Genomic DNA, 115,343 nt, shown 5'->3' with positions numbered 1-115,343 from the left:
CGCGTGATCGACAACCGAGGCCTGACTTTCGCCGATCCCGCCCGCCACGCCGATCTGCTTGTAGCGCTGGAGCAGAGCGTCATAGAGCGAACGATTGGTATCAACCTCGCGCTGCAGAATATTGTACTGGATGCTACGGTCACGCAGGTCGAGCACCGAACCCTTGAGCTGGTTAACCCGGCTCCGGAGCGCGTTCTCGCGGGACAGTGCGGCCTCATACTCCGACCGCAGCGCGCTGGAGACGCCCGCGCGCTCACGTGCGATCTGGCTGTCGAGCACCGCGATCCGCGCCTGCATATCCTTCATCTGCGGGAAGTCGGGTTTGTAGATCCCCAGCTTCTCCTGATATTCTCCAGACAGCCGCGTACGCTCGCCTTGGAGGGCAGTGATCGTAGGGTTCTGGATGGTCTCGGTCGTAGTTCCGTTGCGGCGCGCTTCGTTGTAGCGACCCTCCGCTTGCATACGAGCGTCCTGCGCAACGGAAAGCGACCCGTTTAGCGCGGTCAGCGACGAGGCGTCGAGAGAGGTTCCGGTACCCTGCCGGCCGTCCGGTCCTGGGGCGCTTTCGATATTTACGATGCCCTGCTGGCGTGCGTAGCCAACCAGCGCCCGTTCGGACTGATCCAGCGCCGCTTTAACCGCCGTGATGCGCTGCTGAAGGAAGTTGCGGGCGTACGCGGTAGCGTCGTAGCGCCGCTCAAGCCCGGTCGAGATGAAGCTGTCGGCAAACGCATTGGACACGCGCGCGGCCTCGTTCCGGTCGGCACTGACGAAGTTCACGTTCATCAGCCGGCTGGTACCTACCGGCGCCACGCTAAGGCCGCTGCGGAGCCGGCCGACGGCGATATTCTCGCGTGCTTCGCGCGAAAGCGACTGGGGCGCATAGGCTGGGTTCGACGCCAGATTCAGTCGCTGCGCAACGCGAACCGCAAGGTCGCGGCTCTGAATCAGGCCGAACTGGGTCGCCATCGCAGCCGGGTCGTTGACCACCACCGGCTCAATCGAGGACTCCTTCATGATCTGCGATTCTTGCCGCTTGATTTCGATCGTCGCTGTCGCCCGGAAGAGCGGCGTTGCCAGCAGCGTCATTGCCGTCGCGGCACCAAGGCCCGCCACTACGAAAGCGACGAACAGCCAGCGCCACTTCAGCAGGATGCGCATGATCGTTCGTAGGTTCAGCTCGAACTCCGGCGTGTCAGGCTGCGGTGGGACCATAGCCGTTGAGACCGCTCCGCCCGTCGGCACGGACGGTAACGATGTCGAACCACTTGCACGAAAGGTTTGGATGGTATCGGTCATGAAGTGAAGCAATCCATCTTTTCGGTTGCGGCTAACAGCCTCAGAAAGGCCGGAACAGGGCGAGCAGCGGAAGGGTCTGCACGACGTTCTTGAACGTGCTCTTGGATTCCGATCCATCCACGACGACAATGTCGTCGCCGTACACCGGGGCGTCCGCCATTTCTCCACGGCGAATAGATTTGAGATCGAAGGCAGCTGCTTGGCGCTGGCCGTTGATCTGGCGAAAGATGACGACGCGACGTAGATTGGCGTCCTCGGTCGCGCCCTTAGCCATGGCGACGGCCTGGAGCAGCGTGGTTGGACCTGCGATCGGATAGATGCCCGGCGCGCCGACGGAACCGTCGACCGTGATCCTTGAGCTGGAGGCCGATTTGACAACGACCTGTACTTCGGGATTGTTTATGTACTTCTCGCCGAGTTTCTTCTTGATATCGCCCGCAAGCTCGCCGGAGGTTTTGCCGACTGCAGTCATCTCACCGATGAGCGGCATCGTGATCTTGCCGCTCGCGTCGACGGGCAGTTCGCCCGACAGGTCAGGGACGCGGTATACCGTGACAGCAAGCTGATCGAGCGCCCCAATCCGATATTCAACATCAGGCGCCGCCGCCACAGGCGCGTCGGGCCGCCCGAAATCTTTCACCTCATATGGGATTGTACCACCCCGTCCACTAAAGCACCCGGCCAGCATCAGCGGAACCAACAGCGGGACAATCATCGCGCGCGCACGACGGAAGAGTGTCATTTCGAATATCCTACGCGTGGCGGATCACGACGAATATCGCCGCCGGTCTATGTGGTTACAGGCGACGGGACCTTTAACCGTGCGGCTCCGTCCGTCAACCCTGCTGCAGAGCAATATGACCGCGGAAAAGCCCGCCGAGAGACGTTACGGCACGTGTTTGAATCATGCTGTTGCAGCGCCGGTGCGTAACGTGTCGCTATTGTCCAAAAACCAGCGATAGGTGTCCGCAATGCCCTCTCGCAACGGACGGTGCGCGTTCCAGCCGAGCGCGTTCAGCTTTCCGGTGTCGACCAGCTTGCGCATCGTTCCGTCGGGCTTGGTAGCGTCGAAAACCGTCTCGCCGCGAAAACCGACGATGTCGGCAACCATATGCGCCAGATTGCCGATGCTGATCTCCTCGCCAGACCCGACATTGACGATCTCCTCGCCCGAATAGGTCTTCGCCAAGAAGACGAGGGCATCAGCCAGGTCGTCGACATGCAGGAACTCGCGCAGCGGCGCGCCGCTGCCCCAGACCGGCACGGTCGCAGCGCCGGCCAGCCGGGCCTCATGTGCCTTGCGGATCAGCGCGGGGAGGACATGGCTCCCCTGCAGGTCGAAATTGTCGAACGGCCCGTAGAGGTTGGTCGGCTGGGCCGAGATATAGTCGCAGCCATATTGCCGGCGATAGGACTGGGCGAGCATGATTCCGGCGATCTTGGCGATCGCATACCATTGATTGGTCGGCTCGAGCGGCCCGGTCAGCAGCGCATCCTCGCGCATCGGCTGGTCGGCATGCTTGGGGTAGATGCAGGACGATCCGAGGAACACGAGCTTCGCGGCGCCGGTGCGGCGCGCGCCCTCGATCACGTTCGCCTCGATCATCATGTTGTCGTAGAGAAATTCGCCCGGGAGCGAGTCATTGGCCGCGATCCCGCCGACCTTCGCGGCGGCGAGGAAGATCAGGTCGGCGGCGTTCGCGTCCATCCAGGCGAATGTCGCTGCCTGGTCGCGCAGGTCGATGCGCGTTGCGGTCGACACAATCTCGCATTGCTCCGACGCCAGGCGGCGGACGATCGCGCGGCCGACCATGCCGCGCTCGCCGGCTACCCAGACTCGCTTGCCGGCCAGGGAAAACAACTCGCTCATTATAACGATATCACATCCGTGCTAGAGTTGAGAGGCAACATGTTTGGGAAGAGTATTAGCATATCTTCGGGTTGCGGCATTCCAATCGTCCTCGCATCCGCACAAATACGTGGCTTGGAGGTCAGTTTCGCTCAGGTCGGGATTTGCCACCGTCCCCACCTGATCTGGGCGCATCCCGCTTCCGGAAGACCGAGATCATCGATTTCGCTAGAACGGGTATCCTTCCGACGCGGTGAAAGGCGATCTCGTCGAAACCGGTCTTCTCAAACAGGGTCGCGATCGTCCGCCGGCTCCAGAATTTGATATGGCCGCCTTCCCACAATGCGGTGAAATGGCCTTCCATCTTGCCGCTTGCCGCAAGCGCGAGGTTTTTGAGATAGCTATGATAGGGCGTACTGATGATCGCGATGCCGCCCGGATTTAGCAGGTCGCTGATCGCCCTGGCATAGCCTGCTGGCGAATAGACATGCTCCGCCACTTCGAGGCTCAACAGCGTGTCGAAAGTTCCAAAGCGCGCGCGCAGGTCTTCCTCGGATGATCCCAGCTCCAGTCGGCATTCCGGATATTGGCGCTGGGCAATCTCGATTCCGCTGGTTGAAGGATCGACGCCGGTGACGCTGTGGCCCCGCTTAGTAAGCATCGAGGCAGTGGTGCCGTTTCCACATCCGAGCTCGAAGATCGGACCGACCGGTCGGTCCGCGAGAATCGTCAACAGTGTCGGGAAGAGATAGGCGTGCGTATGCGCCGCCTCGTTGTTCTCATATGCGTAATTCTGCAGTGGCGTTGTCATGTTCGTTCCATTCGCCGCGCGGTGCGCACTATGATCGGGCAGTATCGGTTCGTCGTTCAACTTTTGACCATGTAGAGCGAGCTCGGCCGCTCCTCGTCGGGGCGCCGGCTCTCGGCTTCGCGGGCGACCACCTTCAGATCCTCGCGGACCATTTCCGACACGAGTTCGGCGAGCGTCGTTGTCGCTTCCCAGCCGAGGACCCGCTTTGCCTTGGCAGGATTGCCGATCAGCAATTCGACCTCGGTCGGGCGGAAATAGCGTGCATCGACCTTGACCAGGACCTTGCCAGTCTTCCGGCAGCGGCCGACTTCGTCGATGCCGGTGCCGCTCCAGTCGACTTCGATCCCGACCTCGGCAAAGCTGAGCTCTACGAAGGAGCGGACTGTCTGAGTCACGCCGGTGGCCAGCACGAAATCGTCGCCCTTGTCCTGCTGGACGATGCGCCACATGCCCTCGACATAGTCGCGGGCATGGCCCCAGTCGCGCTTGGCGTCGAGATTACCCAGCCACAACATGTCCTGCAGCCCGAGATGGATCGCCGCGACGGCGCGGGTGATCTTGCGCGTCACGAAGGTCTCGCCGCGTAGCGGGCTCTCATGGTTGAACAGGATGCCGTTCGACGCATGCATGCCATAAGCCTCACGGTAGTTCACCGTGATCCAATAGGCGTAGAGCTTGGCCGCGGCATAAGGCGAGCGTGGATAGAAGGGCGTCGTTTCCGACTGCGGCACTTCCTGGACCAGGCCGTAGAGTTCGGAGGTCGAGGCCTGATAGAAACGCGTCGTCTCGTGCAGGCTGAGCAGGCGAAGCGCCTCGAGCAGGCGCAAGGTGCCGATCGCGTCGGCATTGGCCGTGTATTCCGCCGTGTCGAAGCTGACCTGCACATGGCTCTGCGCCGCGAGATTGTAGATCTCGTCGGGCTTCACTTCCTGGACGATCCGGATGAGGTTCGTCGAATCGGTCATGTCGCCATAGTGGAGGTGCAGCCGTGCGCCTTTTTCGTGTGGATCCTGATAGATATGGTCGATACGCCCGGTGTTGAACGAGGACGAGCGGCGCTTCACGCCGTGTACGTCATAGCCCTTGGACAGCAGCAATTCCGCCAGATAGGCGCCGTCTTGCCCGGTGACACCAGTAATCAGGGCGGTCTTGGTCATGTGATACAGCTCCATGGTTTGTGCGACCGCGAACGTGCCATTTCAGCCCGCCTTACCAATTTGGGGGATAGGGTCCAGTTTTAGTGGAGACACGACAGCGATTTCCACCTAAATTGGACCTTTCGCGTCCCCACTTATTCGCCTTCTCCCCATCGGAGTCGGGCCTGGAGTGCACCCCCTGAGTTGAGACACGTCTAATTGAGTGACACAGCGATATTGCCATAGTTTTGATGGTTGTTGGAGTGGCTGAGTTCGGCTTCGAACTCGGCCGGCGGCTTGTACCCGAGCGCTGAGTGGAGGCGCTCGGCGTTGTAGACGGTGTCGATGAACCGGCCGATATCGCGGCGGGCGTGATCGAGGGTTGCATAGGCCTTGCCGTTCACCTCTTCGGCTTTCAGGGTTTTCATGAAGCTCTCGGCCTTTGCGTTGTCATAGGGGTTGGCGACGCGGCTCATGCTGATGGCGATGCTGCGGGCTTCGAGGCGCCGGCCATAGTCGATGCTGGCATATTGCACGCCGCGATCACTGTGGTGGATCAGCGTGTCGGGAGCCGGATTGCGCGCACCGATCGCCATGTCCAGCGCCTCGATCGCGAGCCTTGCCTCGAGATGGTCGTCGAGCGCCCAGCCGATGACCTTGCGGTTGAACGCGTCGAGCACGACCGCGAGATAGATAAAGGTTTCGCTGAGCCTGACATAGGTGATGTCGGCGACCCAAATCTGATCGATGCCGGTCGGCACGAGGTAGCGGATCAGGTTGGGCACGATCGCAAAGCCATGCCGGCTGTCGGTGGTACGCGGCACGAACGGGCTCTTGCGCAAGCACAGCAGATTATCCTCGCGCATCAGCCTGAGCACGCGCTTGGCGTTGGCGACCTGGCCCTCGCGTCGCAACTGCGCGGTGATCCGCCGATAGCCATAATGCCGATGCACCAGGCTCAACCGCTGGATCGCATCCCGCAGATCGGCATCCGCACGCGCTGGTGCGTGTGCGTCGAAGTGCCGATAATAGCTCGTACGCGAGACGCCGCCGAGCATGCAAAGCCGCTGGATCGTCGCATCGCCCTACGTCTCCTGCGCGGTCATGGCTTCGATGACCGCGTAGAGGTGGGCGCGGTGCCGCTCGGGCTGTCCGCGTCCGTGAGCCGCAAGGCTCTGCGAAAAAATCCAGATCGACCTGCTGGCGACCGACCAGCCGCTCCAACTCGGCAACTCGCGCCTGGGCCTGTGCCAGCGGATCGGCCGGCGCCGTGCGCTCAGGCGCCACACGCGAACGGCGGCCTCCGGGCTTGGGGCCGCGCTTGCGGTTCAACCCTGCCACGCCCTGCTCGCGGTACGCCTTGGCCCAATCGTACAACAGCTTGCGACGCACACCCAACTCGGCAGCCAGCGTCGTAGCCGGCTCGCCCCCTTCCAGGCGCAATACCGCCCGCTCCTTGAACGCTGTCGTGAATATCCTCGGCGGTCGGTCCGACACGTTGCCTCCTCGGCTACCGTGTCACCCAATTACCGTGTCTCACTCAAGGGGGGCAGTCCAGGCCCATGATTCCCCATCGTGCGGAACGGCCCCTTCGTCTAGCGGTTAGGACGTCGCCCTCTCACGGCGAAAACACGAGTTCGATTCTCGTAGGGGTCACCAGCGATTTCAAATTCAGTGACTATTTTGGCGTCCGATCACGTCCTGGTTGGTCCACAAGTGACCCGTTTGACAAGAGTTTGAAAATGCGCGGCAGTTAAGCGCGCCCGGAAGAGAAATTCACCGCTCGAGCGTTGGAATCCCCGAATGATGTATGCAATGTTCGAGAACAATATCGTGACTTAGCTTTGGAAGCGCCGGCCCGGTCCTTCGGCCAACGAGGCAGCAAATACCTCCATCGAGCTTGGCAGGCACCACAGCACCTGATCTTCGTAGGACCCATCGCCTCATTTCCCAGCGGAAATACATTTTGCCAAAGGGCAAAATGAGCGCTGCGGCATTCAACCCTGGTGCTACCGCAACGCCTCTACATATTGCGAGAGAAGCGGATCGTGCCCGAATCGGTCGGCATGGCTATCAAGGTAGCCTAGCTGAGAAGCAGGGTCTTGGCATGTTGAATGACGTGCGTTGGCAAAGCCTGCCTCGTTGGCAACTTTCAACATCTCCGCACGCGAATACAGGTATCGATGACCGTGACCGTAAAAGCTGTCGTTTGTCGTGTCGCAGGATACTGATCCGTCCAGGGTTCCTGAACTCAACCAATCCAAGTCAGGTGTTGCGATGCGCAGCGCACCGCCCGGCTTAAGGACTCTGTAGCACTCACGAAGCATGATCGCCGCGTCGCCCTTGCTAATGTGCTCGATAAATTCTTCAGTGAACATCAAATCAATCGAGGCGTCTGCGAACGGCAATCGTCTGGCGAGATTCATGTACGTATCAGCGCGCGGATCCAGATCCGCGGTAAGTGCGCCGTCGATAATATTGCTACCGCCTCCCAGGCTAAGCAGCTTCAGGCCATCTCGCCGAATCCATCGCCCACGATATCCTCGCGAAACGACGGGTCCGACAACTGGCCAGATGCCCGGCACCTTCGTGGCGGCAAACCGTGCGAGCGCGTGAACAGGGCCGTATCGACGGCGATAGCCTGCCAACTTGGCAAGTAGGCCGGGTGGTGGCGGGGTCGCGAAGGCAAACCTGCGCTCGGCTGTCTGAATAGGCATCGGAACATTCACTCCCAGTTTTACTAGTCACCGGCCCAGAGAATCGATATCCGCGACAAGATCGTTTCGAACGGCAATCCAATTCGATTGAATGAAATTGTCCATCGCTGGCGCATATTCTGTGAACTCGACTCGATCTGGCAGTAGACGGCCGATCCTCATCGCTGGCGTTAGCATCATGTAAAAATCACGCAGAAATGTCCTCGAATAGATCGACATATAATTGTATTCGAATTGTATGATATCGATGCGCCTTGTTTCAATCATACTGCTGAAGCCCTGCAGTACGCTCAGGTCGTGTCCTTCGGTGTCAACCTTCAGGAAGCGGATGTGATCAATCCCTAGCTCGGCACACAGGTCGTCGCCAGTCCGGCGTTCAACCTCGACCGAGGTCACTGGAATTGTCGACGCCCCATCCATGCTGACGAGCGAGGAGAGGTGCGGGTTATCCGGCGTAAAATTGATCATCACGCTGCCTGCTGCGTCGGACAAGGCGTAGGGGTATATCTCTGTCTTGGTCCCCGCCAGCCTGTCTGCGAGGCGCTTGCGTACGGGAGGCACGGGTTCGAATGCAAGGAGGCGAACGCCCGCCAGCCGCGGAATCACCATCTCGCTCCAGTCTCCGATGTTGGCGCCTACATCGAACACAACGGGCTGGTTGGCTGATTTCCCGGCGAGAACTCGCCGCAACAACCATTGCTCACCGTTCCTCGTTAAGTCGTTCTCTATGTTGCTCCATGCCATAATGTACCGCCGGCTGAAGCGGTAGATCGTGTCGCTCAACGGCTTACGCCTACTAGCGTACCAGGAGAGGAAGCGGCGGAATGATTCGGCGAGCATGGCCTCGTGTTAGCGGTGTGATGCGAACTGTGCCACACTCTCTAGGGCAATCATCTCATGCCGCTCGACGAGCTCGGCTGTCGACCTCTGCAACTCTAGCAGTGCCTCTGCTCGGTCTGGCGGCACCTGACCTCTCGATCTGTCGACACGAAAATTTGAGGAGGGGCGACGCACGAGAAGGCAACCCCGAACCATAGAAGGGGAGTTGTCTGTTCATTTTGGTGAAGTACGCCGCATCACAGGAGATGCCTTTTCTCAGGTAGAGAAGCGCAACCAACCTCCGGGTCGTGGAAATGCGCTGCTTTCTCCGCCGGAATGAATCGCTGATTTTTTGCGGTCCCTTCGCCCCCCGCGTGTTCGGAATTGGCTGGGCATCGCGTTCGACACTTTGATAGAGTGATTGCATATGCGAACCGACCTCGACCATCTGCCGCCGGCGAAGCGGCGCGAACTCGACCGGGTGGTGCAGATAGTCGAGCTAAAAAATTCTGCCAAGTCATTGAAATATATGTATATTACAGGACGGCAGCGGACGCTGGTGGACATTAGCCTAGCGCTCAGCCCGCCAGACGCAGCGGCTCCGGGCGGAGCTGGGTGCGCGGCTGATCCGGCCAGATTCCGCGCGTGTCATAGACGATCTTGTCGGCGCGCTCATCGAGCGGGACCGATTTGAACACGTCGTGATCGACTAGCACGATCATGATCGGGCAGGTCTCGATCGCGGTATCGATGTCGGTCAGATGCGCGCCGGTGCCGTCGAACGACGCGGGCAGGGCAGCCGCATAAGGCTCCACGACATGCAGGCGATCGCCGAACCGGGCGGCGAGCGCGGCCGCGACCTTCAGCGCCGGACTCTCGCGGAAATCGTCGATATTCGCCTTGAAGGCGAGGCCGAGGCAGGCGACCGGCATGCCGGGGTGCGCCGCGACCATCGCTTCCGCGCGGGCGATGACATAGTCGACCTTCGCGTCGTTCACTTCGCGCGCGGTGCGGATCAGCGGGGTGTTGGGCCGGTCGGCATGGACCAGGAACCAGGGGTCGACCGCGATGCAATGCCCGCCCACGCCTGGGCCGGGCGACAGGATGTTGACGCGCGGATGACGATTGGCGAGGCGGATCACCTCCCACACATCGACGTCCATCGTGTCCGCGACGCGGCTCAGCTCGTTGGCGAAGGCGATGTTGACGTCGCGGAACGCATTTTCGGTCAGCTTGGTCATCTCCGCCGCGCGCGAGGTGGTGGTGACGCAGGCGCCGCGTACGAAACGGCGGTAGAAGGCGAGCGCCTTGCGCGCGCAACGCGGGGTGATGCCGCCGATGACCCGGTCATTGTCGATCAGCTCGACCAGGATGCGGCCGGGCAGCACACGCTCCGGGCAATAGGCGATGGCGATGTCAGCGCTCTCGCTGGTCTTGCCGGGCACCTTCAGGTCGGGGCGGAGCTGCGCGAGGAGATCCCGGACCTTCTCGGTCGTGCCGACGGGTGAAGTGGATTCGAGGATGACCGCGTCGCCCGCCTTCAGAACGGTGGCGATGGTGGTGGCAGCCTGCAGGACATAGCCGATGTTCGGCGCGTGATCCTCGGCAAAGGGGGTGGGCACGGCGATCACGAACACATCGGCCGGCTCGATCATGGTGGAGGCGCGCAGGTTGCCGCGGGCGACGACGCCCGAGACCAGGCCGTCGAGATCGACTTCCTCGATATGCACCTTGCCCGAATTGACCGTGTCGACGACGGATTCGGTGACGTCGACGCCGAGCACTTTCGCGCCGGTGCGCGCGATCACCGCGGCGGTGGGAAGGCCGATATAGCCGAGGCCAAGCACCACGACCTTGAGCTCATTGTCCGAAACCATCGACGACACGTCCCCGCAAACCTGCGCGACGATCGCCCGCCCATCGCGGACAACGCGTCGCTAACCGGTTCTGCTTGTCGCTCAGGCGAGTGAAGATTTCGGAAATGCCGGCGTGAAAACCTATCGACGCGAGCTGCGTACGCGCCGTTCGGGGGCGCCCTCTTCGTCGATCAGGGACAGTTTGCGAGGGCGATGATCCTCGGGCCTGGACGCGCGCCACTTGCCGCTCTTGGGGTCGCGGAACAACTCCCGGGAGCAGACCTTGCACCGTGCGAAGACATTGCCTTCGAAAACTCGCTTGGACCCGGATGCGGTCTTATGTTTGAAGATCAGGCACCATAAGCCGAATACGCGCATGCGACCCTGTTCCTCCCCTTGTGCCCCTCGACCCGATTCGATCGGGTTCGTATCGAGTATCTCACGCAACGTCCTGAATGAAAAACAATCTCCCGTCCATCACGCGGGCGGGATTTCATTGCAGGCTTGCGCCGACGATAGCGGCGATCCGCGCGCTGCTGTGCCCGTCGCCAAAAGGATTGTGCGCACGCGCCATCGCCGAATAGGCCGACGGATCGTCGAGCAAGGTCGATACCTCGGCGACGATGCGATCGGCACCGGTGCCGATCAGCTTCGCGGTACCAGCAGCCACGCCTTCGGGCCGCTCGGTCGTCTCGCGCATGACGAGCACTGGCTTGCCCAGGGCGGGGGCTTCTTCCTGCACGCCGCCGGAATCGGTCAGCGCGATCTCGCACAGGCCGAGCGCGCGGACGAAATGCGGGTAATCGAGCGGATCGATGCGGGCGATATTGGGCCGGTCGCCCAGCATCTCGTCCATCACCGACACGACATTGGGGTTGGGATGGACGGGGAACAGGATCGCGGTGTCGGGCCGGTCGGCGATGCGGCCGAGCGCGCGGGCGATATTGGCCATGCCGTCGCCGAAATTCTCGCGGCGATGGGTGGTGACGAGGATCATGCGCTTGCCGGCGAAGCGGTCGGCGATTGCGTCCAACCCGGCGGCGAGCGACGGATCCTCGGCCAGCCGGGCGCGGGTTGCGTGGAGCGCATCGATCACGGTGTTGCCCGTCACATGGATCGTCGCCGGATCGATATTCTCGCGCCTCAGCGCGTCGGCGGCGGTGTCGGTCGGGGCGAAATGCTGGTCGGCGATCGGCGCGACGATGCGGCGATTCACCTCTTCGGGCCAGGGCTGCCAGATGTCGCCCGAGCGCAGACCCGCCTCGACATGGCCGACCGGGGTCTTGCGGTAATAGGCGGCGAGCGCGCCGACCATCGCGGTGGCGGTGTCGCCCTGCACGATCACGCGGTCGGGGCGTTCGGCGTCCATCACCTCGCCAAGGCCCGTAAGCAGGCGCGCGGTGAGGCGGTCGAGCGACTGGCCCGGCTCCATCAGGTCGAGGTCGATGTCGGGCGAGAGGCCGGCGATGCTCAGCACCTGATCGAGCAGGCCGCGATGCTGCGCCGTGACGCAGGTGCGGACGGTCAGGCCGGGCAGCTGCTTCAGCGCGGCGACGACGGGGAACAGCTTGATCGCTTCGGGGCGCGTGCCGAAGATGACCAGGACCTTGGGGGAAGTGGCGGACATGCGCCCGCCCTAGCCGGATTGGCTTAAAGCCGTGCTAACCGCAGGTCGCACAGCCGGGGTCCTTGGGCAGGGCAATGGTGCGGAAGCGGAAGGCGAGGGCGTCGACCAGCAGCAGCTTGCCGGCGCTGTCCTCGCCGAAGCCAACGATCGCCCGCATTGTCTCGAGCGCGGCGAGGCTGCCGAGCACGCCGGTCATGGCGCCGAGCACGCCTGCCTCGGCGCAGCTTGTCTCAGGGCGGTCGGGATCGCTGCCGACGAAGCAGCGATAGCAGGGCTTGCCGGCTTCCCAGCCGCGGAACAGGCCGAGTTGACCTTCGAACTGGCCGACCGCTGCCGAGACCAGAGGAATGCGCAGCGCGAGCGCCGCATCGGCGACCGCCAGCCGGGTCGCGAAATTGTCGGTGCCGTCGAGCACGACATCGGCACCGGCGATGAGGTCGCGGGCGTTGGCGGTGTCGATCCGCACCTGTCTCGCTTCGATCGTCACGCCCGGATTGAGCCTTGCGACGGCACGTGCGGCAGCCTCGACCTTGGGGTTGCCGATATCGTCAGTGCCGAACAGGGTCTGGCGCTGGAGATTCGAGAGATCGACGCTGTCGTCGTCGATCATAATCAGGCGGCCGACGCCCGCGGCAGCGAGATACTGGATGGCTGGCGATCCGATGCCGCCCGCGCCGATGATCGCGACCGTCGCGCGGCGCAGCTTCTGCTGGCCGGCGCCGCCGACCTCCTTCAGGACGATATGGCGCGCGTACCGTTCAAGCTCTGTGTCGGTGAGACTCATCCGCGCCAGTCATAGACGATGGTCGTGCGATACCAGAGATCGGTCGCGCCGGCATGGGGCTGGGGGTTGGTCCGTGCGAAGCTGACAACGAGGCCCGCGCTATATTGCTCGACCGTCGGGCAGTTGATAGCGCGGGGCAGCGAGCGGCGGATCAAGCCGTCGGTGCCGATCAGCGCGACGACGTCGATCTTGAGGACATAATGGCCATCGGCGGGTTTGGGCTGGACGCAACGCCCGGCCGCGATCTCGTCCGCCACGAAGCGGGTGAGCGGGGGCGTCACCTGCGGCGCCATCGACGCGGGCAGGGGAGGAAGCGTGGACCAGTCGGCCGGAACAGCCGGCGCGGCGGCCTGCAAGAGTAGAAAGAACAGCATCAACGCCCAGTCGAGCCGAATCCTCCGGCTCCGCGAACGGTATCCTCCAGCGAGTCGACCTCGTCCAGCACCGCGCGTTGGACCGGGGCCGGAACGAGTTGAGCGATCCGGTCGCCCCGCGCGATGACGAATGCCTCCTGGCCGAGATTGGCGAGGATCACCTTCACTTCGCCGCGATAGTCGCTGTCGATCGTGCCCGGCGTGTTGAGGCAGGTGACGCCGAACTTGAGCGCCAGGCCGGAGCGCGGGCGGACCTGCACCTCATAGCCTGGCGGGATCGCCACCGCGAAACCCGTCGCGACGGCAGCCCGCGCGCCCGGTGCCAGGATCATGTCCTCGGCGGAGACGACATCCATGCCGGCGGCGCCCTCCGTCGCATAAGCGGGCAGGGGAAGGCCGTCGCCGTGCGGCAGGCGCTTGATATGGATCGACAGGAGAGAGGTCATGCCTCCTTCCTACCGCTCAATCCGTCTTTTTGAAGGCCGTTCCGCTTCGCCGGGGCAAAGATTGGGTTGATCCGGTGCCAGTGGCGCAACGTCACGCGTTGCACACCACCGCCAGCTTGTTGCCCGTCGGGTCGCGCAGATAGGCGGCATACCATTTGGGGCCATAATCCGGACGCGGGCCCGGCGGACCCTCGCAGCTGCCGCCATGCACCATCGCCGCTGCGTGAAACGCATCCACTTCGGCATGCGATTTCGCGTTGAAGGCCATCATCGTGCCGTTGCCGGCGCTGGCCGGCGCACCGTCGAACGGCTTGCAGATCCACAGGGTGAACCCCTCGCCGGTACCGCCCTTGGAATAGGCCCGCCATTCCCCGAAGGCCATGTGCGAGGACCAGCCGATGATCGCCAGCGTCGCATCGTAAAAGGCGTTGGACTTTGCCGAATCCAGGGCGCCCAGCGTCATGTAACCCGCCATGATTCTTCTCCCTTATGTGCGGGAAGAAATATAGCGGCGATCGGAACATATCAAGAACAAATGCTATCGTGTCAACGCCCCGGCGATCCTGTCGGCCAGCCGCGCCGCCACCTCTTCCTTGGGCAGCCGTTCCCAACTCTCGATCCCATCGGCGGTGACGATATGCACCGCATTGGCCGTTCCACCCATCACATCGCCCGAGACATCGTTGGCGACGATCCAGTCGGCACCCTTGCGCACGCGTTTGGCGGTGGCGTGCTCGATGACATGCTCGGTCTCGGCGGCGAAGCCGATCAATAGCCCCGGCCGGCGCGGGCTCTTGGCCAGGATGGCGAGAATGTCCGGGTTCTCGACGAGATGGAGCACGGGCGGCAGCACGCCCTTCTTGATCTTCTGGCCGGCGGTGTCGACACGCCAGTCGGCGACCGCGGCGACCATCACCGCGGCATCGACCGGCAGCGCCTGGGCGACGGCATTGGCCATCTCCATCGCGGTCTCGACATCGATGCGGTCGACGCCGGGCGGCGTATCCAGCGTCACCGGTCCAGCGACCAGTGTTACGCGAGCGCCGAGTTTCGCCAGCGCCCGCGCAATGGCGAAGCCCTGCCGGCCGGACGAGCGGTTGGCGAGATAGCGCACCGGATCGATCGGCTCGTGAGTCGGCCCGGCGGTAACCAGGATATGTTTGCCGGCAAGTGTCACGAGCCGGAGAGCGCCTGCTGGATCGCAGCGAGGATCGCCTCGGGTTCGGGGAGGCGGCCGGGGCCGTACTCGCCGCACGCCATCGGGCCTTCGTCGGGCTCCAGCACGGTGACGCCATCGCCGCGCAAGGTCGCGACATTGCGACGGGTCGCGGCATGGCCCCACATGCGCACGTTCATCGCCGGTGCGGCGAGCACCGGCTTGTCGGTCGCGAGCAGCAGCGTCGTCGCCAGATCGTCGGCGATGCCGCCGGCCATCTTGGCCATCAGGTCGGCCGTCGCCGGAGCGATCACGACCAGATCGGCCTCGCGGCTGAGCTGGATATGGCCCATCTCGGTCTCGTCTTTCAGGTCCCACAGAGTGGTGTAGACCTGGTTCTCCGAGAGGGCGGCAAGGGTCATCGGCGTGATGAAATGCTGGCCGCCCGCGGTGAGCACGCATTTCACCTCGATGCCTGCCTTGCGGCACAGCCGGATCAGCTCGCAGGCCTTGTACGCCGCGATGCCGCCGCCGACGATGAGCAGGATCTTCATCCCAGCCTCCTATCTGACCATTCGAGTCACGATGATCCGCCTTTTGTCGCGCGCGGCGGCGATCAGGTCGCGCAGGGCGTCGGGCACGAATGCCAGGCCGACCAGGATCGTGGGCGCGATCATCAGTCCCCAATAGAAGGTGTCGGTGCGCCCGAACAGGCTCAGCAACACGGCATAGGCAGCGAAGACCGCCACCGCCCGGAGGGCGAGTTCGTCGTTCCATCCAGCCCAGCCGAACAGGGCAAAGGCGACCAGCAGGGCGGCAAGCCAGGTCGGGGCCAGGTTCAGCGCGGTCGACAGCGACATGGTCTTCACGAAGAACCCGAAGCCGAGCATGCCAGCCCAGCCGGGCGAGGCCGGGTCGATCGGGCGGACGACGAGGCTGACGGCATGCGCGTGGACCCCCACGACCACCGCCAGCGCCAGGATCGCGACACCCCAGCCGATCGCCTCGCGGCGGCGCCCCTCGGCCAGGGCGAGCACCAGCATGATCCCGACATAGAGCGCCGCCGTCTCGCGGATCAGCATCGCGATCAGGCCGAACGCAACCGCCTCGACCCAGCGGTCGCTACGCCGGAGCGCGAGCGACAGGGCGATCAGCAGGCCGGCCCATATCTCGTGGAAGCTCGCCAGCTCGGGCTGGACGAACGCCATCATGCCCCCGCCGAGCAGCACCATCGCGATCGCCAGCGGCGGCGCGCGGGCAAAGGCGGGGCGAAGCCGAATGAACCAGGCGAGCATCACGGTAGCTGCAAGCAGATAGAGCAGGATCACCGTACCGATCGGCGGCATGGCTGCCTGCACGGTTGCGAGCGTCGGCAGGCGAAAGGTGACGAAAGGCCTGAGCGGATAATTGCCGGTGCGGAGCGCCTGCGCCGTGACCGCATAATAGTCGCCGCCGCCGCGCACTCCGGCGACGATCGTCTCGTACAACACGACGTCCGCCTCGTCGTCGGCGCGCTGGGCCGGATCGTGGCTGACGGGCGGCGGGCCCGGGCTGACCAAAGCCGACAGGCTTGCGACAAGCAGGATGGCGAGCAACGCCAGCATGATGCGCGCGGTCGGCTGCTTCAGGGCGGCGAAGCGGGAGGGGGCGGTCAGCCAGAGCGGGTTTTGCGGACGGGCCAAGGTCTAGCCCCGGACCGTGACGAACTGGCGATCCCGGGGCCGAGTCGGGGCGGAAATCAGCGCTGGTTTCGCCCGATTTTCCCCTGTTCGCGTCGCTGTTTTTTTTCTTCCGCTGTTATGTTGGATTTCGAACCATTTTTTCCGCCCTGTGGTCAATGAGTTGGCCGGTTTTACCGCTGTTACGGATAACAGCGGAAAAACAGCGGAAAAATCACCGGACTTTCCGCTGTTAAAGGGGGAAAAAAGGCTTCGCATCGTCCAACATCCACCAACAGGGGAAAAGGAGGTTCGGGACCGATATGGCACCCCGATCGGGCCAAGCTGCATTGACGATGCCCGTTTTTGAATCGAGGGCATCGCCAGCGCAGCGGGCCGCCTCATCCTAGCGGACCAGCAAGGTCGCGGCGACCGCCGCGAGCGCGCTGACGATGGCGACCGCGGCATAGCGCCAGCCACCACCGATGCGGACGATCTCGATCTCCTTGAGCGGCGGGGCGGGGGGGGCGCCGCCCGGGGCTGGATAGCGCAGCTCGATGTTACGGATCAGGTCGGGCAGGCGCGCCAGCGTGCGCAGGTCGGTGATGAGTCGGTCAGCGACCGCGGCCTCCGGGCCCAGCTCGGTCCTGATCCACTCACGCACGAAGGGGGCGGCCGAATCCCACAGGTTGATATCGGGATCGAGGCTGGTCGCCACGCCCTCGACCATGACCATCGTCTTTTGCAGCAGCAGCAGATGCGGCTGAGTCTGCATGTCGAAATCGCGGGTGATGTTGAACAGCCCGTCGAGCATCATGCCGATCGACATGTCCTTGACCGCCAGCCCGCGCATCGGTTCGCCGACGGCGCGGAGCGCGGTCGCGAACTCGGCGACATTGTGGTGGGCAGGCACATAGCCCGCCTCGAAATGAATCTCGGCGACGCGTTTGTAGTTGCCGGTGATCAGTCCGTAGAGAATCTCCGCCAGCCACACCCTGGCGCGCCGGTCGATCCGCCCCATGATGCCGAAATCGATCGCCGCGATCCGCCCGTCGGGCAGCGCGAACAGATTGCCTTGGTGCATGTCGGCATGGAAAAAACCCTCGGCGATCGCCTGGCGCAGGAAGGCGTGGACCAGCGTGTTCGCGAGCTTGGGCAGGTCGTACCCCGCCTCGACCAGCGCGGCGCGGTTCGCGATCTTGATGCCGTCGACCCAGGCGATGGTCAGGACCTTGCTGGTCGTACGCTGCCAGTCGATCGCGGGCACGATGAAGTCGGGCTGAGCCTCCATCGCATCGGCCAGTTCCGAGGCGGACGCTGCCTCGCGCCGCAAGTCGAGCTCGCGGGCGGTCCAGCGCTTGAACGTCTCGATCACCAGGCGCGGGCGCAGGCGCGACAATTCGCCCCCCAGTCCCTCGATCTGCGCGGCGGCCCATTGATAGGTGTCGATCGCCCGCGCGAATTCCTCCTCGACGCCGGGGCGCAGCACCTTGACCGCGACATGGCGGCCATCGGTGGTGGTCGCACGGTGCACCTGGGCAATCGAAGCGGCGCCGACCGGTACCGGATCGATCGAGGCGAACAATTCTTCGGGCGGGCGCCCGAAGGCGCGCGTCATCGCCGCGTGGATCGTCTCATAGGGCAAAGGCGGGAGCGAATCCTGAAGGCGCATCAGGTCCTTCGCTGCCGCTTCGCCGACGATATCGGGGCGGGTCGCGAGCGTCTGGCCGAGCTTGATCGCAGCCGGGCCGATCGCCTGCAGCGCGTCGGCATAAGTCGGCGTTTCGGGAACGCGGGCACCCAGCCGGGCAACGCGGACGAGGCGGCGGATACGCGTCGGCGTGTTGGGGTCGCGCTCGATCCCGCGGAGCGCACCGTGACGCGCGAGGATTCGGCCCCATTTCAGGAGCCGCCAGAGATGTACGGCGGGTGCGGTCATTGGGGCTGGCTCAAATCTTCCAGCCGCTATGGATCGCGACCAGCCCGCCCAGCATCGGCTCGACACTGGTCTGCACGAAGCCGGCCTCGCCGATCATCCGTTCGAAGGTCGGCATGTCGGGGAAACGGCGGATCGATTCGATCAGGTAGCGATAGCTCTCGCCATCCTGCGCCAGGAGCTGGCCGACCCTAGGCACGACCTTGTGCGAATAGGCGTCGTAGATGTCGGCGAAGCCCGGCCAGAGCGTGGTCGAGAATTCGAGGCAGAAGAAGCGACCGCCACGCCGCAACACCCGGTGCGCTTCGCGAAGCGCCTTGGGGATGTCGGTCACGTTCCGGATGCCGAAGGCGATGGTGTAGGCATCGAAGAAGCGATCGGGGAAGCTGAGCGTCTCGGCATTGGCCTCGGTCCATACCAGGCCGTCGATGCCGCGCTTCTGCGCCCGCTCCATACCGACTTCGAGCATCTGCGGATTGATGTCGGCGACCGTCACCGAGGCGCCGGATTTCGCAAGCCGGAAGGCGATGTCGCCGGTGCCGCCGGCCATATCGAGGATCTGTTCGCCCGCGCGCGGCTTCACCCGGCGGACGAAGCGGTCCTTCCACAGCCGGTGCATGCCGCCCGACATCGCATCGTTCATGATGTCGTAGCGCGAGGCCACGCTGGAGAAGACGCCGCCGACCCGGCGCGTCTTCTCTTCGGGGGCCACGTCTTCATAGCCGAAGGAAACGGTGTCGCTCATTCGCGTCGCTCTAGCGGAGGGCGCGGCCAGAGCAAACCGTCACGTTTGACTTGTCTGTGCCGTTCCCGTGAAGAAGCCGTATGCCAGAGCTTCCAGAAGTCGAAACCACCGTCAACGGCCTGCGCCCGGTGCTGCAGGACCAGCGGATCACGCTGGTCCAGATGCGGCGTCCGGATCTGCGCCGGCCTTTCCCCGCCGATCTCGGTCAGCGGCTCACCGGCGCCGTGGTGACGAGGCTGGGCCGGCGCGCCAAATATGGGCTGATCGATACCGATCGCGGCGACACGATGATCTTCCATCTCGGCATGTCGGGCCGCTGGCGAGTCGATCCGAGCGAGGTGCTGCCGCACGATCACCTGATTGTCGAGACGGCCGAGCATCGCCTCGCGCTCAACGATCCCAGGCGATTCGGCTCGCTCGACCTGGTGCCGACCGACTCGCTCGCCAGCCATCCGCCCTTCCTTGCGATGGGGCCCGAGCCGCTCGGCCCGGATTTCACTGCACGCTATCTGCTGAGAGCGCTCGACGGGCGCATCGCGTCGATCAAGCTGATGCTGCTCGACCAGCGAATCGTCGCGGGGCTTGGCAATATCTATGTGTGCGAGGCGCTTCATCTCGCCCGCATCGCGCCGATGCGGCCCGCCGGCCAGATATCGCTGGCGCGGCTCGAGCGGCTGGTCGCGGCGGTGCGCACGGTGCTGGCAGCAGCGATCGAGGCCGGCGGGTCGTCCTTGCGCGACTATGCCAGGCCCGACGGCGAACTCGGCTATTTTTCCAAGCAGTGGCGGGTCTATGGTCGCGAAGGCGAGGCCTGCGACTGTGGGGGCAGGGTCGAGCGCTATACCGAGGGCGGGCGTTCGACCTTCTGGTGCCCGAAATGCCAGCGCTAATGCGGTATCAGGGCAGATCGACATTCAGATGCGCCGGCCCTCGTCCTCTCCTTTGGGAGAGGATACAAAGCCTTATGAGCGCAGCGAATTAGGCGCAGTTGGAGAGGGGCCCCGGGAGCTATCGAGGGCTCCCGGAACCCCTCTCCAAGTTACGCTAGGCAGCAAGCTGCCAAGCTTCACTATCCTCTCCCACTGGAGAGGAGCGATCGTCTGCGTGAATGTCGATCCGCCCTAGCCGTCATGCTGAACTCGTTTCAGCTTTTAGGCGCGGTCAGTTGACCCAAGGACGACGCGAGTATGGGTCCTGTCCGCGCCTCGACCCTGAAACGCGTTCAGGGTGACGAAGATGAAAAGGGCCGGTTGACCGACTCACTCATCCTCAGTAAGAGGCGCGCTTTCCGGGGCTGCGGGCTTTGCCGTCCGCGCCCTTTCTTTATTTCAGATCAGAGGGCTTCATGGCGAACACGCCACAGGCGAAAAAGCGAATTCGGCGCAACGCACGTCGCGCTGAAGTTAACGGCAACCGCGTTGGCCGTATCCGGACCTTCGTGAAGAAGGCCGAGGCCGCACTGGCGTCGGGCGACAAGGATGCCGCGAGCGCCGCGGTTGCAGCGATGCAGCCCGAGCTGGCCAAGGGCGTTGCGAAGGGCGTGCTCCACAAGAACACCGCCTCGCGCAAGTTCTCGCGCCTGACCAAGCGACTCACCGCACTCGCCTGACCCCTTTCGGATCGGTCGGAACAACGACCCGCCGGGATTCTTCCGGCGGGTTTTTTGTCATGTGCGTGCAACATGGCTATCATGAGCGCGCAACACGGTTATGCTGCTATGCACGATTTGGTACCAATTCGGATCGGCTCCATACCCGAATCATGAAAAGTCAGGATTCACCACGATTCGCAGGGACCGTGGATACCGCCGCTTGAAATTATCGGCCGTTACCAGCGGCTTGTAAGATTTTTAACGGGAATCCTTGGCGTATCCCGAGTCAATCCCGTTTATTTCGGTTTTGTTACGTCTGTAGCTCTTGCCCGACTCGGTTCGATCTTCATAATCGAGGTTTGCCGCGCGGACGTTCAGTCCCGCAGCCTAATTGAGACCTTCGAAGTCAGGCGGACGATGATTCCGGCTGGGGGGAGGCTTGTCTGTTTGGAATCAGGCGGCACGGGGCAATCTGCCCCGCCACCGGGAGAAGGATTGGGTGTTGGCGGGGACTGTTACCGGAGAGGCGGCTCGGTTGAGCGACGCAGCGAAGGCGTGGGGCACGGTGCGCGGGCATCTGCGCGAATCCGCTGGCGTGCGCCTGTTCGACCAGTGGCTGAAGCCGATCGAATTGATCGACGGCGCCGAGTCGGACACGATTCGCCTCGCGCTCCCGTCCGCCTTCATGACCAACTGGGTCCGCAATCATTACGCCGACCGGCTGTTCCAGGAATTCCGCGCGATCCTGCCCGATGTGCGCAGCGTCTCGATCGAGACCCGCTCCGCCAAGGCGGCGCCGACGGTGCTGAGCGTCGAGGCGCCGGTTGCGGCCGCGGCGTCCATCGCGGCGCCCGTGTCGGCGCGCCCGGCGCTCGATCCGCGTTTCACCTTCGACCGGTTCGTGGTCGACGCATCCAACCGGGTCGCCTTCAATGCCGCCAACGCGCTGGCCCAGGCCGGGAAGCCCCGCTTCAGCCCGCTGTTCCTTCACAGCGGCACCGGGCAGGGCAAGACCCATCTGATGCACGCGATCGGCGCGGCCTATCTCGAGGCCTGTCCTGATGCGAACGTGATCATGATGTCGGCCGAGCGCTTCATGTTCGAGTTCGTCCAGGCGCTCCGTGCGCGCGACACCCACAGCTTCAAGGCACGGCTGCGTGCGGCCGATCTGCTGATGATCGACGATCTCCAGTTCATCGCCGGCAAGGACGCGACTCAGGAGGAATTCTTCCACACCGTCAGCGAAGTGATGGCGACCGGCAAACGCCTCGTGATCAGCGCCGACCGGTGCCCGCAGGGGCTCGACGGGGTCGAGGCGCGGATCACCTCGCGCCTGTCGGTCGGCCTGGTGGCGGACATCAAGGCGCCCGATTTGGCGCTGCGCCGGGCGGTGCTCGACCGCAAGCTGGCCGACATGCCCGAAGCAGGGGTGCCGACGGACGTGCTCGACCTGCTGGCGTCGCGCATCACCGCCAATATCCGCGACCTGGAAGGCTCGCTCAACCGGCTGGTCGCCTATGCTCAGCTGACCGGTGAGACGATCGACATGGATTTCGCCGTGGCGACGCTCGGCGAAGTGCTGCGCGGGGCCGAGCGGCGCGTGACGATCGACGAGATCCAGCGCGCGGTTTCGGCGCATTTCGAGTTGAAGCCGATCGATCTCGTCTCGGCGCGGCGTGCGGTGGTGGTGGCGCGCCCGCGCCAGATCGCCATGTACCTGGCCAAGCGCCTGACGACCCGATCGCTGCCGGAGATCGGCCGCAAGTTCGGTGGCCGCGATCATTCGACGGTGATCCATGCGGTACGCCGCATCGAGGAACTGCGCGACAAGGATCGCGAGATCGACGGCGCAGTGCGGACGTTGTTGCGGGAGCTTGAGGGGTAAAACCCCCCTCCCTTCCAGGGAGGGGCAGGGGGTGGGTAAGAAAAAGGCGGGCTCGATGCCCGCCTTTTTCTTTTGTCGCCAGCGTTGCCGAGTCTTTTGGGCGCGCAGACGCGCGCACCCACCCCCGACCCCTCCCTTTCAGGGATTGGGGCTTACTTCTTCTCTGGTGCGATCGTGATCTTCACCGTCTCACCCGAATTGCCGGGGAAGCCCGTGAACATCGCTTCGACCAGGCGCGGGACCAGATAGGGCAGGTCGTCGTTGCGCGACTGGGCCTTGGCGGTGCCTTCGAACACGCTCTTGCCGTTGTCGGCGCGGTCGATGCGCAGGTTCAGCTCGCTGGTGTAGATGGTGAAGCTCGAAACGTCGTTGTCGAACAGGAACGGATCGTAGAAACCGAAGGCGAAGCGGCTGCGGCCGTAATAGCCGTACCGACCGCCAAAGCCGCCATAGCCGGGGCCAAAGCCGCCATAACCGAAGCCACCACCAAAGCCCGGCGTGGTCACCACCTTCTCGCGGCCCTTGTCGACGTCATAGCCGATCTTCACCACCAGATCGGCGCGGGCGGGATCGGCGGCGGGTTGATAGCCATTGGCCGACAGCTTGGCCGAGACGAGTTGCGCATATTGGCCGAACTCGATGCCGCCATCGAGCCGCGGGTCGATCGCCTTGACCACGAAGCTCTGCCCCTGCGCCTGGGGCAGTTGTTGGAAGCGGGAGACCTTGGCGTTGAACGGCGTGGCGCAACCGCCCAGCGCGAGCAGGGCGATAGCGGCGATCGAGAACATCTTCATGGGCTTGCGACCTTGATCAGGAGAAGACGGGGGATGAGGAGAAAGCGTCGTAAAGTCAGTCGGTTGCATTTGTGCTGCACCCGTTATGAATAGCGCTTGAATGGCGCGATGCAAATCCCCGGAAAAACCCCGGTCCACCCAACATGGGGAAGCCGATCAGACGTGCAAGCCCACCGCCCGCTGTGCCGCCAGAAGCGTCGGCGCCGCGAGCGCGTTCGCCCGGGCGCCGCCCTTGGCCAGCGCCGCGCCGACCGCGGCTCGGTCGTCGAGCAAGGCCGTCAGCCGGTCGCGGATCGGCCCGAGCTTCGCCACCGCCAGATCGGCCAGCGCCGGCTTGAACGCGCCGAAACCCTTGCCGCCATACTCCGCCATCACCGCATCGGTGGTGATGTCGGCGAGCGCCGAATAGATGGTGACGAGGTTCTTCGCCTCGGGACGATCGGCCAGTTCGGCAAAGGTGGCGGGCAGAGGCTCGGGGTCGGTCTTCGCTTTCTTGAGCTTCTGCACGATCGTGTCGTCGCTATCGACCAGGTTGATGCGCGATGCGTCCGACGGGTCGGACTTGGACATCTTCGCGCTGCCGTCGCGCAGGCTCATGATGCGCGGGGCCGCCTTCGACACGAACGGCTCGGGCAGGGTGAACAGCTCCACCCCGTAATCATTGTTGAACTTGGTCGCGATGTCGCGGGCGAGCTCGAGATGCTGCTTCTGGTCCTCGCCGACCGGGACATGAGTCGCCTGGTAGAGCAGCACGTCGGCTGCCTGAAGCACCGGATAGGTGAACAGGGCGACGCTCTGGCTCTCGCCGCTCTTGCCCGCCTTGTCCTTCCACTGGGTCATGCGGTTCAACCAGCCCATCCGCGCGGTGCCGCCCAGGAGCCAGGCGAGTTCGCTATGCGCCGGCACGCGCGCCTGGTTGAACAGGATCGCGCGGTCGGGATCGATGCCGCAGGCCAGCAGGGTCGCGGCCATCTCGATCGAGTTCGAGGTCAGCTCGGCCGCGACGACCGGCTGGGACAAAGCATGGAGATCGGCCAGGAAGAACAGGCAATCCTCGCCCGGCTTCATCGAATCCTGCATCGCCACCCATTGCTTGATCGCCCCCAGATAATTGCCGAGGTGGAGATTGCCGGTGGGCTGGATGCCGGAGACGACGCGCATGTTGTTCTCGTGTCAGTTGGCGCGTTTGCGCCGAAGGAAAGCAAGATCGTCGCGGGTGAAGGCGCCGAGGACGAAGGTGGCGACCGCATAGACGAAGCCGCCGGCGCCGACCAGCGCCAGCATGGCGCCGGTGCGGATCATCCAGCTGCCATGGAGATAGGGCGTGAGCAGCCCCTGCAGCAGCCACAGGATGCCGCCCATCACCAGCGCCGCCGCGCCGAGCCGCCAGGCGCGGTGGAGCAGGCGCCGGTCGGGCTCGAAATGGCCGCGCAGGCGCAAGGTGCGATACAGCAGGAAGACGTTGACCGTCGAGGCAAGCGCGGTCGCCAGCGGCGGCCCCATATGCTTGAGCGGCACGATGAGCGCGAGGTTGAGCACGAGGTTCACCACCATGCTGATCGTCGCGTAGCGGACCGGCGTCTTCGTGTCCGACCGGGCATAATAGCCCGGCGTCAGTACCTTCACGAGGATGTAGCTGGGCAGGCCGATCGAGAAGGCCGAGAGCGCCTGGGCGGTGAAGAACGTGTCCTGCGCAGTGAACTTGCCATGCTCGAACAACGCAGCGACGATCGGGCCGCCGCACAGTACCAGAGCGACGGTTGCGGGCAGGGTGAGCAGCAGCGCCAGCTCCATGCCGCGATTCTGCGACTCCATCGCCGCCTTGTCCTCGCCCGCGCCGAGCTGGCGCGAGATGAGCGGCAGCAGCACGGTGCCGAGCCCGATGCCGATCAGGCCGAGCGGCAGCTGGTTCACCCGGTCGGCGGTGTAGATATAGGTGACCGATCCGGCGGGCAGCAGCGAGGCGGCGAGCGCGGTCGAGACGACCAGGTTGATCTGCACCGCGCCGGCACCGGCGGCGGCGGGCCAGATCAGCGCCATCAGCTTCTTCACATCGGGGCTGAGCCGCGGGAGCTTGAGGCGCAGTCTTACGCCGCTCCGCCAGCAGGCATGCATCAGCCAGAGCAATTGCAGCAGGCCCGCCACGCTGACCGCGATCGCCTGGTTGCGCGCGGTCAGATACGGATCGTGATTGTGGAAGAACAGGAGCGCCGCGATCAGCGTCAGGTTGAGCAGGATCGGTGCCGCCGCATTGACCCAGAATTTGTGCAGCGAATTGAGGATGCCGCCGAGCAGCGACACCAGGCTGATGAACAGCAGATAGGGAAAGGTGAAGCGCGACAGCTCGACCGCGAAGGCGAACTGATCGTTGCTGATCCCGTTGAACTTGCCCGACATGGCGTAGGTCACCGGCCAGGCGAAGATCTCGACGACGATCGTCATCACGATCAGCACCGGCAGGAGGACCGACAGCGCGTCCTCGGCAAAGGCGACACCGGCGGGGAGGCCCGGGCCGTCCTTGTCCGCCACCTTGCGGTTGAACATCGGGATGAAGGCGGCCGAGAAGGCGCCCTCGGCGAACAGCGCGCGGAACAGATTGGGCAGGCGGAAGGCGACCAGGAAGGCGTCAGACGCGAAGCTCGCGCCCACGAAGCGGACGAACAGCGAATCGCGCACGAGCCCCAGCACGCGGCTGGCGAGGGTGAGACCCCCGATCGATCCCAGCGCGCGCGTGAGGTTCATGGCTTTTGGTCCCGCAGGCCCGAGGGAATCAGGCGGTGCCGATTTCCCCGGCCGCGGCCTGATCGCGCGCTTCCGACTGCTGCATGTAGATCGCGGCGAAGTCGATCGGCTCGAGCAGCAGCGGCTGGAAGCCGCCGTCGCGGACCGCATCGGCGAGCACGCGGCGCGCGAACGGGAAGAGCAGGCGCGGCGCCTCGGCCAGCAGGAAGGGCTGGACATGCTCTTCGGGGATGTTGCGCAGGCCGAACAACCCGGCATAGGTCAGCTCGACGATGAAGGCGACCTGGCCCTCGGTCTCGGCGCGGACCTCGACGCGGAGCACCACTTCATGGATCTCGTCGCCGACCTGGGCGGTGCCGATGTTGAACTGGACGTCGATCTGCGGCGCGGCCTGGATCTGGAAGATCGCGGGCGCATTGGGATTCTCGAACGACAGGTCCTTCACATATTGCGAGATGAGACCGGCCGCCGGCGTCGTGTCGGCGCCATTGGGGAGGGGCTCGGTGCCCGTGATGATGCCGTCGTCCTGCTCGCTCATCGAAAGTCCATTCCTTGAAGATCGAAATATCGGCCGCCCCCTGTGGCGTGCCGGCGACCGCGCGCCTAGCAGGGGGCGGCGGGCAGTTCAACGGCTGCCGCCGCAACAAGCGAGTTGTGCCATTTGAAACGCTCGCGCGTTACGCCTATGTAGATGATTAGCCGATAGTGGAGGCAAGGTGCTCTTTGTAGTTCTTCTCGCGATGGTCGCCGCTTTTCTGGCGTTGCGTCTGTACATGGTGCTTGGCAAGCGGACGGGGCATGAGCAGGTCCTTCCCAAGCCCGCGGAGGAGCGCGCGCCGGTGACTCCGCTGCCTCGCCCGATCGAGGTCGTGCAGGAACCGCGCGAGGTTGCGACTCGCAATATCGATCCGCGTGCCGAGGCCGGTCTTCGCGCCATCGTCGCGGCCGAACCGAGCTTCGATGTCGCCCAGTTCGTCGAAGGCGCCCAGGCGGCCTATCGCATGATCCTCGAAGCCTATTGGAAGGGCGACGAGGAGTCGCTCGGCTGGCTGGTCGACGACGGCGTGCGCGGCGCCTTTGCCGAGGCGATCGCCGAGCGCGCCGCCGCGGGTCATGTGCTCGACAACCGGCTGGTGTCGATCGAGCGCGCGATGATCTCCGATGCCTCGGTCGAGAACCGCCAGGCGCGCATCACCGTACGCTTCGATGCCGATATCGCCGCGGTGACTCGCGATGCCGATGGCAATCTCGTTGCCGGATCGATGAGCGACGCCGTCGAGACCCATGACGTCTGGACCTTCGCCCGCACGCTGAAGAGCAGCGATCCGAACTGGAAGCTCGCCGACACCGACGAAGCGTGACGGTCATGCGTCGCGGGGGGATCATAGCGCTCGCGCTGGTGCTGAGCGCCTGTAGCGGTGGTGTCGTGCCGCGCCCTGCCGGACCTTCCACCAACAGCGCAGCGCCGGTTGTTCGACCGGTTCCCGCGACCCCGATCGCGCCGGCTCCTGCCATCGCTCCGCCCGCGACTGCCACAGCCGCCAAGGCGGATTTGCTGGCCGGGCCGCCGCTTGGATCACTGCCGATCAGCGAAGCGCAGGCCGCGCGGGCGCTGGCCGCGTTCCGGACGAGCTGTGCCACCCTGCAACGCCGCACCGATGCCTCGGGCCTGACCCGAGGCGCCGACTGGCAGCCGGCCTGTTCGGCCGCGACCGGAGTCGGATCGGGCGCGGCGCGGGGCTTTTTCGCCCAATGGTTCGAGACGGTGCAGGTCGGTGACGGCAAGGCGTTCGCGACCGGCTATTACGAGCCCGAGATTGCCGGATCGCGCAATCGCCGCCCAGGCTATGACGTGCCGATCTATGGCCGGCCGGCCGATCTGGTCGATGTCGACCTCAGCCAGTTCAGCGCCGACCTGAAGGGCAAGAAAATCCGCGGGCGGGTCGATGGCAGCAATTTCGTGCCCTATTTCGACCGGACCGCGATCGAGCAGGGGGCGCTGGCGCAGCGCGCGCCGATCATCGCCTGGGCGGCCGACCCGGTCGAGCTGTTCTTCCTGCAGATCCAGGGATCGGGGCGGTTGAAGCTGCCCGACGGCTCGGTGATGCGGATCGGGTACGAGAGCCAGAACGGCCGCGACTATACCGGTATCGGTGCGCTGATGAAGCAGCGCGGGCTGCTCGGGCCCGGGCAGACATCGATGCAGGGCATCGTCGCCTGGCTGCGCAGCCACCCCGAGGAGGGCGCGGCGATCATGCGCGAGAACAAGAGCTATGTGTTCTTCCGCGAACAGCAGACACCGCCGCTCGGCGCGCTGGGCCTGCCGGTGACCGCCGGGGTGAGCGTGGCCGCCGACCCCAGGTTCGTGCCGCTCGGCGCGCCCGCCTTCCTGTCGATGGACCGCACCGATGCGACCGGGCTGTGGATCGCGCAGGATACCGGCGGCGCGATCCGGGGCAGCAACCGCTTCGATACCTTCTGGGGCGCGGGTGACGATGCCGAGGCACGGGCGGGCGGCATGTCGGCGCGGGGCACCGCTTTCCTGCTGCTGCCGACCGGTACCATGGCGCGGCTCGCGGCGGAGAGGGCCAGTGGCGGAGCGCCCGTTAACCCCTGACGAAGCCGCGCTCTGGGCGAAGGTGATGGCGACGGTGCGGCCGATGGCGAAAACCAGGGCTGCGACCAGGGCGGCCATTGCCGTCGCCCGGGCGGAGCCTGTTGCCCCGTCGTCGCCGAAAGTCGCAGTGAAGTCGGCCGCCAAGCCGCCGCGCATGGAGCCCAAGAAGGCACCCGTACCCCCCGCGCAGCCGAGCAATACGCTCGACGGCAGCTGGGATCGACAATTGTCGCGCGGCCTGGTGTCGCCTGACGACACGATCGATCTCCACGGCCATAATCTCGCCTCCGCCTATGCGCTGCTCGATTCGGCACTCGACCGGTCGATCCGCGACGGCGATCGGCTGATCCTGCTCGTCACCGGAAAGCCGCCCCGCGCCGAGAGCGAGCGGCCGCATGCGCGCGGGGCGATCCGCGCGGCGGTGGGGGACTGGCTCGCGGGGTCGCGCCATGCCGCGTCGATCGCGGCGGTGCGCGGCGCGCATCCGCGCCATGGCGGCACCGGCGCGCTCTACATCATTCTCAGGAAGCCCCGCGCCCACCGAAAATTTTAACCTCTATCGGCGATAATCGCCGCTCGACCGGACGATTTTTGTCCGCCGCTGCGGGGGATCTCTGGATCGCAATGGAAGGCGTATCGCTCAAGAGTCGTGCCATCGTGTTCGCGATGTGTGCCGGGGCGGTTGCCTTCATTCTCGCGCTCGTGGCGACGTCGAGCGGGCAGATCGGCATCGACAACGTCTCGCGCGCTCTCATCCCGGCCTTGGTCTGCGCGGCAATGTGCTGGGCCTCCGCCGAACGCTCGATCGCCGGGACCGCTGCGGCGATCGACGCGGCGATCGCCCGGCTGACGCGTGCGGCGCATGGCGATCTGGAGGGCGAGATCCCCGCTGAGATCGGGGAGAATGTGCCCCAGCTCGCGCATGCGATGAACGGGCTGTTCCAGCAATTGAACGCCAATCTGGAAAGTGTCCACCGGCTGGCGATGTTCGATCCCGTCACCTCGCTGCCCAACCGCACCAATTTCCGCCGCACCTGCGAGCGGGCGCTGACCGACATGCCGCAGGGCGCGGGCGCGACGCTGTTCTTCATCGATCTCGACCGGTTCAAGGTGGTCAACGACACGATGGGCCATGCGATGGGCGACATGCTGCTCGGCATGGTTGCCAACCGTCTCCGCGCCGTCGCCGACCGCGTGACCGCCGAGACGGGCGTGCCGCAGCCGCTGATCGGGCGGCTGGCGGGCGACGAATTCACCATGTTCTTCCCCGACGTCCATGATCCGGCCGAAGCGGCGCGGATCGGCCGCGGCGTGCTGTTCGCGCTGAGCGAGCCGTTCGACCTGGTCGGCAACGATATCGAGATCGGCGCGTCGATCGGTATCGCGCTGCGCCCGCAGCACGGCGAGAACCTGACCGATCTGATGCGCGCGGCCGACGCCGCCATGTATCACGCCAAGGCAAGCGGCCGCGGCCGCGCCGAACATTTCACCGACGAGCTTGCCAACCAGATCGCCGATCGCGCCCAGCTCGAGCGGGATTTGCGCGAGGCGGTTGAGCAGGACCAGTTCACCCTGGTCTTCCAGCCCCAGGTCGCGGTGTGGGGTGGCGAGATCGTCGCCGCAGAGGCGCTGCTCCGCTGGCGCCACCCGCGCGACGGCGTGCGGCTGCCCGGCAGCTTCATCCAGCGTGCCGAGGAGACCGGGCTGATCGTGGAGATCGGCGAATGGGTGATCGGCACCGTCGCCGAGACGATCGCGCGCTGGGGCCGGATCGGTATCGAGCAGCGGCTCGCGATCAACATCAGCCCGCGCCAGCTCGACCATGCCAGCTTCTTCCGGCGCTTGCGCGAGGCGATGCTGGCTGCCCGTGCGCCAGCCCGGCTGCTCGAGCTGGAGATCACCGAAACGCTGGCGATGCACTGCAGCGAGGAGGTGGTCGAGGCGATCGCCCTGCTGCGGGCCGATGGCGCGACGATCGCGATCGACGATTTCGGCACCGGCTATTCCAACCTGGCGCGGCTGCGCGACCTGCCGGTCGATCGGGTCAAGCTCGACCGCAGCCTGATCGAGCATATCGCCGACAATGCCGAGGCGCGTACGATCGCGCATGCGGTGGTCGGCCTGATCCACGGCATCGGCTGCGAGGCGGTCGCCGAGGGGATCGAGACCCAGGCGCAGGCGGACGTGATGCGGGTGATCGGCTGCGACGTGATCCAGGGCTATGCGATCGCCGCGCCGATGGACGAAGAGGCTTTCATCGCCTGGTCCCGCGGGGACGATCGGCACAAAGCGGCAGGCTGAGACTTTCCGCGAGCGCCAGAAGGGTGCTTCCGTTATTCGCAAACCCGTCAGCCGGATGTTCGTGCCTGACGGCGTTGCACGGGCGACTCGCAGCGCGGCCGCGCTCGCCCGCATCGATCTTATTATTGCGATCGCTTCTCAATCTCACTAATGCACCTGATCGGAGGGTCGGCCCGGTCCCCCGAGCCTGCATATTGGGGATACGGATTGAAACTCTGCGCATCGTTGCTTCTTGGCGGGTCGCTGCTCGCCATGGCCTTTCCTGCAGTCGCGCAGACCGCGGAAGAAAAGACGGATGCGGGCGACGAGATCGTCGTCACGGGCACCTATACGCTTCCCGACAAGGCCTATTACAGCCAGATCGGCTTCTACAGCCAGTATCGCTACGGCGCGCCGCGCAGCTTCACCCTTGGCGCGACCTATCGTTTCTGATGATGAGCAACGGTCTTCTCATCGCGGCGGGGGCAAGTGCGGCGTGCGGGAGTGCGGCATTGCGCTTCGCCTGGTCTCTGCCGAAGCGCTCCCCGGCCTGGAACAGCGCGGGCTGGGGCCTGTTTGCGCTCGGCGCTGTCCTGGGGTGGCTGAGCGCCGGCGCCTGGGGAATGGCCATCGCTTCATTGTTGGGCATGGCGGCGGCACTGCTGATCCTCGCTTATGCGGCCGGTTTGGCGCCGGCCACGACCAACAAGGCCTCCAACCGCCGCGCGGGCGCGCTGCCGGAAGGTGGCGAGCCATGGCGTCTCGGGCGGCGGATCGTCACTTTCCTGATCGTCACCCTCGTCGCGATGATCGTCTCGGTCGGGCTCGCCATCGCGGCACGCGGCCTCGTCGCCTGGTCGGGGGCGGGCGACGCCAATGCCAATGTCGCGAGCTTCTTCGTGATGCCGCTCGCCTGGACTCTGCTCGCCTTTGCGGTGTTGATGGAAGAACGCCGCGCGCGGCAATGGCGGCTGCTGGCGACCTGCGCGGTGCCCGGCGTGCTGGCGGTGATCATTGGGGTGGCGGCATGACGGTCGCTCCCGAAAGCTCCACGATCAAGCGTGCTCTCTCGGCGCATGCCGCGATCGGCCTGCTGGCCGGCATGCTGCTCTACATCGTCAGCCTCACCGGGACTCTCGCCGTCTTCTACGAAGAGTGGCAGCGGATCGAGCAGCCGAACGCGCCGGAAATGGCGGCGATCGACCCCCAGGCGGTCCAGCGCGGGATCGCGGCGGTGCTGGCGAGCGAGGCGGGCAAGCCGCGCACCACGCATCTCTACGTCCATCTGCCGGTCGAGACCCTGCCGCGCGCCACGATCACGACCGATCATCAGGCGGTACATCTCGACGCGAGCGGCGCGGTTGCGGGCAAGGAGGAGATCGCCTGGTCCGATTTCCTGGTCGAACTCCATTATATCCTCAACATTCCCGGCGTCATCGGCATCACCATCGTCGGGATACTCGGCGTCATGATGCTGGCGTTGGCGCTGTCCGGCGTGATCGCCCATCCGCGCATCTTCCGCGATGCTTTCCGGTTGCGCGCGCGGGACAGGAACGGCCTCGGCCTTGCCGACTGGCACAATCGGCTGAGCGTCTGGACCCTGCCGTTCAGCATCGCCATCGCGCTCACCGGTGCCCTGATCGGCCTGGGGACGGTCACGGCGTACAGCGTGGCGACGGTGAGTTATGGCGGCGATCTCGAAGCGGTCTATGCCCCGATCTTCGGTGTGGAAGGCAAGCCCGACAAAAAAGCCGCGCCCGCGCCGGATGTCGCGACGGCGCTGGGGTACATGAAGGCACATTATCCGGGATTGCGGCTGACCTATGTCACCCTGCACGACCCGATGACCGCCGGTCAGCACATCCAGATACTGGGGACGCCGGAGCGTCGGCTGGTCTTCGGCGAATATTATAATTTCGACGCGCGGGGCCGCTTCATGGGCACGGCGGGCCTGTCCGACGGCGCGATCGGCCAGCAGGTATCGGCCTCGACCTATGATCTCCATTTCGGCAATTTCGGCGGCTTGCCCGTCAAGCTGATCTATTTCCTTCTCGGACTGGCGCTGACCGGCATCTGCGCGACCGGCAGCTATATCTGGCTCGGCAAGCGCGAGCGCCGCGGCATCCAGGAGCCGCGGCTCCGGGCGCTGTGGGATGCCGTGGTCTGGGGATCGCCGCTGATCCTCGCCGCGACCTTCATCCTGCGCAAGCTGCTCGGAAACGGCGTGCCGCTCGTCGCGACTTACTGGCTCGCCACGGCGGCGCTGATCCCCATCGCGTTGCTCGTCACGACGCGGGGAAAGCTGGAAAAGCTCTTGAGGCGATCGCTGGTCGTGGCGCTGCTTCTGGGCACCGCGCTGGCATTATGGGCTTCGTGACGATCGTCCGCTTGAGGGGGCGCTGAAAGCCGGTCCTTGCCCATCACGGCGGCGCGCGGCACACACGCGGGCAACAAGCGAAGGACGTACCCGTTTCCGCCCAGTCATCCGGACTCGCCCAAGTCTATACGGAAATACGCGGCGAATTGCTGCGGTTCCTGACGGCGCGCCTTGGCGATCCCGCGGCGGCGGAGGATGTGCTCCAGGATCTGTGGCTCCGGCTCCAGGCAATCGATTCCGGACCGATCGCCAATGGCAGGGCCTATCTCTATCGCGCCGCGCAGAACCTCGCGCTGGACGCTGTCCGGGCACGGCAACGCACCGCGGCGCGCGACCGTCAATGGGCGACGGCGCATAGCGGGCCGGGCGCCGAGCCGGCCGACCTGTCTCCCAATGCGGAGGCCGACCTGCTGGCACGCGAGGAAGCCGCTGCGCTGGCATCCGCGATCGCAGCGCTGCCCGAAGCTGCCGGACGGGCATTCCGGCTGCACAAGCTGGAGGGGCTGTCGCACGCGGAGATCGCCGCGCGGCTGGGCATCAGCCGCAGCGGCGTCGAGAAACATATCGCGGTCGCGATGGCGCACCTGCGGCGCGCGATGAAGGACTGAGGTATGCGGGATCGGCGACGTCTGAAGGGTGTAACAGGGCGGCATGATCGCAAGATCGCGCCGATGGTGACGGCATGAGCGCAGAGACGGACGAAGCGGCCGCGCGCTGGCATCTGGCGCAGGCTGACGACGACATGGACTGGACGGCCTTCGCCGAATGGCTGGAGGCCGATCCGCGCCATCGCGAGGCCTATGATGCGATCGCGCTGCTCGACGCGCGGGTCGATGCGGCGCGGCCGATACTGTCCCGATTGCTGCCGGCCGAGCCAGCACCGCGCCGCGCCCCTCGCATTGCCGCCTGGGGGGCGATCGCGGCCGTCCTGATCGTGGTGATTGCCATCGGCATCCTGCGATGGCCGCAGGACCGGGCGCCCGAGACCATCGCCTATCGCGCGCCGATGGGCCAGCCACGTGACGTACGCCTTGCCGACGGCTCCACCGCCACGCTGGCGCCGGGCAGCGTCCTGCGTGTGGCCAGGTCGCGCGATGTCCCGATGACGCTCGAGGGCAACGCCTTTTTCGACGTGCGTCACGATGCCGCGCATCCCATGGTCGTGCAGGCTGGCGGCTATGAAATCCGCGACGTGGGGACCCGGTTCGAGGTCTCTACCGGCGGCGGCATGGTCCGGGTCGCGGTGGCCGAAGGACGCGTGGCGGTCCACTCACCCCATGTCGCCGGCGAGGTGGAGGTCGATGCGGGCAAGGCGCTGACCCTGACGGGAGCCGGCGACCCGGCCGACATGCGGCCGGTGCGCGCGCAGTCTGTCGGTGCCTGGCGAAAGGGAGCGCTGGTCTATGACGACGTGCCGCTGGCGATGGTGGCCGCGGACATTGCGCGCTCCACTGGACGTCCGGTGACGATAGACGCAGCGGCCGCGCGCCGCCGCTTTTCCGGGGTGATCGCGCCGGGGGATCGCGCGGCCATGGTGGCGGCGCTCGGCGAACTGACCGGCCTGAAGACACGAACGGATGGCGATGCGATACGTCTTGGCGACAGCGCTGGCCGTTAGCGCCGCGCTTTGCCCCAATCCCGCCCAGGCGCGCGACACCCGGTACCGGGTCGATATCGGCGCGGTCGACGTCGCCGATGCGCTCGCTGCGCTGTCGACGCAGACCGGCATGTCGTTCGCTTCTGACGGCCCGATGCCGCGACGCGTGGTACGGGCGGTACGTGGCGACATGACGGTAAGCGAAGCGCTCGACCGGATGCTTCGCTCGCTCGATCTTCGCGCGGTGCGCGTCGGCCCGCGCGCCTATCGCGTCGTGCGGCGCACGCCAGTCGATGAGGGCAGGGCGAGCCCGGAGCCACCCGTTGCCCTCGCCGAGGACGTCATCGTTACCGGGCGCAAGCAATCCGAGATTCTGTCGGGCGTAGCGGCACCCGTCGCGGTCTATGTGCCGGACGGCGAAGACCTGCCCGGAGCCGGCATAACGACCCGCGACGTCGCGCGCGCGACGCAGGGGCTGTCGCTCACCAATGGCCAGGGCGGCGGCCGGCTGTTCATTCGCGGCATTGCCGACAGCCCTTTCAACGGACTCAGCCAGTCGACCGTCAGCGTCCAGGTCGACGATGCGCGCGTGACCTATGACGCGCCCGAGCCGGGTTTGCGGCTGATCGATGTCGCGCGCGTGGAAGTGCTGAAGGGACCGCAGGGGCCGCTCTATGGTACCGGCGCCCTTGGCGGCGTCTATCGCATCGTCACCAACCGCCCGGTGCTCGGGCTGATCGAGGGCGAAGCCGGTCTTGGTGTCTCGTCCACCGCAAGCGGAGGCCTGGGCAAACAGGCGGAGGGCGTACTCAACCTGCCGCTGATCAGCGACCGTGTCGCGGTGCGGGTCGTCGGTTATGCAGCGGCGGATCCCGGATGGATCGACGACGCGAAGTTCGGCCACGACCTGAACCGGTCAGTGACATTCGGTGGGCGGGTCGCCTTGCGCGTCGTGCCCTTCGATGGCTGGACCGTCGATCTGAGCGCGGTGGTGCAGACGATCGACACGCAGGACAGCCAGTATGTCTATCACGTCGGCGAAGCCCGCTCCCGCGATGTGCCGGTGCGCGAGCCGCGTTCCGGCAGGGTCGAGATACTACAGACCACGATCGCGGGGTCGATCGGATCGCTTCCGCTGACGATCGTGACGGGGCTGACGAGGCAGAACCAGAGCGATGTCTATGATGCGTCGGCATCGGCGGCGGCGCTCGGCGTCGGGCAGCCCGCGCTCTATCTCGATTGGCGGCGCTATCTGGTGTTCGATCAGGAAGTCCGCCTCGGCTCGGCGCCGGGCAGTCGCTTCGTCTGGGTCACGGGGGCGTCGTTCATGCTGGCGAGGACCGACGCGAACGGCCCGTTACTGTCGGGCAACGGGCCGATGGAAGGGGTCCTGTCAGCCCATCGTCGCGTGATGGAGACCGCGATCTTCGCCGACGGATCATTGCCGCTTTTGCCCCGGTTGAGGCTGGGGATCGGGTTCCGCGGTTTCCGGACGGACACGCGGGATGATCGGTTCGAGCCCGCCTTTCTTGCGGCGCGGGCCAAGACGTCGCTCAGCGTCACGCCCAGCGCGTCGCTGTCGTACGAGATCGCGCCCGACCAGCTGCTCTATGCCCGCTTCGGAACTGCGTTTCGGCCGGGCGGTCTCGATACCGGCAACGCCGTCACGCGACGCTATGATGCCGATGAGGTGCGCAGCGTCGATCTGGGCGGGCGCGTTCGGCTGGACGGGGGGCGGCTGAGCCTCGACGGGAGCCTGTTCAGGACGGACTGGAAGAATGTCCAGTCGGACTATCTGCGGGCCAATGGGCTGATCGCCACCCACAATGTCGGCCGCGCGACCATCATCGGCGCTGACCTGTCGGCGGATTGGCGGCTGCCCGACGGGTGGCGGCTGAAAGCGGGCGCGATCTGGCAGCGTCCGCGCCTTCACCATGCCGCGGACGGCAGCGCGCTATTGCCTGGCGTGCGCTTGCCGGTAGTGCCGGACGTGACCGCGCGGCTTGCCCTGGCGCGCGACGTGGACCTTTACGGGTGGCGGATCACGCCGGGCGTGTCGGCGAACCTGATCGGTGCCTCGCGCCTGAGCCTCGACGCCGATCTCGATCGGCGGACGCCGGCCTATGTCGTCGGCCGGTTCGGCGTCTCCGCCGGCCGCGACCGGCTGACGCTCCGCGCCGATATCGACAATCTGCTCGACGCGAGCGCCGATACCTTCGCCTTCGGCAACCCGTTCTCGGTGCGGGCGACGCGCCAGTATACGCCGCTCCGTCCGCGCACCATCTCGCTGTCGGCTTCGCGCCGCTTCTAAAAAGATTTCCGGCCGACTGCGGTTTCGCCCGACGAGCCCGTCATTGCGACGATGAGACCGAACAACCAGCGGCCGCGCCGGGCGGTCTCCCAACATCATGGTAGGAGGAAGTAATGCGTCTATTTGCCGCAGCAATCATGCTGTCCGGGTTCGTGGCGGGACCAGCCCTTGCGCAGGACAAGCCGTTCGAAGGCGCCAGCGTCACCGTCATCGGCGGGGTCGAGGTCAGCCAGTCGTTCGGCGATGCCAAGGTCGGCGCGCTCTATGGCGGGCAGCTTGGGTATGACTGGCAGTCCGACCACATCGTCTTCGGCCTCGAGGGCGAAGTGACCGGCGCGACCGCGACGGACTGCACCACTTATTACTACCCCGGCGGCGCCAACGCCCGATCGTGCGAGAAGCCGGGCCGCGACCTGTATGTGGGCGGCCGTGTCGGCACCGTGCTGGGGGAGTCGACCCTGCTCTACGCCAAGGGCGGCTATACCAATCTGCGCCGGAGCTTCGACTATACCTCGGGCGGGAGCGGGCCGGCCAGCTATTCGGGCAGCGGCACGACCGACGGCTTCCGGGTCGGGCTCGGCGTCGAGAAGCGGCTCGAGAGCGGCCTGACGCTCAAGACCGAGTATCGCTACTCGAACCATGAGGGCCCTTATAGCAGCCACCAGGCCGTGGTCGGCCTCGGCTACCGCTTCTGACGAAAAAGGGGCCGCTTCCGGGTGGAAGCGGCCCCTTCTTCATGCGCGAACCGGGCGATCAGAAGGAGAAGGTGATCGTCCCGTGATAGCTCTGGTTGGTCACGTCGCTGCGGCCGATCGTGGTGTTGGCGCCCACTGACAGCGAGACCTTGTCGCTGGCCGAGAAGGTCAGGCCGGCGCTGGCTTCGGCCCAGTCATTGTCCGAGCTGGCCACCGCGAACAGCGCGTTGGGGCCGACCCCGCCGACGAAGTTCGCGCCGACAAAGCCGGGCTGCCGGCCGAAATCATGCACCCAGTAAGCCGAGACATAGGGCTTGACCGTCGCGCTGTTGCCATGGGCGTTGAACCCCGCGCGGGCCTGGACGCTGTCGAGGCTGCCCGGCTTGTAGACCAGGGCCGGACCGCCGCCCGTCTCGTTGATCGTGTCGAACATGATCCGCGTGGCGCGCAGCGAGACGCGGGGATCGAGCGCGATCGAGCTGCTGACCGGAACCGAGCCGCCGGCGCCGACCTCACCCGAGATGAACAGCGACTGGTCCTTGCCGACCAGGCGATAGCTCGTGCCCGCCAGGCTGACGTTGCGTACCGTGCGCGAGTCGAACACGCCCGCGCTGAACGTGCCGTCGATGAACAGGCCGCCATGCGTCTTGACCTTGCCGTACAGCGTGCCCTGGAAGAGCGTGCTGCTCGCCTCCTGGCCCGCAAAGGCCGGGGTGGAGTCGAGATCGGTATAGGCGAAGGAGAAGCCGAGCAGCCCGCGCTCGCCGACATCGGCCTCGAGGCCTGCCGCGACGAACCAGCCGTTGAACTGGTCGCTGCCGACCAGCGGTACGGCGGTCGGCATCGAGGCGCTGTGGCCGTCGATATAGCCGCCCGCAACGAACGCGCTCATCGTCTCGGGCAGCTTGCCTTCCTGGCTGACCATGCCGCCGCCCGCATCGCTGCGGGTTTCCTGCGTGCCGGGCATGCCGGACGAGGCAAGCGCCGCGATCTGGAACGGCTTGCCGATCATCGCGACCGTGCCGCCGAGATTGCCGGGCTCGAGCGAGGCGAGGCGATCGCGGTAGAAGCGGCCGGTATTGTCGACCGACGCCGTCGCCAGCGCCTGACGCGTGGTCTCGGCGCGGGGCGCCAGGCCTTCGAGCGTGGAGCGGATCGTCGCCGCGTTCTGCATGTCGAGGATGCCGTACAGGTCGCGCAGGCCGTTATAGACGATACGGTCCTGGTCGAGCAGCCTCGCATAGGCGGTCTGCACCGGCGTATTGGCGACGACATTGGCATAGAGCCCGGCATCGATCGTCACCGAGACCGACTGCGCCTGATAGGTCAGGCGCGGCGTCAGGATGGCGCTGATCGGCGCGGGGGTGAGGAACTTGGTCGTGCCGTCGATCGGCTTTTCCGTGGTGAGGAAGGTGTAATTGTCGCCCGCCCGGATGATGTAGCCGGCCGCCGCGGTGAAGCTCACCACGCCGCCGAGGCTGGCCGTGCCGTTGAGCGGGGTCGTGCCGCTGAACGAGGTCGCGGTCACCTTGACAAGATCGGACACGCCGTTCGCGCCCAGGTTGATCATGAGCAGGTTGCCCGAGGACAGGATGATGTTGCCCTGGAAGGTCAAGGTGCCCGTGGTGGTCGGCGTGCCCGGCGCGATGGTGCCGGCGACGCTGGTGAAGAACGGCGCGCGGATCGTGCCGCTGCCGCTTAGGCCGCCGGTCATCATCAGATAGTCGCCGCCCGAGACCAGGGTGCCGTTGACGTTCACTGAACCGGTCGCCTGGGTGACGCCCATCAGGCTGGTCAGCCTGCCGGTCGAGGTGATGTCGAGCGCCGCGGTGCCGCCCGCGATGGTGAAGCGATCGATCGTCACATTGGTGTTCAGCGTGGTCGTGCCGGCGGCCGACAGCGTCACGTCGAAATAGCGCGGCGCGGTGCTGGTCAGGCGGTTGCCGTCATCGTTGTTGGGCACGAAATTGGTCGCGCCCGGCAGGCCGTTGGCCAAGGTGGCTGCCGGCAGCGCCGCCACCACCTGAGCCTGGCTCTGCTGCGAGCCCGTGGCCGTCTGGCTCTCGACCTGCGTTCCCTGGCCGTCGAGCGATGCGACCGACACCACGGCCTTGTCGTTCGCCGCCGTGCCGGTCGCCGCATCCTGGCCGATCGGATGAAGCGCGACCGTCTCGGTGCCGGTCGCAACGTTGAGGCAGTCACTGACGCCGCCGCTCTCGAAACAGGCCTGGCCGAAGCCGGGCTGGTCCGCCGTGCCGGCGCCCGGCGTGGTCGGCAGGCCGTTCACTGCCTGGTTGCTGCCGTTGATGATGTAATAGTTCGGATCGAGGTTCGTGACCCAATGCGTCGCATCGGTCCAGTTGCCGTTGCCGGCGACCGCCGAGACATAATGATAGGGGTTGTTGGCCGCGATCCAGTCCCAATAGAGATAGAGCGGCTGATAGAAGCTCGCGGTGCCATAACCGTTCGGCGGCTGGCCGTTGAAGAAGCGGGTATAGCCGCCGGAAAGCACGCCGATCACGAGCTGCCTGGCATAGGTGCGGTCGAGGATCAGCGGGCCGCCGGAATCGCCGCTGGCGGTGATGCCTTCCTGGGCCACGCCATTGGCATCGATCACGGCATTGTCGCGCCACGCGTTGAAATCGAACATGCTGGCCTGCACCGTCCCGCGGCGGGGGTCATCGAAGTCGATCCAGTAGAGATTCTGGTTCAGCTTGGGGTCGTTGGGCGAGCCGAAGATGAAACCCTCGAAATCATTGAGCGAGGCGAGGCCGCCGATCATGTTTTCGGCAATGCGGCGGCGATAATCGATGCCGCCGGTCGATCCGGTCGTGCCCGTGCCGTTATTGCCATAGCCGGCGAGGGTGACATGATAGCCGGTGCCTGCCGCCGTAGCGGTGCCCGGGTCCGGCAGTTGCGAGAACAGCAACGCCCAGGTCGGGATGCCGGCGGCCGGCGTATCGAGCGAGGCGATCGCGATGTCGCCATAAAGGAAGCCGGCGGCATCCGGTTCGAGCGACAGCGGATTATAGGCGACATAGTTGGCGTCGTACATGTAACGGCTGGTGTTGGTGGCGTAATTGCCCAACCAGCCGCCGAACGCGCTGGCGCCCGCCACATTGTTGTTGCTGCCGAAGCCGAAGCCGATCGGCTGGCCGCCCGAATTCTGGCCATAGGCATTGGCCGCCCGCTCGTTCACGCAATGCGCGGCGAAGATCACGGTGCGCGGATTGATCAGCGTGCCGGTGCACAGGCCGATGAACCCGTTCTGCTCGTCGACGATCATCTGGCCCACGCCGGTGACGTTGACCGGATCGCGCGCGGTGGTCGGCGTGCCCGGAGGACCGGAGATGACGATCTGCGGCTCGAGATAGTCGCTGACCGGTGCGACCGCATACCCATGCTGCGCTTCGAGGAAGGCATTGGTCGGCGCTTCGGAGACGCTGTCCTGCGCCGCGCGATACGCGTTGGTCGGATCCTCGAGATTGGCGCTCTGTGCGTGCGCCGAACCTGCAATGACGATCGACATCGTGGCTGCCGTTGCCAGCAGGAGAGCGCGCGAACGTACCGACGACGCCAGAGAAGCGGTCTTAATCATTGAAATACCCCCGTATTCGGATCCAGGTCGAAACCTTTCTCTCAGATGAACAAAGGCTATCGCTGTGGAAGGGAAGGTCAAGCGGGGATGGGGCCGTTACGGAAGTGTACAGGCTGGAAACCATCAATCGCCCCCAGACTGTGTCCTGAAGGTCACAATGTCGATCAAGGTCAGTAGGGGGCAAGTAAGCACCGAGACGAGCGCGCGGCCGGTGTTCCCGGCGTTCGTCGGTTTTGACACTGGTCATGTTGAATGATGCATGGACCTGTGGAGGCATGGCTCATCTGAGCTCTCGATATATATCCTCGGTATCCTCGTACAGCTCGCGATACACATCGTACGAGCCCTCCTTCAGCTCGCGATAGATGTCGTCCGTCGTCTCCCGCTCCTGCCGCACGCCATAGCGCCACGGATCGAGCCATGCGGGCTCGCGCGGCATCACCGGTTCGGCAAAGGTCAGTGCCAGCGCATCGGCGTCGTCGGGCGAGGCGAGGCCGCGGGCCTTCATATGCTCCTTCTTCTCGAGCAGGATCGAGACCTGATCGGCGGCATAGCCATATTCGACCCCGGTGAGATCGGTCGCCAGCGCCTCCTCGTCGGGGATGGCGCCGCCGGTCAGCCAGCCGCGCATATTGGTCCACATCTCCGAGCGTTTGTTGGCGGTCTGCACGCGCAGATCGCCGGCCCAGACTGCGTCGCGGCCCTTCGCGCCGAACCAGACCTCATAGACATTGTCGAGGCCGAGCTGGCGCAGGCGATCGACCACCGCCGCGCCGATATTGCCGGCATCGACGAAGATCGCGTCGGGATGGAGCGCCTGCGCCTGGAGCGCGACGTCGCCGGCGAGGCTCATCGCATCGACCCGGTGCCAGCGTTTCCACGGGCGCGAGCGGGCGTCGCGGCCGCAACGGATCGCCAGCGTCGAATGATCGTCGCCGAAGCGCGCGCAATCGAGGCCGAAGATCACCGGATCGAGCGTGATCCCGTGCACCTCTCGCGCGCGGGCGAGATCGACCAGGTCGTTGCCGATGAACTGCATCGAGGAGGCAATGGGGAATTGCCCGCGCACGCGCACCTTCACGATGTCGCTGTCTTCGCCATAGGTAGCGACCAGTTCGTCGAGATAGGGTTTGTTGGTACCCTCCACCGTTCGGCTGTCGATCTGCGCGGCGTTCCACAGATGGCGGTGCTTGCCGAAGCATTCGCGGAACGGGCCCGTGTTCATCGTCGGGTTGCCGAAGGCGAGGAACAGGATCTCGGTATCCTCGTCGGTGAGCGCGCCGAGCGCGACTTCCCAGACCTTGGGCGCGATGCCCGAGGCTTCGTCGAAGATCAGGATGATGCGCTTGCCCTGGTTGTGCAGCCCGGCGAACGCCTCGGTATTGGTGACCGACCAGGTGACGAGATCGCTGCGCCAGGAGCGGTCATGGCCGGGCGCGGTCGAGACGAGCGACGTGGCGGTGACGCGGAACCAGTCCTTCGTGAAGGACAGGTTGTGCCATTTGGCGATCTCCGGCGCGGTCTTTGTGAGCAGCTGGCTTTCGGTGTTGGCGGTGGTGACGATGCGGGTGTCCATGCCGGTGTCGAGACCCCATTTGATCAGCATGGCGATGAGCGCCGATTTGCCGATGCCATGGCCCGAGGCGCGGGCGATGCGGCACGGGGTGAAGCGGGTGGCGGGGTTGGAGAGATGGGCCTTGATGTCCTCCATCACCTCGCATTGCCAGGCGCGCGGACCGGACGCGTGGCGCAGGCTGCCCTCACCCCAGGGATAGGCGAACCGAGCATGGGCAAGGGGATCGTGCCGGGACCGCGCGACATGGTCGATGACGGCGTCCGGGACATCCTCTGCCCCCAGGTCGGGCAGTTTGATGGGCGCCGCCCCGCGCGGAGGCTGCTTATTCCGGGACATAGGGCACCTGTCTGTCGGCGACGCGGGCCATGGCCTTGTGCAGGCGCTCGACGAGGCCGCCGGGGTCGTCGAGCGCGCCGGATGCGCCGAGGCGGGCCCATGTCTTCGGATCGCGGGCACGCAGCCATTGCAGCCCGGCGCGGACATCGGCGCGCACTTCGCGGGCATAGCGGAAGATGACCGGGGCGGTGCCGCCAGCAGGCAGGAACACACGCACCGCCTCCTCCTCATAGCCGATCGCGCGTTCGTAGAGCGCGCGCTCCACGCGTTCGTTCGCCCTGGCCTTGCCGAGGGCGGTGGCCTCGGCGAAGTCGGGATAGGCGGCGCGCCATCGGAAGATGGTGCTGCGCGAGACACCGAACTCGGCGGCAAGCTCGCGATCGGTGAAACCGTGGGCGTATTGCTCGCGGGCGCGGCGGGCATAGGCGGGTTTGTAGGTGGTGGGGCGGGTTTCGGTCATGCGGTGGGTTTAGCCGCGTGGAGTGGGAGTTTGAATCAAGCGAGGAACGCGGCTTCTGGGAGTGGTGCTGGGGAGATATGGGACACCGGCTGTGTCATATCTCTTGTGGTGCGCACCTTAATATTATTTATATAATTCAGATATTTATAGGTGATCGACGCAGGGTGAGAGGAGCGCTATGTCTATGGTCCGGGGACGGACGAGCCTCTGGTCTGGTACGAAGGGTCGGGCACCAGCGACCGGCGCTGGCTGCACGCCGATGAGCGGGGCTCGATCATCGCGGTGACGGACGGGTCGGGGGGCGTGATCGGTCTTAATAGCTATGACGAATATGGGGTGCCGGGCAGCGGGAATATCGGGCGGTTCCAGTACACGGGTCAGTCTTATCTGTCGGAGTTTGACCTTTATTATTACAAGGCGCGGATCTACTCGGCCAAGCTCGGTCGGTTTATGCAGACTGACCCTATCGGTTATGGCGACGGCGTAAACTGGTATAATTATGTGGGTGGGGATCCTATAAATAATACTGACCCCTTAGGATTGAAGGTTACCTGCACCGGGTCGATCATCCCGCGCGATAGTTGTGACGGGATGGGTATTGTCACTATCGGGGGCGTATGGGTTCCCAACGGTAGTGGCGATGATGTTTCCGGCGGCGCGGATGGTAGTGATGTAGTAGTGGTTGCTGGGTGGCACTTTGTATCTTATGGTGTTGGGTCTTTAGGCATGTGGCCCCCCTATGATCCATGCAACTTCTCTAATAATTTTTGTAAACTTTATAGGGACCTTCCACTAGATGAACCGCAGAAGGAGAAGGTGTCCATCCCTTGCGCCAATATCCCCGCCGATGCTGGTCCAGTAGTGACAAATACTGCTTCCGCTACGGCGGCTGTAGGTGGTGGAGTAACAGGCTCGCTAGGCGGCTTTGCCATTCCTAGCACGGGGCAGTCAGGATTGTTTTGGACGATCGGTGGTGCTGCAGGCGGTGATGTTTCGGCGTCCTATACGGGTGGAGTCTATCGGAACGCAGGCAGCTTGCGCGGTTTCAGCTGGGGCGGCAGTGCTTCTTGGGGGCCAGTAACGACAGCGACAACTGTGTCCGCCAGCGGACAAATAACCTCAGGCCACTTGGGAACCGGATTGGGTGTCGGAGGGTCGTTAACTGCGAGCGCAACAACGATGTTCCGCTGCTTCGGTCCGGCGAATTAATATGCGGCAATTTACCAAAGGCAGCGCAGTTCTAATTGCGATAGGAATTATTCCTATTTCCTACGTCATATTTTTTCAGAGGCACAATGCTCCGGAACGGGTTTTTAATAACAAGATACTGAATGGTTGTTATTCGGGTGATGGGGTCAAACTTACCATAACTGGAGGGAATTCACTAAAGACCTGGTCTGGGCTTTCCGCCTCAATCGGTCCGTTATCTGAGATAAAGAATGAAGATTATATACATCTAAGTTGGCACGGAGATGCTCGGTTTGCGGGAAAGAGGTTGGACGATTACGTCAGTATTTATCAGAGATCAGGAAGTGTACGATCAATGGTTCTCATAGGAATACCTGACGCGAGGTATAATTTAAAAAAAGTTGATTGTTTGTGACTCTGGCATTGGCCGCAAAGGAGCATTGTAGCGAGTTGGAATTGCGGTGGAATTGCGGTGACAGTCATGGACTGCACCCCTTGAGTGAGACACGATAATTAGGGACAGCGGTTAGCTGTCACGACCAAGGGCTGTCCCCAATTTCACTGTCTCAATCCAGGCGGAAGGAGCTCCAGGAGGGGCTTCGCCCGAGCGCAAGCGCGTTGAGTCTCATTTATATCGCGTACGATTGAATCGCACTTGACTCTTTCTCGCGACTCGCATAAACACATCGTATCCGATGCAATCGGATACGAGTTAAATCATCGAGTGAAAGGACTGACCATGACTGCCAAGACCATCTATTCCGGAACCACGCACAATGTCGGCGGCGCCAACGGCTATACCCGCAGCGCCGATGGCTTTCTCGACCTCCAGTTCGCCGATCCGCATCCCGCCGCGGAAAACTTCTTCGGCGCTGCCTGGTCGGGCTGCTTCATGGGCGCGATCGGCCTTGCCGCCGCGCAGAAGAAGGTCTCGCTTCCCGAGGCCCCGTCGGTCGACGCAACGATCGACCTGCTGATGGAGGGCGGCGAATTCTTCCTGCGCGCCAAGCTCGACGTCACCGTGCCCGGCATCGACATCGACCTGGCCCGCGAGCTGGTCGATCGCGCCCATGAGATCTGCCCTTATTCGAAGGCGACCCGCGGCAATATCGACGTCCAGGTGACCGTGCTCGAGCCCGCTTTCGCCTGAACTGACCGCCCTGGCCGGACGGCGCCCCTTCGGCGCCGTCCGAGCCCTTCCGATTCAATCGGATGCGCTTTAGACCGGGTGCCTATCGACCGGAGCAAGATGATGACCCGCCATTCAGCCGCCCCTGCGACCAAGCTCGGCGATTTCCTCTGCTTCGCCGTCTATTCGGCCAACCTCGCCTTTGGCAGGGCATATCGGCCGATCCTCGACAAGCTCGGCCTGACCTACACCCAGTATGTGACTCTGGTCGCGTTGGGTGAGCAGGACGACCAGACGGTCGGCGATGTGGGTGAGAAGCTGTTCCTCGAATCCAACACGCTGACGCCGATCCTCAAGAAACTGGAGCAGCTCGGTCTGGTCGAGCGCCGGCGAGATCCGACCGACGAGCGCCAGGTTCGAGTCAATGTGACGGCCGCGGGCCGGAAGCTGCAGCGGGAGGTTGAGAACAGCGCCGCCAGCCTGATCGACGCGACGGGTCTTGGCGACGATTTCGCCAAGGTCCAGCAGACGATCGCCAAGCTGCGCGACAATCTGCTGAGCTCGACCAAGGCATAGGTCGGGAGTTGGCGTGGAAATTAGTTAGTGTCCCCGAATTAGAGGCGGCCAATGACAAAGCTTCTCCTGGCAGGCGCCACCGGTATGGTGGGCACGGCGGTGCTGAGGCTGTTGCTGGACGACGCGCGCGTGACCCAGGTGGTCGCGCCGACGCGCCGGCCGCTGCCGCCGCATGCGAAACTGCTGAACCCGATCGTGACCAGCGACGACCTGCCGCTCGATGCCGCGTGGTGGGCGGTCGACGGCGCCATCTCCGCGCTGGGGACGACGCGGGCGAATGCCGGATCGGCCGCGGCCTATCGCGCCATCGACTATGACTATGCGCTCGCCATTGCGACGCAGGTCCGCAAGGGCGGCGCGACCTGCTTTGCCCTGACCTCCTCGATGGGGGCGGATGCGCGGTCGTGGTTTCGCTATCCCCGCACCAAGGGCGAACTCGAGGATGCGATCGATCTCCTCGGTTTCCCGTCGCTGACGATCGTGCGCCCGGGGTTCCTCGGCGGAGAACGCAGCGAGCACAGGCCGATGGAGAAGAGCATCGGCCGGCTGTTGCGCATCGCAGCGCCGATCCTGCCGGCCGGCGCCCGCACCAGCCCCGCATCGACCGTTGCGGCGCTGCTGGTCGAGGCGGCGCTGCAGGGCAAGGCGGGCAGGCGCGTCATCAATTCCAGGGAGATCGCGTTGACCGCCGAGGGTCGTTCCTGACGATGAGTCGGATCGGGCGTGGCAAGCATGCCATTCATGCAGGCGCGCTCAGGCGGCGATCTTCATCCTGCTCATCATGCCCGCTTCGTCGGCACGCAGCGTCAGCACCGATACGCCGGAGGCCGTGACGGCGACGGTGTGCTCGAACTGGGCGGACAGCGAGCCGTCGCTGGTCACGACAGTCCAGCCGTCGGCCTCGGTCCTCACGTTCCGCCGGCCGCGATTGAGCATCGGCTCGATCGTGAAGACCATGCCCTCGCGCAAGGGAAGGCCGGTTCCCGGCTTGCCGAAGTGCAGGATCTGGGGCTCCTCATGCATCTCCCGGCCGATGCCGTGGCCGCAATATTCCCGCACCACGGTATAGCCGTTACGCCTGGCATGGCGGTCGATCGCCCAGCCCACATCTCCCAGCCGCGCGCCCGGGCGGACTGCCCTGATGCCCATCCACAGGGCTTCGTAACTGGTCCGGACCAGCCGCCTGGCGGCCGGATTCACCGCACCGACGAGATAGGTCTTGCTGGAATCGGCGATATAGCCGTTCTTCTCGAGCGTGATGTCGAGATTGACGATGTCGCCGTCCCGCAGCACCGCCGAGGGCGACGGGACGCCGTGGCAGACCACATGGTTCACCGAGGAATTCAATACGAAGCCATAGCCATATTGGCCCTTGCTCGCGGGGCGGGCCTGGAGATCGTGGACGATGAAATGTTCGACCATATCGTCGATCTCAAGGGTCGACATGCCGGCGAGCGGGGTCCGGTCGAGCAGCTCGAACACCGACGCCAGCAGCTGGCCGGATTCGGCCAGCAGTGCCAGCTCCTCAGGCCGCTTCGTCATGTTCGATCAAGGCCAGAGGTTGAGCCGAAAAGCCCGCTGCGCCGAGTTCGCGCGCGATGATCTCGGTGAAGCCGAGCGTGGGATTGGTCTCGCACAGCATGCCGACCCTGATCCACCAGGCGGCCTGCGCGTTGATCGAGCGACACGAGACCTTGCTCGCCCTGCGTAGCCGATCGTGCAAGTCATCCTCTATGTTCACGATGCCCATCGGAGTCTCTCTATACGATTCATATATGGATCGTATATATACTATATGAGGGGAAGCCAAGGGGTGGGGAGCGCCTCGGCCGAGAGCGCGCCCGTTTTGACAGCGCCTACGGCAAATTGGGGAGCACATTCTATCGGAGCGGTGATGGAAAATAAGTATAGTGTCCCCGAATTAAACGTGCGGGCGCAGTGCCACCATGACTGGACGTTGCGCCCGAGCCCGTTTCCGCTTTAACCCCGGGATATGGTGACAGCTTCGGCATTGCGGGACAGGGGCGATCGGGCTCGTGCCGAGCTGGCGGGCCTGATCGATCTGCAGATGTCTCCGCTGGGCCTGGCCGCGATGGACGCCCTGGCGCCGGCGCAGGGGCAGATTATTCTGGATATCGGCTGCGGCGCGGGCGAGACGGTGTTGCAATTGGCGGATCGGGTGGGCCGGGCCGGCCGGGTCATCGGCGTCGACCTGGCGCCGCGCGTCCTGGCGGTGGCGCGGGCGAGAGCGGCCCATCTACCGCAGGTGATGTTCCTGCAGGAGGACGCCGCCGGCCTGACGCTGCCCGATCGGAGCGTCGACGGCATCTTTTCCCGGTTCGGAACGATGTTCTTCGCCGATCCGGTCCCGGCATTCGCGAACATGCGCCGGATGCTGACGCGTCGCGGCAGGATCGGCTTCGTCTGCTGGCGGTCGATGCGGGAAAACGAGCTGGATTTCCTCCCGATCGAGGCGTCGGGGCTGGCGTCGATGATCGACGCCACCCCCTTCAGCTTCGAGGATGCCGACACCATTCGGGATGTGCTTGGTGCGGCGGGCTATGCCCGGATCGAGATCGCGCCGCATGATGTGCAGGTTTCCAGCGGCGACGCCGACGCGATGCTGACGGTGGTCATGCGCGTCGGAGCGCTGGGCAAGGTCCTGAGGGAAACGCCGGCGCTGTTGCCCGAGGCCGAGGCGCGGGTGCGCAGCGCGCTGTCGGCGCGCGAGCGAGACGGCCGGGTGAGCCTCGGCGCAGCGACGTGGATCGTGACCGCCGCCGCCGGCTGAACCGGCCTGCGACATGGCCGGAGGGGAAAGCGCGAGCGCCACGGCGCCCAGGGGCGCGAATTGGTCGGGGAAAGAGGATTCGAACCTCCGGCCCCTGCCTCCCGAAGGCAGTGCTCTACCAGGCTGAGCTATTCCCCGACCAGGGACGAGCCGCGCTGGTATCGCGCGGCAAGGCGACGGCCCTTAGCCGAGGGTTTCGCGGGCATCAAGCCCGCATTCGATACGGGGCGAGGGAAGTGCCGCTTCAGCCGCGTTCAGCCTCTGGCGCCGAGCATGTCCTCGATGCTGGTGAATTTCTCGCGCGGGGCGCCGTCGCGGGCGCGGGCGGTTTCGGCCGCCTCGATCTTCTGCCAGTCGCGGAAGGTGACCACGTCGACATTGCGCTCACCGAGCAGTGAGTCGAGCCCGGCCCGGCCCGCCTTGCCGCTGTTATCGGCCAGGTCGGCGGCGATGTGTTCGGCGATCAGGAAGCCGTCGGGGCGGTTGGTGCCGATCGTGCCGGTCGGCCCGCGCCGCGCCCAGCCGACCGCGTAGAGGCCCGGGCCGATCCGCCCGTCCTGGTTGGCGAAGCGGCCGAGCTTGTCGTCATAGGGCACGCCCTCGATCGGCGGGGTGCGGTAGCCGATGCAGCTGATCACGAGTCCTGCGGGGATCGCATAGGTTTCGCCGGTGCCCAGGGCGCGGCCCTCGGCGTCGATCGCGGTGCGCTCCACGATGACTCGCTCGGCCTTGCCGTCTCCTTCGACGCGGACGGGCATGGCGTAGAAGTCGAAGTCGATGTCGATCTGCTTGCGGTCGGTGCGCGTGGCGAAGTCGCGCAGATGGGTGACCGACTTGCGCTGGCCGGGATCGAGCGCGGCATCCTCCTCGATCGGGGGGAGATCGGCCGCGTCGACATGTGGCACGGCGCGGGCGAGGTGGCCGAGTTCGCCCAGTTCCTTCGGCGTCATCGCGATCTGGTGGGGCCCGCGCCGGGCGAGGATGGTGATGCGGTCGTGGGTCGCGGTGCCGAGATGATCGAGCGCATGGCCGACGATGTCCGATCCGGCGAACTCGCTCTCGGCCTTGGCGAGGATCCGTGCGACGTCGAGCGCGACATTCCCCGCGCCGACCACGACGGCGCCGGGACCGTGGAGTGAGGGGTTCAGGCCGGCGAAATCGGGATGGCCGTTGTACCAGCCGACAAAGGCCGCGGAGCCGACCACGCCGGGCAGATCGTCGCCGGGTACCCCGAGCGGCTTGTCGGCGGGGGCGCCGGTGGCGAGGACAACCGCGTCGTACAGGTCGCCCAGCTCGGCGATGGTGACGTCGCGGCCGACGCTGACATTGCCGACGAAGCGGACATTGTCGGTGAGCGCCACCGCCTCGTAACGGCGCGAGACGCCCTTGATCGATTGATGGTCGGGCGCGACGCCGGTGCGGATCAGGCCGTAGGGGACGGGGAGGCGATCGATGATGTCGACATGGACCTGGTCGCCGAAGGTCTTCTGGCAGGCCTCGGCGGTGTAATAGCCCGCCGGGCCGGAACCGATGATCGCGATGTGACGCAAGGCCCGCTCCTCGTTGTTTGCTGGGATGCTAGCGAGGAGCGGGGGTTGGGGGAAGCGCTCAGCCGCGGCGTTTCGCGCGCCAGGCCTTGACCGCGGCCATGGTGCCGGTGACGTGGCCGGCCGGGCTCATCTCCGAATGGACGAAGATGATCTTGCCGTCGGGCGCGATGACATAGGAGGTGCGGTTGGTCATCACCCGCTCGCCCTTGCCGATATGCACGTCGTAGCCGGAGATCGTCGCCGGCTTGGCCACGCCGACCGGGAAGGCGTCGCGGCATTCGACCTTGGAGAAATCGGCGAGCTTGGCGATCGGGTCGGCGGAGAGGCCGATCAGGGTGGCGCCGTTCTTCTGGAATTCGGACGCGGCGAGGGCGAACTCATGCGCCTCGATCGTGCAGCCCTTGGTGAAGGCGGCGGGGAAGAAATAGAGGACGACCGGGCCTTTGCGCAGGGCGGATTTGAGCGCGAAGTTGAACTGCTTGCCGCCGAGTGCCGCCTCAGTGGTGAAATCGGGCGCCTTGGCCCCGACGGGGAGCGCCGCGTTGGCGGGGACGGCGAGAGCGAAAGAGGCGAGCAGGGCGGCGGCGGCAGCGAGCTTCATGTGAGTCTTCCCTAAAGAGGCCGGAGGAGGCACGCGCGTCATACTCCGCCCGCCGTTACGGCACCACCGCGAAAAAGGCCGCCGCGCTAGGGACGCGGCGACCTTCCAAAGCGGTCCGAAGACCAGCCTTATTTCGCGAGCGGTGCTGCGTCCGCGGCATTTTCGGGCAGGCCGCCGAGCTGGCTGACCAGCTTGATATAGGCGTCGAGATAGGCGAGCACGATGACCTGGCCGATCGCGGTATCCTGATAGCCGCCGCCGCCGGCACCGCCGAACGCACCGCCGCCGAACACCGCGCCGCCGCCGCCGAAGCTGACGTCGGACTTACGGGCATGGCCCTCGGTCAGCGCCTCTTCCTCGGTGGTGCGGGCGTTGACGACCGACAGGGTCACCGCCGCTTCCTTCTTGTTGACGTTGATGCCGCCGGCGATCGCACCGATGCCGCCGAACAGGCCGCCGCCGCGGCCGAGCAGGCCGCCCAGCGCGGCACCCGCGCCGCCGCCGCCCGAGCGGTTGTTGGCGGTGACGATGTCGGGCTGGAGGAAATAATCCGCCGCCTTCACCTGGCCCTTGCCAAGGTTCGAGCCGTCCTGCAGCTCGCCCGAATCCGCCATGGCGCGTTCCATGTTGCGGCTGTTCATCGAGCGGCCGCGATTGACCAGGCCGAAACAGCCGGACTTCTGGACGAACACCTTGATGATCGCCTCCGGGCTGCCGAGATTATATTCGCGCCACCATTGATTGTCGGGATCGACGATCGCGATGGTGCCGATCCGCTTGCGGCAGACGGGAATGTTGAGCTCGCCGTTCTTCTGCATCTGATAGGCCGAGGACCCCTTGTCCTTGGCGATAGCGGGCGTGGCGGCGAAAGCGGCAGCGAGCGCGCCGAGCGCGGCACTGGTCAGGAAAATACGCATGGTGATCCCCTAAGTCCTCGCTCGCCCTGTTCTCCCGGGTGCGAGCGTTCAACGATGGTGCGACCCCGTGACGGCGCCAATATTAGCACCGCCCCGATAGCCGCGCTAGGCACTTCGCGGCGGATGACAGCATAAGTCATGATTGCCATCACCCTGCCATCCTCTTCAAAGCGCCTCTCGTCGGCGTCGTCAGATACGGGTCTAGTCGCCCGGCGGATGCAGGGTGAAGGCGGGTGCGACGGAGAGTCGACGGCCGCGCGACGGCGGCGACCAACGGGGATGGCACGGGCGGGGGCGGCCCATGTCGCGCGACCCCCTTCGCAGACGCCGCCGCGCCTGCTAACGCGCGTCCGATCATGTCGACCGACCTTTCCCGAATCCGCAATTTTTCGATCATCGCCCATATCGACCATGGCAAGTCGACCCTGGCCGATCGCCTGATCCAGGCGACGGGGGGCTTGAGCGACCGTGAGATGTCCGAGCAGGTGCTCGACAATATGGACATCGAGCGCGAGCGCGGCATCACCATCAAGGCGCAGACCGTGCGGCTGCGCTACAAGGCGCAGGACGGGCTCGATTACGAGCTGAACCTGATGGACACGCCGGGGCATGTCGATTTCGCCTATGAAGTGAGCCGCAGCCTCGCCGCGTGCGAGGGCGCGCTGCTGGTGGTGGACGCGGCGCAGGGCGTCGAGGCGCAGACGCTCGCCAATGTCTATCAGTCGATCGAGCACGACCATGAGATCGTGCCGGTCATCAACAAGATCGATCTGCCCGCGGCCGACCCGGACAAGGTGAAGGCCGAGATCGAGGAAGTGATCGGCCTGGACGCGTCCAACGCGGTGCTGACCTCGGCCAAGGCCGGCATCGGCATCGCCGATGTGCTGGAAGCGGTGGTCACCCGCATCCCGCCGCCCAGGGGCGATATCGACGCGCCGCTGAAGGCGATGCTGATCGACAGCTGGTACGACCCCTATCTCGGCGTCGTCATCCTGATCCGCGTGATGGCCGGCGTCCTGAAAAAGGGCCAGCAGATCAAGTTCATGCAGACCGGCACGCTGCATCTGGTCGACCGGGTCGGCTGTTTCCGGCCGAAGATCGAGCAGCTGAACGAGCTGGCCGTCGGCGAGATCGGCTTCATCACCGCGCAGATCAAGGAAGTGGCGCAGACCCGGGTCGGCGACACCATCACCGACGCGAAGCGGCCTGCCGCCGAGCCGCTGCCGGGCTTCAAGGAAGTCCAGCCGGTGGTGTTCTGCGGGCTGTTCCCGGTCGATGCCAACGACTTCGAGAAACTGCGCGAGAGCATTTCCAAGCTGCGGCTGAACGATGCGAGCTTCAGCTTCGAGATGGAGACCAGCGCGGCATTGGGCTTCGGCTTTCGCTGCGGCTTCCTCGGGCTGCTGCACCTCGAGATCATCCAGGAGCGGCTGACCCGCGAATACGACCTGGACCTGATCACCACCGCGCCGTCGGTGGTCTATCAGATCGAGCTCACCCATGGCGGCGGGCATGTCGAGCTGCACAACCCGGCGGACATGCCCGATCCCAACAAGATCGAGAGCATTGCGGAGCCGTGGATCGAGGCGGTGATCTATGTGCCCGACGAGTATCTCGGCAGCATCCTGAAGCTGTGCCAGGACCGGCGCGGCATCCAGAAGAACCTGACCTATGTCGGCGGCCGCGCGCAGGCGACGTACGAGCTGCCGCTCAACGAAGTGGTGTTCGATTTCTACGACCGGCTGAAGAGCATCAGCCGCGGCTATGCCAGCTTCGACTATCACCAGATCGGCTATCGCGAGGGCGACCTGGTCAAGATGAGCATCCTGGTCAACAACGAGCCGGTCGATGCGCTGAGCATGATCGTGCACCGCGGCACCGCCGAAGCGCGCGGGCGCGGCATGTGCGAGCGGCTGAAGGACCTGATCCCGCGGCATCTGTTCAAGATCCCGATCCAGGCGGCGATCGGCGGCAAGGTGATCGCGCGCGAGACGATCGCCGCGCTGCGCAAGGACGTGACGGCGAAATGTTACGGCGGCGACGCCAGCCGCAAGCGCAAGCTGCTCGACAAGCAGAAAGAGGGCAAGAAGCGGATGCGGGAATATGGCTCGGTGAGCATTCCGCAGGAGGCGTTCATTGCGGCGCTGAGGATGGGCGACGAAGGCTGAGCGCCCGAGGCCGGGGAGGGGATTGCGCCAGCAATCGCCGAACTGGACGAGGATCAGCGCCAGCCCGGCCGGCGACCGGTCGAGCTTGCCCTCGACCGGATCGTCCGACGACGCGGCTTTGCCGCGGCGCCACTCGGCATCCAGCCGGGTTTTCCGACTTTCTTTTTTTCTTCCGCTGTTATGTTGGATTTTTGGGCGAAAATCGGCGTGTGAATTCAGCGACTTGATGCCCGTTTTCCCTGTTACGCCATAACAGCGGAAAAACGCGTCGAAATTCGGGGATTTTTTCCGCTGTTCGCGACGAATTCGCGCCGGAATCGCCGCTGCTTGATTCAAACGCGCGCATGGATGGGATAATGAGGGGGCTGGATCGTCCATGGCGGGTGCGTGCCATGGCCGAACGGAAGGTTGAATCGAGCGACGGGTTCCGTGCCCGTCCACGGAATAGATGTGTCAACGGTGCGCCGTTATCGCGCGCTACCCATTGAGTGGGCCGTCACCAGAGTGGCCAAACGCAACGTCAAAGGCCGGACAGAATCTCCGCCTTTTTCGCCTCGAAGTCGGCGTCGCTGATCAAGCCGCTCTCGTGCAGCTGTTGGAGCTCGGCCAGCCGGGCAGCCAGTGTGCCGTGTGGCGGCGGATCCATGGTCATCGTGCCGACCGTGACATTGCCTTGCCGCATTGCCGCCGCGACGAGCCCTGCCATCCTCTGGAGGTCCTGCGGGGTCCCGTCGTTTCCGGCGGTGAAGGCGCCGAAGCTCGACGAGGTGTCGCGCGCTTCGGCCTTGCGACGCATGCGCGGCGCGGCGAAGATCAGCAGAGCGGCGAAGATCAGCGCCGAATAGAGCGGAAAGGCGATCGCGATCCCGTCAAAGGTGATGTCGTCGCGCGTCTCTTCCTTCCCCTCGCCGGTGACGCAGACAATGTGGCGGTGCACACCGCTCCCGCCGGACGGCGTGGTGTAGCTATCCGAATCGTCGATGACCTTGCCCGAACAGAATGGCCCGGCGGCCCAGCTGGTGACGGGCGCCCACATCGTCGTGCCTATCCCTGCGACAAAGAAGCCGAGGCCGAGGCTGAGCGGAAGCAACATGCCGAGCGCCGTCCGCCAGGGACGGTAGGACGGTTTGGCTGGCATGGCTGTTCCCCCGCGCCGGTGGCGACGCGGCGGTGAACCTAAAGCAAGTGCTGCAGGCGGACAATCACGCGCCGGACCGCCACCGACCGTTCGATCGGCAGATCGGCTTATTACCTCGGACAGGTCGCATACCGCACCGGTCGCTGGGCAATTAAGTGGAGTGTCACCGTAATCCCATCAATGTATGGTCCGGAAAGCAAAAGAGTACCTTCACGTTCGAAGGAAATCAGTCCATGGTCGATCAAATCGTCAAGCGGTTTATGAAGGAGCGGCCATGAGTAGTTACGAGGAGGATTTACGCTTGGCGCTAAAGCCTGAGTTCGACGCAGGTCTTTTGCGCGAAGTTGATGATTTGTCTGATATTTTTGACAGGCTTGCGAAAGCTTATCCGCCGAGTGGATCGAAGATCGATTGGAAAACTATTCCGGGGTCGATTGAGGAATTTGAGGAAGATGTTTCTCTTCAAAGTGAACGATTTGTCGATTTTTTCGACAACGTTATACATAGATTTGATCTAACTGGTCCGGTTACCTATGTGAGTGATAGTGCAATAAATTTTGCGCTAGAGGGATCTATTGAAGCGGTACGGCGCGCATTGCCAGAATTGATAGAAATTCCTCAGCATCATTATTTTATAGGTCCAAGATATTCTTGGTGCATTTCAATGACAATGGAAGGGGATATGGCGTTCGGGATTTCTGTTATCCGTTAATGACGCTTCCGCCGATTTGAGCATGAGTAGCATTTGCTATTGCTGCGGAGAATGTTGCCCAGACTGGCGCTAGAGAGGTTGGGGTTACGGTGACAGTTTACTAATTATCCGACATTCGCTACCGTGGCATATGGCGCGCTTGGCAAGAGTTGTGATCCCCGGTGTTCCGCACCACATCACGCAACGCGGCAATCGGCGGGGCCAGACCTTCTTCGAAGACGCGGACTACGCGCTCTACCGTGACCTGCTCGGCGAGGCGGCGGGCAGGGCCGGGGCTGAGGTCTGGGCCTATTGCCTGATGCCCAACCATGTCCATGTCATCCTGACGCCGTCGGACCCGGATGGCCTGCGCCGGACCTTCGCGGAGTTGCATCGCCGCTACACCGGCATCATCAACGCCCGGCATCGCTGGACCGGGCATTTGTGGCAGGGCCGGTTCGGGTCGGTCGCGATGGACGATGCCTATCTGGCCAATGCCGCCCGCTATGTGGCGATGAACCCCGTTCGCGCCGGCCTGGTCGAAAGGGCGGAGGACTGGCGATGGTCGAGCGTCGCCGCCCATCTGGCGGGCAGGGACGATGGTGTCGTCAAGGTGCGCCCGGTGCTCGATCGTACGGGAGACTTCCGCGCCTTTCTCGGGGAGGATGAGGATGCCGCAGCTTATGCCGCGTTGCGCCAGTCCGAGACCACCGGCAGGCCGCTGGGTGGTTCGGCCTGGATCACGGCGATCGAGCGGCAAACCGGCAGAACCCTCGCGCCGCAACGGCGAGGGCCAAAGCCGAAAGCTGCTAATTAGTAAACTGTCACCGTAATAGAAAGCTACTAATTAGTAAACTGTCACCGTAATTGTCACCGTAATAAGGAACGATCGGCGCGCCGATACCGGCCGATCCAACCCGTCAGGGCTGCGCACCGCCTGTCGCCGCCCCAGCCGCCGCCTTCAGATCAATCACCTTGTCTCGCTGATACCCCAATACTCCCGGGATGGCCGGCATGCGCGCGATCCCGATGCCGAAAAAATTGTTCATCTTGCCCACCGCGTGAAAATCCGCCTGAGCCGATGGGAAGGATTTGAGCGATGCGGGTAATCCCCATTCGAATTTGGCGACCTCGGCCTTTCGCTTGCCGAGGACGGTGAGATGCATCCACAGGGGCATAAAGCCCGCCCCGGGTAGCGGCGGATCGAGCTGGGGCTGAAAAATCGCTGCCACCAGGAAATTCCCTGCATCGGTGATGACGCCTGGTTTCACCTCGAACTTCACGCTGCCCATGCAGGAACAGGCACCCATATATCCGGCATTTGGATCGAACAGGATCGGGCCGTAATACACATAGGTCCCGGGCGGTGCCTTCATGAAATAGCTGTAATAACTACCCTCTTTGTCCTTGTTGAACACATTCATCGGTCCGAACGACATACTGGTTCGCGTTTCGATGTCGCCGATCGTGAAGGTCTCCGGCGTTGGTTTAACGGGTTTGTTCCCTATTTTTGTGCCCGTCGCTCCAGCCTTTTTATCGGATTCCCAAGAGGCCAGCTGCTTGAGATATTTGGCCGTTGCCTTGGCGAATGCAGCGTCCCAATCCTTCTTGTAGGCGTCGATATCGGCCTGATCGGGCACCTTCAGGAACATGCCCCACTGCCGAAAGGGTCCGTGGAGATAGATATAGCCGCTCGCGGGATCGAAGCTGAACTTGCCCGCGACGAGTTGTTTTTCTTCGATCGATTGAGCTTGCACGGGGCTGATCTGCAGGCCGAGTAGGAGAAGCCCCGCAATCAGAAATGCCGGTATCTTCATGGCTCAAGCACCTTGTATTGCGGTTTGGGGCCGGCGGCGACTTTGGCCTGCTGCAACAGATCAGCTTCGCGCTCCTCATCCTTCTTGCGGCCATTCCCCTCTTCGAAATTAAAGGCTTTCCAGAGCCCCTCGCTCATGCCGTAGCGCTGATATTCCTTGTACGACATGCAGTTGCGAATATTAATGCGGTGAATCTTCCGCCGTTGAGCCGATCCGAAAACCGCATCCGCGAGCGCACTGCCGATGGCGGCGCCGAGCGCACCGGCCAGGCCATATTGTCCCATGTAGAGATTGTCCTGACCGCCATAATAACGGATGCCGCTCGCGAGCGCGTCGCACTCCTTGATGTCGGCATAAGCCTCATCGAAACTCGTATTGTCGCGGTGGAAGAAGAAATATTTGTCGTAGGTTTGAACGTCGGCCGGCGCTTCGACGAAAACGAGGTCAGGCATCGCGACCCTGGCGATTTCTTCCGGAGCGAAATGCCGGACGGGCGGTTCCGATTTGATCGCCTGAGCATGCGCTGCCCCTGACGACATCAGAAGCGCAATGACGATTGCCAGGCGCATAGACATTTCCCCCGATCCCTGCGTTTTGCAAGGAGCCCTCACGCGTTATCGAAACGCGGCCGATGCCTGTCAACGGCGGATCATTCGATCGGCCGATGCGATTTACGTCAACAGCGCGCCAGCCCCCCGCTCAGTCATACCCCGCCAGAGCGTCCGCAACCCGGGCACGTGCGGTCCACTCAATTGACCGAAGCGGGGTGATCGTTTTTGCGCCTTTAGCTACCTGCGCTTCCACCGGGATCCGCAGGCGCGCGACGGTCGCCCAAGGTTCGCGCGATCAGAACCGCCAGCACCGGAATGAGCACCGCGTAGATATATTGCGTCCGCGAGACCCCGATGCCGAACGGGAACCAGATGCCCGGCACACCGATCGGATCCAGCAACTCGCCGCCGAAGAAGGCGAGGGTGGTCAGTGCCAGAGCGATGATGGCGTGAATCCGCATCGGCCCGCCCAGGACGATGCGCGCGCCGATGACGACGAAGAGCGCGATCGATCCGAGGCGGCCAGCGCTTGTCACGCTTGCCGCGTTAGTGGCGGCGGCGACGATCTGGGCGGCCGCGAGCGCGAGCGCCGCCACATCGATGATGCGCCATCGACGCTCGCACCAGCGATTCCACGCCAGCGCCCAGGCGGCCACCGTCGGCATCCACATGAACTGCGCCAGCCACGCATAGGTGGGCAGATCCAGCAGATCGGTCCAGGCGACGACCGCGTTGTTGAGGCGGCGGGCCCCCGCCAGTGCAAGCGCGATGGCAGTGAAGATCAGGAAACCCCGGAAACTGCTGCGAGGCCGGCACCAGAGCGCCAGTCCGGCGAGCAGGAACATCGCCAGCGGCTCGATCGCATCGACGACATAACCGGCGATCGTTCGCTCCCATTGCGCGCGGTGAAGTCCATCGCCGACCGGTCGGGGCGCCAGGATGGGCGGGCTGTGCAGGCCGCCGCCTTCGGCGCTGGGCGCAGGGGCGGGCAGCATGAGGGCGCGGACGGCAAGCACGCCGCGTGTGCCCGCCGCGTCGGCCGGAAGGGCAAAGCGCATCGGCCGCGTGCCGACGACACGCGGATGCGGACCTAGCCGGCCCGAGCCGCCCAGCAGCCGGCCGTTCCAATAGAGTTCGTATCCGTCCTCGACGAGGGTCGGCCCGAGCACGTCCCATGATGCGCGCCCCGCCGGCACGGTCACCACGCGCCGGTACCAGGCATAGCCGGTGTAGCCGGGATGGCCATGTGCCATCCAGCCACCGACATAGTCGGGCAGGCCGACATCGCCGTCATGGCTGCTGGGCGCGGCGGTGAGATCGATCGTCTCCCAATCGCTGTCGTCCGCATCGGCGCCGGCCCAGCGCGGATCATCGCCGGTGTGGAATCGCCAGGGGCCGTCGAGCAAGGTTGCCGCGGCGCGCAGCGACGGCGGATCGGGCCGGCCGCCGCGCGCCAGATCGGCGATCACGACGGCCCATGCCAGCAGGGTTGCCAGGGCGATCCAGACGAACAGCGTGCGTCGCGTGGCATGGATCGATTTGGGCATGGCGCAGGCAGGTTAGGGGCAGAACGGGCGGACAGGCAACCGATGCGAGACGAGCGACCAAGTCGAGTATCCGAACGGGAATCTCGGCGACAGGACATCTTGCGATGTCAGAATAATTATCGTTATACTTCAATGATATGGTTGAAAAATGAGCGCGCCGTCACCGGAATCCGCAATGCGCCCTTGACAATGAGTGACTGAACAGTCATTTAATGGCCAACAGGAAACATACAGGTGGAACGGCATGGCTCGACCTCTTAGCGATGATCGCAGGCACAGCATCATCATCGCGGCGACCGAACTGATGGCAGAGCGAGGCCTGGGCACATCCACCGCCGACATCGCGAAGCATGCCCGCATCTCGAACGGATCCGTCTTCACCTATTTCGAGACGAAGACGGACCTGTTCAACGCCATCTATGCCGCATGGAAGGATGACCTGATCGAAACCGTTTCGGCGGCCATCCCCGCCGACCAGGACGAGAAATCACAATTGAGGTGTTTCTGGGTTGCCCGCACGCACTGGGGCATCGCCAATCCCGGAAAGCGCAAGGTTCTGGCGCAGTTGCATGTCTCCGATCAGATTACCGACGCGAACCGTCGGGCAGCCACGATATCGGCCGCACCGGTGCTCGACCTGATCGATCGGGTGGCCAGGCGGGGAACATTGCGCGCCGCGCCGCGTGCCTATGTCGTGGAGCTGGTCGAAGGGATGGCGGGCACGACGATGGACTTCATGATCGCCAATCCGGCGATGGCGGAAAACGCTTCACAGGCCGGCTTCGACGCCTTGTGGCGCATGCTTGCCTGAAAATTTCACTATTAAATGACTGTCCAGACAGTCAAATAAAAAGGAGATCGACCATGTCCGAGGTAAACACGACGAAAAGGAACGCCACCATGTCCGACCACAGCTTCACCATGACGATCGGCGGCAAGGCTGTCGCCGGCGCCGCCACCTACACCATCGTCAATCCCGCCACCGGCCAGGTGGTTGCATCGGCGCCGGACTGCTCGCGCGACGAGCTGGAACAGGCCGTGGCGGCTGCCCGCGCTGCCTTTCCCGATTGGGCGGCGCGCCCGATATCGGAGCGCCGCGCGGTCTTGCTCGCCATGGCCGATGCGATCGATGCCAATGTCGACATGCTGGCCGGGCTGGTGACGGCGGAGCAGGGAAAGCCGCTTGCGCTCGCGCACTTCGAAGTGGGTTTCCTCACCTTATGGCTCCGCGAGAGCGCCCGTCTGGAGCTTCCGGAGATCGTCAACCAGGACGATGGGGAGCGCCGGTCGGTAACGCGGCGCATCCCGCTCGGGGTCGTCGCGGCGATCACGCCCTGGAATTATCCGATCGGGCAGAACGCGTTCAAGATCGGTCCGGCCATGCTGGCGGGAAACACCGTCGTCCTGAAGCCGTCGACGCTGACTCCGCTGGCCAATCTGAAACTCGGCGAGATCCTGCGCGATGTCGTCCCGGCGGGCGTGCTCAACATCATCTCCGGCACGGACGGCCTTGGGGAGTGGGTGACCTCCCATCCCGGTTTCGACAGGATCAGCTTCACCGGCTCGACGCGGACGGGACGCCTCGTCATGGCGTCCGCCGCCAGGCGGCTGACCGGCGTCACGCTGGAACTCGGCGGCAACGACCCGGCCATCGTCCTGCCGGACGTGGACGTCAAAGCCACCGCCGAAAGGCTCTTCTGGGCCGCTTTCGTCAACTCAGGCCAGCTCTGCCTGGCGACGAAACGCCTCTATGTTCACGCCGATATCTATGACGCTTTCGCGGCGGCACTGGCCGATTATGCGCGCGGGGTGGTGGTCGGCGATCCCCTGGCCGATGGCGTGCAACTCGGCCCGGTCTCGAACCGTCAGCAATATGACACCGTCGTCGGGCTCATCCGCGATGCCCGGGACAAGGGCTATCGCTTTCTCACCGGAGGAATGCCCGACACATCGGCGGCGGGGTTCTTCGTCGCGCCGACGATCGTCGACAATCCTCCCGAGGATGCGCGTATCGTTCAGGAGGAGCAGTTCGGGCCGGTTCTGCCGCTCCTGAAATTCTCGGATATCGATGACGTGGTGGCGCGCGCCAATGGGACTGACTATGGCCTCGGCGCCTCCGTGTGGTCGGCGGATGTCGACGCCGCCTATGCCATCGCCGAGCGTCTCCAGGCCGGGACGGTCTGGGTCAACGAGGTGCAGCACCTGGCGCCCGATGTGGCTTTCGGCGGGCTCAAACAGTCCGGCCTGGGAACGGAAAGCGGCCTGGCCGGCCTGCTCGACTTCACCGATGCCCAGACCCTGACCGTCAAGAGATAGCAGGAGGCGGGCAGCGGGAGCGATGACTTGCCCGATATGGACTTCATGATCGCAAATTCCGCGATCAAGGAAGAAGCGTCACAAGCCGGCTTCGAGGCCTTGGGGCGAAAATTAGCCTGAAAATTTCACCATTAAATGACTGTCTGGACAGTCAGAATCAAAGGAGAATTGATATGTCTAAAATATGGTTGGTTACGGGCAGCGGCTCGGGTCTGGGACGGGCAATTACGACCAAAGCGCTGGAGGCGGGTCATCATGTCGTCGCGACGGCGCGCGACGTGCGCCAGCTGGATGACCTGGTTGCGGCTTATGGCCCTCGCATAAGGGCGGCCCGTCTCGATGTTACCGACGAGCGCGAGAGCGTCGCCGCCGTAGAGCTTGCCCTCTCGGCTTTCGGACGCCTCGATGTTCTCGTGAACAATGCGGGATTTGGCGAGGCGCGGCCATTCGAAGAGGTTCCATCGGACGATTTTCGCCGTGTGGTGGAAACCAATTTCTTCGGTGTGGTGAACCTCACCCGGGCCGCCCTCCCAGCTATGCGCCGACAGAGGAGCGGTCATATCATCCAGATTTCGTCGTTCGGCGGGCGATCCGCCCTGGCGGGCAACGCTTCCTACATTGCCTCCAAATGGGCGGTGGGCGGCTTTACCGAGACGATCGCTCTCGAGACCGCGCCGTTCGGCGTCAAGGTGACCGCGCTCGAACCAGGCGGCATGCGCACGAATTGGGGCCAGCGCGCATTTGGCAGCGTGCCCGCCATGTTGCCGGATTATGATGCCTCGGTTGGGGAAACCGTCCGGCAACTCGAAGCCTATTGGGGCAATGAAGCGGGCGATCCCGAAAAGATCGCGCAGGTCGTCGTCGCGGTCGCTGACGCCGATCGTCTGCCGCCTCACCTCCTCCTCGGCTCGGACGCCCTCCAGGGAGCATTGGGCGCCGAAGCAGCGAGAAAGGCTGCTGACGAGCGGTGGAAGACCGTAAGCGCATGGACGGATGTGGCTTCCAATGGGCCGATGCCCGTTTTCCCTTCCGAATAGGCAGCGCCGGCATTGTCCGGTCAGACGGTCCAGGTCCAATCGATCGGATAGTTGAAAATCGGGGTGAACGTCACGCCGACCGCCTCCATATCCCTGCGGCCGTCGACGACCATCTCCTTCAACCGGTCCAGCTGTGCCGCATGCTCGTCGGTGTCCCAGACACTGACCTGCACGATCGAGCCCTTGGGCGAGATGCCCGCATAAAAGTGCAGGAGCCCCGGCAGCCGTCTGATGGCCGGGATGATGTATTCCGAGGTCTTCCTGCTCGCGGCGTCGACCTCGGCGAACCGGCTCGGGTCGAAACCGGCGCGCGAGACGCGGACGACGGCGGTTGCCGGCAATGATTCGGGCCTGGTGATTCTGTCCGTCATGGGGATCCTGTCTCCCGGCAATTACGGCAGGGAACCCGCCCGGGTCCAGCCTGGGAGGCTTGTGGCAGCAAACGGCGGCGGCCCATGATATCCCTTTCGAGCAGTCCGGAAGGCCAATGTCGCCCGTGTCGCTATCGAACTACTCTACCGTAATCGCGCTGCCTTGCGGCGCTATGGCGCGGATCGTCGGCAATACCGCTTCGCGCAGCGTCAGCGACTGGCTGGGACAAAAGCGGCAGGTGCCGTTGAATCGCACCATGATCTCGCCATCGGGGGCGACCGTGCAGGTCAAGCCGCCGCCATCCGCTTCCATGGCTGGCCTGATCCGATCAAGCGCCGCATCAAGCAGTTCCTGCAGGTCCGAACTCATGATTCCCGTCAGCCTTCAAATCTTGCCCAGTTTGACGATATATTCAAACTGTTCGAAGAGGTCGCGAATGGTCAGTTGATCGTTAGTCGAGAAGCCCAACATATGAGGCGCGACCAAGTCTCGTCTGATGTTACGGACCTCGTCCTTCGTATTTTCTTTCACTGGATTTGAATTCAATGGTAAGAATAGAGGTGTTACTATTATTGCAGATTTTGAATTGAAAAAACAATAGTATCCTGGCAGAGTTTCATAATTTACTTCAATATAATCTTCACAAAGCTTTCCCTTTATATCCGCTGCCTCTTTATCGGCTCCCTGGATCTCATCGTCGCCAATGAATTTTCCGTTAAACTTGTTTATCGGGCGTCCCTCGAAATTCCTGTGCCAATGCTCCAAGCTGCTGCAGCTTTGGGTCAGAATTCTGACAACATGTTCGTTGTTGGCATCGGTTTGCAGGATTGCGTCCTTCATCCGCACCCAATTCTTGTGTTTCGCGAGAAAGCCGATCGCCGGCGTATAGGCGATAATGTGTAGCTTGTCCTCCACCGAGGAGTGCATCGCCAGATCATGAACCCGGTCGATCAAGGATGGGAAACCAAAGATTCTGTTGTGAAAGTCATGAAGCTGCCGGATCGACATGTAGAATCCGACCAGCCCAAGCGTGGTCACAAAAAAAGCGATGAGACCGTTGCTCGAAGCCTTGTTCAAAAATTCCACGAACTTGGCAGTGCTTAGGAAATATTCCTTGTCGCCCCATAGGTTCGCGATCATTTGTACCGAAGACAATAGCACTAACGGCGCGGCAATAATCACCAGGGAGCGCACCACGCCTTTTGTCGTGAAGACGGTAGACAAGCTGACCTTCAGATCGTTTCCGAAATGGCCCCAATGAATGAGGAGAACTGCCATTGCGCAACCGATGCCGAGGCCTGTCAGGAAGCCCGGCGCGCCCAGAAGATTGCTCAGGCTTACCCCGCCATACGGATATTGGGCGGTATTGAAGATTATGGCCACGCTGAGCACGGCCGTCACCATCGCGACGAGGATGATGACGCCGGCTGCGGCGAACGTTACCCATAAGGGATTGCGACCGCTGCGGGAATTGAACATCGCGGCAAGGCCTCCGCGGGCCAGCATGGAGGCCGGCCGCGCCTTTGTCTTCGCTGCGGTCCGCGGGGGCTTCATGGATGTACCGCCGCGCATCGAAATCCAACGTTCGGCGCGCCACGCTCGGCCTGAAACGCGCCGCGGTTCGAGCAGCGCAGTCGGAATGCCTGCTGGACATTCCATGCGCCGCCGCGTCGGACCTTCAGGCCCATTTCCCGCCCGCTATCGTCGGCGACGGCGTCGTTCCCGCAATATACCGCATAGGCATTCGCGACATAATCATCCGCGCACCATTGCCAGACATTGCCGACAAGGTCGCGCACCGGCCGATCCAAATCGAACGAGCCGACCGGAGACGTGCCAGGGCCACTTCCCCAATGCCGCCCCGCGCCGCACGTCGACGACAGGTCCGATGAATTGATCCAGGGAAAGGTGTTCCGGCCCGCGAGAGCCCGCGCCGCGAACTCCCATTCAGCTTCCAGGGGAAGGCGCTTTCCTGCCCATTCGGCGTAGCGCGCGGCGTCGTTCCAGCTCACCTGGACGACAGGATGATCATCCCGGTCACGCGTTGCGAAGCTGCGCCAATCGAGGCCGGGGATATCGCGAAAAGCTGCGCCGTCGAACCCCCAGCTCGATCCAATCCGTTCCGCATCGGATCTATACCCCGAGGCTTCGGCGAAGAGCCTGAACTCGGCATTGGTGACGAGATCGCGGTCGAGCGCGAAGGGCTCTACGAAATGTCGGTGGGAGGGCGCCTCGGCCGGGGCGCCGTCGTCGCTACCCATGTCAAACCAGCCGCCCTCGAATCGTGCGCTGGATGGCTGGTTCAGGGGCGGCTGGAAATCAGGATAGGCTGACATGTTCGTCCCCATATAGAGCCATGATTCTGTTTTTCGCCTGATCGGTACCGTTCAGCAGGAGCTGATCCTTTTCGAAATCGCCCACGATCATTCCGTCGCGCAGGACAATCATCCGGTCGGCCACGTTCAATGCATCGTTCAAGTCATGCGTTACCATGATCAAGGTCAGTTGATTGTCCCTGAGCAACGTTTCGATCGCTCCGATTAACCGATCCTTGGCGAGGAAGTCCAATGCAGAAAACGGCTCGTCGAGCAGCAATATATCGGCCCCACCAAACATTGCCCGGGCCAGTGCCACCCGCTGTCGTTGCCCGCCCGAGAGTTGATAGGGATAAGCGTCGGCCTTTGATCGCAGGCCAATCTGGTCCAGCAGGCGAAGTGCCTCGCCCCGCGCGTCGACCCGATGCGGGTGTGCCAGGATGATGTTGGAGGTCACGGTCAGCCAGGGCAACAATTTGAGATCCTGATAGACAATGCCGAACTCACCGTTCAGCAGGCGTTCGCCCGACACTGGAACGGCCCCGGTGATTGCGCGCAGCAACGTCGTCTTGCCGCAGCCCGAAGGCCCCACCAGCGCGATTGATTCCCCCGGACTCACGCTGAGGCTGGCATCGCGCAACGCGATGAAGTCGCCAAAGGCCACCGATACCTCCTTAAGCCGGATCGCGACCTGGTCCTTAGCGGCCGGCATAGTGAAGGAGCTTGCCGCTGAGGGCGGTGATCGCCGCGTCCGTCGCGAGTCCCGCGACCCCAAGGACGAATAGTGCCGCAAGCATCAGGTCTGTCTGGTAGGCGAATTGGGCAATCGAGATACGATAACCGAGTCCGCTGGTCGCGCCCGCCAATTCGGACACAAAGACCATGATGAAGCTGGTGCCGGCTGCAAGCCGGATGCCGGGTACAATCGACGGCAATGCGCCCGGCAGCATGATGCGGGTGAGATAGAAAAAGGGTGAGAGGCGCAGGTCGATCGCCAGTTCACGCAGTGATTTGTCCACCGTCTTGCCCGCCTGCATGGCGGTTATCGCGATTGGAAAGACGCAAACGAACACAGCGGTCCCAAGCTTGGCGTTCCAGCCAATCCCGAACCACAGGACGAAAAGCGGCAAGAGCGCGACCGGCGGCAACGAGCGGATGAACTGGACCGGGGGATTCAGCATGGCATGGACGGGTCGCAACAGTGCAAGCGTCAACCCCAGTCCGATCCCGATGGGCGTCGCGATGATCAAAGCGAAATAGGCCCGAGGCAGGCTCTCGAGACAATCAGCGATCAGGCTACCGCTGCGCACCCAGGCAATGAACGCAGTGCCGACGCGCTGGATCGGTGGGAAAAGCCCCGGATTACCGATCTGTGCGGCCGCGATCTGCCAAATCAGCAGCGCCAAAGCCGCTCCGAGGATGCCCAGGGGGGCACGGCTGCGGCGCAACCATATCCAAAAGGGCTCCGGCATCAAGGAACGTAGCGGGTCGAAACCGCTTTCTTGAAATCCGGTACGACGAGCGAAGCCCCGCCAACCTGCGTCTGGTTAAATTCCGCTTCCTGCATCCAGAGGGTCCGTAGACCGGCCGGGTCGAGCGTCACGCCAAAATTCAGCTTCGGCCAGAGCTCGTCGAGAATCTTCGGGTCGATCGCGGTTTTCTTCTGAACGATCCGCTTGGCTTCGTCGGGGTGTTGCTCAATGAAGGTTTCGGCTTGGCGCAATGCGTTGACGAAACGGGCCAGTCTGGGATCGTTACCCGCTATGGTGGCAGGTGCCGCGACGGCAATATAATGCTGTCGATATACCTTGGGATCCGGGAACACGCACGCACTGGCACCCAGGAGGCTTTCGGCCTTGGCAGCCGCTGGATCGAAAACGGCTATGCCATCGACTGCGCCCGAGGAAAGCGCCGGCACCATTTCCGGGGGCGCATAGGATACAAGGTCGACCTGATTGAGCGGCACGCCGGCGGCGCGAAGAAAGGTGTAGGAGAAATATTGCGGGCCGCCGCCGAACGAGGTCGCGATCTTCTTTCTGCTGCCGTTGAGGAAATAATTGGCGGGGTGGGCCTTGTCGCATTTCGCGTCCTTGACGACCATGCGTACCTCGTCCCGGGAATCGCGGATCACCTCGGCAAAGGCGGTGAGCTTCAGGCCCTGGAGCAGGGCAAGACCCGTCGGCATGTCGCCCGCCACCGCAACGTCCAGTGAGCCGGTCAGAAAGGCTGCGAGCGCGAGCTTTCCCGCCGGAAATTCCTTGAGATCGACATTTTGGAAAAGATGGCGCGCATCCGCCACAATGATCAGCGCCATCGCTGGCGACGTCTGATAACCAACAGTCAATCGCGGCTGCGCCGGTTTCGGTGGATTTTCCGGCGGCCTCAGCCACATCCAGGCTACCACGGCAATTAACATAGCGAGTAGCGGAAGCAGCCAAATCCAGAGGCGCAACTTGCCTCCGGCCGCGTTGATTTGGTCAGCCATTTTGCCCCCTTACCCCGGATACGGGGACTTCTTTATCCTTTGGAATTGGTCCCGTCGATAGCCACATTGGCGCTTCTAACAAACGACCTTGCGCAAATTCCGAGCTGTTACGGCAGAGTTCACCTGATTTCCAGAACGCAAAGTCATTCGCGTTATGCACGAGGTGTGCATCGCGAATTGAAGAGGGCGATGGAACTAATTGGAGCTAATCGCGAATCATGGACCGTGCACTTGGCCGGGCTCAGACGATTGACGATCTGGGGGAGAGGTTGCAGCCCTGAATCCCGCTTTTGGGGGTGGGACGAAATCGCGGACTTGCTCCAGATCAGGCATGTTGTCCGACTTTAGTGTGACAGTGATACAACACACGTGGAAAAACGTCATAATTCCGTCATTTCGGAGCGTTTCCTGTGTTGCGCTGCAGCGGAGAATCCCTAATTCCGCGCCACCGCCGCAGAGCGGACCAAACCCACAGGGGAATTTCATGAACACCAAGTTTCTTTTCGCCTCCGTCGCAGCGCTCGTGATCGCCACCCCGGCGATGGCGCAGGACGAGGCTCCCGAATTCAAGGGCGGCGCGCGCGTCGAGGCCCGTATCGGCGTCGACGACGTCGTGCTGAGCGTCGAGGACGAGAGCGGCTCGAAGGTCGGTCTCAGCTATGGCGGCGAGGTCGGCTACGACTATGTCACCAAGTCGGGCTTCGTCATCGGCGCCTATGCCGGCATCGACGGATCGACCACCAAGGATTGCACCGAAGTGTTCGGCAATGACGAGGCCTGCCTGAAGGCCGGCCGCAACATCACCGCGGGCGTGCGCGCCGGCGGCGTGGTGCGCAGCGGCCTGCTGTACCTCAAGGGCGGTTATTCCAACGGCCGCGCGACCATCTCGTACCGCGACAATGTCGCGCCGGCGAACAACTTCTCCGCGAGCGGCAATCTGGACGGCTGGCATGTCGGCGCAGGCTATGAGCTGCCGATCTCGGCGAACACCTATGCCAAGATCGAATATGTCTTCACCAACTACAGCACCAATGACGATGATTTCGGCATCGATGCCGATCTGCAGCGTCACCAGGGCCTGGTGGGTTTCGGTTTCCGCTTCTGATCTTCGGATCGGTTGAAAGACAGGGAAGGGGCGGCAGCGATGCCGCCCCTTTTCTTGTCGGCGCGAGCAACGCGGGAATGCTGGAGACCGACCGGCTCTATCGGATCATCGGCCATGACGGGCATTTGCCGTTCGTGAGGAAGGAGATGATCGCGCTGGTTCCGTTCGGGGGTCTCATGACGGCGGTGCTGGCCTATGCCGCCGCCGCCCGGGGCGCGGCGCGCGACGTGAAGCTGGCCCTGGTGACCGTGGTCCTGAATCCGTCCGGTCCGCTGACGATCTCGACCACGGCATTCAGTTGCTTGGCCAGCGCCTTGATGATGGTGGTGCCGAGGCCGGTTTCGCCGGGCAGGGATATGGCGGCAGTCTGGCCGACGCCGTTGTCCGAAACCGTCAGCTTCCAGTCCGCATCGTCCCGCTCGTAAAGGACCAGCACGCGCGCATCGGGCTTGCCGCTGGGGAACGCGTATTTGATGGCGTTGATCGCGAGTTCGGTCACGATCAGGCCCAGGCTCACCGCCGTCGCCGACTCCGCCATGCCGTGGTCCGCCCTGACCTCGATCGCGATCGGGCTGTCTTCGCCGATCATGGACGCGCTCAGGCCAGCGCACAGCTTGGACAGATAGGGACCGACATCGATCTGGGCGATGCCGTCGTCGGTATGCAGGTGATCCTGCACCGTCGCCACCGACATGACGCGCAGATGGGCGTCCTTGAGGTGCTTGCGGGTTTCGTCGGAGGCGACCGCGCGCGCCTTCAGCAGCAGGATACTGGCAATGATCTGAAGGCTGTTGGCGACGCGGTGCCGCATTTCCTCGAGCAGCATCTGCTTCTGGCCGAGCAGATGCTCCGCGCGCGCCAGGAGAGTCGCCTTTTCGCTCTCGATCGACCGGTCGGCGGTGACGTCCTGGAAGGCAAGCAGGATGGTGATCGCCGGGCTGTCCTCGTAAATGACCTTGCGCGCGTTCAGCAGCATGATCCGCAGGCCAAGGCCGGGAAAATCGTGCGCGACCTCGAACCCGTCCATCGCGACACGATCGGGGATGATCGTTTCGAGCAGGTGGCGAAGCGCGGGGATGTTCCACTGGCCGTCGCCCAGCGCGAACAGCGACCGGCCCTGGGTATCCGCCGCATCGACGCGGAAGACCTCGTAAAAGGCGCGGCTCGCCGCCAGCACGCGAAAGCCCTCGTCCAGGACCAGGAAGGGCTCGGGGATCGTGTTCACGATGGCGAGCGCAAGAACCTGCGCATCGTGCGCGGTACGAAACGGGTCTAACACGACGAAGTCGCGATATTGTGGAGCGCATTGAGGGTCACGAAAGAGCTCCGCTTGCAGGCGAGAGCACGCGGGTCTCCCGGTCACATATGCCTGCGCGGCCGATCAGTGATGCGCCGGTATAGCAGCTATCGCGGGCGGGCCCTAACGATGCATGGGTGCGGCGGGACTGTTCCTGGGAAGGCGCCTTGTGGGCGATGGCGCCCGTTCTCACTCCTCCAGGCTATGATATTTCCGCAGCACCGGCGGTGGCGCGGCCAGCCGGGCGAGCTGGGGGGCGAGGTCCTTGGGCGGGATCACCACTTCGACCAGTGCCGGCACGTCGGTCAGCCCGCCGATCTCGGCGAGGGCGGTGGCGAGCTGGTCGGTGGTCTTCACGCGGTAGCCCTTGGCGCCGAACGCCTTGGCGAGCGCGAGATAATCCCAGTCGGGCAGTATATCGAAGGGCGCGAATGCACCCTCCGGCGTGAAGGCCTTGATGTCGACGAAGGCCTGCTCGATCGCATAGCCCTGGTTGCTCATCACGAACACCACGGCGGGCAGTTTCGCGCGGGCGAGGCTCGATATCTCCTGGCAGATCATCATGAAGCCGCCATCGCCGGCGATCACCCAGGGCCGTTTGCCCGAGGCCAGCGCCACGCCGAGCGCGCAGCCGGTTTCGTGGCCGAGCGAGCCCCAGGCGGCCTGCGCCACGAAGCTGTCGCGCGGCAGGCCCATCAGGTTGCCCCAGACATAGAGCGAGGTGCTCTCGCCCAGGATGAGCACGCTCTCGTCGATCAGCTTCTCGTGCTTCAGCCAGCGGGAGAACTGGCGGTAGAAGATGTTGTAGGTGAGGCCGTGGCCCGCCGCCTTTTCCGCGGTCTCGTCGGTGTCCTCGGGCAGGTCGGGCGCCTCGAAGCTGCGCGGGAAGGCGTCGTCTTCCTCGAAACGGGCGACCAAAGCCGCGAGGAAATCGGCGAGGGTGATCTGCGCGAAATAATCGATGCCGACGCGCGTATCCTCGTCGTTGCACGAGACCATGTCGGCATAGCGCGCGGCCATGATGTCGAGATAATCGTCCGTGATGATCGCCCCCAGCGCGACCGGGCAATCGCACGCGCCCATGATCGTGCGGGTCAGCGCGGGCGAGGCGGGCCCGGCATAGGTGCCGATGAATTGCGGCTGCGCTTCGTCGAGCACGGTCTTGCCGAGGCTGGTGGTGGTGAAGGGCAGGCCGCTGACATCGACCAGCTTCTGCGCGAGATCCTGCAGGCCGAAGCGCTGGATCTCGACGCCGAACCACAGCACCGGCTGCTCGGCGCTGAGGATGCGGCCCCAGGTCGCGGCGATCGCCTTGGCCAGATAGGTCGCGTTGCTGGTCTGCGGCACCGGGCAGAGCGTGCCGACCGGATCGGCACAGGCCTGAGTCCAGACATTCTGCAGCACCTCGAGATAGATCGGGCGGCGGAAGGTGAGCATCGCGGTGATCGCGCGGTCGATCTGGGCGGGGGCGAAATCCGGGTCGGAGACGATCTCCGACGCGACGGTGACATGGGCGAAGAGCTTGGCGTTGACCTCCACATCGCCGGTCGAATGGTGGAACAGGATCTGCTGCTGGCGTTCGAGCAGGCGGTTGTTGGTGGACGGGCTGGCAGAGATGATCGCGACGGGCACGCGTTCCACCCAGGAGCCGGCGGCGCAGTTGAGCGCGCTCATCGTGCCGACACCGTATTGCACGCAGGCCGCGCCCACGCCCTTGAAGCGGGCATAGCCGTCCGCCGCATAGCCCGAGCCGAGTTCGTTGATGTTGGGCACGCGCTCGATCGCGGGATCGTCGTCGAGCGCGTCGAGGAAGGGCGAGGCATAGTCGCCGGGGACGGCGAAGACGTGGGCAAGGCCGGCCTGTTTCAGGCGGGCGAGGATATAGTCGGCGACGTTCATTTCAGCCCTCCTCGACGGCGCAGAGGCAATTGGGGGTGATCGACGAGAGCATCGTCCCGCAATCGAAGCAGGGCAGGCAGGCGTCCAGATCGGTGCCGCATCCCGTGCAGGGATCGCCGGGCGGGCAGGGGTTGGGCATCAGCGCATAGCTCGGGTCGAGCCAGGTCGGCGGCTTCATGCCGAAGAAATCCTGCAGGGTGGATTCAGCGATGTCGAGCGCGCCTTCGACCCAGCCCTGGCCGAGCGAATAGGCCTCGCCGACGATATGGATGTCGTGTTTCGCGACGGGTTTGCGCATCTGGCACATGATCTGGTCGAGGCGGAAATTGGCCTTCCATTCGTGCCAGCCGCCGCCGTACGGATCCTCGTTCCAGGTGTGATAGACCGCGGCATAGGGATCGGGGATCTGCGGCAGGGCATGGACCTGCGCGACCTGGCGATTGGCGACGTCGACCATTTCCGCGGTGGCGCGGAAACCGGTCTTGGGCCCGAGCGGGAGGACGTTTTCCACGCCGCCTTCGAGGCAGGCGGGGCGATAGCCTTCATAGGCCTTGCCGCGTTCGAGGCCCTTCCAGAAGGGCACCGTGCCGAGATCATTGTAACTCGCCATGAGCAGCGAGTTGAGGAAGGGCTCGCCGCTCGGTTGCTCGCCCTCGGTGCCGAAATAATAGACCTGGCGGACGGGGAGGTCAGTGACCGAACGGCCGGCGACGAGGCCTTGCGAGCGCCACCAGGGGGTCTCGTAGGCGAGCAGCAGCTTGAACGCGCTCTGGATGAGGACGGAAGGGATGTTCTTCTTGAGCCAGGGGTCGTCGAAGAAGTCGCTCTTGATCAGTTCCAGGCTGCGGCGCGGCATGGCGAGGATCAGCTTCTTGCAGCGGACCTTTACGACCTTGTCGTCGTCGCGGTCGCGGGTCTGTTTCTCGTCGTCGGTATGGGTCTGGCGGAAGATGAGGGTGTAGGGCCAGTCGCCGGTGCCGAGGACGATCTCCTCCAGCCGGTGGTTCATGAAGAGGCGCTTGCCCTTGGGCGTCTTGCCGGGGAATTTGTCGTTGAAGTCCCGGGCGAGGGTAATCGGGAGCTGGTCATACCCTTCGGCCAAAGTGAGGAACTGGGTCTCGTCGCTATATTCGGTGGCGGGAAGCTGAGTCACCGCGCAGGCATTGGCGACGTTCGCCTCGTAGCCGCCGGCGTCGCGCATGAACTGATAGCCCTCATTGGAGAGCACGCGGAACATCAGGTCCCAGAAGCCGTATTTCCACATCGGCTTGCCGAACACCTTGACCTGCATCTGCTGGCACAGGCTGAGATTGGCGAAGCCGGGATAGAGGTTGTTCATCACCTGCACCTGCAGGTTGGTCGGGCCGAGGCCGCGTTCGGACCAGGCGAGGTTGTAGGGGACCTTCTCCGGGTCATCGAGCTCGTGCAGCCGCAGATGCTTGCCGCGCAGATAGAAGAGGTTGCAGTTGGAGCCCACGGGCGCGGGCGCGCCCATCGGGAAATCCTTGGTCTGCAGGTTGAGGTGCTTGACCAGGTCGGCGACCATGATGTGCTGGGTCGGGATGTAGCGCATGCCGCCGAGCTCGGCCTTCACATTGGGCAGGCCGGGCAGGGTGGTGGTGTAGAGCCGCCCGCCGATCCGGTCCGAATATTCGAACAGACCGATCGCCTGCTTGTCGCCGCGGTCCTGCTGGAGCCGCCATGCGCTGTACGCGCCCGACACGCCGCCGCCGACAATCGCTACATCGAGATCCATGTGACCCTCCCCAAAATCAGGCACGACGGGGCACGCGTTCTCGACGGGTGTCGAGCCGCTGATACCTTCCCTGTGCCGAACGAAGGGAAAGGCTAGCGCTCGGACATTGGGGTGTAAATCTGGCGGCGGCCGGAGACGAAACCAAACTGAGGCTAGTTGGCGAGCAGGCCCTCGAGCATCGCCCGGAGCGCTGCCACCGATTTTTCCAGCGCGGCCTCGGGATCGTCCGCATTGGCGATCCATTGCGCGGCATAAGTGGTGCCGCCGGTGATCAGCCGGGCGACCGCCTCGCCGTCCAGCTCGGCGGCGATCGTGCCTTCCTCCTGCAACGCATGGATGCTGGCGGTGATCGAGGCGACGCAGCCCTGGGCGCTCGGCCAGGTCGACGGATCGCCGAGCACGGCCGGCCCGTCGCGCAGCACGATGCGCTGGATCTCGGGCTCGATCGCCATCTTCAGGTAGCCGACATTGTCGTCGATCAGGCCCTGCCAGCGCGTCGGCGCCTGCGCCGAGAGCTGGTTGAGCCGCTCGGTCATCTCGGCGTCGATCTGCGCGACCACGGCCGCCATCAGGCCCTTCTTGTCGCCGAAATGATGGTAGAGCGCGCCGCGTGTCAGCCCGGCGGCGGCAGTGAAATCGTCCATCGACGCGTCGGTATAGCCGATCGTGCCGAATGCCGCGCGGCCGGCGGCGATCAGCTTGGCGCGGGTTTCAGCGATCATCTCCTTGCGCGGGCGATGGGCCATGCTCTGCTCCAGTTGCATACGTACCGTATGTCAATTGACATACGCGATGTATGCTATTACCTCGACGTTCATACGCCATGTATGTCATTTATGTAAGTGGCGCGGCGGAGAAATCGAGGACCCCATGGCCAATCCGTATCGCAAGATCTTCCAGGCGCGGGGTACCCTGGGTTTCGCCGCCGCGGGTTTCGTCGCGCGGTTGCCGATCGCGATGGCGCCGATCGGGCTGGTCGCCATGCTCTCCCAGACGCGCGGCGAATATTGGCTGGCGGGCGCGGTGGCGGCGACCTTCGCGCTGACCAACGCGTTGCTCGCGCCGCAGATCTCGCGGCTGGTCGACCGGCTCGGGCAGGCCCGGGTGCTTGTCCCGGCGACTCTCGTCTCGGTGCTGGCCTTTGCGGTGCTGATCGTGGCGGCGCATCGCGACTGGCCGAGCTGGACGCTGTTCGCCTCGGCGCTGCCGGCGGCGGCGATGCCGAGCATCCCGGCGATGGTGCGGGCGCGCTGGACCGAGATTTTCCGCGATACGCCGGAGCTTACCACCGCCTTCGCGTTCGAATCGGCGGCGGACGAGCTGGTCTATATCGCGGGTGCATCGCTGTCGGTCGGGCTCAGCGTTGCCCTGTTTCCCGAGGCGGGCATGCTGGCCAGCACGCTTTTCCTTGCCTTCGGGTCGACCGCTTTGATCCTGCAGCGCGGGACGGAACCGAAGGCGCGGCCGGTCTCGCGCGAGCATCGCGGATCGGCGATCCTGCTGCGGCCAGTGCAGATCGTTACCTTTGCGTTGATCTTTATCGGGGCGATCTTCGCCACGGCCGAAGTGAGCGCGGTGGCGATCACCAAGGAACTCGGCCAGCCCGGTGCCGCGAGCCTGGTCATCGGCGTCTATGCCGTGGGATCGTTCGCGGTCGGGATCGTCATCGGGGCGCTGAGGCTGACTCTGCCGCTGCAGCGCCAGCTTGCCATCGCGGTCGGCATCACCGCGCTGACGACCCTGCCCTTGCTGCTGGCCGACAGCGTGATGTGGCTGGCGCTGGCGGTGTTCCTGAGCGGGGTGGCGATATCGCCGACCTTCATCACGGCGTTCGGCCTGGTCGAGCGACATGTGCCCGAAGCCAAGCTGACCGAGGGCGTGACCTGGGTGACGACCGGGATCGGCATCGGCATGGCGCTGGGGTCGTTCGCGGCGGGGCTGACGATCGATGCGCTCGGCGCGCGGAACGGCTTCTGGGTCTCGGTGGCCGCGGGCACGATCGCGCTGGCGACGGTGCTGCTGGGGCAGCGAGTACTCGGGCGATCCGTCGTTCGCAGTTAGGTCGGGGCTGGTACCGCTACCATTTTTTGGTTAGACCTCTCAAAAAATGCGGAGAGGGATCTCATGAAGTTCAAGCTGTTGGTGGCGGCCGCGTCGGTTTCGTTCCTCGTTACCGGCGCTGCCGTCGCGCAGGATGTGCCGGCGACTCGCAAAGCGGGCGGCAATGTCGAGCAGCGCGCGGCGGCACTGGTCGCGAAGATGACCCTGGAGGAGAAGGCGGCGCAGCTCGGCCATACCGCGCCCGCCATCCCGCGGCTGGGCGTGCCGGCCTATAATTGGTGGAACGAGGGGCTGCATGGCGTCGCGCGTGCCGGGATCGCGACCGTGTTCCCGCAGGCGATCGGCATGGCGGCGACCTGGGACACCAACCTGATGGGAACGGTGGCCGATACGATCGGCACCGAGTTCCGCGCCAAATATGTCGAGCGGGTGCACCCCGACGGCAGCACCGATTTCTATCGCGGGCTGACCGTGTGGTCGCCCAACATCAACATCTTCCGCGATCCGCGCTGGGGCCGGGGGCAGGAGACGTACGGCGAAGATCCGTTCCTGACCGGGCGGATCGGCATCGCCTTCATCAAGGGCCTGCAGGGTACCGATCCCGATTATTACAAGACGATCGCCACCTCGAAGCATTTCGCGGTGCATAGCGGGCCGGAATCGAACCGGCACCGCGAGGACGTTCACCCGAGCGCGCATGATCTGGAGGACACCTATCTCCCCGCGTTCCGCGCGACGGTGACCGAGGGCAAGGTCCAGTCGATCATGTGCGTGTACAATGCGATCGACGGGGTGCCGGGCTGCGCCAACGACTTCCTGATGAACCAGCGGCTGCGCAAGGACTGGGGCTTCAACGGTTATGTCGTGTCGGATTGCGGCGCGGCGGCGAACATCTATCGCCCGGACAGCCTGCATTATCGCAAGACGCCGGCCGAAGGTGTTGCGGTTGGTTCCCAGGCGGGCATGGACCTGATCTGCGGCGATTACCGCAACCATATGACGACCGATGCGGACTCGATCGTCGAGGCGGTGAACAAGGGGCTGCTGCCGATCGCGACGGTCGATCGATCGCTGGTGCGGCTGTTCTCGGCGCGCGTCCGGCTCGGGTTGATCGATACGCCGGTCCGTCCCTTCGCCAATATCACCGCGGCGGACAACGACACCGAGGCGCACCGCGCGCTCTCGCGCAAGATGGCCGAGGCGTCTTTGGTGCTGCTGAAGAACCAGAGCGATTTGCTGCCGATCAAGGGCGCGCCCAAGACGATCGCGGTAATCGGGCCGAATGCGGACTCGATGGATACGCTAGTCGGCAATTATTACGGCACGCCGTCGCGGCCGGTGACGGTGCTCGACGGCATCCGGGCGCGTTTCCCGCAATCGACGATCGTCTTCGCCGAGGGGACCGGGCTGGTCGGCCCGGCCGAGCCGGCGGTGCCGGACAGCGTGTTTTGCGTCGATGCCGAGTGCAGGACGCCGGGGCTGAAGGCGGAATATTTCGCGGGCACCGATCTGGAGGGCGCGCCGGTCGAGACGAAGACGCAGCCCAATGCCGCGATCGAGTGGACCGGCGACAAGGCGGCATCGGCACGCTGGACCGGAACGATCGTCGCGCCGGAGAGCGGCGAGTATCGTTTCCGCTTCGCGAGCGAGAATGGCTACCGCGTGACTATCGGCGACACGGTGGTGGTCGACGAATGGGGCGTGGGCGATGCGCCATCGATCCTGTCGGGGGCGATCACGATGGAGAAGGGCAGGAAATACCCGATCCGGGTCGAGGGCTTCCAGCGCGGCGCGCGCGGCGAGCAGCATCTGGTGTGGAGCACGCCGAGTCAGAATGGCAACGATGCGGTCGCCGCGGCAAAGTCGGCCGACCTGGTGGTGTTCGTCGGCGGCCTCTCCGCGCGGATCGAGGGGGAGGAGATGAAGATCAAGGCGCCGGGCTTTGCCGGGGGCGATCGCACCAGCCTCGATCTTCCGGCGCCACAGGAAGCGCTGTTGAAGCGCGTGCAGGCGGTGGGCAAGCCGACCGTGCTGGTGCTGATGAACGGCAGTGCGCTGAGCACCAATTGGGCCGATGCGAACGTGCCGGCGATCGTCGAGGCCTGGTATCCGGGCGAGGAGGGCGGTGCTGCCGTCGCGGGGCTGTTGGCGGGCGATTTCAGCCCGGCCGGGCGGCTTCCCGTCACCTTCTACAAGAGCGCCGAGCAGCTTCCGCCGTTCGAGGATTATGCCATGGCGGGGCGCACCTATCGCTACTTCAAGGGCGACGTACTGTACCCGTTCGGCCATGGGCTGAGCTATACGAGCTTCGGCTATGCCAATCCTCGGGTCGAGACGAAGGGCACGGTTTCCGTGTCGGTCGATGTGACCAATCGCGGCGCACGGGACGGCGACGAGGTGGTGCAGCTGTATCTGTCGCATCCGGGCGTTGCCGGGGCGCCGGTGCGGGCGCTCGAGGGCTTCCAGCGCATCCATCTGGCGAAGGGCGAGAAGCGCACCGTGACCTTTGGGCTCGACGACCGGGCGCTGAGCGTCGTGGACGACAAGGGCGAGCGCAAGGTCGTGCCGGGCACGGTGGATGTGTGGGTCGGCGGCGGGCAACCGGTGTCGCGGTCGGGCATGGCACAGGCGGCGGGCGTGAAGACCAGCTTCAACCTGACCAGGTCGGCGGTGCTGCCGAAATAGCGAATTGCCGCTGGACGAATGAAACGGGGTTTCCCTAAACTCCCCCCGGCAAGAGGGGATCGATATGACGGCCGTGCTCAAGATCGTCGACGAGGTTTTCGGCACGGGGATGGGAGATCGCCGGCCCGCGCTGGAACTGAGGCTGGTTTCGGAGCGGATCACGGCGCGGGAGCTGATCCGCCGCCGCATCGCCGACGAGGTGCAGACGGTCAACCGGCGCAATATCGATCATGCCGCCGGCCATGTCCGTACCCGATCCTTCCTGATCCAGCTCGACGAGGACGCACCCGAGGCACGACTCAATGGCGGGACCGTGCGGCGATCCCGGCCGAAGCTGTTCGACGAGCAGGCAGAATATGACCGCGCCATCGAAGCGTTCGAGAAGAACCAGTTCATCCTGCTGTTCGACGAACGCCAGATCGAACGGCTCGACGACGACATCGCGCTGACCGGCGATAGCGAAGCGGTGTTCCTCTATCTGACGCCGCTGATCGGCGGATGATGGGGATCATCGGGCGGATCGTCGGCTTGCTGGGCGGCGGCGGGGACGGGCAGGCGCCGCGTGGCGCGAACGAAACGCCACGGCTGGACGGGCTGCCCATGTCGACCGAGGCGGAGCGGGTCGTTGCGAAATTATGCGAAGAGGCGGTCGCCGTCCGTTCGGGCACGTACGGCGCGGTCAAACTTTCGGACCTTGCGTCCTGGGAGGCGCTGAAGACGGGTTCCGATGCCTTGCAAGTCGAGGTCGCGCTGGCCTCGATCATTCCGCGTGAGCATGGCAGCTACATCCATACGCCCAAGTCGTGGACGGTGAACGAAACGCGCAAGACCATCGCGTCGCAGCTCATGCGCAAGAAATTGCCCTTCACGGGCGCGCACCTGGCCGGGTTGGTCGAGCAGTGCGCGGCATATCCCTATTCGCTGCAATACGGCATGCCGGCGCCGTCGATCCTCGGTGCGGTGGAGCGGTTCCTCGAGGGACGGGCGCCCGATGGGGTGCTGCGCAAGGCGATCGAGGTGCTGCAAAGCCGCCTGGTGCGGGATACCGCGCGAGCCCAGCAGACCAAGTTCGATGCGACCATGCTGGCGCGGGTTGCCGCCTTGCTGGAAGGAGGCGGCGTGGACAAACGCGCGCTGCCGCCCGGGGCCTTTGCCGCGACGGTTATGCCGGTGGTGGAAGATGGCAAGCATGGGGATGCGTGGCGCGCGCTGCTGGTCCATGCCGCCGGTGCCGGCGACAAGGCGAAGCCCGCGGCGAAATGGCTGGCCGAGGGAAAGGCGCTGGTCGCCGCGATCGGCACCGACGTGGCGGCGGCGAAGCTGGTCGAATGGATGGAGGCGACCACGCCCGATCCCGCCCGGCCCGATGCCAGCCTGGACATGCTGAAGGGCTTGATCTGGCTGTCGGCGGCGTTCGACGCGGTGCGGCTGGCGGGGCCTGTCGGGCGTTTCGCGGAGAAATGCTTCCGCAAGGTACCTGGGATCGGGGCGCGATCGGTCAAGCTCGGCAATGCGGCATTATGGACCCTCTCCGAGACGGTGGACGGGGAAGGCGCAGCGGCCGAGCTGTTCAGGCTTCGCGCGAAACTCAAACTGCCGTCGGTGCAGAAATTGCTCGATGCCCGGCTCGCCGAGCTGGCGGACAAGATGGGCAGCAGCGTTGCCGTGCTCGAGGATGGTTCGCTGCCCGATTTCGGCCTTTCCGCCGACGGCACGGCGATTTTCCCGTTCGGCGAGGTTACCGCCACGCTGGCGCTCCAGCCGGACGGAGTCACAGTGGAGTGGCGCGGGGCGGATGGGCGCTTGCTCAAGGCCCCACCCGCCGTGGTGCAGCGCGACCACAAGCCCGGGCTCGCCGCGTTCAGGCAGGCGGTGAAGGATGTCGAGGCGGCCCGCGCCACTCAGGCGATCCGGCTGGAGCAATCCTGGCAGGAGCAGCGGCGCTGGGATGTCGCGGCATGGCGGCGGACCTTCCTCGATCATCCGCTGCGCCGGCAACTCGCGCTGGCGCTGATCTGGCGGTTCGACGGCGCGGACGATCCCGTCACGGCGATGCCGCTGGGCGAGGGGCTCGTCACGCTTGCCGGCGAGATCGCGCTTCCCGAGGCGGGCACGGTGCGGTTGTGGCATCCGCTCGACAGCGATCCGGCCGACGTGCTCGTGTGGCGGCAGAAGATTATCGATCGGGAGCTGACTCAGCCGATCAAGCAGGCCCACCGCGAAATCTATGTGCTGACCGATGCCGAGCGGCGGACGGGCACCTATTCGAACCGGTTCGCGGCGCACATCCTGCGCCAGCACCAGTTCCGTGCCTTGTGCCAGGCGCGCGACTGGCGGTTCGAGTTCCTGGGCGGGTGGGACAATTGGAACGTGCCGCACCGTGCGCTGCCGCATCACGGACTGCGCGTCGAATACAGCGTCGAGGCGGTCGATAACGACGCGCGGAGCGATGCCTATGTGCCGCTCCATCTCGCCACCGACCAGGTGCGCTTCGTCGATGAGCGCGGGCCGGTGCCGCTGGAGACGGTCGAGCCGATCCTGTTTTCGGAATGCCTTCGCGACGTCGACCTGTTCGTCGCGGTCACCAGCGTCGCCAACGATCCGGGCTGGACCGATGGCGGGCCCGATGGACGTTTCGGCGGTTATTGGCGGGAATGGGCCTTTGGCGATCTCAGCCAGTCGGCGGAGACGCGGCGTGCCCTGATCGCGGCGATCGCGCCGAAGCTGGCGATCGCGGACAGGCTCCAGATCACCGAGAGGTCGCTGGTCGTGCAAGGCAAGCGCCAGAAATATGCGATCCATTTCGGATCGAGCAACATCCAGATCCTGCCGAGCAACCGCTATCTGTGCATCGTGCCGGGGCGGAGCCCGCAGGAAGCGGACAAGATCAAGCTGCCCTTTGCCGGCGACAGCCTGTTGTCGATCATCCTGAGCAAGGCGTTCCTGCTGGTCGACGAGACGCAGATCGAGGATCCGACGATCCTGGCGCAGCTTTAGGGTTTGCCGCGGCGTGTGAGCCGGTGCGCCGCGGCAAACCCATGCAACCCCGCTGTCGCAGGAAGGGATTTACCGGGTCGCGTCGGGGCGGAGAAATGCCCGTCGACCGGGATGCGACGGGTGCGATGAAACCGTCTTCGTCGCTTCAGAACCGATAGACCCCACCCGCCTCTGCCGCGACGAACCGGTCCGCCGGCACCTGCGCCGCGTCCAGCGCGGCGGCCAGCGCCTCGACCGGCGCGTCGCGGGGCTCGTCGGTGAGCTGGAAGGTGCCCCAATGGATGCCGAGAGCGTGGGCCGCGCCGACGTCCTGCAGGATGGCCACCGCTTCGGCCGGATTGGCGTGCTGATTGGCCATGAACCAGCGCGGCTCATAGGCGCCGATCGGGATCAGCGCGACATGGGGCGTGCCGTGGCGCGCGCGGATGTCGCGGAAGATCGCGCCGTCGCCGTACCCCGTGTCACCGGCGAACCAGACGGAACCGGCCGGGGTGTCGAGCCAGTGGCCCGCCCATAGGGCCATGCGCCGGTCGCCCAGGCCGCGCGCCGACCAGTGGTTGGCGCGGGTCAGGGTCGTGGCCAAGCCGGGCGCGAGTTCGATACGGTCGTGCCAGTCGCCGACAATGATGCGGGCGTCGGGCACCGCGCGCCGGACGATCGCGTCGTTGCCGAGCGGCATCGCCATCAGCGGCGCGTGGGCGGCGTGAAGCCGCCGCAGCGTGGCGAGATCGAGATGATCGTAATGATTGTGGCTGAGCAGCACGGCATGGATCGGCGGCAGATGCTCGAACGCGACGCCCGGTACGGTTACCCGCCCGGGGCCGGCGAAGGAGAAGGGGCTCGCCCGGTCGGACCAGACCGGATCGGTCAGCAGGTTCACGCCGCCGGCCTGGATCAGCAGGGTCGCGTGGCCGATCATGGTGATGGTCAGGCCATCCGGTGCCGGATCGGGGTGAACCTGTTCGACCGGCACCGTCGTTGGCCAGCGCGCCGGACGCTCGCCGAATTTCCAGCGCAGCAGCTCCGACAATGCGCGATCGGTGGCCGGCTGGCCGGGGTTGAAGAAACGGGTGCCGTCGAAATGGTCGCTGGACGGCGCGGCGAGGTAGCGGTTCTTCGGCATCGCCCCGCTTCTGACGCATCGCCGGGCGTGGCGCCAGCGCGATCCTGTCCCGCGCGGCATTGTTCTTAATGATAATGAAATTGACTCGCATTATAATCTTCCCTTACCGGCGGCGGCACATCACGTCAGCAAAGGATCCCGCCGAAATGAAGCCCTCCGTGCGCCATGCATTGCTTGCGACCGCCTTCAGCCTGTTGCTGCCGGCCGCCGCGCTGGCCGCCGGGCCGGGGGATGAGGACGGACAGGACAAGGGCGACATCGTCGTCACCGGAACGCTCGATACGCCGAGCGCCTCGGCCACCGGCCTGACGCTCACGCCGCGGGAGACGCCACAATCGGTGACGATCATCGACCGGGCGCGGATCAGCGATTTCGCGCTGACCAACGTCAACGACCTGCTGAACCAGGTGGTCGGCATCAATGTCGAGCGGGTCGAGACCGACCGTACCTATTTCAACTCCCGTGGCTTCGACATCACCAATTTCCAGGTCGACGGGATCGGCCTCCCTTTGTTGTGGGGCATCCAGTTCGGCGACCTGGATACCGCGCTGTTCGAGCGGGTCGAGGCGGTGCGCGGCGCCAACGCGATCATGACCGGGGTCGGCAACCCCTCCGCCACGATCAACTATGTCCGCAAGCGCCCGACCGATACGCTTCAGGCCAATCTGTCCGCGCAGCTCGGCTCGTGGGACCAGAAGCGGGTCGAGGCCGATGTCTCGGTGCCGATCACCGATACGCTCGCGGTGCGGGGGATCTTCGCGCATGAGGACCGCGATTCCTATCTCGATTACAATCATGTCGACCGGAACGTGTATGGCGCGCTGCTGAGCTGGGAAGCGACGCCGCGGCTGAAGGCGACGATCGGCTATAGCCGGCAGGACAATCTGGCGGACGGCGTGCTGTGGGGTGCGTTGCCGCTGACCTATACCGACGGCACGCGGATCGATTTCCCGGTTTCGGCCTCGACCTCGGCCGACTGGACCTATTGGGACACCCATGATCAGAGCGCGTTCGGCGAGCTCGCCTACAGCTTCGCGGGCGGCTGGTCGGTCAAGGGCGTGTTCACCTACAAGCGCTTCACCGAGGAATCGAAGCTGCTCTACGCCTATAACTATCCGGACAAGGCGACCGGGCTCGGCGTGGGCGGCATGTCCGGCATCTATCCATCGACCTATGACCAGTATCTCGGCGATTTCACCGCATCGGGTCCGGTCACGCTGTTCGGGCGCGAGCATGAACTCGCCTTTGGCGTATCGACCGCGCGCTCGGACGGGCTCGAATATGAGAATTTCTCGCCCGACCTGATCGGCTTCCCGGCGGTGCAGGACTGGGGCCGGGTCCAGGTCGCCGAGCCCACCTATCCCGGCGCCTATCTCGCCGCGGATTACAGCGACCGGCTGACCCGGGTGTACGGCGCTGCGCATCTCAACCTTGCCGACAATCTGAAGGCGGTGGTCGGCGCCAGCGCGATGTGGCTGAAATCGACCGGGACCTCCTACGGCACCGACCAGTCGCGCGACAACAGCGCGGTCAGCCCCTATGTCGGGGCGATCTTCGATCTGACGAAGAACGTCTCGCTCTATGCGAGCTATACCGACATCTTCAATCCGCAGGTCGAAACCGGCATCGACAAGCGCAAGCTCGATCCCGCGGCGGGCAGCAGCATCGAAGGTGGCATCAAGAGCCAGTGGTTCGGTGGGCGGCTCTATGCCACCGCATCGCTGTTCCGGGCGAGACAGAAGGGACTTGCCTCCGCGATCGGCAGCTATGGCGATGTGAACGGCCCGTGCCCGGACGGCCCGATCGGCGAAACCTGTTATGCCGGCGTCAATACGACATCGAAGGGCTTCGAGATCGAGGTCGCCGGCCGGATCACCGATCATTGGAGCCTGAGCGGCGGCTATACCGGGCTGAAGATCGAGGATGACAGCGGCAACAAGGTGCGGACCTATCTGCCGACCAGGACGCTGAAGCTCGCCACCAATTATGTCGTGCCCGAACTCAACGACCTGAAGCTCGGCGCGCAGCTTCGCTGGCAGAATGCGATCACCTATGCCGATGCCTATGTGCAGGATTATGGCGTGGTCACCGGCGACGTGATCCTGAAGCAGGAAGCCTATGCGGTGGTCGATCTGATGGCGGGCATACGCCTGATCGACCGGGTGCGCGCGACCGTCAATGTGCGCAACGTGACGGACAAGAAGTATCTCGGCAGCCTGATGTGGGGCCAGGCCTTCTACGCCGCCCCGCGCAGCGCGAGCATCACGTTCAGCTTCGCCTATTGATCCGGGGACCTTCGGCGCCGGCCATGCGGATGAAATGACCGCCGGACAGGCCGCGCAGCAGGGCGAGGCGGTATGTCGACTGGATCTCGGGCGCGTTCCAGTTCCCGGACGGCCAGTCGGCGATCAGGGCGCGCAGCATCGCGATGTCCAGCGGGCCCGAGCGATCGATCGCGGCGGCGATCAGGTCGAGTTCCGCTGCCGCTTCGTCACGGGCACCCGCGAGGCCTTCGTGCCAGTCGGCCGCCTGCAGGCCCTTGCGCGGTTCGGCGAGCACCGCGGCGGGCAGCCGATCGGTGAAGGCGGAACGGGCGATCGCGCGGGGGCGGCCGTCGCGCAGATATTCGGTCGCGGGGATCGAGAGGCATGTTTCGATCAGGCGGCGATCGGCGGTTGGATCGCGCATGTCGACGCCCCAGCCGGCGAGATAACCCTTGTTGTAATTACCCAGGTCGGTGCGTTGCAGTGCGTGGATGCGGGCGGCGACCGGATCGCGCGGCGGACGGTAGCTGAAATCGGTGCCGGTCTGCGCGGCGCGGGCGATGAGGGCTTCCGCGCGGGCGGGGTTCACGGCGCTGTACTCGCGGAGATCGAGGCGGCGCCCGCGGGCACGGTCGAGCCGGCGCCACAGGCCGACGGGGAGCCATGGGCCGAGCGCATGGGCGGCGCTGTTGCGCAGGGAGACGCCGTTGGCGCTGAGCTGCCGGGCGAGATGGGCGAGCTGGACGAGGCGGCCGCGGGCGAGAAGATCGGGCAGGGCGGAAAAGCCGATGAAGCTGAAGCTCATATTTCCCATCTGCCCGGTGAGCATGACCGTCACGCCCCGCTGCTTCGCCGCATCCATGATCGCGTCCAGCCAGACGCCGTTGCACAGGTTCAGCACCGGGCGGTCGAACAGCAGGACATTGCGGTCGAGCGCGGCGAGCGGGGACGTGCCGCCGGTGCGGACCAGCACATGCTCGATGGTCGGATGAAGCGCGGCCACGGCGGCGGCAAGGGGGCCTTCGTCGGCGACATGGTTGCGCGGAACGGCGCCGTCATAGCCGGCGCGGGGCACGGCGGTGAAGGCGGCGAGCCGCCCGCCGGGGGTGAGCAGGCGGGCGGCGGTGGCGGCGACCGCGCCGCTGTCCAGCCCGCCGCTGAGATGCGTGCCGGCGAGGGTGCCCGCGCCCCTGAGGCGGGCGGCGACCGCGCGGTCGAGTTGCTCGCGGACCGCTTCGTCATAGTCGGCGGCGGTGCGGAGTTCGAGGCGCGGTGGGGCGGGGTTCCAGTAGCGGCGGGTCGAAATGTCGGATGGGGTGGCGACGACGACATGACCGGGCGGGACGCGCTCGACGCCTTCGTAGAAGCTGCGCCCGCCGGTTTCGGGAAGCAGGGCGAGAAACTCGGCGACCATGTCCTGATCGGGCCGGGGCGGGACCTCGGGCAAGGCGTGCAGGCCCCTGGGCATCGAGGCGAAAGCGAAGAAGTCATTGCCGCGATGGAAATGGAGCGGACGCTGGCCGAGGAAATCGCGGGCGAGCAGCAGGCGCCGCGCAGTGCCGTCCCAGAAGGCGAAGGCGAAATCGCCGGCTAGCCGATCCACCGCGCCCTCGCCCCAGCGGACCAGCGCTGCCATCAGCACCGCCGAGTCCGATTGGCGGGCAAGATCGGGCTGGGGGAGGTTGAGGCTGCCCCAGAGATCCTCGCGGTTGTCGAGGCGGACGTCCGCAACAAGGGCGAAGCGGCCGTTTTCCAGGGTGACCGGGCCTAGATCGAAACCGTCCTCCGGCAGGGTCGCGAAGAGGTCGCGGCCCATTGCGAGCGCTCCGTTCGTCCAACTGACGGGCTTGCCGTTGCCGTAGAGACCCTGCGCGCGCAGCATCCGGTCGCAGGCACCGGACAGGTCCGGGCGGCCGGCAAAACGCAGCATGCCGGCGAGGGCGGTCATCGGAGGGGTGTGGGTAGGGGGAAGCTGCGCATCGGGATGGTGGTAGCGGGAGGAGTGCTACGCCGAAAGTCTCCCGTTCTTCCCCGGGGAAGAGCAAAAGAAAGCGCGCGAAAGCGTTCAGACCTGAGCGCTGGCCCAGCGCTCTGCCAGCACATGCGCCTTGGGATCGTCGACATCGATCCAGGTGATGCCGGTGCAGTCCGCCACACGGGCAAGGCCCTGGCCAGCCAGGTAACCGACGCCCGCGCTGAGCGAGGGCGCCTCGAAACGCTTCAGTGCCTCGAACAGCGCCGGGCCGATCGCGAAGACGCCGGTGTCGAAGCAATCGAACACGTCGATGCCCTTGCCGATCGCGACGATGGCGTCGCCGTTCGTCGCGACACGGGTGACGTCCTCCATATCGACCGCTTCCTGCTCGAGCAGCCGGTCGATGCCGAGGGTGAGGCCGCCCTGCGCACCGGTCTCGGCAAGCAGCCGGTAGAGTGCGGGATCGACCAGATGGTCGCACATGGCGAGCAGCGCCTCGCCGCCGCGCGTGGCGGCCTCGGCGGCGAGCACCGACACGCCGTTCGGCTTGCGATAGTCGGCCGACATCACCGTCTCGATCGTCACCGGCCAGTCGCGCGCGGCAAGGGCAGCGGTGATCGCATCGGCGCCATAGCCGAGCACGACGATGACCCGGCTGAGGCCAGCCGCGGCGAAGCCGGTGACGGCGTGTTCGAGCAGGGTCTTGCCCGCCACCACGCAGAGCGGCTTATAGGGTGCCATGGCCCGCAGCCGGCTGCCTTCGCCGGCTGCGAGCAGGATCGCTGTATCGATCACGCCGCGATGAATTCCTCGACGGCGGTCTGGGCGAGATCGTCGGTCATCTGCGTGCGCGGATGCTTGCAGAAATAGGCCGAGGCGCCGTCGATCGGGCCGCCCAGGCCGCGATCGAGCGCGAGCTTGGCGCAGCGGATCATGTCGATCGCGACACCCGCCGAGTTGGGGCTGTCCTCGACCGAGAGGCGCAGTTCCAGGTTCATCGGCACGCCGCCGAAGAGCTGGCCTTCCATGCGCAGGAAGCAGATCTTGTTGTCGTTCTGCCACGCGACATAGTCGGACGGGCCGACATGGATATTCTCGTCCTCGAGCCGCTCGGCCGCGACCGATTGGACGGCCTCGGTCTTCGACACCTTCTTGGAGGCGAGGCGCTTGCGGTTCGACATGTTGAGGAAGTCGGTATTGCCGCCGGTGTTGAGCTGATAGGTGCGATCCAGCTTCACGCCGCGCTTGGCGAACAGGTCGGTCAGCACGCGGTGGACGATGGTCGCGCCGAGCTGCGCCTTGATGTCGTCGCCGATGATCGGCACGTTCGCATCGCTGAAGCGCTTCGCCCATTCCGGGTTGCTGGCGATGAACACCGGGATGTTGTTGACGAAGGCGACGCCCGCCTCGAGCGCGCATTCGGCGTAGAATTCGCTGGCTTCCTGCGATCCGACGGGCAGGTAGTTCATCAGCACGTCGGTGCCCGACGCCTTCAGCTCGGCGACGACTTCCTCACGGGTCGGCTCGGCGGCGTCGGCGATGATGAAGGTGCGGTCGTCGGCATAATTCTCCATATGCTCGGCAACCCCGTCCAGGATCTTGCCCATCTTCACCTTGGTGCCGGTCGGCTTGACCACCGGCGAGAAGATCGCGGTGCAATTGGGCTTGGCGAAGATCGCCTCGGCCACGTCGCGGCCGACCTTGCGCTTGTCGACGTCCCAGGCGGCGACGACCTGGATATCGCTCGGACGATAGCCGCCAAGTTCCCAGTGCATCAGGCCGACCGTGTCGTTGGCGCCGTCCCGATAATGCTCCAGGCCCTGCACCAGCGAGCTTGCGCAGTTGCCTACGCCCACCAGGGCGATCCGAATGCTGTTCATGGTCGATTGATATCCTTGGAGTGAAATGAAAATAAGGGAGCGGCAGCCACGCGCGCGGTTGCCGAGAACTGACGCACCATAACGGCCTCGATATGGCGGTGCCAGCCGATCCCGATAGCGGTAACGAGGAACAGGGGCACGAGCTCGAACCACCAGAACCAGCGGGGATCGCCGGAGAGGCAGGCGAGGAAGATCGCATAGACGCGCACATTGGCGGTCAACAGGATCATCAACCGCATCGGCCCCGCCGCCCGTGCCGCATAGGCCGTGGCGAGCTGCGGGGCGAGGCTGCGGTCCTCGAACAGGGCGTCGAAGCGGATCGAGGCACGGTCGATCGCGGTGGCGATCCAGTCATAGATGCGGACCACGATATTGCCCGACCCCGGAACCACCGGCCCGCGCGCCAGCCCGCGCGCGCGGCGGTGGAAGCGGGCGCGTTCGCCCTCATAGAGGCTCGACTGGACGATATGGGCGGCCCCGGCGCCCAGGGCCCAGGCCCAGCCTTCGCCGGTGCCGATCGTGGTGGCGATGACGACATAGATCAGAATGAACACGCCGTGATCGCACACGCCGTCGAGGATGCGGCCGATCGCGCTGGCGGTATTGGTCGCGCGGGCGACCATACCGTCGAGTCCATCGGCGATCAGCCAGCAGATCGAGAGAGCGAGACCGACCAGGGCGAATCGCCAGTCATGCCATTGGGCATAAGCGGCGGCGGCCATGATCCCGAAACAGAGCCCCGCCACCGAGACCAGATTGGCGGAGACGCGGTGCTTCACCGCCCAGGGCAAAAGGGCGCGCCCGGCAGGGTGAATGATCCAGAGGTTGGTAGGATCCTCTATCCGGCGATCCCGCGACCCGTCCGGTGGAGGCGTTGTCATGCGCACGTCATATATTCGTCAGGACGCCGAAGTCCAAAGAATGTTAATCTAGTACAGGAAATTCGCGCCAGACCGTTGCACCGGAATGTGCCGGATCGGGAGGCAAAAGCGGTATTCCGCTGCCGCCTCATAGGGATTCCCGCCAAAATGGCGGGATCGATCCCGCAATGGCCGCTGGCTCTCGCATTATGTCCCCCCAAATCTCGATCCCCCTTCGTCGCCGCGACTCGGTGACGTTCAAGCCGCTTCGGCCGCGATCCTGCGCAGCGCCTGTTCGAACGCCTCGGGCGGCTGGCCGCCTGAGATGAGGTAGCGATCGTCGATGACGATGGCCGGCACCGCGCTGATGCCGCGCGACTGCCAGAGTTGCTCGGTGCGGCGCACTTCCTCAGCAAATTGGCCCGACGTCAGAACCTCGCGCGCAGCTTCCGGATCGAGGCCGGCTCTTTCCGCAGCGGCGACGAGCACGTCATGGTTCGACGGATCCTGCTGGTCGGTGAAATAGGCCTGGAACAGCGCGTGCTTGAGTGCGGCCTGATGGCCCTCGATCTCGGCCCAGTGGAGCAGGCGGTGGGCGTCGAAGGTATTGTAGATGCGGCTCTGGTCGGTGCCGCGCATGGCGAAGCCGAGTTCGGCCGCGCGGGCGCGGATCATCTCGCGATTGGCGGCGGACTGTTCCGGCGTCGAGCCGTATTTCTGGGCGACATGCTCGACGATGTTCTGGCCCTCTGGCGGCATGGCAGGATTGAGTTCGAACGGCTGGAAAGTGATGTGCGCGTCGACCGCGTCACTGGTCTTTGCCAGCGCTTCCTCGAGCCCGCGCAGCCCGATGATGCACCAGGGGCACGAGACGTCGGAGACGAAATCGATCTTCATCGGACGGGGCATCGGGATCCTCATCAAGCGGCGACACCGCTCATATGAGGAGCCGGGACGGGAATTCCAATGACGGGCGAAGAGGAGCCGTTCAGCTCGCCTTGCGTAGCGCCGCGACCTGTTTCGGGGTCACCTTCGATGGTTTCGATCCGAAGCGGGCGGTGACGTAGTTCGCCACGGCGGCGATCTCCGCGTCGCTATAGGCATGGCCGAAGGCAGGCATCACCATGTCGCCCTGTGCCGTCACGCGCCGAGCACCGAGGATCACCACCTGCGCGACGTTGGTCGCGCCGGGATCGTTGACCGCGCTCGAGCCGTTAAGCGTGGCGAGGCCTGTGAGCGCACCATTGCCGTTCCACGCATGGCAGCCGATACAGGCGCCCTCGAAGATCTTCTTGCCGAGCGGGGCAGCCTCGTCGGCGACGGCGAGGCGATGGCCGGCCGGTGCCGGGCCTGGGGCCGGATGGGGCTGGTCGGGCGTCGAGACGGCGGGGATGCTGCGGAGATAGACGACCATCGCGGCGATGTCCGACGGGGTCAGGTGGCGCAGGCTGAGATCGACCGCTTCGCCCATCGGGCCAGTGGCGGTGCCGCGGCCGGGCGCGTGGCCTTGCGAGAGATATTGCGCGAGCTCGGCATCGCTCCAGTCGCCGACGCCGGTCGCCTTGTCCGCGGTGATGTTGAACGCGCGCCAGCCGGCGGCGACGGCGCCGGCATATTTGCGGCGATTGTCGAGCGCCTGCATCAGGTTGCGCGGCGTGTGGCATTCACCGCAATGCGCCAGCGCCTCGGTGAGATAGGCACCACGGTTCCATTGGGGGCTGCGATTGGTGTTCGGTTCGAAGCGGCGGTTCGGGTTGAACAGGCCACCCCAGATCGACATCAGCCAGCGCTGGTTGAACGGGAAGGAGAAGGTGAGTCCGGGCCGCTGCTGCTTCACCGGCGCAAGCGTGGCGAGATAGGTGCGGATCGCCAGTGCATCGGCATCGGTCATCCAGGTGTAGGCGCTATAGGGCATTGCCGGATAGAGATGCGCCTTGGGGCCCTTGCCCTCGCGCAGCGCGGCGAGGAACTGCGCATCGGTCCAGCCGCCGATCCCGGTCGCCTTGTCGGGGGTGATGTTGGGCGACCAGATCGTGCCGAAGGGCAGCTTGAACGGCAGGCCGCCGGCAAAGGGCACGCCGCCCTTGGCGGTGTGGCAGGCCTGGCAATCGGCGGCGAGCGCCAGATATTTGCCGCGCGCGACCGGATCGGCCGAGGCGAAATCGGCGGGTACGCCGGTGACCGCCGGACCGCGATATTCCGCGAGCGACACGCGGTGCCCGCCGGCGAAATCCATCGCGCCCGGGCCGAAGGCGATCCAGGCGAAGACCCCCGCGCCCACCACTGCGATGGCGGCGATAACGCTCAGTACGATGCGACGACGGCTCATGCTTCTTTCCTCCCGGCCAGCACGTCGCGGTCGATCGGCAGGCGGCGTAGCCGCTTGCCGGTGGCGGCGAAGATGGCGTTGGCGAGCGGCGCCATTGCCGCGACCGTGCCGGCCTCGCCGATGCCGCCGGGCGCCTCGCCGCTGCGCATGATGTGCACCTCGATCGGCGGGGTCTCGTTCATGCGGAGCATGCGGTAATCGTGGAAATTGCTCTGCTGCACCCGGCCCTTTTCGATGGTGATCTCGCCGTGCAACGCGGCGGTCAGGCCGAAGATCAGTCCGCCCTGGAGCTGCGCGATGATCGTGTCCGGATTCACCGCGATGCCGGTGTCGACGACGCAGACCATCCGGCGGAGCGTGACCTCGCCGTCCTCGGACACGCCTGCTTCGGCGACGGTGGCGATCCAGCTGGCAAAGGCGGGCTGCACCGCGACGCCCCGGCCGACGCGCGGGGGCAGGGGGGTGCCCCAACCCGATTTCCGCGCGGCGACGCGGAGCGCGGCCTGGAGGCGGGGCGCCTTGCCGAGCATGTTCATGCGGAACTGGACCGGGTCGATACCCGCCTTGTGCGCCAGTTCGTCGATGAAGCTTTCGATGACGAAGACGTTATGCGCCGGGCCGACGCCGCGCCAGAAGCCGGTCGGCACCGCGGGCGGCTCCTCGCGGACGAAGTCCACTCTGAAATTGGGGATGTCGTACGGCATGTCCTGGGCGCAATCGACTGCGTCGAAATCATGGCCGCCGACAAAGGCCGGCGGCAGCCAGCGCGCCAGCACCGACGATCCGGTGATGACATGGTGCCAGGCGCTGATCCTGCCATCCTCGAGCGTCGCGCTCAGCCGGTCGTGCCAGGCGGGGCGATAGACGTCGTGCTGGATGTCCTCCTCGCGGCTCCACACGACTTTCACCGGCGCGTCGACCCGCTGCGCGATGCGCACTGCCTTTTCGACCTGGTCGACCTCGAGCCGCCGGCCGAAGCCGCCGCCGAGCAGATGGTTGTGTACGATCACCTTGTCGAGCGGCAGGCCGGTGATCTTGGCGGCGGCGGCCTGGGCGCGGCTCATCACCTGGATGCCGGTCCAGACCTCGCACCCGCCGGGCGTGACATGGACGGTGCAGTTCATCGGCTCCATCGGCGCATGAGCGAGGAAGGGCACGTCATAGGTGACCGCGATCGGATCCTTGCCGAGCGCCTTGGTGACATCGCCGATATTCTTGGCGTTGACGCCGGGGCGCTGGCTGGCCTTGACCAGATCGGCGCGGACCTGGGCGGTGTCGACGCCGGCGTTGGCGCCTTCGATCCAGGTGATGTTCAGCGCCGCGAGGCCCCGCAGCGCGGCCCACATATGATCGCCGACCACCGCGACCAAATCGTCCAGCACCACAACCTGCCTAAAGCCGGGCACGGCTTTGGCAGCGCTGTCGTCGACATGTCCGACCGTGCCGCCGAACACGGGGGAATGCGCGAAAGTGGCGAACTTCACGCCCGGGGGCATCGCGTCGATGCCGTATTTCGCCTGGCCGTTGACCTTTTCGGGCGTGTCGAGCCGGCGGAGCGGCTTACCGATCAGGCGGAAGTCCTTCGGGTCCTTGATTGGCGGATCGGCGGGGGGCTTCAGCCCCGCGGCGCGACCGGTAAGGGCGCCATAGCCGATGCGGCGGCCAGTCGGGTCATGGATCACCTCGCCCGCTTCTGTGCGGCAGCTCGCCGGATCGACCTTCCAGCCGGCGGCGGCGGCCTGGACCAGGATAGCGCGGGTGCCCGCGGCGGCCTTGCGCAAGGGCAGCCAGAAAGCGCGGATCGAATTGGAATTGCCGGTCGCCTGCAGGCCGAACGCCGGATTGCCGTACAGCGCGTCGCTCGGCGGGGCATGTTCATAAGCCACCTGGCGCCAGTCCGCGTCGAGTTCCTCGGCGAGGATCATCGAGATCGAGGTATAGACGCCCTGGCCCATCTCGACCTGCGGCATCATCAGAGTGACCTTGCCGGCGGGGTCGATGCGGATGAATGCGTTGGGCGCGAAACCCGGCGTCGCCGCGTCCGCGACGATCCCGGGGGCGATGAAACCGACGAGAAGACCGCCGCCTACCGCCGCGCCGATCTGGAGCAGGTTGCGGCGGGAGAGGGCGGGTCCGGCTGGCGAAGGGGCGGTGAGGACGGACATTGGCAGGGACCTTGAAGGAGCGGGGAAGCGCGAAGGTCGGTCGATGTCAGGGCGTGGCGGCGGCTTTGATCGCCTCGCGGATGCGGACATAGGTGCCGCAACGGCAGATATTGCCAGACATGGCGGCGTCGATATCGGCGTCATCGGGTTTGGGGGTGGCGGCGAGCAAAGCGGCGGCCGCCATGATCTGGCCCGACTGGCAATAGCCGCACTGGATGACTTCATGATCGAGCCAGGCGCGCTGTACGCGCGCGCCGGCTGAGGTTTCGCCGATCGCCTCGATCGTGGTGATGGCGCGGTTGCCGAGCGCGCCGACCGGGAGCTGGCAGGAGCGCAAGGGGGCTCCATCGACATGCACGGTGCAGGCGCCGCATTGCGCGATGCCGCAGCCGAACTTGGTACCGGTGAGGCCGAGTATGTCGCGCAACACCCAGAGCAGGGGCATGTCCGCCGGGACATCAACATCATGCGCCGCGCCGTTGACCGTCAGCTTGAGCATATCGCCCCCTTGTCGCCGACCCTGGCCGGCCATCGGTGCCGCCAGCGATGTGCTGGGCGACGCGCAGGCGATGCGCCTGCCTACGGTCTCGGCGCTACGTCCGTATCCGGGACCGCGTCCATCATACCATCGGATGGAGTGTGGAAAAAGGCGCCCTCTGCGGCCCCGCGTCAAACCTCGCACCAAACCTTGGCATGATGGTGCAGAGATGACAGATTTGTCATGTAATCGAGGGCTCAATGCCATGACGAAGATGAAATAGCCGCCATCTGACGACGACGACTTCTCCGGGAACCCCATGAACCTGACCCCGATCTTCTATGACGCTTCTGGTCGCCGGCGCCGGCGCTTCGCATTTGCGGTCGGAGCGTTCGTGGCGCTGGTGCTGCTGTCCTTCGCGGCACTGGCGCTGTCGATCGGGGCCGTGCCGCGCGCGCCGTTGTTGCCGGTCGATGCCGAGCACCCCGCGCTGATCCGCCTGCCGCCGCCGCACGAGCCACTGCTGAAGCGGGCGCGGCACGGCTTCACGCATTATGCCCGGCTGCTGACTGGCCGGCCGGCACGCGGCGTACGCGAGAATGCGCCGATCGCGATCGGCTTCCATGTGCCCTGGGACGAATCGAGCGCCGCGTCGCTGCGCCGGCATATCGAGGATCTCGACTGGCTGATCCCCGGCTGGGTTTCCGTGACGGGCGCCGACCACCGCATCACCGTCTTCCGCGACCAGGCGGGACGCGCGATCCTCAACCGCGCGCCGCACCGGCCGCTTCTGCTGCCGATGATCCAGAATGCGATCCAGGGCAATTGGGACGGCAAGGGCATGGCGGCGCTGCTCGACAGCCCGATGCAGCGCCGGGCGTTGCTCGACAAGCTCGAGCCCTGGCTCGCGGCGAACCAGGCCGGCGGCGCCTTTTTCGATTTCGAGGAACTGCCGCCCAGCGCCCAGCCCGATTACCGCGCCTTTCTGCGCGAGGCCAAGGCGCGGTTCGGGCGGCATGGCTGGATCGTCGCGATCGCGGTGCCGGTCGGCGAGGATTCGGGCTGGGACGTGAAATCCTATGCCGCGATCGTCGATCGCGTGTTCCTGATGGCGTATGACGAGCATGAGCTGGGCGGCGAGGCCGGGCCGATCGCGTCGCAAGCCTGGTTCGAACAGGCAGTCGCGCGTGCGTCGCGGGGTGTGGCGCCGTCCAAGCTGGTCGTGGCGATCGGCAATTACGGCTATGACTGGCACGGCAAGGGCGGCGATCCGCTGGCGATCGACGAAGGCTGGCAGGCGGCGCGGGAATCGAGCGCGATGCCGGTGTTCGACCGGGCGAGCGGCAATAGCGGTTTCGCCTATGAGGAAGGCACCGAGCGGCACGTCGTGTGGATGCTCGACGCGGCGTCGGCCTATAACCAGATGCGTTTCCTGTCGCGTGCCGGGATCGGCGCGGTGGCGGTGTGGCGGCTCGGTTCGGAGGATCCGGGTCTGTGGTCGATCTTCGGGCGCACGCATCGCACGCTGCCGGCGCCCTCGGCGATCGATGCGATCCCGGCGGGCACCGATGTCGATATCGAGGGCAGCGGCGAGATATTGAAGATCGCGGGCGTGCCGGTGGAAGGCATAAGGCATGCGGTGGCAGCGAAGGACGGATCGCTCGCGACGGTCGATTTCGTCCGGCTGCCCTCGCCCTATGTCGTGGCGCGGACCGGATACCGGCCGGGCGAGGTGGCGCTGACCTTCGATGACGGGCCTGACCCGGAATGGACCCCGCGCATCCTCGACATCCTGAAGCGCGAGCATGTGCCCGCGACCTTCTTCATCATCGGCGAGAATGCGCTGACCGAGCGGCCGCTGCTCGAACGCATGGTGGCCGAGGGGCATGAGGTGGGCAGCCACACCTATACCCATCCCAATCTGGCCGGCGCGACCGACAGCGAGACGGCGTTCCAGCTCAACACCACGCAACGGCTGTTCCAGGCCTTTACCGGGCGATCGCTGCGGCTGTTCCGCGCGCCCTATTTCGGGGACGCCGAGCCGACCACGGCCGACGAAATCGAGCCCGCCCTGCAGGCGCAGAACCGGGGCTATACCTCGGTCGGGCTGCACGTCGATCCGGGCGATTGGAAACGGCCGGGCGTGCAGACGATCATCGACCTGACCGTTGCGGGGGTGGAGGCATCCAATGTCGAGCGGAGCGGCAATATCGTGCTGCTGCACGATGCGGGCGGCAACCGCGCGCAGACCGTCGCGGCGCTGCCGGTGATCATCGAGACGCTGCGGGCCAAGGGGTACAAGTTCGTGCCCGTCTCGACCCTGGCGGGAATCCCGCGCGACGTGGCCATGCCGGTCATCTCCGAGAGCGACCGGGTGGCGGCGGAGACCGACCTTTTCATCTTCGGCGCGATCGGCGCGACCATCACCGCGCTGGGCTGGATCTTCCTGTTCGCGATCAGCATCGGCATTTTGCGGGCGGTCACGCTGTCGGCGCTGGCGCTGATCCAGGCACGGCGCGAGGGGCGGACGATCTTTCCGGCGATCGATCCCAATCGCTTCGTCACGGTGATGATCCCGGCGTTCAACGAGGAGACGGTGATCGTGCGCGCGGTGCACGGCGTGCTGGCGAGCGTCGACGTGCGGATCGAAGTGATCGTGATCGACGACGGCTCGAGCGACCGCACCAGCGCGGTGGTGACCGAAGCCTTTGCCGACGAGCCCCGCGTCCGGCTGCTGACCCTGCAGAATGGCGGCAAGGCGCGGGCGCTGAACGAAGGGCTGAAGCTGGCGACGGGCGAGATCGTCATTGCGCTCGATGCCGATACGCAGTTCGAGCCGCGCACCATCTCGCGGCTGGCGCGCTGGTTCGTCGATCCGGCGCTCGGCGCGGTGGCGGGCAATGCCAAGGTCGGCAACCGGGTGAACCTCGTCACCAAATGGCAGGCGCTGGAATATATCACCGCGCAGAATCTGGAGCGGCGCGCACTGGCCCGGCTCGATGCGATGACGGTGGTGCCCGGCGCGGTCGGGGCATGGCGGCTGTCAGCGATCCAGAGTGTCGGCGGCTATCCCGACGATACGCTGGCCGAGGACCAGGACCTGACCATCGCGATCCAGCGTGCCGGCTGGAAGGTCAACTATGATCAATATGCCGTCGCCTGGACGGAGAGTCCGGAAAGCTTTGCCGGGCTGGCCAAGCAGCGCTTCCGTTGGGCCTACGGCACCCTGCAATGCCTGTGGAAGCACCGCGCGGTGATGGCCCGTGGGAAGCCGAAGGGGCTGGCGCGGGTCGGCCTGCCCCAGGCGATCGTGTTCCAGATCGTGCTTGCGGCGATCTCGCCGATCATCGATCTCGCGCTGATCCTCAGCTTCGTCATGACCTGGATCTCGGTCGAGGCGCATGGCTGGGCGCAGACTCAGCATGATGTCGAGAAGATGCTGATCTACTGGCTGGTCTTTACCGCGATCGACCTGCTCGCGGCGGTGATCGCCTTCGCGCTGGAGCGGCGCGAGAAATGGAGCCTGTTGTGGCTGCTGATCCCGCAGCGCATCGGGTACCGGCAGGTGATGTATTATGTCGTGCTGAAGGCGATCGCCCAGGCGCTGCGGGGCCCGCGCGTCGGATGGGGCAAGCTGGCACGGACGGGGCGGGTGACGGCGAACTGAAGCCTTCGTTTCGTACCCGTTCCGATCCACTTTTTTTCTTCCGCTGTTATGTTGGATTTTAGCGGTATTTTTTGCGTGAGATATCAGTGCTTTGGGGCATGTTTTCCCTGTTACGGCATAACAGCGGAAAAACTTGCTCAAAACGCGATAAAATGACGTTGTTTTACCGCTGATCCGCGGCAGAAATGCCCCTCATATTCGACCGACAATGAGAAGGAGCGGGGCGGCGCGCCGACTGCGCCGCCGGGCTCGTACCCAGCATTGTTCGTGCCGATGTTGAATCGAACAGATCAGATTTAACGCTCGCCGCCCTAGAAGAAGACGGTCGCGTCCGTGAAGCCATAGCGGGTGTTGCCCGTTTGGGGCGCATTGGGCGCGTCCTTCATGAAGCGGCCCTTGAAGAGGATCTCGCCCCCGGCGCCGAGTTGCAGCCGGTCGGGGATCAGCCAGTAGCGCACCCGCGTGTCGAGATGCGTGCCGACATAATGGCCGGCCGCACCGGAGGGGTCGCGCACGCCGGAATTGCCGAAGCTGTCGGTCGCGGTGGCGAGCCAGATCGGGCGCAGGTTGAAATGCATATCGAGCCGCGCGTTCGGCTTCGCCTCGATCCGTGCCGAGACGGTCGCGATGTTCGAGCGGATGATCAGCGAATAGAGGCCGGACGGGGTGAACTCATAGGCCGGGTCGCCGATCAGCCCATCGAAGCGGCTGAAGCTGCCCCCCGCTTTGTCGCCGGTCATATAGTCGGCATTGAACGACAGGCGCGGCGACCAGGCCGCCTTGAAGCTCCAGCCCAAAGCGCCATGGAACATCCAGGCCGAGACGCGGTGATTGGTGATGTCGCTTGCGGCCGCGCTGAGTCGGGTGGTGCCGGTCTGCCACGCACCTTCCATGTCATAGTCGAGGGTACCGGTCCTGGGCGCGCGAGAGAGGCGGATGCCCGAGGTCAACAGGCGGCGATTGCGGGTGGCGAAACCAGGCGCGTCGGTCTCGACGAAGCGATAGCTGTAAAGCTCGGCCGTGCCGCCCATCACCCCGGCCTTGGTGCCGATCGCGCCGAACAGCTGGCGATCGATCCGTTCCTCGTCCAGTTCGAAACGGTTGTTGTGCACCCCTGCCGAATCCTCCGGCACGCGGGTTTGCGGCATCGTCCAGAAGCCGGTCAGCTTGTCGCCTGCCTTGTTCTTCCAGTCGAGCCGGGCGCCGGTGAAGCTGTTGAAGTCGTTGCGGTTGATCGGCCGGGCGACGAGGCGCCGCGAGCCGAGGTCCATGGTGAAACGCCCGGCCTGGACGGCGAGGCCGGCGCCGAGATCGGCGGCGACATAGGCCTGGATCGGTTCGAGCGCGTCGACTTCATTGGCGCTGATCGAGCTGTGCCTGCGCTCGAAATAGACGCGGGAATCGAGGATCTCGAGGCCGAGCCTAATCGGCCCCTTCGCATAGGTGGCGGAGATGTCGGTGCGGAACAGCAAGGCGGCATCGTCGGCCGGAAGGCCGGTGCGATACTGGCCGTCGATCGCCTCGGCGCGCATGCGGATATTGGCGTCGAGCGTGAAGTTGCCGTCCTCGGCATGAGCCAGACCGCCTATGCCCAGCGATAATGTGGCCGCCAGGCAGCCGATCCTCTTCCTCACAGGCTTCCCCGGCCGATGGTGTGGGGCGTGCGCTAGGCTATAGAGGAGAGAATCGCCAGAGAAATTGTATACAATGATGGGACGGTCTGGATGAAACACCTGGTTCGCATGCTCCTCGCGTTGCTGGTGTTGACGGCCGGGCCGGCATGGACCGCCGCCGCCCCACCTGCCCGTGCGCCTTTGGTGCTGGCGGCCGCGTCGCTGCAGGAATCGATGACCGCCGCGGCCGATGCCTGGGCGCGCAAGGGGCATCCGAAACCGGTGATCTCCTTTGCCGCCTCCTCGGCGCTGGCGCGGCAGGTCGAGGCGGGGGCGGCGGCCGATCTGTTCGTGTCGGCCGATGAGGAATGGATGGATGCGCTGGCGGCGAAGGGGCTGATCGTGCCCGCGACGCGGGCCGACTTTCTGGGCAACCGGCTGGTGATCGTCGCATCCGCCGGGAGCCGGGTGACCATCCCGCTGGCGCGCGGGCCGCTGGCTCGCGTGCTTGGCGCGGGTCCGCTGGCAATGGCCGATACGGAGAGCGTGCCGGCGGGCAAATATGGCAAGGCTGCGTTGACGAAGCTCGGCGTGTGGGACGCGGTCAGCCCGAGCGTGGTGCGCGCCGAGAATGTGCGCGCGGCGCTGGCGCTGGTCGAGCGCGGGGCGGCGCCGCTGGGGATCGTTTATGCGACCGATGCCAGGGCGTCGGCGAAGGTGCGAATCGCAGGCGTGTTCCCGGCGTCGTCGCATCCGCCGATCACCTATCCGATCGCGCGATTGAAGGCCTCGGCCAATCCGGAAGGCGAGGTGTTCCGGCGCTTCCTCGTGTCGCGCGAGGGCAAGGCGATCTTCGTGCGGTTCGGCTTTTCGGCGCGATAGGAATATGAAGCCCGTCCGTCATGCCGGACTTGTTCCTGCATCCATGTCACCACAAGCGGCAGCGCCCGTGGATCGATGGACCCCGGAACAAGTCCGGGGCGACGCTGTGGGTCGGGGAGCGCGCGCGCATGCTCAGCCCTGACGAATGGACCATCGTGCTGCTGTCGCTGAAGGTCGGCGCGGTGGCGATGGTGGTGACCCTGCCGATCGCCTTTGCGCTCGCCTGGGTGCTGGCGCGCTGGCGGTTTCCGGGCAAGGTGCTGCTCGATGCGTTGATCCACCTGCCGCTGGTCGTGCCGCCGGTGGTGACGGGCTGGCTGTTGTTGATCGCCTTTGCGCCGGGCGGGCCGATCGGCGGCTGGCTGATGAGCTGGTTCGGGGTGTCGGTGCTGTTTCGCTGGACCGGTGCCGCGATCGCGGCCGGGGTGATGGCGCTGCCGCTGATGGTGCGCGCGATGCGGCTGTCGATCGAGGCGGTCGACCGGCGGCTCGAGGGTGCGGCACGCACCTTGGGGGCCGGGCCCGGCCGTGTATTCCGTACAATCACCCTGCCGCTGAGCGTGCCTGGCATCCTGGCCGGCGCCGTGCTCGGCTTCGCGCGGTCGATCGGCGAGTTCGGCGCGACCATCACCTTCGTCTCCAACGTGCCCGGCCAGACCCAGACCTTGCCGCTCGCCATCTATTCGGCGCTCCAGCAGCCCGGCGGCGAGGCGATGGTGTGGCGGCTGTCGGCGATCTCGGTCGCGCTGTCGCTGGCCGCGCTGATCGCGTCCGAACTGCTCGCGCGGCGGGCGGGGAGGGGGCTTCATGTCCTTTGACATCGCCTTGACGAAACGGCTCGGCGACGTGGATATCTCGGCCGAGTTCGTTGCCGGGGAGGGGGCGACCGTGCTGTTCGGGCCGTCGGGCGTGGGCAAGACCAGCGTGCTCAACATGATCGCCGGGCTTCTGGTGCCGGATGCCGGGCATGTTCGGGTCGATGGCGAGACGCTGTTCGATGCGGCGGCCGGTATCGACCTGCCGCCGGAGCGCCGGCGCGGCGGCTATGTGTTCCAGGAACCGCGGCTGTTCCCGCATCTGAGGGTGCGGGCCAATCTGTTGTTCGGCGCGCCGGATGAAACGGCGATCGGCGATGCCCTTTCGTTCCTTGGCATCGATGCGCTGCTCGATCGCTGGCCCCGGACGCTGTCGGGCGGCGAGGCACGGAGGGTGGCGATCGGGCGGGCGTTGCTGAGCGCGCCGCGGTTTCTGCTGCTCGACGAGCCGCTGTCGTCGCTTGACCGGCCGCGGCGCGAGGAAGTGATGCGCGCGATCGAGCATATCCGCGACCGGATGAAGATGCCGATCCTGATGGTCACGCACGACCCGGAGGAAGCGGAGCGCATCGGGACGCGGATCGTTCAGCTATAGCGGCGTCCGATAGCGGACAGCGACTGTCCGGCACCGATCATTCCTGTCCGAATCCTGAATGGGCAAGGGTGCCTATAATTGGCGTAAATGGCCAAACTCTTGGACAATCTGGTTCGTATCGTACTATTATGTAGTGTTAAGTCATTGATTCTACGTAACGCCGCTGTTTGGCATGGGTAATGCAGTAGTACAGTTGCGGGTAGCAAATCCCGCCTGTGTTACTGCCCCATGGAGGACCCTGAGATGACCCGTTCGACCCTGACCCGCCCTGCTTTCGCTATCGCTGCCTTTGCGATGCTCGCGACCGCCGCCGTCCCGTCGATGGCCAGCGCCCGCGGCAACACCAGCACCAACGGCAACGCCCAGCCGACGACCACGGAGCAGGCGCCCAAGAAGATCTGCCTCTCGCCGACTGTCACCGGCGATCCCACGGTGACCGGCTCGATGCTCGCCAAGCGCTCCTGCCGCACCAAGGCGGAATGGGAAGCCAAGGGCGTGGTCTTCGGCACGAAGTAAGCGCTCCGGCCCAACAGGGCCGAGCCCAACCAAGAGCCGCCGCCCGGTCGACCGGACGGCGGCTCTTTCGTGTCCGGCCGGCGAGTTCCGTCAGAAGCTGATCTTCACCTCGCCGCCGATGATGCGGGGCTCGTTGATCATGCCGGTCAGGTTGTTGAAGTCGATCGCGCTGATGCTGCGGATCTGATTGGTGATGTTGCGCGCAAAGGCGCCCACTTCAAACCCGCTGTCCGTCTTGTAGGCGATCTTCAGGCCGCCTTCGAGCAGCGAACGGCCACGGAACTCGACCGCTTCGTAGAGGAAATAGTTGATGCTGCTGCGGTATGCCCAGTCGGTATAGACATAGACCTCGCCATTGCCGACCGGCACGCCGTAGCGCGCAGTGACGTTGGCGACCCAGCGTGGCGCCTGGGGCAGGTCGTTGCCGTCGATCGTGGCGAGGCCTCCGGAGACCGGGTCGAGCATCGTGCAGGCCGAGCCACACTGTCCGACGCGAATATTAGGATCGCGGATCTCGGTGAAGTTGTAGCTGCCGCTGGCCGTAAGCGTCAGCTGAGGCACAGGCCGAGCTTCAAATTCCGCCTCGACGCCGTAGCCGACCGCATGATCCGCATTGAGCAGCCGTGCGGTGTTGTTGAGCCCACCGACGGCGGTGAGCTGCAGATCGTTGGTGCGCGACCAATAGGCATCGAGGGCAAAGCGCACCGTATTGTTCAACAGCGCGCCTTTGATGCCGCCTTCGCCCGAGATCGTCGTCTGCTTCTTGGCGCTTGTCTGCTGGCTACCGAAGGTCACGCGATCCTGGATAGCCGGGCCCTGATAGCCCGTCGCCACCCGTGCGTAGAGGTTGACGTCGGGGTTGACTGCGTAGGTCGCGCTCACATCCCAGGTGAAGTCGCCGTCGCTGACCGCCAGGCGCGACGGCAAGGTGGTACCGAACAGATTGGGCGAATAGCCCGAAATGCGGTCGTCGCGCTTGTCGTGCGAATAGCGGCCGCCGGCGCGCAGAGTCAGTGCGTCGGTCGCCTTGTATTCGACCGAGGCGAAGATGCCGTAATTCTCGTTCGTGTTGTCGTGGAAGATGTTCTGATTATTGTCCGCCGCGCGCGATCCGGTCGCCGGGAAGGCATAGTTGAATTCGTTGTAGCGCAGCTTCTGGTGGAAATAATAGACGCCGCCCTGGGCGCTGAAGCCGCCGAAATTCTCGGTCGCGAAGCGCAGTTCCTGGCTGAATTCCTCGGGACGGGTGATGCCACCGGTGTTGGAGGGGAACAGCGCGTTGTTCAGCCCGAGCGCGGGGAAGACGTAATTGTTGCCGCCGTCGATATCGCCGGTGCTCTCGACATTGGCCTTTTCGAACGCGGTGATCGAATAGAGCGTGCCGACCCCGTCGAAATGATAATCGAGGTGAAGGTTGGTGCCCCATTGGCTCATCGACTGGCTGGTATAGCCGTCGAGCGCGACCTTGCTCTTGTCGAAGCCGGGCGAGAAATCATTGCTGCCCTGCTTGAACAGGCCGGCGCGGAAGACGCGCGGCGTGCCTTCCAGATCGCGCACATGGAAATTGACCAGCGCGTTGAAATCGCCGCTCGAATAGCCGAGCAGGAAGCGCGCGGCGGCGTCGCGATAGCCTTCGAGCTTCTTGTCGGCGACGCCGGTGGCCGAGGTGTTGGTCACCCAGTCGTCGCGCCGCTGGAGCAGGCCTGCTGCGCGGAACGAGAAGCCGCCACCGAGCGGACCGCCGACCGCGCCCTCCAGATTGACTGTGTTATAGGTCGCCCAGGACCCGCTGGCATAGCCCGACAGCGTGTCGCCGCCCGGCTTGGTCGATTCGAGCTTCACCACACCCGCCGGGGTGTTGCGGCCGAACAGCGTGCCCTGCGGACCGCGCAGCACCTGGACGTTCGCCAGATCGAAGATCGGGAAGGATTTGAGCATCGGGCTTTCAAGCGCGACATCGTCATAGACGACCGACACCGGCTGGGCCGCGTTGGGATCGAAATCGGTATTGCCGAGGCCGCGGATATAGAAACGCGGGAAGGTGCGGCCGAACGAGGATTCGATCTGCAGGCTGGGGGTGCGCGAGGAGAGGAGGCGGACATCCTGGCCGCCCGAATTGAGCACGTCGAGCTTCTCGCCGCTGATCGCGGTGACGGCGACGGGCACGTCCTTGCTCGATTCGGCCCGGCGTGTCGCGGTGACGACGATATCCGGTATGCCCTGGGTATCGGACGCCTGGGCCGGTTCGTCGGCGACGGGCGCGGGGGTTTCCGCCAAGGCTGGCGCGGCGGCGAGGGTCATGGCGAGAAGTGAGGCGCCCGCGGCAAGCGAGCGGACGGAAGCGGTGACGCGAAAGGCCCTGGAAAACATCGATATCCCCTATTTTATGGGGCACCCGCTCCCTGAGATCCCGCGAGTCCCGGAATTCACGCGAAATCGTAACATAGCCGCAATGCGCGGCAAGACGGGCTACAGCCGATCCGGCACTTCTTGGGTGGGGCGTTGCTTCAATGTCGCAGTGGCCGCCGGTAGAGCGCCCGCATCGCCGCCTCCATCGCGGCGCGATCGATCGAGAGCACGACCTTCTGCGCCTGTTCGCCGAGATGCGGGCGATAGGCCTGGGTCCAGGACAGGGTGTCGCCGTAACTCGCCCCCTGGCCGGTATCGAAATCGACATAGAGCGTGTCGGCGCGCGTCACGATCTCCGGGTTGAGCCACACCATCGCCGCGATCTCGTCCCACATCGGATAGCCGGGTTCGAGCGCGGTCTGGAGCATGTCGGTGAGCGGCGTCCTCGCATCCTTCAGGCTGGTCAGGAAGGCGCGCGTCCACTGCGTCCCGGTTGAGGGATCGACCGGGATCATGGTGATCTTCGGCCAGGGCGCATGAGCGACGATGCGCGCGGCTTCCGGATCCCAGCGGATGTTGAATTCCCGGCGGGGCGTGTTGACGAACTCGCGGGCGAACTGTTCGGCCGACGGGCCGTCGAGTAGCTGATGGGGCAGCAGGCTGCCGCCCATATAGACCAGCTCCTTCACGTTTGCGGCGAAGCCTGGGTCGAGGCTCTGCGCGATCGCGATGTTGGTCATCGGGCCGGTCGCGAACAGCGTGATCTGGTGCGGATGCGCGCGCACCATGCGGACGAGGAAGGCGGCGGCGATCTCGGAGGAGGCTTTGGTCGTCGGATTGCCGATCGGGAGGGCGGGCACGACTTCGGGCGAGGGATTGCCCGGATGGCTCTGCACGGTGTCGCCGGGCCAATAGTCCGTCCAGGGGCCCTTGAAGACGAGGCGGCCGTACAATCCCTCCCACCGCTTGGTCGCCTCCTGGTTGTTGAGCAGCGGATAGGTCGCGCCGGGGACGACGGGGATGTCGGTGCGATGGAGGATCTCGAGCGTGCGCAGCCCATAGGCGGTCGCCGTGTCGCGCCACACCGATCCGCTGGTGGTGGTGATGCCGAGCACCTCGACGTCGGGCGCCTGGAGCAGGAGCGTGGGCACGCCGTTCAGGCCGATCAGGTCGTCGTCGATCAGGACGAGGCGCCTGCCTGGTGCGGATTGGGCCGGCGCGGTCTGGGCGAGCGTCGGGGCGCCGGGAAGCAAGGCGAGGGCGGCAAGGCAAAGGATGAGAAGGCAGCGCACGGCAAGGCCCCTGATGCGAGAGTAGCGATGTCTCTCCCGGTCCGGCGCCTGTGGCGCTTCTGGCATCAAGCATCGCCGCGCCCGGGGCCCGCGTCAACGCGGCGTGTTGGATCGGGCGTTTCGCAATTCCGGTATGGTGGCGCCGGCTTGCCGTGATCCGGCTATCGGTTCGAAATTCTAGAAATATCGTTCGTTAACATACACATGGTTCGAACCGAAAAAACGATAGCGTTCGCTACAAAGTAGCGATAGCTTCCGAGTCGTTATCGCGTTCGGGGAGAGCAGATGATGACGACATTGCGCAAGGCGACGTTGCTGATGGGTGTGGCTGCGATCTGGGCGGTGCCCGCGGCCGCGCAGGAGAATCCCTCCACGCCCCAGGCGGAAGGCCCGCAGGTCGAGGACATCGTCGTCACCGCGCAGCGCCGCGAACAATCGCTGCAGAAGGTGCCGATCAGCGTCACCACGTTCAGCGCGGCGACCATCGCCTCGCTCAGCGCCGAATCGATCGGCGATCTGGATAGCTTCACGCCGGGCCTGTCGATCAACGACACCTCGGTCACCCAGCCGAGCTTTGCGATCCGCGGCGTGCAGACCGACGATTTCGGCATCGGCACCGAGCCGTCGGTCGGCATTTTCGTCGACGGCATCTATTCGGGGCGGTCGGGATCGTCGCTGATCTTCTTCAACGACATCAAGCGGGTCGAGGTGCTGAAGGGGCCGCAGGGCACGTTGTTCGGGCGCAATACTTCGGGCGGCGCGATCTCGATCATCACCAACAAGCCGAGCCCCAACCGCGAACTGGTCGGTACGCTCCAGATCGGCAATTACGGCAAGGTACGCGCCGATGCGACGGTGAACATCCCGCTGACCGACACGCTCTATCTGCGGCTCAACGGCGTCTCCAACTATCGCAAGGGGTATCTGACCGACGCGCTGACGGGCGAGAAGCGCGAGGGCGAGAACAACAAGTCGGGGCGTGCCGCACTACGCTGGGCACCGACCAGCGACACCGATTTCGTGCTGGCATACGATCATGACGATACCGCCAAGGATGGCCCGTTCGCGATCGGCATCAGCACGCACGCGCTCAGCACCGACCCCGCAGGCCCGTTCGCCAACGACGCGATCGGCGACAAGGAGACGCGGGTGCTGAACGCGGTCTCCTTCACCGCGACGCATCATGCCGGGCCGCTGACCTTCACCAGCATCAGTTCGTTCAAGCATTTCGAGACGCATAATCGCGAGGACGAGGACGGCACGGCCGACCCGACCCGCTATTTCGATACCGAGAATATCGAGAAGAACAGCAGCCTCTATCAGGAATTCCGCGTCGGTTTCGACAATGACCGACTGAGCGCGATCGCGGGCGTCAGCTATTTCCACGAGCGCGGGCGGCAGACCAGCGCGGCGACCCTGCTCACCGACTCGCTCGATCGGATCCTGGGCGATGCGGCGGGCTTCCCCGTCTTCTCGCTGCTCAATTTCTATGGCGGGCTGCCGGTGTTCGGGCTGGAGTACCGCGAGGACATGAACAACCGCGCGGCGAACGATTCCTATGCCGCGTTCGGCGACGCGACCTACAAGCTGACCGACCGGCTGAGCCTGACCGCCGGCATCCGCTACACGCACGACCTGAAGCGCTTCACCTGGACCAATGGCGGCTTCGTCGCGCCGGGGCTGGACGCGATCTCGGCGCCTGGTTCGCTCTACAACGCGATCATCGGCGCGCCGCTGTTTCCGGACGTGCCGATCAGCGTGTCCGACTTCTACCGCGCGACCGTCGGCCCCAGTGGCGTGATCTTCGACGTGGGCGCGCTGGAGGGCGTGCCCTTCACCCGCCGCGCCGCGTTCAGCGACGTCAGCCCGCGCTTCGTGGTTCAGTATGATGCGACGCCGGACGTGCATCTCTATGCCTCGGCGTCGCGCGGCTACAAGGCGGGCGGGTTCAACTCGACCGAGATCAACTCCTTCTTCGAGCCGGAAAAGGTCTGGAATTTCGAAGGCGGATTCAAATCCGAGTTGTTCGATCGCCGGGTGCGCTTCAATCTCTCGGGCTATTATTTCAAGTACAAGAACCGGCAATCGATCAGCCTGGAGCCGAACACCAACCCCAATTGCCAGCTGACGCCGATCCCGCCCGGCACGGTCTGCCTGCCGCAATATGTGACCCGGTCGGGCGATTCAGAAGCGTACGGCGTCGACCTGGAGACTCAATTCGTGGTGTCGCGCGATTTCCGGATTGGGGTGACGGCCGGCCTGATCGAGTCGAAATGGGTCACGCGGATCGAACAGGGCGTCGATATCTCGGGCCAGCCGACCGGCGAGCCGGCGTTCCGCGGCATCGTCAGCGCGCATTACGACCATGACATCGGCCATGGATCGATCTTCGCCGATGCGAGCTACAGCTATACCTCGCACCAGCGGCTGAACGATGCACAGCGCGCGATCGACGCTTCGATCGCATCGTTCGTCGACTGGTCCAAGCTCGGGGCGCTGCGCTCGGCGCGCAATATCGTCAACGCCAAGATCGGCTGGCGCTCGCCCGGCGATCATGTCTCGGTCGCGCTCTATGCCGAGAATTTGCTCGACAAGCGTTATTACCGCACGCTCAACACCATCTCGACGGATATTTTCGAGACGCCTTATGTCCGCGCCGACCGGCCCGGCTTTTACGGCGTGGAGCTTGGCTTCAAGTTCTAGAACAAGGGAGAGGGAATGATGGCGAACAGGATCGCATTGCTCGGCTGCGTCGCGGCGCTGGCACTGATGGGCGGCTGCAGCGGCGGGCCGAAGACCGATGCGCAGGGCTTCGTGATCGACCCCGATTTCGAGAAGAATTTGCAGCAAAAGCTGCTCGACGCGAAGCCGGGCGATGTGATCGACATTCCGGCGGGCAAATATGCGCTGAGCCGCAGCCTGAGCCTGACCGCCAATGGCGTGACGGTGAAGGGCGCGGGCATGGACAAGACCATCCTGTCCTTCGCCAAACAGGCTTCGGGTGCCGAGGGCATGCTCGTCACCGGCGACGATTTCACCATCCAGGACCTCGCCTTCGAGGATTCGAAGGGCGACGCGCTGAAGGTCAACGGGGTGAAGAACACCGTGATCCGCCGCGTGCGCGCCGAATGGACTGGCGGGGGCAAGACGTCGAACGGCGCCTACGGCCTCTACCCCGTGCAGGTGACCAATGTGCTGATCGAGGGCGCGGTGGTGAAGGGTGCGTCCGATGCCGGCATCTATGTCGGCCAGTCGAACAACATCATCGTTCGCGACAACCGGGCGGAGGGTAACGTCGCCGGCATCGAGATCGAGAATTCGAACAACGCCGATGTCTATGGCAACACGGCGACGGGGAATACCGGCGGCATCCTGGTGTTCAACATGCCGAACCTGCCGGTGCCGGGCAGCAAGACGCGCGTCTACAAAAACACTGTCGTGGCCAACAATCACGCCAATTTCGGTGCGAAGGGCAGCGCGGTCAGCTCGGTGCCGCCGGGTTCGGGCGTGATCGTCAATTCGAACGACGAGGTCGAGATCTTCGACAACGACGTGAAGGACAACAAGACGGCGAACGTCATCATCTCGAGCTATTATTCGACCGGCTTCGACACCAAGGCGGGGATCGCGGCGGCCTATGATCCCTTCCCGGAGAATATCTACGTCACCGGCAATCGCTTTTCGGGCGGCGGCGACGACCCCGGCGGGCGTTTCGCGCCGATGAAGGCACTGGGCGGCGGCAGATTGCCGGATGTGTTGTGGGACGGTTTCACCAATCCCAAGCTGAAGACGCCCGGAATCTGCGTCCAGAACGGTGCGGCGAAGCTGCTCAACGTCGACGGCCCTGGCAAGTTCGCCAAGGCGCGGATCGACACCAGCGTGGATTGCGCGCCCGCGGCCCGCCTGCCCGAGATCACATTGCCCGCGGCGATGACGAAGGACAGCGGCAAGCCATCGTGATCGGCAACCCATGACCCTGCGTTTCCTCGCGACGCTGCTCGCGGCGCTGTTCCTGAGTGCCTGTGGCGGGCGGCCCGATGCGGTGACCTTCCACGCCGAGGGCAATCCGGAGAAGCTGTCCGACTGGGGATTGTTCACCGTCTCGGGCGGGCGCATCGCCGCCCGCCCGGACATGGTGACCTATGAGCTGCAAACGCCCTTGTTCAGCGACTATGCGCAGAAATGGCGCACGATCTGGATGCCCAGGGGAGTGCATGCGACCTACAATCCCGATCGCTGGTTCGACTTTCCGGTCGGCACGATCGTCACCAAGACCTTCTATTTCTCCACACCCGCCGGCGCGGCCGCGCCGCAGACCAGCGGCGAGGTGCTGAAGGTGACGCCGGCGACCTATCAGACGGGGGTGAACGGGCTCGATCTCGGCCATGTGCGGCTGATCGAGACACGGCTGCTGGTGCGGCGCGAAAGCGGCTGGGTGGCTTTGCCCTATGTGTGGAATGCGGACGGCACCGATGCCGTGCTGGAGCGCACCGGCGCCGATGTGCCGCTCACGCTGATCGACGGCACCACGCGCACGCCCTTCGACTATAGCGTGCCCAACCAGAACCAGTGCGGCGGATGCCATGTGCAGGACTTCCGCACCCGCGCGATCGCGCCGATCGGCCTCAAGGCGCGCCATCTCAACCGGACCTTCCCGGGGGAGGGCGGGGAGATCAACCAGCTCGGGCGGCTGGTGGCGAAGGGCTATCTCACCGGCGTGCCGAGCATGGGCGTGCCGCAGGATGCGAACTGGCAGGATGCCGGCGCGAGCATCGACGCACGGGGACGGGCCTATCTCGATATCAATTGCAGCCATTGCCACAACCGCGTCGGCGCGGCGCGGACCTCGGGGTTGTGGCTCGATGCCGCGACGAGCGACGCGCGGCTGCTGGGGATGTGCAAGCCGCCGGTCGCGGCGGGGCGCGGTACCGGCGACCGGCCGTTCGACGTGGTGCCGGGCAAGCCCGATGACTCGATCCTGCCCTTCCGCCTTGCCAGCACCGATCCGGGCGTGATGATGCCCGAACTCGGCCGCAGCCTGTCGCACAAGGAAGGGGTCGATCTCGTGACCCGCTACATCACCGCGCTGAAGGGCGACTGCACCGAGAATGACGGACCGAGAGAGGGGGCACGATGAGCTGGGCGAACTGGTCCGGCAGCGTCACGGCGAGCGCGCCGGTGCTGCGGCCCAAGACCGAGGCCGAACTGACGGTCGCAGTGCGCGGTGCCCGCAACGCGCGCGCGGTCGGGGCGGGGCACTCGTTCATGCCGCTGTGCCAGTCGGACGGGGTGATCCTGTGCCTGGAGGACATGGCAGGCACGATGACCGTCGCGCCGGACCGCAGGACCGCGCGCATCCCCGCCGGATGGAGCATCAAGCGCCTGACCGCGGCTTTGTGGGACGAAGGGCTGGCGCTGGCCAACCAGGGCGACGTGAACCCGCAATCGCTCGCCGGGGCGATGGGCACCGGCACGCATGGCACGGGCCGTGACCTGGGCAATCTCTCCACTTTCGCGCGTGGCTTCCGGCTGATCGGCGCGGATGGCGTGGCGATATGGTGCGATGCCACCACCAACGCCGATCTGTTCCAGGCGCAGCGCCTGTCGCTCGGCCTGTTCGGCATCGCGACCGAGATCGAGGTCGAACTGGTGCCCGCCTTCCATCTCGTCGAGCGGATCGAGAAACGACCCTGGGGCGAGATCCGCGAACGTTTCGACGAGCTGGTGGAGCAGGAGCGGCATATCGAGTTCTGGCTGTTCCCGCATGCCGACAGCGTGATCCTGAAGACGCTCCGGCACTGCGATCCCTGCGATCCGCCCGCTTCCACCAGCGATATCGAGGAAGCGACGTTCCGCCATCTGCTCAACCTCGGCGCCTGGATGCCGCCGCTGATCCCGACTTTGCAGCGGATGATGATGAAGACGAACATGGACGGCCGCCGGCGCGGACCGGCCCATGCCATCTTCCCGTCCGATCGCACGATCCGGTTCGAGGAGATGGAATATGAGATGCCCCGCAAGGTCGGACTCGAGACGCTCGACGCGGTGGTGGCGTGGATCCGGCGCAAGAGGCTGCCCGTCGCTTTTCCGTTCGAGTTCCGGGTCGTTGCGGCCGACGACATCTGGATGAGCCCGATGAACAACGGCCCGGTCGCGGCGATATCGATGCATCAATATGCGAAGATGCCGTGGCGCGGCCTGTTCGCCGATGCCGAGGCGATCTTCCGCGAGCATGGCGGACGCCCGCACTGGGCCAAGCGCCATACGCTGACGCGCGCCGATGTGGACCTGCTCTATCCGATGGCGGAACGCTATCGCGCGGTGCGGCGCGCCGTCGATCCCACCGGCAAGTTCCTCAACAAACACATGACGGAGCTGTTCTCGTAATGGACGACCTGGCCCTCCACGCGCATCTGATCGGCCAGCAGGGGTCGCGGAGTGCGCTCAACACCCCGGTGCTGGTGCTCGACATCGAGAAGCTCGATCGGAACATCGCCACGATGCAGGCCTTTGCCGATGCGCGGGGCGTCGCGCTGCGCCCCCATGCCAAGACGCACAAGAGCGTCGATATCGGCCGGCGCCAGATCGCCGCCGGGGCGATCGGCCTGTGCTGCGCCAAGATCGGCGAGGCCGAAGTGCTGGCCGATGGCGGGATCACCGGGCTGCTGATCACCTCGCCGGTCAGCGCGCCCGCTGCGATCGAGCGGCTGGCGGCGCTGGCGAAGCGTGGGATCGGGCTGATGGCGGCGATCGACAATCCCGACATGGTGAAAAGGTGGGACGATGCGCTGACGTCCGCGGGGGCGATGCTGGAGGTGGTGATCGACGTCGACCCCGGCATCCGGCGGACCGGCGTGCCCTCGCCAGAGGCTGCGGTTGCGGTGGCCGAAGCGATCGCGAGGTCCTCGAACCTGACCTGTCGCGGCGTCCAATATTATTGCGGCATGCAGCAGCATATCGAGGATTATGCCGCCAGGCGGGCCGCGATCGTCGACCGCACCGACTATCTGCAGACCGTGATCGCCGCGCTGACCGAGGCGGGATATCAGCCCGAGATCGTCACCGGATCGGGCACCGGCACGCATCATATCGATCTCGAGCTTGGCCTGTTCACTGAGCTTCAGACCGGATCCTATGTCTTCATGGACAAGCAATATCTGGATTGCGACCTGGCGGACGGGCCGGTGCCGCCGTTCGAGACCTCGCTCTCGGTCGATGCTCGGGTGGTGAGCGCGAACCATGACGCGCTGGTCACGATCGACGCCGGCTTCAAGTCGCTGTCGACCGACGGCGGCGCGGCGCAGGTGCAGCGCGGTGCCGCGCCCGGGACGATGTTCATGTTCATGGGCGACGAACATGCCGCGCTTATCGCGCCCGATATCGGCACGCGCCTGCGCCCGGGCGATCCGGTGAGCCTGACCGTGCCGCACTGCGACCCGACGGTGAACCTGTACGACCATTACCATGTCGTCTGCGGCG

97 protein-coding genes, 2 tRNA genes and 3 pseudogenes (2 of these 102 running past the window's edge) are annotated in these 115,343 nt (G+C 64.9%); 43 read left to right on the top strand and 59 right to left on the bottom strand.

Annotated features, from left to right (window positions below; all coding sequences use genetic code 11):
- From AC1RT8_RS16845 to AC1RT8_RS16815, 7 genes and pseudogenes are all read right to left on the bottom strand, one after another.
- Nucleotides 1–1,299, bottom strand: partial view of a GumC family protein gene (locus AC1RT8_RS16845; protein ID WP_493076799.1) — the 5' portion only. Its footprint begins 927 nt before the window's first position; only the first 1,299 of its 2,226 coding nucleotides appear in the window; its start codon is at nucleotides 1,297–1,299; the stop codon falls past the left edge of the window.
- Nucleotides 1,300–1,339: 40 nt separating this feature from the next.
- A complete protein-coding gene (locus AC1RT8_RS16840) occupies nucleotides 1,340–2,041 on the bottom strand; it encodes a polysaccharide biosynthesis/export family protein (protein ID WP_493076798.1) in 702 nt (233 codons plus the stop codon).
- 162 nt (nucleotides 2,042–2,203) lie between these two features.
- A complete protein-coding gene (locus AC1RT8_RS16835) occupies nucleotides 2,204–3,169 on the bottom strand; it encodes a GDP-L-fucose synthase family protein (RefSeq protein ID WP_493076797.1) in 966 nt (321 codons plus the stop codon).
- A gap of 121 nt (nucleotides 3,170–3,290) precedes the next feature.
- On the bottom strand, nucleotides 3,291–4,019 hold the full coding sequence (locus AC1RT8_RS16830; protein WP_493076796.1) for a class I SAM-dependent methyltransferase: 729 nt from the start codon (nucleotides 4,017–4,019) through the stop codon (nucleotides 3,291–3,293).
- A complete protein-coding gene (gene gmd, locus AC1RT8_RS16825; protein WP_493076795.1) occupies nucleotides 4,016–5,116 on the bottom strand; it encodes a GDP-mannose 4,6-dehydratase in 1,101 nt (366 codons plus the stop codon). Before gmd ends, AC1RT8_RS16830 begins: the two co-directional genes overlap by 4 nt.
- Before the next feature lie 194 nt (nucleotides 5,117–5,310).
- Nucleotides 5,311–6,168, bottom strand: coding sequence for an IS3 family transposase (locus tag AC1RT8_RS16820; protein WP_493076837.1), 858 nt, complete (start codon nucleotides 6,166–6,168; stop codon nucleotides 5,311–5,313).
- A gap of 151 nt (nucleotides 6,169–6,319) precedes the next feature.
- Nucleotides 6,320–6,592, bottom strand: a pseudogene (locus AC1RT8_RS16815) (helix-turn-helix domain-containing protein); the annotation flags it as partial.
- An 87-nt stretch (nucleotides 6,593–6,679) separates the two neighbouring features.
- Here AC1RT8_RS16815 and AC1RT8_RS16810 point away from each other — a divergent pair.
- A tRNA-Glu gene (locus tag AC1RT8_RS16810) sits at nucleotides 6,680–6,754 on the top strand.
- A gap of 350 nt (nucleotides 6,755–7,104) precedes the next feature.
- On the opposite strand, the gene AC1RT8_RS16805 is transcribed toward AC1RT8_RS16810, so the two are convergent.
- From AC1RT8_RS16805 to AC1RT8_RS16760, 10 genes and pseudogenes are all read right to left on the bottom strand, one after another.
- Nucleotides 7,105–7,812, bottom strand: a complete 708-nt coding sequence (locus AC1RT8_RS16805; RefSeq protein ID WP_493076794.1) for a class I SAM-dependent methyltransferase — start codon at nucleotides 7,810–7,812, stop codon at nucleotides 7,105–7,107.
- A 27-nt stretch (nucleotides 7,813–7,839) separates the two neighbouring features.
- On the bottom strand, nucleotides 7,840–8,595 hold the full coding sequence (locus AC1RT8_RS16800; RefSeq protein ID WP_493076793.1) for an FkbM family methyltransferase: 756 nt from the start codon (nucleotides 8,593–8,595) through the stop codon (nucleotides 7,840–7,842).
- Between the two features lie 614 nt (nucleotides 8,596–9,209).
- Nucleotides 9,210–10,508: a UDP-N-acetyl-D-mannosamine dehydrogenase gene (gene wecC, locus AC1RT8_RS16795; protein ID WP_493076836.1), complete on the bottom strand. Its 1,299-nt coding sequence runs from the start codon at nucleotides 10,506–10,508 to the stop codon at nucleotides 9,210–9,212.
- Between the two features lie 472 nt (nucleotides 10,509–10,980).
- The gene (gene wecB, locus AC1RT8_RS16790) at nucleotides 10,981–12,114 is read right to left on the bottom strand and encodes a non-hydrolyzing UDP-N-acetylglucosamine 2-epimerase (protein WP_493076792.1); all 1,134 of its coding nucleotides are present in this window, start codon (nucleotides 12,112–12,114) and stop codon (nucleotides 10,981–10,983) included.
- A gap of 34 nt (nucleotides 12,115–12,148) precedes the next feature.
- Entirely contained in the window at nucleotides 12,149–12,898 is a 750-nt protein-coding gene (locus AC1RT8_RS16785; protein WP_493076791.1) for a HesA/MoeB/ThiF family protein, read from the bottom strand.
- Nucleotides 12,895–13,272, bottom strand: coding sequence for a hypothetical protein (locus tag AC1RT8_RS16780; RefSeq protein WP_493076790.1), 378 nt, complete (start codon nucleotides 13,270–13,272; stop codon nucleotides 12,895–12,897). Before AC1RT8_RS16780 ends, AC1RT8_RS16785 begins: the two co-directional genes overlap by 4 nt.
- On the bottom strand, nucleotides 13,272–13,718 hold the full coding sequence (gene dut, locus AC1RT8_RS16775) for a dUTP diphosphatase (protein WP_493076789.1): 447 nt from the start codon (nucleotides 13,716–13,718) through the stop codon (nucleotides 13,272–13,274). Before dut ends, AC1RT8_RS16780 begins: the two co-directional genes overlap by 1 nt.
- A gap of 91 nt (nucleotides 13,719–13,809) precedes the next feature.
- Entirely contained in the window at nucleotides 13,810–14,193 is a 384-nt protein-coding gene (locus tag AC1RT8_RS16770) for a VOC family protein (RefSeq protein WP_493076788.1), read from the bottom strand.
- A gap of 63 nt (nucleotides 14,194–14,256) precedes the next feature.
- A pseudogene (gene coaBC, locus AC1RT8_RS16765) lies at nucleotides 14,257–15,428 on the bottom strand (bifunctional phosphopantothenoylcysteine decarboxylase/phosphopantothenate--cysteine ligase CoaBC).
- A 9-nt stretch (nucleotides 15,429–15,437) separates the two neighbouring features.
- Nucleotides 15,438–16,556: a hypothetical protein gene (locus AC1RT8_RS16760; protein WP_493076787.1), complete on the bottom strand. Its 1,119-nt coding sequence runs from the start codon at nucleotides 16,554–16,556 to the stop codon at nucleotides 15,438–15,440.
- 16 nt (nucleotides 16,557–16,572) lie between these two features.
- Here AC1RT8_RS16760 and AC1RT8_RS16755 point away from each other — a divergent pair, with 16 nt between their 5' ends.
- Complete coding sequence (locus AC1RT8_RS16755) at nucleotides 16,573–16,902, top strand: hypothetical protein (RefSeq protein ID WP_493076786.1); 330 nt, start codon at nucleotides 16,573–16,575, stop codon at nucleotides 16,900–16,902.
- A gap of 36 nt (nucleotides 16,903–16,938) precedes the next feature.
- Here AC1RT8_RS16755 and ubiB read toward each other — a convergent pair whose 3' ends face one another.
- Nucleotides 16,939–18,471, bottom strand: coding sequence for a 2-polyprenylphenol 6-hydroxylase (gene ubiB / locus AC1RT8_RS16750; protein WP_493076785.1), 1,533 nt, complete (start codon nucleotides 18,469–18,471; stop codon nucleotides 16,939–16,941).
- A 10-nt stretch (nucleotides 18,472–18,481) separates the two neighbouring features.
- Nucleotides 18,482–19,213, bottom strand: a complete 732-nt coding sequence (locus tag AC1RT8_RS16745) for a class I SAM-dependent methyltransferase (protein ID WP_493076784.1) — start codon at nucleotides 19,211–19,213, stop codon at nucleotides 18,482–18,484.
- An 80-nt stretch (nucleotides 19,214–19,293) separates the two neighbouring features.
- Between AC1RT8_RS16745 and mutM the strand changes: the two genes are divergently transcribed.
- From mutM to dnaA, 3 genes are all read left to right on the top strand, one after another.
- A complete protein-coding gene (mutM, locus tag AC1RT8_RS16740) occupies nucleotides 19,294–20,103 on the top strand; it encodes a bifunctional DNA-formamidopyrimidine glycosylase/DNA-(apurinic or apyrimidinic site) lyase (protein WP_493076783.1) in 810 nt (269 codons plus the stop codon).
- A 455-nt stretch (nucleotides 20,104–20,558) separates the two neighbouring features.
- On the top strand, nucleotides 20,559–20,822 hold the full coding sequence (gene rpsT, locus AC1RT8_RS16735; RefSeq protein WP_272627889.1) for a 30S ribosomal protein S20: 264 nt from the start codon (nucleotides 20,559–20,561) through the stop codon (nucleotides 20,820–20,822).
- A gap of 517 nt (nucleotides 20,823–21,339) precedes the next feature.
- The gene (gene dnaA / locus AC1RT8_RS16730; RefSeq protein ID WP_493076782.1) at nucleotides 21,340–22,689 is read left to right on the top strand and encodes a chromosomal replication initiator protein DnaA; all 1,350 of its coding nucleotides are present in this window, start codon (nucleotides 21,340–21,342) and stop codon (nucleotides 22,687–22,689) included.
- 152 nt (nucleotides 22,690–22,841) lie between these two features.
- On the opposite strand, the gene AC1RT8_RS16725 is transcribed toward dnaA, so the two are convergent.
- The 4 genes from AC1RT8_RS16725 to secB all read right to left on the bottom strand — a co-directional run bounded on the left by AC1RT8_RS16725 (nucleotide 22,842) and on the right by secB (nucleotide 26,763).
- A complete protein-coding gene (locus AC1RT8_RS16725; RefSeq protein WP_493076781.1) occupies nucleotides 22,842–23,483 on the bottom strand; it encodes a DUF4136 domain-containing protein in 642 nt (213 codons plus the stop codon).
- A gap of 156 nt (nucleotides 23,484–23,639) precedes the next feature.
- The gene (gene trpS, locus AC1RT8_RS16720) at nucleotides 23,640–24,644 is read right to left on the bottom strand and encodes a tryptophan--tRNA ligase (RefSeq protein WP_493076780.1); all 1,005 of its coding nucleotides are present in this window, start codon (nucleotides 24,642–24,644) and stop codon (nucleotides 23,640–23,642) included.
- A 12-nt stretch (nucleotides 24,645–24,656) separates the two neighbouring features.
- On the bottom strand, nucleotides 24,657–26,225 hold the full coding sequence (murJ, locus tag AC1RT8_RS16715) for a murein biosynthesis integral membrane protein MurJ (RefSeq protein WP_493076779.1): 1,569 nt from the start codon (nucleotides 26,223–26,225) through the stop codon (nucleotides 24,657–24,659).
- A 28-nt stretch (nucleotides 26,226–26,253) separates the two neighbouring features.
- Entirely contained in the window at nucleotides 26,254–26,763 is a 510-nt protein-coding gene (secB, locus tag AC1RT8_RS16710) for a protein-export chaperone SecB (RefSeq protein ID WP_493076778.1), read from the bottom strand.
- 178 nt (nucleotides 26,764–26,941) lie between these two features.
- On the opposite strand from secB, the gene AC1RT8_RS16705 reads away from it, so the two are divergent.
- The 11 genes and pseudogenes from AC1RT8_RS16705 to AC1RT8_RS16655 all read left to right on the top strand — a co-directional run bounded on the left by AC1RT8_RS16705 (nucleotide 26,942) and on the right by AC1RT8_RS16655 (nucleotide 38,102).
- A complete protein-coding gene (locus AC1RT8_RS16705) occupies nucleotides 26,942–27,586 on the top strand; it encodes a Tim44/TimA family putative adaptor protein (protein WP_493076777.1) in 645 nt (214 codons plus the stop codon).
- Nucleotides 27,583–28,842, top strand: a complete 1,260-nt coding sequence (mltA, locus tag AC1RT8_RS16700) for a murein transglycosylase A (RefSeq protein WP_493076776.1) — start codon at nucleotides 27,583–27,585, stop codon at nucleotides 28,840–28,842. Before AC1RT8_RS16705 ends, mltA begins: the two co-directional genes overlap by 4 nt.
- Nucleotides 28,843–28,867: 25 nt before the next feature.
- Nucleotides 28,868–29,395 carry a Smr/MutS family protein gene (locus AC1RT8_RS16695; RefSeq protein ID WP_493076835.1) on the top strand — a complete coding sequence of 176 codons (528 nt, stop codon included), beginning with the start codon at nucleotides 28,868–28,870 and terminating at the stop codon, nucleotides 29,393–29,395.
- A gap of 71 nt (nucleotides 29,396–29,466) precedes the next feature.
- The gene (locus tag AC1RT8_RS16690) at nucleotides 29,467–31,143 is read left to right on the top strand and encodes a putative bifunctional diguanylate cyclase/phosphodiesterase (protein ID WP_493076775.1); all 1,677 of its coding nucleotides are present in this window, start codon (nucleotides 29,467–29,469) and stop codon (nucleotides 31,141–31,143) included.
- A 252-nt stretch (nucleotides 31,144–31,395) separates the two neighbouring features.
- Nucleotides 31,396–31,575, top strand: coding sequence for a hypothetical protein (locus tag AC1RT8_RS16685; RefSeq protein ID WP_493076774.1), 180 nt, complete (start codon nucleotides 31,396–31,398; stop codon nucleotides 31,573–31,575).
- Between the two features lie 2 nt (nucleotides 31,576–31,577).
- Nucleotides 31,578–32,153 (top strand): hypothetical protein, encoded by a 576-nt coding sequence (locus AC1RT8_RS16680; RefSeq protein ID WP_493076773.1) that lies wholly within the window; start codon nucleotides 31,578–31,580, stop codon nucleotides 32,151–32,153.
- Complete coding sequence (locus AC1RT8_RS16675; RefSeq protein ID WP_493076834.1) at nucleotides 32,150–33,499, top strand: PepSY-associated TM helix domain-containing protein; 1,350 nt, start codon at nucleotides 32,150–32,152, stop codon at nucleotides 33,497–33,499. The genes AC1RT8_RS16680 and AC1RT8_RS16675 overlap by 4 nt, the downstream gene beginning before the upstream one ends.
- A gap of 125 nt (nucleotides 33,500–33,624) precedes the next feature.
- Nucleotides 33,625–34,107 (top strand): annotated as a pseudogene (locus AC1RT8_RS16670) (sigma-70 family RNA polymerase sigma factor); the annotation flags it as partial.
- Between the two features lie 74 nt (nucleotides 34,108–34,181).
- Nucleotides 34,182–35,117 (top strand): FecR family protein, encoded by a 936-nt coding sequence (locus AC1RT8_RS16665; protein ID WP_493076772.1) that lies wholly within the window; start codon nucleotides 34,182–34,184, stop codon nucleotides 35,115–35,117.
- Nucleotides 35,095–37,407, top strand: a complete 2,313-nt coding sequence (locus tag AC1RT8_RS16660; protein ID WP_493076771.1) for a TonB-dependent receptor — start codon at nucleotides 35,095–35,097, stop codon at nucleotides 37,405–37,407. The genes AC1RT8_RS16665 and AC1RT8_RS16660 overlap by 23 nt, the downstream gene beginning before the upstream one ends.
- A 113-nt stretch (nucleotides 37,408–37,520) precedes the next feature.
- Nucleotides 37,521–38,102: an outer membrane protein gene (locus AC1RT8_RS16655; RefSeq protein ID WP_493076770.1), complete on the top strand. Its 582-nt coding sequence runs from the start codon at nucleotides 37,521–37,523 to the stop codon at nucleotides 38,100–38,102.
- Nucleotides 38,103–38,160: 58 nt separating this feature from the next.
- On the opposite strand, the gene AC1RT8_RS16650 is transcribed toward AC1RT8_RS16655, so the two are convergent.
- From AC1RT8_RS16650 to AC1RT8_RS16640, 3 genes are all read right to left on the bottom strand, one after another.
- Nucleotides 38,161–41,631 (bottom strand): autotransporter domain-containing protein, encoded by a 3,471-nt coding sequence (locus AC1RT8_RS16650; protein ID WP_493076769.1) that lies wholly within the window; start codon nucleotides 41,629–41,631, stop codon nucleotides 38,161–38,163.
- A gap of 349 nt (nucleotides 41,632–41,980) precedes the next feature.
- The gene (locus AC1RT8_RS16645; protein ID WP_493076768.1) at nucleotides 41,981–43,612 is read right to left on the bottom strand and encodes a terminase; all 1,632 of its coding nucleotides are present in this window, start codon (nucleotides 43,610–43,612) and stop codon (nucleotides 41,981–41,983) included.
- Nucleotides 43,599–44,072, bottom strand: coding sequence for a helix-turn-helix domain-containing protein (locus tag AC1RT8_RS16640; protein WP_493076767.1), 474 nt, complete (start codon nucleotides 44,070–44,072; stop codon nucleotides 43,599–43,601). The genes AC1RT8_RS16645 and AC1RT8_RS16640 overlap by 14 nt, the downstream gene beginning before the upstream one ends.
- 303 nt (nucleotides 44,073–44,375) lie before the next feature.
- Between AC1RT8_RS16640 and AC1RT8_RS16635 the strand changes: the two genes are divergently transcribed.
- From AC1RT8_RS16635 to AC1RT8_RS16620, 4 genes are all read left to right on the top strand, one after another.
- Nucleotides 44,376–45,281 (top strand): RHS repeat-associated core domain-containing protein, encoded by a 906-nt coding sequence (locus tag AC1RT8_RS16635; protein WP_493076766.1) that lies wholly within the window; start codon nucleotides 44,376–44,378, stop codon nucleotides 45,279–45,281.
- Between the two features lie 718 nt (nucleotides 45,282–45,999).
- Nucleotides 46,000–46,410, top strand: coding sequence for an Ohr family peroxiredoxin (locus AC1RT8_RS16630; RefSeq protein WP_493076765.1), 411 nt, complete (start codon nucleotides 46,000–46,002; stop codon nucleotides 46,408–46,410).
- A gap of 102 nt (nucleotides 46,411–46,512) precedes the next feature.
- Complete coding sequence (locus AC1RT8_RS16625) at nucleotides 46,513–46,965, top strand: MarR family winged helix-turn-helix transcriptional regulator (RefSeq protein ID WP_493076764.1); 453 nt, start codon at nucleotides 46,513–46,515, stop codon at nucleotides 46,963–46,965.
- Between the two features lie 51 nt (nucleotides 46,966–47,016).
- Nucleotides 47,017–47,670 (top strand): Rossmann-fold NAD(P)-binding domain-containing protein, encoded by a 654-nt coding sequence (locus AC1RT8_RS16620; RefSeq protein WP_493076763.1) that lies wholly within the window; start codon nucleotides 47,017–47,019, stop codon nucleotides 47,668–47,670.
- A 48-nt stretch (nucleotides 47,671–47,718) separates the two neighbouring features.
- Here the strand turns inward: AC1RT8_RS16620 and map are convergent, their stop codons facing one another.
- Together map and AC1RT8_RS16610 are read right to left on the bottom strand one after the other, a co-directional pair.
- Nucleotides 47,719–48,507, bottom strand: coding sequence for a type I methionyl aminopeptidase (gene map, locus AC1RT8_RS16615; RefSeq protein WP_493076762.1), 789 nt, complete (start codon nucleotides 48,505–48,507; stop codon nucleotides 47,719–47,721).
- Nucleotides 48,491–48,715 carry a ParD-like family protein gene (locus tag AC1RT8_RS16610; RefSeq protein WP_493076761.1) on the bottom strand — a complete coding sequence of 75 codons (225 nt, stop codon included), beginning with the start codon at nucleotides 48,713–48,715 and terminating at the stop codon, nucleotides 48,491–48,493. The genes map and AC1RT8_RS16610 overlap by 17 nt, the downstream gene beginning before the upstream one ends.
- 243 nt (nucleotides 48,716–48,958) lie before the next feature.
- On the opposite strand from AC1RT8_RS16610, the gene AC1RT8_RS16605 reads away from it, so the two are divergent.
- The gene (locus AC1RT8_RS16605; protein ID WP_493076760.1) at nucleotides 48,959–49,756 is read left to right on the top strand and encodes a class I SAM-dependent methyltransferase; all 798 of its coding nucleotides are present in this window, start codon (nucleotides 48,959–48,961) and stop codon (nucleotides 49,754–49,756) included.
- 61 nt (nucleotides 49,757–49,817) lie between these two features.
- Here AC1RT8_RS16605 and AC1RT8_RS16600 read toward each other — a convergent pair.
- The 4 genes from AC1RT8_RS16600 to AC1RT8_RS16585 all read right to left on the bottom strand — a co-directional run bounded on the left by AC1RT8_RS16600 (nucleotide 49,818) and on the right by AC1RT8_RS16585 (nucleotide 52,824).
- Nucleotides 49,818–49,894, bottom strand: a tRNA-Pro gene (locus AC1RT8_RS16600).
- 116 nt (nucleotides 49,895–50,010) lie between these two features.
- Complete coding sequence (locus tag AC1RT8_RS16595; RefSeq protein WP_493076759.1) at nucleotides 50,011–51,306, bottom strand: FAD-dependent oxidoreductase; 1,296 nt, start codon at nucleotides 51,304–51,306, stop codon at nucleotides 50,011–50,013.
- A gap of 58 nt (nucleotides 51,307–51,364) precedes the next feature.
- Nucleotides 51,365–51,907 (bottom strand): peroxiredoxin, encoded by a 543-nt coding sequence (locus AC1RT8_RS16590; RefSeq protein WP_493076758.1) that lies wholly within the window; start codon nucleotides 51,905–51,907, stop codon nucleotides 51,365–51,367.
- Nucleotides 51,908–52,035: 128 nt separating this feature from the next.
- Entirely contained in the window at nucleotides 52,036–52,824 is a 789-nt protein-coding gene (locus AC1RT8_RS16585; RefSeq protein WP_493076757.1) for a CsgG/HfaB family protein, read from the bottom strand.
- 356 nt (nucleotides 52,825–53,180) lie between these two features.
- Between AC1RT8_RS16585 and lepA the strand changes: the two genes are divergently transcribed.
- Nucleotides 53,181–54,992 carry a translation elongation factor 4 gene (gene lepA, locus AC1RT8_RS16580; protein ID WP_493076756.1) on the top strand — a complete coding sequence of 604 codons (1,812 nt, stop codon included), beginning with the start codon at nucleotides 53,181–53,183 and terminating at the stop codon, nucleotides 54,990–54,992.
- A 520-nt stretch (nucleotides 54,993–55,512) separates the two neighbouring features.
- Here the strand turns inward: lepA and AC1RT8_RS16575 are convergent.
- Nucleotides 55,513–56,130, bottom strand: coding sequence for an SHOCT domain-containing protein (locus tag AC1RT8_RS16575; protein WP_493076755.1), 618 nt, complete (start codon nucleotides 56,128–56,130; stop codon nucleotides 55,513–55,515).
- Between the two features lie 274 nt (nucleotides 56,131–56,404).
- Here AC1RT8_RS16575 and AC1RT8_RS16570 point away from each other — a divergent pair, with 274 nt between their 5' ends.
- Together AC1RT8_RS16570 and AC1RT8_RS16565 are read left to right on the top strand one after the other, a co-directional pair.
- Nucleotides 56,405–56,842 (top strand): hypothetical protein, encoded by a 438-nt coding sequence (locus tag AC1RT8_RS16570; RefSeq protein ID WP_493076754.1) that lies wholly within the window; start codon nucleotides 56,405–56,407, stop codon nucleotides 56,840–56,842.
- Between the two features lie 151 nt (nucleotides 56,843–56,993).
- Complete coding sequence (locus AC1RT8_RS16565; RefSeq protein ID WP_493076753.1) at nucleotides 56,994–57,638, top strand: transposase; 645 nt, start codon at nucleotides 56,994–56,996, stop codon at nucleotides 57,636–57,638.
- A gap of 103 nt (nucleotides 57,639–57,741) precedes the next feature.
- Here AC1RT8_RS16565 and AC1RT8_RS16560 read toward each other — a convergent pair whose 3' ends face one another.
- The 3 genes from AC1RT8_RS16560 to AC1RT8_RS16550 form a co-directional block, all read right to left on the bottom strand.
- Nucleotides 57,742–58,638 carry a hypothetical protein gene (locus tag AC1RT8_RS16560; RefSeq protein ID WP_493076752.1) on the bottom strand — a complete coding sequence of 299 codons (897 nt, stop codon included), beginning with the start codon at nucleotides 58,636–58,638 and terminating at the stop codon, nucleotides 57,742–57,744.
- On the bottom strand, nucleotides 58,635–59,207 hold the full coding sequence (locus AC1RT8_RS16555) for a hypothetical protein (protein WP_493076751.1): 573 nt from the start codon (nucleotides 59,205–59,207) through the stop codon (nucleotides 58,635–58,637). Before AC1RT8_RS16555 ends, AC1RT8_RS16560 begins: the two co-directional genes overlap by 4 nt.
- Before the next feature lie 215 nt (nucleotides 59,208–59,422).
- A complete protein-coding gene (locus AC1RT8_RS16550) occupies nucleotides 59,423–60,736 on the bottom strand; it encodes a hypothetical protein (RefSeq protein WP_493076750.1) in 1,314 nt (437 codons plus the stop codon).
- Between the two features lie 193 nt (nucleotides 60,737–60,929).
- On the opposite strand from AC1RT8_RS16550, the gene AC1RT8_RS16545 reads away from it, so the two are divergent.
- From AC1RT8_RS16545 to AC1RT8_RS16535, 3 genes are all read left to right on the top strand, one after another.
- Entirely contained in the window at nucleotides 60,930–61,547 is a 618-nt protein-coding gene (locus tag AC1RT8_RS16545) for a TetR/AcrR family transcriptional regulator (protein ID WP_493076749.1), read from the top strand.
- A gap of 53 nt (nucleotides 61,548–61,600) precedes the next feature.
- Entirely contained in the window at nucleotides 61,601–63,052 is a 1,452-nt protein-coding gene (locus AC1RT8_RS16540; RefSeq protein ID WP_493076748.1) for an aldehyde dehydrogenase family protein, read from the top strand.
- 173 nt (nucleotides 63,053–63,225) lie between these two features.
- Nucleotides 63,226–64,089, top strand: coding sequence for an SDR family NAD(P)-dependent oxidoreductase (locus AC1RT8_RS16535; protein ID WP_493076747.1), 864 nt, complete (start codon nucleotides 63,226–63,228; stop codon nucleotides 64,087–64,089).
- 20 nt (nucleotides 64,090–64,109) lie between these two features.
- On the opposite strand, the gene AC1RT8_RS16530 is transcribed toward AC1RT8_RS16535, so the two are convergent.
- The 7 genes from AC1RT8_RS16530 to AC1RT8_RS16500 form a co-directional block, all read right to left on the bottom strand.
- Nucleotides 64,110–64,430 (bottom strand): hypothetical protein, encoded by a 321-nt coding sequence (locus tag AC1RT8_RS16530; protein ID WP_493076746.1) that lies wholly within the window; start codon nucleotides 64,428–64,430, stop codon nucleotides 64,110–64,112.
- Between the two features lie 169 nt (nucleotides 64,431–64,599).
- Nucleotides 64,600–64,830, bottom strand: coding sequence for a NifU family protein (locus AC1RT8_RS16525; RefSeq protein WP_493076745.1), 231 nt, complete (start codon nucleotides 64,828–64,830; stop codon nucleotides 64,600–64,602).
- A gap of 15 nt (nucleotides 64,831–64,845) precedes the next feature.
- Nucleotides 64,846–66,015: a hypothetical protein gene (locus tag AC1RT8_RS16520; RefSeq protein WP_493076744.1), complete on the bottom strand. Its 1,170-nt coding sequence runs from the start codon at nucleotides 66,013–66,015 to the stop codon at nucleotides 64,846–64,848.
- The gene (locus AC1RT8_RS16515; protein WP_493076743.1) at nucleotides 66,012–66,797 is read right to left on the bottom strand and encodes a formylglycine-generating enzyme family protein; all 786 of its coding nucleotides are present in this window, start codon (nucleotides 66,795–66,797) and stop codon (nucleotides 66,012–66,014) included. The genes AC1RT8_RS16520 and AC1RT8_RS16515 overlap by 4 nt, the downstream gene beginning before the upstream one ends.
- A complete protein-coding gene (locus AC1RT8_RS16510; protein ID WP_493076742.1) occupies nucleotides 66,781–67,440 on the bottom strand; it encodes an ABC transporter ATP-binding protein in 660 nt (219 codons plus the stop codon). Before AC1RT8_RS16510 ends, AC1RT8_RS16515 begins: the two co-directional genes overlap by 17 nt.
- 34 nt (nucleotides 67,441–67,474) lie before the next feature.
- The gene (locus AC1RT8_RS16505; RefSeq protein WP_493076741.1) at nucleotides 67,475–68,182 is read right to left on the bottom strand and encodes an ABC transporter permease; all 708 of its coding nucleotides are present in this window, start codon (nucleotides 68,180–68,182) and stop codon (nucleotides 67,475–67,477) included.
- 65 nt (nucleotides 68,183–68,247) lie between these two features.
- The gene (locus AC1RT8_RS16500) at nucleotides 68,248–69,261 is read right to left on the bottom strand and encodes an ABC transporter substrate-binding protein (RefSeq protein ID WP_493076740.1); all 1,014 of its coding nucleotides are present in this window, start codon (nucleotides 69,259–69,261) and stop codon (nucleotides 68,248–68,250) included.
- A 484-nt stretch (nucleotides 69,262–69,745) separates the two neighbouring features.
- Between AC1RT8_RS16500 and AC1RT8_RS16495 the strand changes: the two genes are divergently transcribed.
- Nucleotides 69,746–70,366, top strand: a complete 621-nt coding sequence (locus AC1RT8_RS16495) for an outer membrane protein (protein WP_493076739.1) — start codon at nucleotides 69,746–69,748, stop codon at nucleotides 70,364–70,366.
- Nucleotides 70,367–70,559: 193 nt separating this feature from the next.
- Here the strand turns inward: AC1RT8_RS16495 and AC1RT8_RS16490 are convergent, their stop codons facing one another.
- From AC1RT8_RS16490 to AC1RT8_RS16475, 4 genes are all read right to left on the bottom strand, one after another.
- Nucleotides 70,560–71,645: a sensor histidine kinase gene (locus AC1RT8_RS16490; protein ID WP_493076738.1), complete on the bottom strand. Its 1,086-nt coding sequence runs from the start codon at nucleotides 71,643–71,645 to the stop codon at nucleotides 70,560–70,562.
- Nucleotides 71,646–71,852: 207 nt separating this feature from the next.
- The gene (locus AC1RT8_RS16485) at nucleotides 71,853–73,562 is read right to left on the bottom strand and encodes an alpha-keto acid decarboxylase family protein (protein ID WP_493076737.1); all 1,710 of its coding nucleotides are present in this window, start codon (nucleotides 73,560–73,562) and stop codon (nucleotides 71,853–71,855) included.
- A gap of 1 nt (nucleotide 73,563) precedes the next feature.
- The gene (locus tag AC1RT8_RS16480) at nucleotides 73,564–75,318 is read right to left on the bottom strand and encodes a flavin monoamine oxidase family protein (RefSeq protein WP_493076736.1); all 1,755 of its coding nucleotides are present in this window, start codon (nucleotides 75,316–75,318) and stop codon (nucleotides 73,564–73,566) included.
- 152 nt (nucleotides 75,319–75,470) lie between these two features.
- Complete coding sequence (locus AC1RT8_RS16475; RefSeq protein WP_493076735.1) at nucleotides 75,471–76,064, bottom strand: TetR/AcrR family transcriptional regulator; 594 nt, start codon at nucleotides 76,062–76,064, stop codon at nucleotides 75,471–75,473.
- A gap of 124 nt (nucleotides 76,065–76,188) precedes the next feature.
- On the opposite strand from AC1RT8_RS16475, the gene AC1RT8_RS16470 reads away from it, so the two are divergent.
- The 4 genes from AC1RT8_RS16470 (at nucleotide 76,189) to AC1RT8_RS16455 (ending at nucleotide 83,061) form a co-directional block, all read left to right on the top strand.
- Entirely contained in the window at nucleotides 76,189–77,379 is a 1,191-nt protein-coding gene (locus tag AC1RT8_RS16470; protein WP_493076734.1) for an MFS transporter, read from the top strand.
- Between the two features lie 63 nt (nucleotides 77,380–77,442).
- Entirely contained in the window at nucleotides 77,443–80,064 is a 2,622-nt protein-coding gene (locus tag AC1RT8_RS16465) for a glycoside hydrolase family 3 protein (protein WP_493076733.1), read from the top strand.
- Between the two features lie 64 nt (nucleotides 80,065–80,128).
- Nucleotides 80,129–80,566: a hypothetical protein gene (locus tag AC1RT8_RS16460; RefSeq protein ID WP_493076732.1), complete on the top strand. Its 438-nt coding sequence runs from the start codon at nucleotides 80,129–80,131 to the stop codon at nucleotides 80,564–80,566.
- Nucleotides 80,563–83,061: a DUF4132 domain-containing protein gene (locus tag AC1RT8_RS16455; RefSeq protein WP_493076731.1), complete on the top strand. Its 2,499-nt coding sequence runs from the start codon at nucleotides 80,563–80,565 to the stop codon at nucleotides 83,059–83,061. The genes AC1RT8_RS16460 and AC1RT8_RS16455 overlap by 4 nt, the downstream gene beginning before the upstream one ends.
- 145 nt (nucleotides 83,062–83,206) lie before the next feature.
- Here AC1RT8_RS16455 and AC1RT8_RS16450 read toward each other — a convergent pair whose 3' ends face one another.
- Nucleotides 83,207–84,184: an MBL fold metallo-hydrolase gene (locus AC1RT8_RS16450; protein WP_493076730.1), complete on the bottom strand. Its 978-nt coding sequence runs from the start codon at nucleotides 84,182–84,184 to the stop codon at nucleotides 83,207–83,209.
- A gap of 146 nt (nucleotides 84,185–84,330) precedes the next feature.
- Here AC1RT8_RS16450 and AC1RT8_RS16445 point away from each other — a divergent pair, with 146 nt between their 5' ends.
- Entirely contained in the window at nucleotides 84,331–86,469 is a 2,139-nt protein-coding gene (locus AC1RT8_RS16445) for a TonB-dependent siderophore receptor (protein ID WP_493076729.1), read from the top strand.
- Here the strand turns inward: AC1RT8_RS16445 and AC1RT8_RS16440 are convergent.
- The 8 genes from AC1RT8_RS16440 to AC1RT8_RS16405 all read right to left on the bottom strand — a co-directional run bounded on the left by AC1RT8_RS16440 (nucleotide 86,453) and on the right by AC1RT8_RS16405 (nucleotide 96,156).
- Nucleotides 86,453–88,396 carry an asparagine synthetase B family protein gene (locus AC1RT8_RS16440; protein ID WP_493076728.1) on the bottom strand — a complete coding sequence of 648 codons (1,944 nt, stop codon included), beginning with the start codon at nucleotides 88,394–88,396 and terminating at the stop codon, nucleotides 86,453–86,455. The genes AC1RT8_RS16445 and AC1RT8_RS16440 overlap by 17 nt on opposite strands.
- A gap of 117 nt (nucleotides 88,397–88,513) precedes the next feature.
- Nucleotides 88,514–89,218 (bottom strand): NTP transferase domain-containing protein, encoded by a 705-nt coding sequence (locus AC1RT8_RS16435; RefSeq protein WP_493076727.1) that lies wholly within the window; start codon nucleotides 89,216–89,218, stop codon nucleotides 88,514–88,516.
- Complete coding sequence (locus tag AC1RT8_RS16430; protein ID WP_493076726.1) at nucleotides 89,215–90,303, bottom strand: inositol-3-phosphate synthase; 1,089 nt, start codon at nucleotides 90,301–90,303, stop codon at nucleotides 89,215–89,217. Before AC1RT8_RS16430 ends, AC1RT8_RS16435 begins: the two co-directional genes overlap by 4 nt.
- Nucleotides 90,300–91,082, bottom strand: a complete 783-nt coding sequence (locus tag AC1RT8_RS16425) for a CDP-alcohol phosphatidyltransferase family protein (protein WP_493076725.1) — start codon at nucleotides 91,080–91,082, stop codon at nucleotides 90,300–90,302. Before AC1RT8_RS16425 ends, AC1RT8_RS16430 begins: the two co-directional genes overlap by 4 nt.
- Nucleotides 91,083–91,421: 339 nt before the next feature.
- Nucleotides 91,422–92,072, bottom strand: coding sequence for a DsbA family oxidoreductase (locus tag AC1RT8_RS16420; protein WP_493076724.1), 651 nt, complete (start codon nucleotides 92,070–92,072; stop codon nucleotides 91,422–91,424).
- Between the two features lie 79 nt (nucleotides 92,073–92,151).
- Nucleotides 92,152–93,492, bottom strand: coding sequence for a c-type cytochrome (locus AC1RT8_RS16415; protein ID WP_493076723.1), 1,341 nt, complete (start codon nucleotides 93,490–93,492; stop codon nucleotides 92,152–92,154).
- Entirely contained in the window at nucleotides 93,489–95,657 is a 2,169-nt protein-coding gene (locus AC1RT8_RS16410) for a xanthine dehydrogenase family protein molybdopterin-binding subunit (RefSeq protein ID WP_493076722.1), read from the bottom strand. The genes AC1RT8_RS16415 and AC1RT8_RS16410 overlap by 4 nt, the downstream gene beginning before the upstream one ends.
- Nucleotides 95,658–95,703: 46 nt before the next feature.
- A complete protein-coding gene (locus tag AC1RT8_RS16405; protein WP_493076721.1) occupies nucleotides 95,704–96,156 on the bottom strand; it encodes a (2Fe-2S)-binding protein in 453 nt (150 codons plus the stop codon).
- 298 nt (nucleotides 96,157–96,454) lie between these two features.
- On the opposite strand from AC1RT8_RS16405, the gene AC1RT8_RS16400 reads away from it, so the two are divergent.
- Nucleotides 96,455–99,802: a glycosyltransferase gene (locus AC1RT8_RS16400; protein ID WP_493076720.1), complete on the top strand. Its 3,348-nt coding sequence runs from the start codon at nucleotides 96,455–96,457 to the stop codon at nucleotides 99,800–99,802.
- 311 nt (nucleotides 99,803–100,113) lie between these two features.
- Here the strand turns inward: AC1RT8_RS16400 and AC1RT8_RS16395 are convergent, their stop codons facing one another.
- A complete protein-coding gene (locus AC1RT8_RS16395) occupies nucleotides 100,114–101,436 on the bottom strand; it encodes an alginate export family protein (RefSeq protein WP_493076719.1) in 1,323 nt (440 codons plus the stop codon).
- Nucleotides 101,437–101,526: 90 nt separating this feature from the next.
- On the opposite strand from AC1RT8_RS16395, the gene modA reads away from it, so the two are divergent.
- The 4 genes from modA (at nucleotide 101,527) to AC1RT8_RS16375 (ending at nucleotide 104,223) form a co-directional block, all read left to right on the top strand.
- Nucleotides 101,527–102,297, top strand: coding sequence for a molybdate ABC transporter substrate-binding protein (modA, locus tag AC1RT8_RS16390; protein ID WP_493076718.1), 771 nt, complete (start codon nucleotides 101,527–101,529; stop codon nucleotides 102,295–102,297).
- A 128-nt stretch (nucleotides 102,298–102,425) separates the two neighbouring features.
- The gene (gene modB, locus AC1RT8_RS16385; RefSeq protein ID WP_493076717.1) at nucleotides 102,426–103,115 is read left to right on the top strand and encodes a molybdate ABC transporter permease subunit; all 690 of its coding nucleotides are present in this window, start codon (nucleotides 102,426–102,428) and stop codon (nucleotides 103,113–103,115) included.
- Nucleotides 103,105–103,707, top strand: coding sequence for an ATP-binding cassette domain-containing protein (locus AC1RT8_RS16380; RefSeq protein ID WP_493076716.1), 603 nt, complete (start codon nucleotides 103,105–103,107; stop codon nucleotides 103,705–103,707). The genes modB and AC1RT8_RS16380 overlap by 11 nt, the downstream gene beginning before the upstream one ends.
- A 243-nt stretch (nucleotides 103,708–103,950) precedes the next feature.
- Nucleotides 103,951–104,223 (top strand): hypothetical protein, encoded by a 273-nt coding sequence (locus AC1RT8_RS16375; RefSeq protein WP_493076715.1) that lies wholly within the window; start codon nucleotides 103,951–103,953, stop codon nucleotides 104,221–104,223.
- Between the two features lie 90 nt (nucleotides 104,224–104,313).
- On the opposite strand, the gene AC1RT8_RS16370 is transcribed toward AC1RT8_RS16375, so the two are convergent.
- Nucleotides 104,314–106,524, bottom strand: a complete 2,211-nt coding sequence (locus AC1RT8_RS16370) for a TonB-dependent receptor (protein WP_493076714.1) — start codon at nucleotides 106,522–106,524, stop codon at nucleotides 104,314–104,316.
- Between the two features lie 206 nt (nucleotides 106,525–106,730).
- Complete coding sequence (locus AC1RT8_RS16365) at nucleotides 106,731–107,864, bottom strand: nucleoside hydrolase (RefSeq protein ID WP_493076713.1); 1,134 nt, start codon at nucleotides 107,862–107,864, stop codon at nucleotides 106,731–106,733.
- 288 nt (nucleotides 107,865–108,152) lie between these two features.
- Here AC1RT8_RS16365 and AC1RT8_RS16360 point away from each other — a divergent pair, with 288 nt between their 5' ends.
- The 5 genes in view from AC1RT8_RS16360 to AC1RT8_RS16340 are tightly spaced (at most 18 nt apart) and all read left to right on the top strand, a layout consistent with a single transcriptional unit that may run on beyond the window.
- The gene (locus AC1RT8_RS16360; RefSeq protein WP_493076712.1) at nucleotides 108,153–110,567 is read left to right on the top strand and encodes a TonB-dependent receptor; all 2,415 of its coding nucleotides are present in this window, start codon (nucleotides 108,153–108,155) and stop codon (nucleotides 110,565–110,567) included.
- An 18-nt stretch (nucleotides 110,568–110,585) separates the two neighbouring features.
- Nucleotides 110,586–111,824 (top strand): parallel beta-helix domain-containing protein, encoded by a 1,239-nt coding sequence (locus tag AC1RT8_RS16355; RefSeq protein ID WP_493076711.1) that lies wholly within the window; start codon nucleotides 110,586–110,588, stop codon nucleotides 111,822–111,824.
- A 10-nt stretch (nucleotides 111,825–111,834) separates the two neighbouring features.
- Nucleotides 111,835–113,001, top strand: a complete 1,167-nt coding sequence (locus AC1RT8_RS16350; protein WP_493076710.1) for an SO2930 family diheme c-type cytochrome — start codon at nucleotides 111,835–111,837, stop codon at nucleotides 112,999–113,001.
- Nucleotides 112,998–114,251 (top strand): D-arabinono-1,4-lactone oxidase, encoded by a 1,254-nt coding sequence (locus AC1RT8_RS16345; protein WP_493076709.1) that lies wholly within the window; start codon nucleotides 112,998–113,000, stop codon nucleotides 114,249–114,251. The genes AC1RT8_RS16350 and AC1RT8_RS16345 overlap by 4 nt, the downstream gene beginning before the upstream one ends.
- Nucleotides 114,251–115,343 carry the 5' portion of a DSD1 family PLP-dependent enzyme gene (locus AC1RT8_RS16340; protein WP_493076708.1) on the top strand. It continues 50 nt past the right edge of the window, so only the first 1,093 of its 1,143 coding nucleotides appear in the window; its start codon is at nucleotides 114,251–114,253; its stop codon lies beyond the right edge, outside the window. The genes AC1RT8_RS16345 and AC1RT8_RS16340 overlap by 1 nt, the downstream gene beginning before the upstream one ends.

It is taken from the genome of Sphingomonas sp. GW821-FHT10F11, from assembly GCF_058809095.1.
This window is presented reverse-complemented; position numbering and strand designations above follow the sequence as displayed.

Bases quoted from the DNA above. Each gene is read 5' to 3' on its own strand.
- AC1RT8_RS16840 (WP_493076798.1), bottom strand. From the start codon at position 2,041: ATGACACTCTTCCGTCGTGCGCGCGCGATGATTGTCCCGCTGTTGGTT.
- AC1RT8_RS16835 (WP_493076797.1), bottom strand. From the start codon at position 3,169: ATGAGCGAGTTGTTTTCCCTGGCCGGCAAGCGAGTCTGGGTAGCCGGC.
- gmd (WP_493076795.1), bottom strand. From the start codon at position 5,116: ATGACCAAGACCGCCCTGATTACTGGTGTCACCGGGCAAGACGGCGCC.
- AC1RT8_RS16805 (WP_493076794.1), bottom strand. From the start codon at position 7,812: ATGCCTATTCAGACAGCCGAGCGCAGGTTTGCCTTCGCGACCCCGCCA.
- wecC (WP_493076836.1), bottom strand. From the start codon at position 10,508: ATGGTTTCGGACAATGAGCTCAAGGTCGTGGTGCTTGGCCTCGGCTAT.
- wecB (WP_493076792.1), bottom strand. From the start codon at position 12,114: ATGTCCGCCACTTCCCCCAAGGTCCTGGTCATCTTCGGCACGCGCCCC.
- AC1RT8_RS16785 (WP_493076791.1), bottom strand. From the start codon at position 12,898: ATGAGTCTCACCGACACAGAGCTTGAACGGTACGCGCGCCATATCGTC.
- AC1RT8_RS16780 (WP_493076790.1), bottom strand. From the start codon at position 13,272: ATGCTGTTCTTTCTACTCTTGCAGGCCGCCGCGCCGGCTGTTCCGGCC.
- dut (WP_493076789.1), bottom strand. From the start codon at position 13,718: ATGACCTCTCTCCTGTCGATCCATATCAAGCGCCTGCCGCACGGCGAC.
- AC1RT8_RS16770 (WP_493076788.1), bottom strand. From the start codon at position 14,193: ATGGCGGGTTACATGACGCTGGGCGCCCTGGATTCGGCAAAGTCCAAC.
- ubiB (WP_493076785.1), bottom strand. From the start codon at position 18,471: ATGACCGCACCCGCCGTACATCTCTGGCGGCTCCTGAAATGGGGCCGA.
- AC1RT8_RS16745 (WP_493076784.1), bottom strand. From the start codon at position 19,213: ATGAGCGACACCGTTTCCTTCGGCTATGAAGACGTGGCCCCCGAAGAG.
- mutM (WP_493076783.1), top strand. From the start codon at position 19,294: ATGCCAGAGCTTCCAGAAGTCGAAACCACCGTCAACGGCCTGCGCCCG.
- rpsT (WP_272627889.1), top strand. From the start codon at position 20,559: ATGGCGAACACGCCACAGGCGAAAAAGCGAATTCGGCGCAACGCACGT.
- AC1RT8_RS16725 (WP_493076781.1), bottom strand. From the start codon at position 23,483: ATGAAGATGTTCTCGATCGCCGCTATCGCCCTGCTCGCGCTGGGCGGT.
- trpS (WP_493076780.1), bottom strand. From the start codon at position 24,644: ATGCGCGTCGTCTCCGGCATCCAGCCCACCGGCAATCTCCACCTCGGC.
- murJ (WP_493076779.1), bottom strand. From the start codon at position 26,225: ATGAACCTCACGCGCGCGCTGGGATCGATCGGGGGTCTCACCCTCGCC.
- secB (WP_493076778.1), bottom strand. From the start codon at position 26,763: ATGAGCGAGCAGGACGACGGCATCATCACGGGCACCGAGCCCCTCCCC.
- AC1RT8_RS16695 (WP_493076835.1), top strand. From the start codon at position 28,868: ATGGCGACGGTGCGGCCGATGGCGAAAACCAGGGCTGCGACCAGGGCG.
- AC1RT8_RS16690 (WP_493076775.1), top strand. From the start codon at position 29,467: ATGGAAGGCGTATCGCTCAAGAGTCGTGCCATCGTGTTCGCGATGTGT.
- AC1RT8_RS16685 (WP_493076774.1), top strand. From the start codon at position 31,396: ATGGCCTTTCCTGCAGTCGCGCAGACCGCGGAAGAAAAGACGGATGCG.
- AC1RT8_RS16680 (WP_493076773.1), top strand. From the start codon at position 31,578: ATGAGCAACGGTCTTCTCATCGCGGCGGGGGCAAGTGCGGCGTGCGGG.
- AC1RT8_RS16675 (WP_493076834.1), top strand. From the start codon at position 32,150: ATGACGGTCGCTCCCGAAAGCTCCACGATCAAGCGTGCTCTCTCGGCG.
- AC1RT8_RS16665 (WP_493076772.1), top strand. From the start codon at position 34,182: ATGAGCGCAGAGACGGACGAAGCGGCCGCGCGCTGGCATCTGGCGCAG.
- AC1RT8_RS16655 (WP_493076770.1), top strand. From the start codon at position 37,521: ATGCGTCTATTTGCCGCAGCAATCATGCTGTCCGGGTTCGTGGCGGGA.
- AC1RT8_RS16650 (WP_493076769.1), bottom strand. From the start codon at position 41,631: ATGTCGATCGTCATTGCAGGTTCGGCGCACGCACAGAGCGCCAATCTC.
- AC1RT8_RS16645 (WP_493076768.1), bottom strand. From the start codon at position 43,612: ATGTCCCGGAATAAGCAGCCTCCGCGCGGGGCGGCGCCCATCAAACTG.
- AC1RT8_RS16640 (WP_493076767.1), bottom strand. From the start codon at position 44,072: ATGACCGAAACCCGCCCCACCACCTACAAACCCGCCTATGCCCGCCGC.
- AC1RT8_RS16630 (WP_493076765.1), top strand. From the start codon at position 46,000: ATGACTGCCAAGACCATCTATTCCGGAACCACGCACAATGTCGGCGGC.
- AC1RT8_RS16625 (WP_493076764.1), top strand. From the start codon at position 46,513: ATGACCCGCCATTCAGCCGCCCCTGCGACCAAGCTCGGCGATTTCCTC.
- AC1RT8_RS16620 (WP_493076763.1), top strand. From the start codon at position 47,017: ATGACAAAGCTTCTCCTGGCAGGCGCCACCGGTATGGTGGGCACGGCG.
- map (WP_493076762.1), bottom strand. From the start codon at position 48,507: ATGACGAAGCGGCCTGAGGAGCTGGCACTGCTGGCCGAATCCGGCCAG.
- AC1RT8_RS16610 (WP_493076761.1), bottom strand. From the start codon at position 48,715: ATGGGCATCGTGAACATAGAGGATGACTTGCACGATCGGCTACGCAGG.
- AC1RT8_RS16605 (WP_493076760.1), top strand. From the start codon at position 48,959: ATGGTGACAGCTTCGGCATTGCGGGACAGGGGCGATCGGGCTCGTGCC.
- AC1RT8_RS16590 (WP_493076758.1), bottom strand. From the start codon at position 51,907: ATGAAGCTCGCTGCCGCCGCCGCCCTGCTCGCCTCTTTCGCTCTCGCC.
- AC1RT8_RS16585 (WP_493076757.1), bottom strand. From the start codon at position 52,824: ATGCGTATTTTCCTGACCAGTGCCGCGCTCGGCGCGCTCGCTGCCGCT.
- lepA (WP_493076756.1), top strand. From the start codon at position 53,181: ATGTCGACCGACCTTTCCCGAATCCGCAATTTTTCGATCATCGCCCAT.
- AC1RT8_RS16575 (WP_493076755.1), bottom strand. From the start codon at position 56,130: ATGCCAGCCAAACCGTCCTACCGTCCCTGGCGGACGGCGCTCGGCATG.
- AC1RT8_RS16570 (WP_493076754.1), top strand. From the start codon at position 56,405: ATGAGTAGTTACGAGGAGGATTTACGCTTGGCGCTAAAGCCTGAGTTC.
- AC1RT8_RS16560 (WP_493076752.1), bottom strand. From the start codon at position 58,638: ATGAAGATACCGGCATTTCTGATTGCGGGGCTTCTCCTACTCGGCCTG.
- AC1RT8_RS16555 (WP_493076751.1), bottom strand. From the start codon at position 59,207: ATGCGCCTGGCAATCGTCATTGCGCTTCTGATGTCGTCAGGGGCAGCG.
- AC1RT8_RS16550 (WP_493076750.1), bottom strand. From the start codon at position 60,736: ATGCCCAAATCGATCCATGCCACGCGACGCACGCTGTTCGTCTGGATC.
- AC1RT8_RS16540 (WP_493076748.1), top strand. From the start codon at position 61,601: ATGTCCGAGGTAAACACGACGAAAAGGAACGCCACCATGTCCGACCAC.
- AC1RT8_RS16535 (WP_493076747.1), top strand. From the start codon at position 63,226: ATGTCTAAAATATGGTTGGTTACGGGCAGCGGCTCGGGTCTGGGACGG.
- AC1RT8_RS16525 (WP_493076745.1), bottom strand. From the start codon at position 64,830: ATGAGTTCGGACCTGCAGGAACTGCTTGATGCGGCGCTTGATCGGATC.
- AC1RT8_RS16520 (WP_493076744.1), bottom strand. From the start codon at position 66,015: ATGAAGCCCCCGCGGACCGCAGCGAAGACAAAGGCGCGGCCGGCCTCC.
- AC1RT8_RS16515 (WP_493076743.1), bottom strand. From the start codon at position 66,797: ATGTCAGCCTATCCTGATTTCCAGCCGCCCCTGAACCAGCCATCCAGC.
- AC1RT8_RS16500 (WP_493076740.1), bottom strand. From the start codon at position 69,261: ATGGCTGACCAAATCAACGCGGCCGGAGGCAAGTTGCGCCTCTGGATT.
- AC1RT8_RS16495 (WP_493076739.1), top strand. From the start codon at position 69,746: ATGAACACCAAGTTTCTTTTCGCCTCCGTCGCAGCGCTCGTGATCGCC.
- AC1RT8_RS16485 (WP_493076737.1), bottom strand. From the start codon at position 73,562: ATGAACGTCGCCGACTATATCCTCGCCCGCCTGAAACAGGCCGGCCTT.
- AC1RT8_RS16480 (WP_493076736.1), bottom strand. From the start codon at position 75,318: ATGGATCTCGATGTAGCGATTGTCGGCGGCGGCGTGTCGGGCGCGTAC.
- AC1RT8_RS16475 (WP_493076735.1), bottom strand. From the start codon at position 76,064: ATGGCCCATCGCCCGCGCAAGGAGATGATCGCTGAAACCCGCGCCAAG.
- AC1RT8_RS16470 (WP_493076734.1), top strand. From the start codon at position 76,189: ATGGCCAATCCGTATCGCAAGATCTTCCAGGCGCGGGGTACCCTGGGT.
- AC1RT8_RS16465 (WP_493076733.1), top strand. From the start codon at position 77,443: ATGAAGTTCAAGCTGTTGGTGGCGGCCGCGTCGGTTTCGTTCCTCGTT.
- AC1RT8_RS16460 (WP_493076732.1), top strand. From the start codon at position 80,129: ATGACGGCCGTGCTCAAGATCGTCGACGAGGTTTTCGGCACGGGGATG.
- AC1RT8_RS16455 (WP_493076731.1), top strand. From the start codon at position 80,563: ATGATGGGGATCATCGGGCGGATCGTCGGCTTGCTGGGCGGCGGCGGG.
- AC1RT8_RS16450 (WP_493076730.1), bottom strand. From the start codon at position 84,184: ATGCCGAAGAACCGCTACCTCGCCGCGCCGTCCAGCGACCATTTCGAC.
- AC1RT8_RS16445 (WP_493076729.1), top strand. From the start codon at position 84,331: ATGAAGCCCTCCGTGCGCCATGCATTGCTTGCGACCGCCTTCAGCCTG.
- AC1RT8_RS16440 (WP_493076728.1), bottom strand. From the start codon at position 88,396: ATGACCGCCCTCGCCGGCATGCTGCGTTTTGCCGGCCGCCCGGACCTG.
- AC1RT8_RS16430 (WP_493076726.1), bottom strand. From the start codon at position 90,303: ATGAACAGCATTCGGATCGCCCTGGTGGGCGTAGGCAACTGCGCAAGC.
- AC1RT8_RS16420 (WP_493076724.1), bottom strand. From the start codon at position 92,072: ATGCCCCGTCCGATGAAGATCGATTTCGTCTCCGACGTCTCGTGCCCC.
- AC1RT8_RS16415 (WP_493076723.1), bottom strand. From the start codon at position 93,492: ATGAGCCGTCGTCGCATCGTACTGAGCGTTATCGCCGCCATCGCAGTG.
- AC1RT8_RS16410 (WP_493076722.1), bottom strand. From the start codon at position 95,657: ATGTCCGTCCTCACCGCCCCTTCGCCAGCCGGACCCGCCCTCTCCCGC.
- AC1RT8_RS16405 (WP_493076721.1), bottom strand. From the start codon at position 96,156: ATGCTCAAGCTGACGGTCAACGGCGCGGCGCATGATGTTGATGTCCCG.
- AC1RT8_RS16400 (WP_493076720.1), top strand. From the start codon at position 96,455: ATGAACCTGACCCCGATCTTCTATGACGCTTCTGGTCGCCGGCGCCGG.
- modA (WP_493076718.1), top strand. From the start codon at position 101,527: ATGAAACACCTGGTTCGCATGCTCCTCGCGTTGCTGGTGTTGACGGCC.
- modB (WP_493076717.1), top strand. From the start codon at position 102,426: ATGCTCAGCCCTGACGAATGGACCATCGTGCTGCTGTCGCTGAAGGTC.
- AC1RT8_RS16380 (WP_493076716.1), top strand. From the start codon at position 103,105: ATGTCCTTTGACATCGCCTTGACGAAACGGCTCGGCGACGTGGATATC.
- AC1RT8_RS16375 (WP_493076715.1), top strand. From the start codon at position 103,951: ATGACCCGTTCGACCCTGACCCGCCCTGCTTTCGCTATCGCTGCCTTT.
- AC1RT8_RS16370 (WP_493076714.1), bottom strand. From the start codon at position 106,524: ATGACCCTCGCCGCCGCGCCAGCCTTGGCGGAAACCCCCGCGCCCGTC.
- AC1RT8_RS16360 (WP_493076712.1), top strand. From the start codon at position 108,153: ATGACGACATTGCGCAAGGCGACGTTGCTGATGGGTGTGGCTGCGATC.
- AC1RT8_RS16355 (WP_493076711.1), top strand. From the start codon at position 110,586: ATGGCGAACAGGATCGCATTGCTCGGCTGCGTCGCGGCGCTGGCACTG.
- AC1RT8_RS16350 (WP_493076710.1), top strand. From the start codon at position 111,835: ATGACCCTGCGTTTCCTCGCGACGCTGCTCGCGGCGCTGTTCCTGAGT.
- AC1RT8_RS16345 (WP_493076709.1), top strand. From the start codon at position 112,998: ATGAGCTGGGCGAACTGGTCCGGCAGCGTCACGGCGAGCGCGCCGGTG.